Consider the following 82894-nt stretch of genomic DNA (forward strand, 5'->3'; position numbering starts at 1 on the left):
GACATTGGCGAAGAGGTCACACCCGTTCCCATGCCGAACACGGAAGTTAAGCTCTTCAGCGCCGATGGTAGTTGGGGGATCTCCCCCTGTGAGAGTAGGACGTCGCCAGGCAATATCGAGAAAGCAGCTCATTTGATGGGTTGCTTTTTTTTTGGTGTTTTTTCGTTGAATGGGAAGAATGAAATAGGAATGCGCAGGAGTTATCAATACAGGGGAATAGAGAACGGGAGGGGGACATCTCTTCTAAGTGAGGGGAGAAAAGGTCTTTTAAGTCATTAATGACCTGTGAGAGTATATGATCAGCCAAGTGGGATGGACAGAGGCGTTATCTGGAGCCGAGGCTATGGGGGTGTAGCGCTTATTTGCGACTTTTTTTCGTTCCGTGCGATGGAGAATGAATACGTGCGAATAGGATGCTTTTACGAGTTATTTTATTCCAATTAATGGTTCAGCTTTTACTCATGACACCATTCGACATTCCTCGCAACGCCATTTGTCCATTTTGAGCACTTTTTGATGTATTGCTTCCCTCCAGGAGAAGAAATACCAGCGGAATTCTCCGATTTACTTACGGGATTTTCAAGTGTATTTGCGATAATCAAGTTTTTATTTGCGAAACGCCAGATTGCCATTTATTCTATTTGTGAACATCGCTCGTTACTATCGATCCCGGTGTCTTACTTTCAAACATATCCGGTCACCTAGCACTTACCTCACAATATTTGCGAACGGAACCCAAACCCAAACCCAAACCCAAACCCAAACCCAAACCCAAACCCAAACCCAAACCCAAACCCGTTTACCAACCCCAAAAAAGGGAACATAAACAACATAGTCGAACGTTGCCAAAAATTGTACGAAACGATTTGATTTCTGTGCTTTCTTCCGTAGACTTTTTCTAGTAAAATAGATTTCAATTTGGCCCCTTCATAATAGGGGATAGGAGGATTAGGTTTTGTTGCAGAATAGTTATATCATGGTCGCCATCATCCTTATTATCAATATTGTATATGTATCGTTTTTCACAACGAGGATGATCCTGACGTTGAAGGGGTATCGGTACATTGCTGCGTTTGTGAGCATGTTTGAGATTGTTATATATGTTGTCGGGCTTGGGCTCGTATTGGATAACCTCAATCAGATCCAGAATGTCATTGCCTATGCAGTGGGTTACGGGATTGGAGTCATTGTGGGGATGAAGATCGAGGAGAAGCTTGCTCTTGGATATATTACGGTGAATGTCATTACGAAGGAATACGACAAGGCGCTGCCCGGTCAGCTTCGTGAACGGGGATACGGTGTGACGAACTGGGAGGCGAATGGCCTCGAGGGGAATCGGATGATGCTGCAGATCCTTACACCGCGCAAGTATGAAATCAGGCTTTATGATACGATTAAGGAGCTCGACCCGAAGGCGTTCATCATCGCGTATGAACCGAAGACCATCCACGGTGGATTCTGGGTGAAGCAGGTTAGGAGCATCCGAAAGGGGAAAATTAAGCAATGAGTAAGAAGATGTTGTTTGAAGTGAAAAACGGTGAGTCGATCGGTGAATGCCTGGATCGCATGAAAGATCAAGGGTATATGCCGGTCAGACGAATGGAGAAGCCTGTCTTTGAAGAACAGGGGAAAGAGACGTATGTCCCTGTAAAACAGACAATTGTTTTTGAAGGAAAGAAGATAGAGGAGTAAGACCTCCTAAATACGAACATTAATTTTCAGACTTTTATTATCGTTCGATTATTCGTTGACATCCCTCCGGTATCACGTTATGATGAAGACAAATAAACCGAATACCCTCATATAATAATGGGAATATGGCCCATGAGTCTCTACCTGACTACCGTAAATGGTCGGACTATGAGGAAAGTAGCTGTCTGGATCGAAGCTTGATTTGTGGACCCGATTTGGTGTCCGTGAATGATACCCGGATCGATTGCTTTCTCTCATTATGGAGAACAATCGATCCGGGTATTTTTGTTTTTTAACCACAGGAGGTGCCTTGTTCATGATAGGTGTGATTATGGGAAGTACATCGGATTGGGAAACGATGAAGCATGCATGCGACGTATTGGATGAATTGGATGTTCCTTACGAAAAGCGCGTCGTATCAGCACACAGGACGCCTGACTATATGTTCACATATGCAGAGGAAGCCAGAGGTCGCGGGGTGAAGGTCATCATTGCAGGGGCAGGGGGAGCAGCCCACCTACCGGGCATGGTGGCGGCAAAGACCACACTGCCGGTAATCGGGGTTCCGGTACAGTCGAAGGCATTGAACGGACTCGATTCCCTCCTCTCCATCGTCCAGATGCCGGGCGGGGTGCCTGTGGCGACAGTGGCGATCGGAAAGGCGGGGGCGACGAATGCCGGACTGTTGGCGGCCCAGATCCTCTCGGTTGATGACAGCCGGATCGAAGAAGCATTAGAGGCAAGGCGGGACAACTTGAGACAAAACGTTATGGAAAGCAGTGATGACCTTGACTAAGAAAACGATCTTACCAGGACAGACGATTGGGATCATCGGAGGGGGCCAGCTTGGCAGGATGATGGCCCTTGCAGCCAAACACAACGGCTTCAGGGTGGCGGTTCTTGATCCTGCGAGGAATGCTCCTTGCGCCCAGGTAGCCGATCTGGTCATCGCGGCTCCATATGATCAATATGATGCCCTCTACCGGTTGGCCGAAGAGAGTGATGTCATCACGTATGAATTCGAGAACATCGATTATGAAGCCCTGAAATGGTTGGGTGAAAGGGCGTATGTTCCCCAGGGGGCGGAGCTGATCCGCATCACCCAGGACCGGATCATGGAGAAGGAAGCCCTTGTCCATGCCGGTGTCGAGGTCGCACCCTACGCGGTCATTCAACAAGAACGGGATATCTATGATACTATAGATAGGCTTGGCTATCCTTCAGTATTGAAAACGGCAAGAGGCGGATACGACGGAAAAGGGCAGTTTGTGATCCGGGAAAGGGAAGCCATCCCGGAAGCGGCCGAACTGTTGAAGAACGGTGCGTGTGTCCTTGAACAATGGCTTTCATTTGAAAAGGAGATCTCGGTGATCGTTTCACGCAATCCCGATGGACAACAGACGCATTTCCCAGTCGTTGAAAACATCCACGTAGACAACATCCTCCATGAAACCATTGCTCCTGCAAGGGTGACGGAAGAGGTGGCGGATTTGGCGGTGGAAGTGGCGACGAGGATCAGTGAGACCCTTGATCTGGTCGGGACGCTCGCCATCGAGATGTTCCTGACGGAAGACGGTAGGATCTTCATCAATGAGCTGGCACCACGCCCTCATAACTCCGGTCACTTCTCCATCGAAGCATGTGATGTATCTCAGTTTGCACAGCATATCAAGGCTGTTTGTAACTGGCCACTGCGCCAACCCGTTTTATTAAAAGATGCTGTGATGGTCAACCTATTAGGAGAACATATAGAGCCTATCATGAAGGCCATTCCAGAAAAGCCCGATTGGTTCATTCATCTGTACGGAAAAGACGTCCCGAAGGAAAAGCGGAAGATGGGACATGTGACGATCCTGACCGATGAAATGGACGACACGTTGGATTCAGTGAACGGGGCAGGGATCTGGAAGGTTCAAGAAAAGATCGGAGGACGACAAGGATGATAGAACGTTATACGCGCCCGGAGATGGGAGCCATTTGGACGGAAGAAAATCGCTTTCAATCTTGGTTGGAAGTAGAAATCCTGGCATGTGAAGCTTGGGCTGAGATCGGGGATATCCCGAAGGAAGACGTAGCCAAGATCCGTGAAAACGCAGGATTCAATGTAGAGCGCATCAGAGAGATTGAAGAAGAGACGCGCCATGATGTAGTAGCCTTCACACGTGCGGTATCCGAGACGCTCGGAGAAGAACGGAAATGGGTCCATTACGGACTGACGTCGACGGACGTAGTGGATACGGCCCTTTCGTATCAGCTCAAACAGGCCAACGCCATCATCCTGAAGGATCTGGAACGTTTTGTAGAGATCTTGAAGAATAAAGCCATCGAACATAAGCATACGGTCATGATGGGCCGTACGCACGGGGTGCACGCTGAGCCGACCACGTTCGGGTTGAAGCTTGCCCTCTGGTATGAAGAGATGAAGCGTAATGTCGATCGCTTCAAGGACGCTGCGGCCGGTGTTGAATTCGGGAAGATTTCCGGTGCTGTCGGCACGTATGCCAACATCGATCCTTTTGTTGAAGCGTATGTATGCGAAAAGCTCGGCATCACGCCGGCACCTGTTTCCACACAGACGCTTCAGCGTGACCGTCACGCACATTACATGGGGACACTTGCACTGATTGCAACATCCGTCGAGAAGTTTGCAGTCGAAGTGCGCGGACTCCAAAAAAGTGAGACGCGTGAAGTCGAAGAGTTCTTCGCCAAAGGGCAAAAAGGATCTTCTGCCATGCCTCATAAACGAAATCCGATCGGTTCCGAGAATATGACCGGTATGGCTCGTGTAATCAGGGGTTATATGCTCACGGCGTATGAAAATGTACCTCTCTGGCACGAGCGCGACATCTCTCATTCTTCTGCTGAGCGTGTAATCCTACCGGATGCGACAATCGCCCTCAACTACATGTTGAACCGCTTTGCCAACATCGTGAAGAACTTGACGGTGTTCCCGGAGAACATGAAGCGCAATATGGACCGTACACTCGGCCTCATCTATTCACAGCGCGTCCTCCTTGCCCTCATCGATAAAGGCATGGCTCGTGAAGAAGCCTACGATACCGTGCAGCCGAAGGCAATGGAAGCATGGGAGAAACAGGTGCACTTCCGCACACTCGTAGAAGAAGAGGAAGCCATCACATCAAAATTGTCACCTGCTGAGATCGATGACTGTTTTGATTACAATTACCATTTGAAGCATGTAAATACGATTTTTGAGCGCTGCGGTCTCGTGGGCTGACGCTCTGACAATCGCATAGGGACGGGTTTATATTCAGACCCCTCCCTTTTTTTATGGAAATATAGACTGAAGATTGGCAATGTTTCGATTTGGAGGGACTCAAAAATGGAAAAAGGTTCGCTGCTATATGAAGGAAAAGCCAAACGGATTTACGCGACGGATGATCCTGATATCGTGTGGATTCATTATAAAAACTCCGCTACGGCCTTCAATGGGGAAAAGAAGGCGGATATCGCTGGGAAGGGCGTCCTGAATAACAAGATTTCCAGTTTGTTATTTTCAAAGCTTGCCGAACGCGGCATCCAGAGTCATTTCATCAAACAGCTGTCGGATGAAGAGCAGCTTGTGAAAAAGGTGGACATCATTCCACTCGAAGTCGTGGTCCGCAACGTGATCGCAGGAAGCCTGTCGAATCGTCTGGGCAGGGAGGAAGGCCAGGAGATGCCTTCACCGATCATCGAGTTCTACTACAAGGATGATGCCCTCGGAGATCCACTCATCAACGATGACCACATCGACTACCTTGGGATTGCGACAAGTGAAGAGCGCCGGGAAATCAGAAGCATGGCCCTTCAGGTCAACAGCGTCCTGCAAACGATCTTCAACGAGGCCGGTGTGATCTTGGTGGATTTCAAGCTTGAGTTCGGAAAGGACCGGGCAGGACAGATCCTCCTCGGGGATGAAGTATCACCGGATACATGCCGATTATGGGATGCCGAGACGCGCCAGAAGCTCGATAAGGATGTGTTCAGAAGAGGAATCGGTAGTTTGACAGAAGTATATGCCATCATACTAAAACGATTGGGAGGAACTGCACATGTATAAAGTCAAAGTATATATCACCCTGAGAGAAAGCGTATTGGACCCACAAGGAAGCGTCGTGAAGAATGCCCTGCATTCCATGGAGTTCACGGAAGTGGAAGAGGTTCGTGTCGGGAAGTATATGGAGCTGAGTCTTCCATCATCTGTGAAAAACGTGGAAGCGGCTGTTGAGGAAATGTGCCACCGCCTGCTTGCCAATCCGGTCATCGAAGACTACCGATATGAAATCGAGGAGAGTGTCGCTCAATGAAGTTCGCGGTCATCGTATTCCCAGGTTCCAACTGTGATGTAGACATGTATCATGCGATCAAAGATGAAATCGGCGAAGAAGTCGAGTATGTATGGCATGAGGAAGCGAGCCTCGAAGGCTTCGATGCCATCCTGCTGCCTGGCGGATTCTCGTATGGCGACTATCTCCGCTCAGGTGCCATCGCCCGTTTCTCCAACGTCATGAGAGAAGTAATCAAGGCAGCCGGTGAAGGAAAGCCCGTCCTTGGTGTATGCAATGGATTCCAGGTACTGCTTGAATCCGGACTCCTGCCGGGTGCCATGAGACGGAACGATCATCTGAAGTTCATCTGCAAGACCGTACCATTGAAAGTCGAAACCAATGAAACGATGTTCACGAACAGCTATGAAAAGGGTGACGAGATCCAGATCCCGATTGCCCACGGAGAAGGCAATTACTTCTGTGACGAAGAAACACTCAAAGAACTGAAGGCCAACAATCAGATCGTGTTCACCTACGGCGGGGATAATCCGAACGGAAGCGTAGCGGATATTGCCGGGATCACGAATCACGCAGGCAACGTCCTTGGTATGATGCCTCACCCTGAGAGGGCCATGGAACTTTTACTAGGTAGTGAAGACGGGAAGAAATTATTTCAATCGATTGTGAAGCACTGGAGGGAACAACATGTCGTTAATGCTTGAACCGACTTCAAAGACAGTTAAAGAGGAAAAGCTATACCGGGATATGGGGTTGACCGATGAAGAATTCACGATGGTGGAAGAGATCCTCGGAAGGACACCGAACTATACGGAAACCGGCCTTTTCTCGGTCATGTGGTCCGAGCACTGCAGCTACAAGAACTCTAAACCGGTGCTCCGCAAGTTCCCGGTCACAGGCGAACGCGTCCTGCAAGGTCCGGGAGAAGGAGCGGGAATCGTTGATATCGGTGATGACCAGGCTGTGGTCTTCAAGATCGAGAGCCATAACCACCCATCAGCCATCGAACCTTACCAGGGGGCGGCGACAGGTGTCGGAGGCATCATCCGTGATGTATTCTCCATGGGGGCTCGCCCTATCGCACTCCTCAACTCTCTTCGGTTTGGAGAGTTGGATTCTCCTCGTGTTCAGTATCTATTTAAAGAAGTAGTGGCAGGAATCGCCGGCTACGGGAACTGCATCGGCATCCCGACTGTCGGGGGTGAAGTGCAATTCGACGCTTCCTATGAGGGAAATCCCCTCGTCAATGCCATGTGTGTCGGATTGATCGACCATAAAGACATCAAGAAGGGCCAGGCCCACGGAGTCGGCAACACCGTCATGTACGTCGGCGCCAAGACTGGCCGCGACGGTATCCACGGAGCAACCTTTGCCTCAGAGGAGCTCAACGAAGGCTCAGACGAGAAGCGTCCAGCCGTTCAAGTAGGCGACCCGTTCATGGAGAAATTGCTCCTTGAAGCGTGTCTTGAGCTCATCCATAACGATGCACTCGTTGGAATCCAGGATATGGGGGCTGCGGGACTGACAAGCTCCTCGGCTGAAATGGCGTCAAAAGCAGGATCAGGTATCGAGATGAATCTTGATCTGATCCCGCAGCGTGAAACGGGGATGACCGCGTATGAAATGATGCTGTCTGAGTCTCAGGAACGCATGCTCATCGTCGTCAAGAAAGGACGCGAGCAGGAAATCGTCGACCTCTTCTCCAAGTATGATCTTGAAGCGGTATCCGTCGGTCATGTAACGGACGATCAGCGTCTCCGCCTTATCCATAAAGGCGAAGTCGTATCCGATGTGCCGGTCGATGCCCTGGCTGAAGAAGCACCGGTCTACCATAAACCATCCAAGGAAGCGGCGTACTACAAGGAATTCCAAGCGATGGAGACCCCGGTGCCGAACGTGGACGATTACAAAGAAACCCTTCTCGCCCTCCTTCAGCAGCCGACAATCTCAAGCAAGGAATGGGTCTATGATCAATATGACCATCAGGTGAGGACGAGTACGGTTGTCAGCCCGGGCTCCGATGCAGCTGTCGTCCGCGTGCGCGGTACAAGGAAGGCCCTTGCCATGACAACGGACTGTAACTCTCGCTATCTGTATCTCGATCCGGAAGTCGGCGGGAAGATTGCTGTTGCAGAAGCAGCACGCAACATCGTCTGTTCAGGGGCGATCCCACTTGCTATCACAGACTGCCTGAACTTCGGTAATCCCGAGAAGCCGGAAATCTTCTGGCAGATCGAAAAATCGGTCGATGGAATGAGTGAAGCATGCCGGGAGCTGAGCACACCGGTCATCGGGGGGAATGTATCCCTTTATAACGAATCAATGGGAACAGCGATCTACCCGACACCGGTTGTCGGCATGGTCGGATTGATCGAAGACATCGACCACATCACCACCCAAAGCTTCAAAGCAGAAGGAGACCTCATTTATCTGCTGGGTGAAACCCTCGAAGAGTTCGGCGGTAGCGAGCTTCAGAAGATGACGGAAGGGAAGATCTTCGGCCATGCACCGGCAATCGACCTGAAAGTGGAGCTTCGCCGTCAGATGCAACTCCTCGAAGCCATCCAGGAAGGCCTTGTCGCCTCTGCACATGATCTTGCAGAAGGCGGTCTGTCTGTCGCCCTTGCTGAATCGGCTTTCGGTACCGATGGTCTTGGAGCGGAAGTGACGCTCTCAGAATCAAATCCTGTAGCGGATCTGTTCAGTGAAACTCAATCCCGCTTCCTCATCACTGTCAAACCGGGACACCAGGAAGCTTTTGAACGACTAGTATCTGAAACGACCCTTATCGGTCGTGTAACGGATAATGCGATCCTATCCATCAAGTCCGAGGCAGAAGGTAGCCTCGTGAATGCATCGGTCCAAGAGCTGGAAGCAGCTTGGAAAGGAGCAATCCCATGCTTACTGAAATCAAAGGCTTAAACGAAGAGTGCGGCGTCTTCGGTATCTGGGGTCATCCCAATGCCGCCCAGATCACCTATTATGGACTTCACAGCCTGCAGCACAGGGGACAGGAGGGGACGGGAATCGTCGTATCTGACGGGGAACGCCTCCGATGCCTGAAAGGGGAAGGCCTCGTCACAGAGGTTTTCCATGAAGGGACGATCGAGAAGCTGGAAGGAACGGGAGCCATCGGCCATGTGCGCTATGCAACGGCTGGAGGGGGGGGGTATGAGAACGTCCAGCCCCTCCTCTTCAACTCCCAGACCGGCGGACTTGCCCTCGCCCATAACGGGAACCTGGTGAATGCCAACGGACTCAAGCATCAGCTTGAAGGACAGGGAAGCATCTTCCAGACAACGTCCGATACAGAGGTCCTGGCCCATCTGATCAAACGAAGCGGATTTTCCAGCCTGAAGAATCGCGTCCGCAATGCCCTTTCCATGGTCAAGGGGGCGTATGCCTTCGTCATCATGACCGAAGATGAGCTCATGGTCGCCCTCGATCCCCACGGACTGCGTCCCCTTTCCCTCGGGAAGATCGGGGATGCGTACTGTGTGGCATCCGAGACCTGTGCGTTTGATATCGTCGGGGCGGAATTCATCCGGGACGTCGAGCCTGGTGAACTTCTCGTCATCAATGATGAAGGTGTGACATCCGAAAAATTCAGTTTCTCCAGTGGCAACGCCATGTGTACGATGGAATACGTGTATTTCTCCAGACCGGACAGCAATATCCAGGGTGTGAACGTCCACTCCGCACGGAAGCGGATGGGGATGGAGCTTGCGAAGGAAGCACCGATCGAAGCGGACGTCGTGACGGGGGTGCCGGACTCCAGCATCTCGAGTGCCATTGGATATGCAGAGGCTTCGGGCATTCCGTATGAGCTCGGGCTCATTAAGAATCGTTACGTCGGCAGGACCTTCATCCAGCCGTCCCAATCGTTGCGTGAGCAAGGCGTGAAGATGAAACTCTCCCCTGTGCGCGGCGTCGTGGAAGGGAAGCGGGTCGTGATGGTCGATGACTCCATCGTCCGCGGAACAACAAGCAGGCGGATCGTCAGCATGCTGAAAGAAGCGGGGGCGAAGGAAGTCCACGTGTGCATCAGCTCGCCGCCGATCAAGAATCCATGCTTTTACGGCATAGATACGTCCACACATGAAGAGTTGATCGCAGCGAACAACTCAGTGGAAGAGATGAGGCAGATCATCGGAGCCGATTCCCTCACATTCCTGTCAACAGAAGGGGTCATGAAGGCGATCGACCGAGATGATCATTCCGACAATCGCGGGCAGTGCCTGGCATGCTTCACAGGGAAATATCCGACTGAAATCTATCCGGATACCCTTCATCCACACGAAAAAGAGCTAGTGAAATAGGAGGAAGATTGATGGCTAATGCATATCGGCAAGCAGGAGTTGACATAGAAGCAGGATACGAATCCGTCGATCGGATCAAGAAGCACGTCAAGCGGACGGCCCGGGAAGGCGTCCTTGGTCAGTTGGGGAGCTTCGGCGGCATGTTCGATCTCTCGGCATTGAACTTGAAGGAGCCGGTCCTCGTCTCCGGGACGGACGGGGTGGGGACGAAGCTGAAGCTCGCCTTCCAGGCGGCTCGCCATGACACCATCGGCATCGACTGCGTCGCCATGTGTGTGAATGACATCGTGGTCCAGGGTGCGGAACCATTATATTTCCTTGATTATATTGCCACTGGCAAAGCCGTACCGGAAAAGATCGAAGCGATCGTCAAAGGGATTGCCGACGGCTGCGAGCAGGCAGGCTGTGCCTTGATTGGCGGTGAGACTGCGGAAATGCCGGGCATGTACGCAGATGATGAGTATGATATTGCCGGATTTTCCGTTGGTGCCTGTGAGAAGAAGGCGATCGTGACGGGAGAAGAGATCCACGAAGGTGACGTTCTCATCGGCCTCGCCTCAAGCGGGATCCACAGTAACGGCTATTCCCTTGTAAGGAAGGTCTTCTTCGATGATCATGATTTCGACCTTGAATCCGTTCTTCCTGGATGGGACGCCCCTCTTGGTGAAGTCCTCCTGACACCGACGAAGATTTACGTGAAGCCGGTACTGGAGACGCTGAAGGCATTCACCATCAAAGGAATGAGCCATGTGACGGGCGGTGGATTCATCGAGAACATTCCACGGATGCTTCCCGATGGACTGAAAGCCCATATCACTGAAGGTGCGTGGGACATCCCTCCGATCTTCGGAGCCCTTGAAGAGTACGGCCGCATCCCGAGGGAAGAGATGTACAATATCTTCAATATGGGAATTGGTTTCGTATTGGCCGTCGAGAAGGAATCGGCTGAAGAGGTCGTTGCATTCTTGAATGGCATCGACGCAGGAGCGGCTATCATCGGGCATGTCGGCGAAGGGAACGGCGTGACGATTTCGACTGCCACAGGAAGCGGACGATCATGAAGAAGATTGCCGTGTTTGCATCGGGGAGCGGAAGCAACTTTCAATCGATCGTGGATGAAATTGACAGCGGCACCCTTGAGGCCGATGTCCGATTGCTTGTATGCGATCGCCCCGGTGCCCGGGCGACAGAGCGTGCGGAAGCGGCAGGAATCCCTGTCTTCTCCTTCCGGGCGAAAGAGTATGAGAGCAAGGAAGCCTTCGAAGGTGAAATCGTCCGTGAACTGAGGGCGTCGGGCGTTGAGTTCATCGTCCTTGCGGGATACATGAGGCTGATCGGGCCGACGCTCCTGGAGGCATTCGACGGAAAGATCGTCAATATCCATCCGTCCATCCTTCCGGCTTTTCCCGGTAAGGATGCCATCGGGCAGGCGTTCGACGGTGGGGTGAAGGTGACCGGAGTAACGATTCATTATGTGGACGCCGGAATGGATACCGGTGAAATCATTGCTCAAGAAGCCGTGACCGTGGCGGCCGATGAAACAAGGGAGTCCCTTCAGCACAAGATTCAGGCGGTTGAGCACCGTCTGTACCCGGCAACGTTGAAACAGCTGTTCCAAGCAAAAAAGTGACAAGTACGTTGCTTTAATATGGTAGAGTGGTAACGTAGGAAGTAACTAACACCCTGAGGAGGATTCACATTGAAAAAAAGAGCATTGATCAGTGTTTCGGATAAAAGCGGAGTGATCGAATTTGCAAGCGAGCTCCGGGCATTGGGTTTTGAGATCATTTCAACAGGAGGTACGAAGCGTCTTCTTCGTGACAGCGGGGTAGAAGTCATCGGAGTAGAAGACGTGACTGGGTTCCCTGAGATCCTTGAAGGGCGCGTCAAGACCCTTCATCCGTTCATTCATGGTGGGCTACTGGCCAAGCGCGGCGAGGAAAGCCATCTTGAGCAGATGAAAGAGCAGGGCATCGAAGGAATCGATCTAGTCTGTGTGAACCTGTATCCATTCCAACAAACGATCTCCAAACCGAATGTCGAAGCGGATGAGGCCATCGAGAACATCGACATCGGTGGACCGACGATGCTTCGTGCCGCAGCAAAGAATCATCAATATGTCACCGTCGTCGTCGATCACCTTGATTACGAAGACGTGCTGGCCGAGCTCAAAGTCAATGGAGTCGTTCCTCATGAGAAGCGCAGGAAGCTTGCTGCAAAAGTATTCCGCCATACAGCCGCGTATGATGCCTATATCGCAGAGTACATGACCGAGCTTGCAGGCGAGGAGAACCCTGAGCGCCTCACCCGCACATTCGAGCTCAAGCAGGCGCTCCGATACGGTGAAAATCCACATCAGGAAGCATCCTTCTATCGTTCTGCCCTTGGGTCGGATTTCTCCATTGCCATGGCAAGACAGCTTCACGGGAAGGAGCTTTCCTATAACAACATCAGCGATGCCAATGCAGCCCTTCAGATCGTAAAGGAATTCGACGGTCCGGCAGCGGTCGCCGTCAAGCATATGAACCCTTGCGGCGTCGGAGTCGGGGAAACGATTCTCGAAGCGTACGAAAAGGCGTATGAAGCGGACTCCACGTCCATTTTCGGCGGCATTGTTGCTTTGAACCGCCAGGTGGATGCAGCCACAGCCAGGTTGCTTCATGAGATCTTCCTTGAGATCGTCATCGCACCTGCATTCAGCGACGAAGCATTCGAAATCCTTTCAGGCAAGAAGAACATCAGGCTCATGACCGTACCGTTCAATTCCGTGAAGAAAACGGAGCGCCGTTTGACATCGGTTGAGGGCGGGCTCCTTGTACAGGCTGACGATACGCACACCCTCGAGCAGGCAGATGTCCGTGTCGTGACGAAGCGTCAACCGACAGAAGAAGAGTGGGATGCATTGAAGCTCGGATGGAAGGTCGTCAAACACGTAAAATCCAATGCCATCGTCGTGACGGACGATCAGATGACACTCGGTGTCGGTGCCGGTCAGATGAATCGTGTCGGCGCCGCCAAAATCGCCCTTGAACAGGCGGGTGAACGAGCAAAGGGGGCGTCCCTCGCATCCGACGCCTTCTTCCCGATGGGAGATACGGTGGAGACGGCAGCGGCAGCCGGCATCACGGCTATCATCCAGCCGGGTGGGTCGATCCGCGACGAGGAATCGATCAAGAAAGCGGATGAGCACGGAATCGCCATGGTCTTCACAGGCGTACGTCATTTCAAACATTAAGGCCATTCTGCCCCTCCTGATTGTGAGGGGCTTCCCTATCAAAAGGAGGTTCTACTGATGAACGTGTTAGTGATTGGACGTGGCGGCCGTGAGCATGCCATCTGCAAAAAGCTTGCCGAAAGTGACAGTGTGTCGAAAGTGTATTGTGCTCCCGGGAATGCGGGCATCTCCGAGGTGGCGCAGCTTGTGCCGATCCAGGAGACGAATATCCGGGCCCTAGTGGAGTTTGCCAGGGCGGAAAAGCTTGATTTCACATTCGTCGGTCCGGAAAATCCCCTTCTGGAAGGGATCGTCGATGTATTCAGGGCGGAGTCGCTTCCGATCTTCGGTCCGATCAAGGATGCGGCAATCATTGAAGGAAGCAAATCGTTCTCCAAGCAGCTCATGAAGGATTACGGGATCCCGACAGCGGATTATGAAGTATTCACCCATGCTGCGGATGCCATTGAATATGTAAAGAGGAAAGGTGCACCCATCGTCATCAAAGCCGATGGTCTTGCAGCCGGTAAAGGGGTCGTTGTAGCCGGTACGGTGGAGGAAGCGGTCGGGGCGCTGGAGGACATGCTCGTGAATGCCCGTTTCGGTGATGCTTCCCAGAAGGTTGTGGTGGAAGAGTGTCTGTTCGGTGAAGAATTCTCCCTCATGGCCTTTGTGGACGGTACGACCGTCCACCCCATGGTGATTGCACAGGATCACAAGCGTGCACATGATGGGGATGAAGGGCCGAATACAGGTGGGATGGGGGCATACTCCCCGGTTCCCCACATTCCTGATGAGGTGGTGCAGGATGCCGTGAAGACCGTCCTCGAACCGACGGCTCGTGCCATGGTCGAAGAAGGTCGCCCGTTCACGGGGATTCTTTATGCCGGTTTGATGCTCACGAGTAATGGCCCGAAAGTCATTGAATTCAATGCGCGCTTCGGCGATCCTGAAACCCAGGTGGTACTGCCGCGGCTGACATCCGACTTCGGCCTTGTGGTGAAAGACTTGATCGAAGGGAAGGACGTGTCCCTGGAGTGGAGCGAGGAAGCAGTGGTCGGTGTCGTTCTCGCTGCCGAGGGCTACCCTGGGTCCTACAGGAAGGGCGTTCCGATCCCGGACTTGAGCGCGTTTGAACTTGTGTACCACGCAGGAACGGAGACGGGTGAAACAGGACTAGTCTCAAACGGAGGAAGAGTCCTTCTCACAGCGGCGAAGGGACCTTCGGTTGAACAGGCCATGGAAGCCGTCTATGAAAAGCTGGGACCGCTGGAAACGCCGGGTCTCTTTTATCGAACGGATATCGGGGCGAAGGCTATCGGACGCGTTTCTTCCTGACACGTTTCACGTAGACGAATAGAAATGCCACGATCCCTCCGATGATGGACAGCAGGACATAAGACATATCCGTGATGTATTCAAGCATGTTTTAACACTCCTTTTCATACGAATGAGAGTGCCGGGATCCCCGGCACTCTTTTCTTTGTGTCTTAGTTCTTTGTGAAGCCGGAATCAGGAATCCCGCCTTTTAACGCTTTGGCTACCTCATCATTGGAGAATTGCTCCGGGTTGAACTCGCTTTTCTTTTCTTGATGCGGTTCCGGGTGCACAGGTGCATGCTTCGCCGGTTCATGTTGATTGTGGTGCTCGTGACCCCCATGCTCGTCCTTCTTATTCCAAGAGAACATATCTTTCATGTTCATGCCTTTGTCAGAGTCCCTTCCCATAAGGTCTGTGACAGGACAGTATTTCAGGAATCCTTCCCCGATTTTCATGGCGGCGACGGCTGCGACGAGCAAATAGGACTTTCTCCACGGGCGTTTGACAAGCTTGGCTGTGGTCCAGGCGAGGAGGGTGAAACCGATGGTGATCCTCACGAGGGCGTTGATGATTCCGATGTTTGATGATACCTTCATTTCCTTCATCTCCTTGAGTGTAAAATTCACATAATTGTTTAAACCTTTACTGCGTTAAATAGTAAAATATGTTAGCATGGGAACTATACTATTATCATTCCACTAGAGGAGTGTTCACATTGGAACAACGCTACAGATGGAAGAACAAAGAGCTGAGAGAACATGTACAGGTGCTGGATGGACAGCGCTCCCCTAGCATGCTCCTGAAGAATGCCACATACCTACATTCGACTCTCAAGAAATGGGTTGAGGGCCATATCTGGATCGATCGCGACCGCATCGTATATGCCGGAGACCGCCTGCCGGAAGATACATCGGACTGCGAGATCATCGATTGCCGCTCCCACTATCTTGTTCCGGGGTACATCGAACCGCATGTTCACCCGTTTCAGCTTTATAATCCCCAGACTTTCACCAAATATGCATCTCAGACCGGAACAACGACATTTATCAACGACAATCTGATGATGTTTTTATTATCAGGAAAAAAGAAAGCGTTTACTTTATTGAAAGAGATCAAAAAACTACCTGTGACCATGTACTGGTGGACACGGTTCGATTCACAGACAGAGATGGTACAGGAAGAAACGACGTTCTCGAATCGGGAAGTGAAATCTTGGCTGGAGCATGATGCTGTCATCCAGGGCGGGGAACTGACGGCGTGGCCGCGCCTCCTTGAGGGGGATGATCTCATTCTTCACTGGATGCAGGAAGCGAAGAGGATGGGCAAGGCCGTGGAAGGCCATCTGCCGGGTGCTTCGGATAAGACGATCGCGAAGCTCCGCCTTCTCGGGATCGACGGAGATCATGAATCCATGACCGGCGAAGACGTGTATAAGCGCCTTCTCCAAGGGCTGACGGTCACCTTGAGGCACTCGTCCATCCGACCGGATTTGCCGGTTTTACTGGAAGGACTGAAGGAGCAGGGAATCGACACATATGATTCCCTCCTATTCACGACAGATGGGTCTACTCCGGCCTTTTACGAAGATGGTGTGATGAACGGCTTGATCAATATGGCCATCGAAAGCGGCATCCCTGAAGTCGAAGCGTTCAACATGGCAAGCTATAATGCGGCCAGACATTACGGGATCGGGCATCTTCATGGGATGATTGCGACGGGACGCGTGGCCAACATCAACTTCCTGAAGAAGAAGGACGATGCAACACCCGTTTCGGTTCTTGCGAAAGGGAAGTGGGTACTGAAGGACGGGGAACCAGTGAAAGAGGATACGGTCATCCCTTGGTCGACCAATGGGGTCAAGCCCCTCGATCTCAACTGGGAGGCAGGATATGATGATATGCAGTTCTCTATGCCGTTCGGAATCGAAATGGTCAATGACGTCATCACGAAGCCGTATTCCATTGCGATCAATCCATCCCAGGATGTACTCTCTACGGAGCACGATGAATCCTTCCTCCTTATGCTAGACCGCGGAGGGAAGTGGAGGATCTCGACGATGATCAAAGGATTCGCTCACTCTGTCATGGGGTTTGCGTCATCGTACTCCAATACGGGGGACATCATCGTCATCGGGAAGAGCAAGCCCGACATGATTGCGGCGTTCAACCGCATGAAGGAGCTGGGCGGAGGCATCGTCCTGACGGAAAACGGGGAAGTCGTCCAGGAAATCCCCCTTCCATTGAGTGGGATCCTTTCCGACAAGGAGATGCCTGAATTGATCGGGGAAGAAAAGGCACTGAAAGAGGCCCTGATCGAGAGGGGCTACACGTTTGCCGATCCGATCTATACCCTGCTCTTCCTGCAGTCCACCCATCTTCCGTACATCCGTGTCACACCGAAAGGAATCTATGATGTCATGAATAAAACGGTACTCTTTCCGACGATAATGCGTTAAAATATGAAAGTAAGTTCATTTTAATAAAATAGGGGTGTTCAGCATGCTTGTTCGTTTCATGGCCATTGCCATAAGCGTGCTCACACTTGTCGCATGCAGCTCAAATCAGCCAACGAATCCGACTGACAATGAAGATGCCGTCCCAGTATCAGAAGACAAGACAGGTGCTGAGTCCCACTCTCCTTTAACAGGGGAAGTCCAGGATGAAGGAAACGGCAGGTCCATCGCCGTCATGATCAATAATCATCCGAAGGCAAGACCGCAATCAGGCTTATCCCAGGCGGATATCGTCTATGAAATCCTCGCCGAAGGGAATATTACCCGATTTTTGGCCATCTTTCAGAGTGAATGGCCTGAGAATGTGGGTCCTGTAAGGAGTGCAAGGGATTATTATATCAGTCTCGCAAAGGGGTATGACAGTCTGTTCATCGCACATGGTTATTCGCCTGATGCGAAAAAGATCCTTCAGGGCGGCTCTGTTGATAACCTGAATGGTATCAGCTATGATGGAACATTGTTCAAACGGGCAAGCTCACGGAAGGCACCCCATAATTCCTATATCACGTTCGAGAACATCAAGAAGGGTGCCGACGATCTGGGGTATGACCTTTCCGCCCCACCCAAGAATCTCGCTTTCTCGGATGATCCGGCAAAAGGGAAGGCTGCAGGCTCCGTCATGGTATCCTATGAGGATCCTTCCTTCGATTCCACTTTCATCTATAACCGAGATGAGGGCAAATACGAACGGTATTCAGCAGGCGACCAAACCATGGATGACGGAACAAAAAATCCCGTCCTCATCGAGAATCTATTGATCATCCAAGCGCGTCATGAGGTCGTCGACACCTCGGGCAGACAGATGATCGACTTCGAAAGCGGAGGGAAGGCCTACCTGATCCAAGAGGGCATCCTCCGGGACGTCAACTGGAAGAACGACGGGGGACGCATCCTCCCTTATCAGGACGGAAAACCGATTCCTTTCCACCCGGGCCACACGTGGATCTCTGTGATACCCGATTCTCCGGGACTATCGGAAGCCGTATCCTATGAAGAGGGCAGATGATCTTCTTCTCAGCGCGTTACGGCACTAATTTTTAGCAAATAAAGGAGTATACCATTATGCAAATCAATAAACTTAGGGGCAAAGAACTCGATCAGCTCTTCAATGCCGTCCTTTCACTTCAGGATCTGGAAGAGTGCTATCGTTTCTTCGATGACCTTTGTACCATCAATGAAATTCAATCACTGGCTCAGCGCCTTGAGGTGGCACGCATGCTTCAGGACGGGAATACCTATCATAAAATCGAAACGGAGACCGGTGCCAGTACCGCCACCATCTCACGTGTCAAACGCTGCTTGAACTATGGGAACGATACGTATCAACTTGTGCTCGACCGCGTTCATAAAAAAGATGATAAAGAGGAAGACAGCTGATTGCAGCCGTCTTTCTTTTTTTGTCCGGAGGGTGATTCCTTCAACTTTTTTACAGCCGACGATGGTATGCGATGCCTGTCCGTAAATGATATAATACGTTAGATGGAAGAATGAATGGAGGAACGACAGTATGTATGATGTCCGGCAGTGGAGCCATGTGTTTAAATTAGATCCGAACAAAACCATAGAAGATGGAGAGCTTGAAGCCATCTGTGAATCCGGGACCGATGCCATCCTGGTAGGGGGGACGGACGGTGTGACCCTTGAGAATGTCCTGGATTTGATGGCTCGTGTGCGGCGCTATACGGTTCCCTGTATCCTTGAAGTATCGAATATGGAATCCCTGACACCGGGATTCGACTTGTATTTCATCCCCATGGTCTTGAACAGTTCGGACACCGACTGGGTGACGGGACTGCATCATCAAGCCGTGAAGGAATACGGAGAAATCATGAACTGGGAGGAGATCCTGGTGGAGGGGTACTGCATCATGAACCCCGACTGCAAGGCGGCACAGTTGACCGGCGCAACAGGCGCCCTCGATGCTGAAGATGCAGCAGCCTATGCCCGCATGGCCGAAGAGATGTTCCACCTGCCGATCTTCTACTTGGAGTACAGTGGGATGTATGGGGATATCGATACGGTCAAAGAAGTGAGCGACGCCCTGAATGAGACGACGTTCTTCTACGGAGGGGGCATCTCGAATGCCCGTCAAGCAAAAGAGATGGCGGACATCGCCGATGTGATCGTGGTCGGCAATGCCGTGTATGATAATCTGAAAGAAGCGCTCAAAACCGTGAAAGCTGTAAAAGGATAAAAGTAGCCATTGGCCTAAGCATAAAGTATAATGATAAAAAATAGAACGTATGTTCGTTATGGTGGTGAAGAGAATGCAATTTTTGACTGATCGATTATTGAACGGGATGAATCCACAGCAGGCAGAAGCCGTAAAGGCGACCGATGGGCCTCTGTTGATCATGGCAGGTGCAGGCTCCGGGAAGACGAGGGTGTTGACCCACCGGATCGCCTATCTGATGGTGGAAAAAGGAGTAAATCCTTATAATATACTGGCCATCACGTTTACGAATAAAGCGGCAAGGGAGATGAAGGAGCGGATCACGAATATTCTCGGGGGCGCGTCCGAGAGTATCTGGATTTCCACCTTCCACAGCATGTGTGTACGGATCCTCAGAAGGGATATCGACCGGATCGGCATCAACCGGAACTTCACGATCCTTGATACGACGGATCAGCAGTCCGTCATCAAGTCGATCCTGAAGGACCGCAACATCGATCCGAAGAAATTCGATCCACGATCGATCCTCGGCTCGATCAGCTCAGCGAAGAATGAACTGATCCCCCCTGAAGAATTCGCGAAGAATGCAGGGAGCTATTATGATCAGGTCGTTTCCGATGTGTACACGGAATACCAGAGACGCCTCAGAAAGAATCAGGCACTCGACTTCGATGATCTGATCATGACGACGATCCAGCTGTTCCAAAGGGTGCCGGAAGTGCTTGAATTCTATCAGCGCAAATTCCAATATATCCATGTGGATGAGTATCAGGATACGAACAGGGCCCAGTACATGCTCGTCAAGCTCATGGCTTCGCGCTTCCAGAATCTCTGTGTCGTCGGTGACTCCGATCAGTCCATTTATAAATGGCGCGGTGCCGACATTGCCAATATCCTATCCTTCGAGAAGGATTACCCGAGGGCCAAAGTCATCCTCCTCGAGCAGAATTACCGCTCGACGAAGCGGATCCTCCAGGCGGCGAACGAAGTCATCCAGAAGAATTCGAATAGGAAGCCGAAGAACCTGTGGACGGAAAACCATGACGGTGAGAAGATTTCTTATTTCAGAGCGGATACGGAACAGTCCGAAGCTCAGTTCGTAACGGGTAAAATCAAGGAAATGGTGGATGCAGGAAAGCGGAAATACTCCGACTTTGCCATCCTGTATCGGACCAATGCACAGTCCCGTGTCATGGAGGAAGTTCTCCTCAAATCGAATATTGAATATGCCATCGTCGGCGGAATCAAGTTCTACGATCGTAAAGAGATCAAGGACATCCTAGCCTATCTGCGTCTCATTTCGAACCCTGATGATGACATCAGCCTGCAAAGGGTCATCAACGTACCGAAACGGGGAGTGGGGGCAACGTCCCTCGATAAGATTGCCCGATATGCCCAGGACCATGATATTTCCATGTTCACGGCCCTTGAAGAAGCCGATTTCATCGGATTGAGCCCGAAAATCACCAAAGCCGTGATTGAATTCAAGGAAATGATCAAAGGCTATACAGGAATGCAGGAGTATCTGTCCGTCACGGAACTCGTGGAAGAGATCCTCGATAAGTCGGGATACAACGACATGCTGAAGGCAGAGAAATCCATTGAATCCCAAAGCCGCCTCGAGAACTTGGACGAGTTCCTTTCTGTTACCAAGGAGTTCGAGAAATCGAATGAGGATAAGAGTCTGGTGGCTTTCCTGACAGACCTTGCCCTTGTAGCCGATATCGACAAGCTGGATGAAGATGATAAGCCGAAGGATTCCGTCATCCTGATGACGCTCCATGCGGCGAAGGGGCTTGAGTTTCCGGTGGTCTTCCTGATGGGGATGGAAGAAGGGGTATTCCCTCATAGTCGATCCCTTATGGAAGAAGATGAGATGGAGGAAGAGCGCAGGCTTGCGTATGTCGGTATCACCCGTGCAGAAGAAGAACTGTATATCTCGAATGCGCAGATGCGGACCCTCTTCGGGCAGACAAAGATGAATCCTGTTTCGCGATTCATCAATGAAATCCCTGCAGATCTGCTGGATAACGTGGTGACCGAGAAGAAAAGCGCCATCTCCTTCCAGTCATCCCGCCCGGCTGCGCGCCCGGCACCGAGAAAACCGGTTTCACGTCCGGCACCGGCATCCGGAGGGGCTGCTGCAAGCTGGCAGGTCGGCGATAAAGCACAGCATAAAAAATGGGGAACAGGCACCGTGGTCAGCGTAAAAGGCTCCGGTGACGGCGTCGAACTCGACATCGCCTTCCCGAGTCCGACGGGGATCAAGCGCCTCCTGGCGAAATTCGCCCCGATTGAAAAAGTGTGAACAACCTACAAATCGTCTGAAAGGGCTGTGTGGAAATGGAACGACAATCAGCTGAAAAGCGCGTGCAGGAGCTGCACGAAACCTTGAATCAGTATAACTATGAATATCATGTACTCGACAAGCCGTCAGTTCCTGATTCCGAATATGACCAGCGTCTGAGGGAGCTCATCGAACTAGAGGGCCAATTTCCGGACCTGAAGTCGCCGGATTCCCCTACACAAAGGGTCGGCGGGGCAATCCTTGATTTCTTTGAAAAAGTCGAGCACAGGACGCCCATGCTCAGTCTCGGGAATGCCTTTAACGAGCAGGATCTGCGGGATTTCGACAGACGTGTCCGCCAGGCAGTCGGCGAAGATTTTTCCTATGTATGCGAGCTGAAGATCGATGGACTTGCCGTTTCCCTCCGCTATGAGGGCGGCCGCTTCGTTCAAGGTGCAACCAGGGGGGATGGTTCCATCGGCGAAGACATCACCTCCAACCTGAAGACGATCCGCTCGATTCCCTTGAAAGTGAAAGACACGGCCGCATTTGAAGTGAGGGGCGAGGCGTTCATGCCGAAGCGGTCGTTCGAAGCATTGAATGCCGCGAAAGAAGAGCGGGGAGAAGAACCGTTTGCCAATCCGCGGAACGCAGCGGCCGGCTCCATTCGTCAGCTTGATCCGAAAATCGCGGCTTCGCGGAACCTAGATATCTTCCTCTATGCCTTGGCGGAAATCGGGGATATGGGGATCGAGTCGCACAGCGAGGGGCTCGATCGCCTGGATGAACTGGGTTTTAAGACGAATCCGGAGCGCAAACGGTGCGCCACGATTGAAGAAGTATTGGAATACGTGGAGAAATGGACGCAGGGCCGCCCTGATCTCTCGTATGATATCGACGGGATCGTCATCAAAGTGGATGCCCTCGATCAACAGAGTGAACTCGGGACGACGGCGAAGAGCCCAAGATGGGCCATCGCCTTCAAGTTTCCGGCAGAAGAAGTCGTTACGATCCTGAAGGACATCGAGCTGAGTGTCGGACGCACCGGTGTGGTGACGCCGACTGCAATTCTCGAGCCTGTCAGGGTTGCAGGGACGACCGTTCAACGTGCCTCCCTGCATAATGAAGACCTTATCCGTGAGAAAGACATCAAGATCGGCGACCACGTTGTGATCAAAAAGGCAGGGGATATCATCCCTGAAGTAGTGAATGTACTCGAAGAAAAGCGTACCGGCGAAGAACAGGAATTCTCCATGCCGACCCACTGTCCCGAGTGTGAAAGCGAACTGGTGAGACTGGAAGGAGAGGTCGCCCTCCGGTGCATCAATCCGAAATGTCCCGCCCAGATCAGGGAAGGACTCATCCATTTCGTTTCACGGAATGCCATGAACATCGACGGACTGGGAGAGAAGGTCATTAGCCAGTTGTTCAGGGAACAGCTCATTGAAGATGTAGCCGACCTGTATCGACTGGAACGTGAGCAGCTCCTCGCCCTTGAACGGATGGGGGAGAAGTCCGTTGATAATCTCCTTGCTGCCATCGAAGCATCGAAGAAGAACTCACTTGAAAAGTTGCTGTTCGGCCTCGGGATCCGTCATGTCGGTGCCAAAGCCGCCAAGACCCTGTCCCAGGAATTCGGGACGATGGACAAGCTATCCTCAGCCTCTGCTGAAGAGCTGACGGCTGTCAATGAGATCGGCGGGAAAATGGCTGAAGCCATCGTCGCCTATTTCGAGAACGAAGAAGTACAGGAGCTGCTCCAGGAACTGAAGGATGCCGGAGTGAACATGGAATATAAAGGACCTAAACCGGTCGCTGCAAGCGACGTGGACTCCTATTTCGCAGGGAAGACCATCGTCCTTACAGGGAAGATCGAACAGCTCAGCAGGAATGAAGCGAAAGAACGGATCGAAGCCCTCGGAGGCAAGGTGACAGGAAGCGTGAGCAAGAAAACAGACCTCGTCATTGCAGGGGAAGAAGCAGGTTCCAAGCTAACGAAGGCCAATGAGCTGGAGATCGAGGTTTGGGATGAGGATAAGCTGTTGGAAGAACTAAACCGATAAGAGGTGTAGCAACGAATGAAAAAAGGAATCGTGGCCGCTCTCTCCGTACTGTTCCTACTGGGAGGATGTGCACCGACGTTTGAGAAGCAGGATCAGGTGGTTCAGGAGAACAAATCCGACGAAGGAACAAAAGGATTTATTCCTAACTTCCAAATTTCGGAAAACTATTACAAGACGATGATGCCTTATGAAACAAGTGAAACCCGGGGCGTTGTCGTAAACGACCTCGGATCACGCTATGATATCAATGAGATCGAGACGGGGCTTATGCGGGTAGCCCAGAATCAATTTCCTACAGACGAGTATTTCTTCAAAGAAGGGAAATACCTTGATAAGGAAACGGTCGACAGCTGGCTGCAGCGTAAATATACGAGCAAGCAGCTCAAGGATAAGAAAATGAAGGAGTCCGAGAATATCGGGCTCAACCCTGTCCAGGAGGATGGCGATACTGAACCGATCTACCTCGCCCATCTTGTGGAACATAACTACCTCGTTAAGGTTAAAGATGGTAATAAAGACAAAGCTAAGCTTGGAGGAGTTGTGATTGCCCTCTCCCTGAACTCGGTCCAGTATGAGACGAATATGTCCAGCGGAGCCAGGACCGTCAAGAATATCAGCAATGACGAGCTGAAGCAGCAGGGAATGAAGATGGCCGAAGAGGTCGTGAAACGCCTCCGTCAGAAAGACGGGCTCAAAAACGCCCCGATCATGATTGCCCTTTATAAGCAGGCGCCGAAAGACGAACGTGTACCCGGTCATTTCTTCGCCTATTCCGTGGCAGGGAACGGAGAGGACTCGATCCAGGATTGGAATGATGTCAATGAAAGCCACTATCTCTTCCCTTCCCCTGAAGCGGCCGATGCCCATCCGAATGATTACAAAGTCTTCAAGACCCTGAAAGATGACGTGGAGGATTACTTCCCGGTATACACCGGTTTGACCGGCCAAGCACTATATGAAGATGATAAACTGGCAAAAATGGATTTTGAAGTCGCCCTCACCTTTGAAGGGAAGACCGAAACCATTGGATTTGCCCAGCATCTGGCCTCTATGATCACGAAACATGTGCCTGAAGGTTGGGACATGAAATTAACCATCTCCTCTTCCGACGGGCCTGAAGCCCTCATCGTGAAGAAAAAAGGAAGCAAGGAAACCTACGTCCATATCTATGAATGAACCCTCAACCCCGTCCTGTAAAGGCGGGGTTTTTTCGTGTGCTGCGAGAATTGTCGAACGATAAGCAATAAAAAGGTGTTCCATAACAGCATTATCTGTTATACAATACAAACATATTAAATAAACTGTATTATAACAATACAGAGTGGAAGGTGTGATGAGCAAAGATGGACACCAAAGTAATAGGCATGAGAATAAAGGGAGAAGGATCATACAAAGAGATCCTCACAGATGAAGCACTGGGATTTCTTGAACAGCTGGAAAGGCGGTTCGGTCAGAGGAGGAAGGAACTGCTTGAAGCAAGGTTGAATCGTCAAAAACGGTTTGATGAAGGGGAATCACCGGGTTTCTTGGACGAGACGGAGCATATCCGCAAGCTTGCCTGGACAGTGGATGAACTGCCGGAAGCTTTAAAAGATCGCCGGGTGGAAATCACCGGTCCGGTCGATCGCAAGATGATGATCAATGCGTTGAACTCCGGGGCGAATTGCTTCATGGCCTGCCTGGAGGATGCGACATCTCCGACGTGGCAGAATGTCATGGAAGGGCAAGTCAATCTTCGGGATGCGGTAAACGGTTCGATCCACTACAGTCAGCCCGGTGGGAAAGAATACCGCCTCAACGGGGAAGGGGCCGTTCTCATCGTCAGACCGAGGGGGATGCACCTGGAAGAGAAGCATATTGAGCTGGACGGTGAACCGCTCTCCGCAGGACTGGTTGATTTTGGTTTGCACCTCTTCCACAGTGGTCGGAAGCTTGCCGGGACCGGGAGGGGACCATTCTTCTACCTTCCCAAACTTGAAAGTCACCAGGAGGCCCGCTTCTGGAATGATGTGTTCGTCTATTCCCAGAAGGCGGTCGGACTGCCGAGGGGGACGATCAAGGCAACCGTGCTGATCGAAACCATCACCGCTGCGTTTGAAATGGATGAAATCCTTTATGAACTGAAAGAGCACTCGGCTGGCCTCAATTGTGGGCGTTGGGATTATATCTTCAGCTATATCAAAAAATTCCGCACGAGGGGAGTCCTACCCGACCGCTCCACCGTCACCATGACGGCGCCGTTCATGCGGGCCTACTCCCTGCTGACGATCAAGACCTGTCACCGGAGGGGGGCACCGGCGATAGGAGGAATGGCGGCGCAGATTCCCATTAAAGGCGATCCCGAAAAGAACGAGGAAGCTTTCCGGAAAGTACGGCAGGATAAGGAGCGGGAAGCGAGGGATGGACATGACGGTACCTGGGTTGCGCATCCCGGACTGGTACAGGTCGCGAAAGATGTGTTCGACGGGGAGATGCCAGGGGATAATCAGATCGGGGATAAACGGCTGACGGGTCTGCAGATCACAGCGGAGGACCTTCTCAAGCTTCCAGAGGGAACAATCACGGAAGCCGGGGTGCGTCTTAATATCAACGTGGGGATCCGCTATGTGGCTGCCTGGCTGAAAGGGCAGGGGGCTGTACCGATCAACCACCTGATGGAGGATGCAGCAACCGCCGAGATCTCCCGCGCGCAGCTTTGGCAGTGGATCAGGCATCGGGAAGGGGTCCTGGCAGACGGACGGAAGCTGACGATGGAACTCTATGAAGCCATCAAGCAGGAAGAGCTTACGAGAATCAAAGACGAATTCGGCACCGCGTATGAGGAGAAGCGCTTCCCGGAAGCGGTGGAACTGTTCGATGAATTGATCCGGAATGATAGGTTCGAAGAATTTTTGACGCTGAAAGGCTATGAGATTCTCTAAGGAAAACGGGAAGAACGAAATTCATATAACCATCCTAAGGGATGAAACAAAAAAGGAGTGTTGAAAATGACGAAATCGATGAATGAGCGCGTAATGGAGCTTCAAGAAGGATGGGAAAGAGACGAGAGGTGGAAAGGGGTCACCAGGCCCTACTCGGCTCAAGATGTGATCCGGTTAAAGGGGAGTATGGATATCGAGCATACGATCGCGAAGAAAGGGTCGGAGAAGCTTTGGAGGCTTCTTCACGAGGAATCCTATGTCCATGCCCTCGGGGCGCTGACGGGCAATCAGGCTGTCCAGCAGGTGAGGGCGGGCCTTAAAGCCATTTATCTGAGCGGCTGGCAAGTGGCTGCGGATGCGAATCTATCAGGTCAGATGTATCCGGATCAAAGCCTCTATCCCGCCAATTCCGTTCCGTCCGTGGTCAAGCGGATCAACCAGGCACTGCAGCGCGCCGATCAGATCCACTACGTGGAGGGAGATGAATCCATCGACTGGTTCGTCCCGATCGTAGCGGATGCCGAAGCCGGGTTCGGGGGACAGCTGAACGTATTCGAACTGATGAAGGGCATGATCGAGTCAGGGGCATCTGCCGTTCACTTCGAGGATCAGCTGTCTTCTGAGAAGAAATGTGGCCATCTTGGCGGGAAGGTCCTTCTCCCGACCCAGACGTCTGTGAAGAATCTGATTTCCGCCAGGCTCGCAGCCGATGTATCAGGTGTGCCGACCATCATCATTGCGCGGACGGATGCCAACGCAGCCGACTTGATCACAAGTGATGTCGATCCGTATGATGCGCCGTTCATCACGGGTGAAAGGACGCCTGAAGGGTTCTTCAGGACCCGTTCGGGACTGGACCAGGCCATCAGCAGGGGACTCGCGTATGCCCCATTTGCCGATCTGATCTGGTGTGAAACGTCCGAACCGAATCTGGAAGAAGCGAGACGGTTTGCAGAAGCCATCCACGAGCAATATCCAGGAAAACTCCTTGCCTATAATTGTTCCCCGTCCTTCAACTGGAAGAAGAAGCTTGACGATGAAACCATCGCCAAGTTCCAGAGGGAGCTCGGAGCCATGGGCTACAAATTCCAGTTTGTGACCCTAGCCGGCTTCCATGCCCTGAATCACAGCATGTTCGAGCTTGCCAGGGGATATAGGGACCGCGGGATGGCCGCCTACTCTGAACTCCAGGAAGCGGAATTCGGAAGCGAGGTACACGGGTACTCAGCCACAAGGCATCAAAGGGAAGTCGGGACCGGCTACTTCGACGAAGTGTCCATGGTCATTACAGGCGGGAATTCTTCCACCACCGCTCTCAAAGGTTCCACGGAAGCAGCACAATTCTGATTCGACGGGGATCCGTCCGCATACAGCGGACGGATTTTTTATGCATTGAGATGAATGATTATTCCTTCCTGTCAAGTGAGGACGTATTGGGCCTATTGCAAGGAACGGTCCATCGTCACCTATATTCAGGGAAAAAACGGGGACCAATTACCAAAATATTTAAATAAAATAATTATTTATAAATATACTATTGATTTTATTAATATACATACCTATAATTATACCTAATTTAAAAAATATGTGAGTGGTGAATGCAATGAAAGTTGGTATTGTGGGGAGCACGGGATATGGGGGCGTCGAATTGTACCGGCTGCTGTCCAATCACCCGGAGGTCAGGGAATGTGTCCTGTACTCGTCCTCCCTCGATGGAACACCTTATACGGAACAATATCCCCATCTGTACGGGATCAGTGAACAACGTGTCCATCCGATCGATGAAGAACAAATGAAGGGACTCGATGTGGTCTTCCTAGCGACGCCGTCAGGGATTTCGAAGAAGATGACACCAGGCTTGCTCGGTGGTCAGGCGAAGGTGATCGACCTTTCAGGAGATTTGCGCCTGAAAGAACGTGGAGCCTATGAAACCTGGTATCACGGTGAAGCAGCACCCGCCGACACCCTGGAAAGGGCTGTATACGGCCTTGCTGAGTGCAACGGACGCGCGATCAGGGATGCCGAGTTGATTGCCAACCCCGGCTGTTTCCCGACGGCCGTCCTACTAGGTTTGTATCCGCTGGCTGCTGCCGGTAGGATCAAGCCGGGCAGTGTCATCATCGACGCCAAGACGGGTCTCTCCGGAGCAGGGCGCAAAGCCTCTCTTGCAGGTCATTTCGCGGAAACACAGGAAAACTTCCGTATCTATAAAGTACATGAGCACCAGCATACACCGGAAATCGAACAGCAGCTTCACGAATGGGCTCTCGATGCGGGTCCGATCACGTTTTCCACCCATCTCGTGCCCATGACCAGGGGCATCATGGCGACGATCTATGTGGAACTGAAGGATCCTTCTTCCACTGAAGAGCTTCTTGCTTCCTACCGTGAAGAGTACGGTGACCATCCCTTTGTCCGGGTACGACCCAAAGGAGGGTTCCCAGGGACAAAAGAGGTATTCGGGACCAACTATTGCGATATCGGCTTGTCCATGGACGAACGGACGGGCCGCGTCACGATTGTTTCCGTCATCGACAACCTGATGAAAGGTGCAGCCGGTCAGGCGGTCCAGAATATGAATATGATGTTCGGCTGGCACGAAACGACTGGGCTTCATCACTATCCAATTTATCCTTAAGAGGAGGAGAAACCATGAAAGTCAAAGAGAAAGAGGAGATTGTGAAGGTACAGGGAGGAACGATCCTTTCTCCCAAAGGCTATCAGGCCGGGGGACTTCATATCGGACTCCGTTATGCCAAAAAAGATTTCGGGGTCATTTACAGCGAAGTGCCGGCGAACTGCGGGGCGGTCTATACCCAGAGCCACTTCCAGGCTCCTCCTCTCAAAGTCACCCAGGAAAGCATCGGGAAAAAAGGGCTTCTGCAAGCCATTGTCGTCAACAGTGCAATCGCCAATGCCTGCACCGGCGAGCAGGGTTTGAAAGATGCCTATCAGACAAGGGAGTGGATGGCGGAGCGATTGCAGCTTCCTGAAGAATACATCGCTGTCGCCTCCACCGGGGTGATCGGGGAATGGCTTCAGATGGATAAGATGGAGCGGGGGTGCAAGGAGGTCGAGCTGTCGGATTCACAAGAAGGGGCCGCTGCATTCCAGCAAGCGATCCTCACCACGGATACCATTGAAAAGACGGCATGCTACAGGGTGAAGGTGGGCGAAGAGACCATTACCATCGGGGGCTCTGCAAAAGGGTCCGGTATGATTCATCCGAACATGGCAACGATGCTCGGATTCGTCACAACGGACGCTTCCATCTCGTCTGCTGCCCTCCAAGCGGCCCTGAAGACATCCATCGACGGATCGTTCAATCAGATCACCGTAGACGGGGAAACGTCGACGAATGATATGGTGGTCGTGATGGCCAATGGACTGGCCGGGAATGAAGAGCTTCACGACCAGCACCCTGATTGGTCCTCTTTCCAGGAGGCACTGACCCTTGTGTGTGAAGCCCTCGCCAAACAGATCGCACGCGATGGCGAGGGTGCCACGAAGCTGATCGAAGTGACAGTCAAAGGGGCCCACACCGACGGGGAAGCCAATGTTGTAGCCAAAAAGGTCGTCGGTTCCAGCCTGGTGAAGACGGCACTGTTTGGAGGGGACCCGAATTGGGGGCGAATCGTGGGAGCCATGGGGCACAGTGACATCAAGATTCAGCCTGAGCTTTGCGATATCTTCATCGGGGAGACGCTCGTATTCACCTCGGGTACTCCCCAGGCTTTCGATGAAGCACTGGTGAGCGGGTATATGGAGAACGAAAAAGTGTGCATCTCCATCATCCTTCAGGAAGGAAGCGGAGAAGGTAAGGCTTGGGGGTGTGACCTGACCTATGACTACGTCAAGATCAATGCAAGCTACCGCACGTAAGGAAACAGTCGTCGTCAAAGTAGGGGGGAGCATCATGTCTCAACTCCCGTCCTCCTTTATCGACAGCATCGCTTCCATGATCGAAGACTATCATGTAGTCATCGTCCACGGAGGCGGACCGGAAATCAACGGGATGCTCGACAAGCTCGGCATCCGCTCCACCTTCATCAACGGTCAGCGGAAGACGACAGATGAAGTGTTCGAGGTGGCGGAACAGGTGCTGAAAGGCAAAGTGAACAGCGACCTGACGCACCGCTTCAATCACGCAGGTGTAAAAGCCGTAGGCGTGTGCGGCTACGACAATTGCACCCTCCTTGCCGAGTTCCTGGATGAAGGAGTCCTCGGACGGGTGGGGAAAGTGGTGAAAGTGAATACTGATCTTCTTGAAGATCTCCTCTCCTCCGGATACGTTCCCGTTGTCACTCCACTGGCCGTCACATCCGGCGGTGTGAAAGTGAACGTCAATGCCGATCTCGGTGCTTCGGCGATTGCAGCGGGTCTCGGGGCAGAACGCCTATTATTAGTCACAGACGTCCCGGGCATCCTGAAGGACGGCGATCTTATACATGAAACCTCTGTAGAGCGCATCCGCTCCCTTGTGGAGGAAGGCACCATTTACGGCGGGATGATCCCGAAGGTCGAAGCGGCTGTCTCCACCCTTGGTTCGGGCATGAAGGAAGTCATGATTGTCGGAGGGAAAGGAAGCCTCTACGAAGAAGGGAAGATTGTCGGGACGAAAATCATACAAGCAGAAGGAGTCAATCGATTATGAGTCATTTATTCCCCACGTATAATCGCTGGGAACTTGAACTGGTTACAGGAAAAGGGACGGTCGTGAAGGACGGGGAAGGACGCTCGTATCTCGACTTCATATCAGGTATTGCCGTATGCAATCTCGGACACTCTCCGGAAGTGGTGAAAGAGGCTGTGAAGGAGCAGATGGAGAAGGTGTGGCATGTATCCAATCTGTTCCCCATCACCGCCCAGGAAGAGGTCGGCGGCCTTTTGACGGAAAACACGGATCTTGACGCCGTATTTTTCTGCAACAGCGGTGCCGAAGCGAATGAAGCAGCCATCAAGCTTGCCAAGAAGCACACGGGTAGAACGAAGATCGTGACGTTCAAACAATCCTTCCATGGCCGGACGTTCGCCACGATGAGCGCCACCGGTCAAGAGAAGGTGCACAGCGGCTTTGGTCCCCTGGTTCCTTCCTTTGATTATTTACCGTATAACGATGAATCGGCCCTTGAAGGCATCAAAGGGGACGAGATAGCCGCCATCATGGTGGAAATCATCCAGGGCGAGGGAGGCGTGATACCGGGTACCTCCGCTTTCCTGAAGGCAGTCGAGGCGAAGTGCACTGAATGGGGCGCCCTCCTTATCGTCGATGAAGTCCAGACAGGTATCGGACGTACGGGAAGACCATTCGCGTATCAGCATCATGATCTGAACCCTGACATCGTCACGGCTGCAAAAGGACTTGGCAGCGGTTTTCCTGTCGGCGCCATGATCGGGAAGGAGGCCCTCACGGCTTCATTCTCACCTGGAACACATGGCTCCACGTTCGGTGGGAATCCCCTTGCCATGGCAGCGGCCAAAGCAACGCTTGAGACAATCTTCGTCCCTTCTTTCTTACAGGAAGTAGAGGATAAGGGAGCTTACTTCATGAAGGAACTTAACGATAAGCTGTCCAATCATAACGTCTCCATCAGGGGGAACGGGCTCATGATCGGGATCGGGCTTGAGTCGGAAGCAGGAGGCATCATAACGGATCTCAGGGAGAACGGACTTCTGACCCTCCCGGCTGGTCCGAAGGTGATCCGCCTCTTACCGCCATTGACCGTCAGCATCGAGGAGATCGATCAAGCGGTGGCAAAAGTGGAAGAAGCACTCGGCAAGGCAACGGCCGTGGTGTAAAGAGGAAGAGCCTGATGACCGGCCGGATAGTCGGTCTTCAGGCAGACCGCCTTTGATTCTCGTTCTTTTTTTGACTAAAAATGTATAAAAATACTTAATTATTAATATTAATTCATACATCGAGGAGGAAATCCCATGCCGGGTTATCTATGTTTGGAAAATGGCCTCACCTTTCAGGGGGAGGTTCACATGAGCGGGGAGGGTCCCGCATTGGGAGAAATCGTATTCTTCACTGGAATGACGGGCTATCAAGAAGTATTGACAGATCCGTCGTATAAAGATCAGATTGTCGTCTTTACGTATCCCCTGATCGGACAGTACGGGATCAACGATGATGATTCCGAAAGCATGAAGCCCCAGGTGAAGGGCGTGATCATGTTTCAAGCACCTGATGTGTATTCCCATTATCACGCCAACTCTTCTTTGAAGGATTACCTCGTGAAATGGGGAATCCCTCATATGACGGGGGTCGATACCCGTCAGGTTGTCAAATCGATCCGACAGGGAGGCAGTCAGAATGCCTGCATATCCCACACATCCGTCATCCCATCTAAAGAGCATTTGACCGGTCAGATCGGGCGGGTGGCCGCTCAGTCCCTGCAGCGCCAGGGGAGTGGAGTTCCCCATATTGCCGTCATCGACTTCGGCGTCAAGAAGTCCATCGTGAACAGTCTGCTCAAATTGGGCTGTTCTGTAACGGTCGTCCCTTTCCATCAGCTCGATCAGCTTGATCAGCTTGAGTACGACGGAATGGTCCTCTCCAACGGACCCGGTGATCCAAAGGAAATGACGGATCTTCTGCCCGTTCTGAAGGAGAAGATTCTTGAGGTGCCGACCCTTGGTATCTGTCTCGGTCACCAGCTCATCGCCCTTGCCCTCGGCGGGAATACCGAGAAGCTGTTGTTTGGTCATCGCGGGGCGAATCATCCCGTGATCGACGGAGAGACGGGGAAAGTATTCATTACTTCCCAGAATCATAACTATGTTGTCGAGCCGTCGAGCCTTGTCGGCACGGAGCTTTATCCGCGCTTCCGGAATGTGAATGACGGTTCCCTTGAGGGACTTCAACATAGGACGAAACCAATCGTGAGCGTCCAGTTCCATCCGGAAGCCCGTCCAGGCCCGGAAGATGCATCGTGGATATTCGAACAGTTCCATCAATCCATTACAAAGTCAGGGAGAGAGAAAATCTATGCCTAAAGAGCCAACACTAAACAAGATCCTCATCATCGGTTCAGGCCCCATCATCATTGGTCAAGCGGCGGAATTTGATTATTCCGGGACGCAGGGGTGCCTGGCCCTTAAAGAAGAAGGCTATGAAGTCGTCCTTGTGAACCATAACCCTGCAACGATCATGACGGATACCACGTATGCGGATAAGGTGTATTGTGAGCCGCTCACGGTCCCGTCTCTTACGAAGATCATCGAGATTGAGAAGCCTGACGGGATCCTTGCAAACCTTGGTGGCCAGACGGCATTAAATTTGGCCGTTCAGCTTCATGAACAAGGCATCCTTGAAGGACAGGGCGTGAAGCTGCTTGGTACATCGGTTCCTTCCATCCAAAAAGGGGAGGACCGCGAAAAATTCCGTGATCTGATGAATGAACTGGCGCATCCCGTTGCGGAAAGTGCCATAGTCGAAGATCTGGAAGGGGCTCTTGCCTTCGCGGAGAGCGTTTCTTATCCGGTCATTGTACGCCCTGCGTATACACTGGGGGGACGCGGAGGCGGTATCGCGGCGACCGAGGAAGAGTACCGAAAGCTTGTAGGAACGGGATTGAAGGCAAGCCCGATCCATCAGCTCCTCGTGGAGAAGAGTATTGCGGGCTTCAAGGAAATCGAGTATGAGGTCATGAGAGATTCGAAAGGAAACTGTATATCGGTGTGCAATATGGAGAACTTCGATCCAGTAGGCGTCCATACGGGGGATTCCATCGTGGTGGCCCCGTCGCAGACCTTGACCGATCAGGAATTCCATATGCTGAGGACGGCAGCCCTCGATATCGTCGATGCCCTCGAAGTGATCGGTGGATGCAATATACAGTTTGCTTTAGACCCTTACAGCAGCCAATACTACGTAATCGAAGTGAACCCGCGGGTAAGCAGGTCTTCGGCCCTCGCATCTAAAGCGACGGGGTACCCGATTGCGAAGATTGCCGTGAAGCTTGCCATCGGCTATACGCTCAATGAAATCATCAACCCCCTGACCCAAACGACATTCGCAAGTTTCGAACCGGCCCTCGACTATGTAGTGGTGAAGTTCCCGAGGTGGCCGTTCGATAAATTCCCGGAAGCAAACCGTGTCCTTGGGACGAAGATGAAGGCAACGGGAGAAGTGATGGCCATCGAACGTTCCATGGAGGCAGCCTTCCATAAAGCGGTGCAATCCTTGGATATTTCTTCTCAGGGGCTTGAATTCAATGGAGAGGCGACGGACGGAGAGCTGCTCCAGAGGATCGGCGTGGCGACGGATTTACGTTTCTTTGAACTCCTTGAGCTGATGAGAAGAGGGTATTCCGTGTCGGAGCTACATGAGAAGACGGAGATCGATTCCCTTTTCCTTGGTGTACTTCAGCATCTGGTGGAAACCGAAAGCAGCCTGAAGACCGGCAGCCTGGACGAACATCTTTATAAGCAGGCCAAGAAGCAGCGGTTCGAGGATGATAAAATCCTGGCACTTTCGGGGAAAAGTCCCGAATGGATTGCCCCATGGAAGCAGGACCTCAAACCGGTCTTCAAAATGGTGGATACGTGTGCCGGCGAATTCGAAGCGGTCACGAACTACGTGTATTCGACCTACTATGGTGTAAATGAAATTGAACCTCTGGAAGGGGACAAAAAGGTGTTGATCATCGGAGCCGGACCGATCAGGATCGGCCAGGGCGTCGAATTTGATTACAGTGCGGTCAAGGCTATACAGCGCCTGAAGGAACACGGATATACAACCATCACAGTCAATAACAATCCGGAAACGGTGAGTACGGACTATGAAACAGCGGACCGCCTATACTTTGAGCCGATCACGAAGGAATCGATCCTGGCCATCATTGCCCACGAGTCCATCGAAGCCGTACTGGTGCAGTTCGGTGGCCAGACCGCATTGAATCTGGCACAGGATCTTGAAGAACATGGAGTGAAGCTTCTCGGCACATCGTTCGATACCATCGATCATCTTGAGGACCGCGAACGTTTCTACGAGCTTCTTGACCGACTGGACATCCCCCATGTGAACGGTGATATCTGCCACAGCCGAAGCGAGGCCATCCAAGTGGCTAAAACCCTCACGTACCCGCTCCTGTGCCGACCTTCTTACGTGATAGGCGGAAAAGGGATGGTCAAGGTGGAGACACCTGGGGAACTGAAAGAACTGTTGGAAGAAGCGGAAACCTCCTACTTCCCGATCCTGATCGATGAGTTCAAAGCAGGTGGAGAAGTGGAAGTAGACCTGGTAGCGGACGGAAAAAAATCCTATATACCGGGCGTCATGGAGCATATCGAGCGGGCAGGGGTTCATTCCGGCGATAGTATGTCCATCTTCCCTTCAGAATCGGTCCCAGAGCACATCGTGGCCAGGATCGGCGAATATGCCGACAGTCTCATCTCGTCCCTCGGTTATAAAGGGCTCATGAATATCCAGTTCCTTCTCAAGGGTGACGAACTCCTCATGCTCGAGGTGAACCCGAGGGCGAGCCGGACGATCCCGATTGTAAGCAAGATCATCGGCTATCCACTCGTCGATCTGGCAATCGACCTCCTGGCTGAATCATCAGCGGAGCTGAGTGCATTCGATGTTCCAGCTCCTCAGGATGTCAATCTCAAAGGAGTGAAATATCCAGTCTTCTCTTCACATGCCCTGCCGGAATTGGATCAGACCCTCGGAGCCAATATGAAGTCCACCGGAGAAGGTCTTTGCATCGGGGGGACGGTGGAGGAAGCCCTGCATAAAGTGTTCGTTACCCTCCATGATGACATGGAGGCAGGTGGGACGATCTTTGTGGATGCCAAGGACAGTGAGCTTGTGAAGCATGGGACCTCGGGAACCGCAGAATTCAAAAGCTGGGTGAAGTCCGACGGGGCTTCCCTTTACTATAACGACGAACAGACCGGAGAAGGTAAGGAGAAAAGGATCGAAGCCTTGGAGGCCGGGATCACCGTGATCACGGAGCCAGCTACACTCCTCGCGTTCATCAGGAGTCAAGGGGCAGGCGGGGCACCGATCCATTTGACCGAATACAAAACCAAGCAGGGAGTGAGCGGATTATGAAATCAAGTACAGCCTTAAAAAGTGTGGGGAATGCGTTCAAGGGGCGTGATGTGGTAACCTGGCTGGATTACTCGACGGATGAAATCCTGGAACTGCTGGATCTTGCCCAAAGCCTGAAGAAACAGCCCCATTCCAAGAAGCTCGAAGGAAAGACCCTCGCCATGATCTTTGAAAAATCGTCTACCCGTACAAGGGTTTCGTTCGAAGCAGGCATGCTCCAAATGGGCGGGCACGCCATTTACTTGAATTCGAAAGATATCCAGCTGGGAAGGGGAGAGACCATCGCCGATACGGCAAAGGTGCTATCATCCTATGTAGATGGAATCATGATCAGGACTTTCCATACCGAAACGGTCACGGAGCTTGCAAAGCATGCTTCCGTTCCCGTTATCAATGGGCTGTGTGATACCTATCATCCTTGTCAGGCCCTTGCAGATGTCCTGACGATCCTGGAGCTGAAAGGAAGCTTTAAAGGGGTAAAGGCTGTTTTCATCGGGGATGGCAACAATGTCGCCCACTCGTTCATGATCATTGCGGCAAAGCTCGGCATGGACGTCGTCGTCTCCTGTCCGGAAGGGTATGAGCCTGTGAAGGAGATTGAAGAACAGACGTTACAGCTGGCCAAGCTCAATGGTGGGAGCTACACGCTGCATTATGACCCTGTGGAGGCCGTAGCAGGCGCTGACATCGTCTATACGGATGTATGGGCGAGCATGGGGCAGGAAGAGGAGGCGGAAACCCGCATGAAGGCATTTACACCGTATCAAGTGAATGCCGGTCTTATGAGCCATGCAGCAGCCGATGCAAGCTTCCTTCATTGCCTGCCGGCCCATCGTGAGGAAGAGGTCACCGCGGAGGTCATCGATGGACCGCAATCGGCGGTTTTCCAGCAAGCTGAAAACCGCCTCCACGTCCAGAAGGCCATCCTCCAATCAGTCCTATAACGGTGCGGGTTGAAGCGACTTTCAAAAAGTGTAAAAAACGTATTGAAAAACAGTACTTTATCGGATAAAATGAATCGTCGTGATAGGAAAAGGTTCGCTCCCTAAAAGGTAGCGGGCCTTTTCCTTTGAACAAAAAGGAAGCAATCAAGGATTATCAAACATACACATGGGAACATAGAGTGTAGGAGAGCCTATGATTGATTACGTTTGGAGGTGCCTGGTTTTGAGTAAACCGACAATGGATGATTATTTAGAAAATGGAATATATGGGCAGAAGCAGACGAAGCCCGATGAAAGAAGGAAGTTTTTAGGGTCGCTGCGCGAGCGTGTTGTCGTGGCTCTTACGCAGAGTCAGGTAAGGGAGAAGGGCGTCTATAAGGAAGTGCAGGAAGCCCTTAAGGAGAACCCTGATGCCAGGCTCCTTCTGAACGGTTCAATGAGCTATACCTTCCTCTCAAAATACATCAAACTTGCCGATACATTCAACATCTCTTTCTCCATGGTGACGAATATGGAGACCGAGACGGATGTTGGGCTTGTATTGGCCTACAACGAAGCCATCGACAAAGAAGAGATATTTGTACAGGAAAAGTCATTGAAGAAGAAGGAAGACGTCAAAAAGAAGAAGAGCATCTTCTCTTCGATCAAGAAGATGCTCTTCTAGAGTTGTCCGTTTCCTTGAAATAGGGAAGCTTGAATATCGCCTTCAGCGCTGGCGGCATGAGGAACAGGATGAACAGGATCCTGAACAGATGGTACCCGGTGATGATGGATAGATCGGCTCCGACTGCGTGACCCAGCAGTGCCATCTCTGCCATGCCCCCCGGTGATAGGCTGATGAATGCCGTCATGAAGGAGATATGATGCCAACTGCTGAGCAGGAAGCTGAGCCCGATAGAAAAGGCGAGCAGGCCGATTGATGTGACGACCGACCAAAGGATGAAGGCCGTCAGCTGCCTTGAAGGGGAGATATCCAGCATGAAGCTGAAATAGATCCCTAGGGAAAGCTGGGCCAGGATGATGAACACCCCAGGCATATCCGGCACTCCTGCCCCTCCGATCATGCATCCTCCGATCACTAGGATCGGGCCAAGGAGAAAGGGAGTAGGAAAGCGGATCTTCTTCGCCAGCAGCCCCGTGATGACAGCTACTGCGAAAAAGAGCAGCAGTCCCCAACGGAACGACGCCGGATCTGTCGGCGGGACCCCAGACGTATTCGCCGCTTCGCCTCCGAGCAAGGGGCTGAACACGAGGAAGGGGACGATACATACGACACTGAGGACCCGGACAACCTGAAGGATCGTCACCACCGTAAGGTTCACATTTTTCATTTCCTCCCCGAGGACCACCATTTGGGACAATCCTCCCGGCACACTCCCCGTGATGGTGGAGGCCAGGTTGATGCCCGTCGCCTTGGTGATGATGAAAGCAAGCCCCATGCTGAACACGATGATGAAGATGGTCATCAACAACATGGTGGGAAGCTGAGTGAAGATCTCCACCACGGTCCGTTTACTGAAAGAGTGACCGATGGAATATCCGACGATGACGAGGGCCAGATTCCTCAGCATGGGAGGCCATTTTAGGTCGATCTTCCCCCATTTCTTCGCGATGAACATGGAAACCATCGCCCCGAGCATCCACGATAACGGAACATGGAGAAGAGTGAATATGCCTCCGCCAATGAAGCCTACGATCAATGATGCAAGTATTCTCATAAAGCAGGATCCTTTCTAGATTAATCCTCCGGTTGAAGGGAAGACAGGAAGCGCTTGGGGTCCAAGTCCGAACCTTCCGCGACGATGGCGGTCATGCCCGTTTCAGTTCCTGATTCATGTTCTTCACCTTCGCTCCAATACACAGCCATTCCTGCCTTTACAGGACGCTTTTCCCCATCCTTCACCCGTACCCATCCATTGCCGGACGTGATCATAAGCACTTGGTCGCACATGGCAGGATGCATTCCGAGGACGCTCTTTGCCTCAAGATAAAAATAGCCGATCTGGAATGGTGAATCAGGCTTCAAAAGGGGATGGATCGTCACCCCGCTGCTGTTGAACCGGGTTATGGTTTTACCGGATTCTTTAGTGAACTCATATATTTTCATAGCATACACCTCCTCCACTATTTCGTCCAATCGCCGAGTGATTCCTCTTTTATTCGACAGGATGGAATCGTTGAGGTTTTTTTGTAACCGAGGAAATGCTTGGGGAAACAGCTGTCTAAGCGTTATCAAACCTAGACTTGTAGTTGCTTTCACAAAGTGAACTTTGGTATTATCAATAGTATTGCAAGTGTTCGAAATTACCCGGAGGTGAACAGAATGTCCAGAATTTCCGAAGAGCAGGTGAAGCACGTTGCCCACCTGGCACGACTGGCCATCACAGAAGATGAAGTAAAACGATTCACAGGTCAACTTGACGCCATCATCGGCTTCGCTGAACAGTTGAACGAGCTGGATACGTCCAGTGTCGAAGCGACAAGCCATGTACTGGATATGAAGAATGTCATGCGCGAGGACAAGCCGGGCACCGGTCTGCCACGCGAAGACGTATTGAAGAATGCACCGGATCACAAAGACGGACAGGTACGCGTACCATCGATCTTGGATTAAGGAGGGATACACATGTCATTATTCGACCATAAATTATCAGAACTGCACGAACTTCTTCATAAGAAGGAAGTTTCGGTAACGGATCTCGTAAGCGAATCCTACAAGCGTATCGGCGATGTAGAAGATAAAGTGAAGGCATTCCTCACATTGGATGAAGAGAATGCCCGGAATAAAGCAAAAGCCCTGGATGAGAAGATCGGCACAGATGAAAGCAAAGGCCTTCTATTCGGTATGCCGATCGGGATCAAGGATAATATCGTCACGAAAGGCCTTCGTACGACATCCGGAAGTAAGATCCTTGAGAACTTCGATCCAATCTATGATGCAACGGTCATGACTAAATTACATACAGCCGAAACCATCACAATCGGGAAACTGAATATGGATGAGTTCGCCATGGGTTCTTCCACTGAAAACTCCGGCTACCAAAAGACAAGCAACCCTTGGAATCTTGACACGGTACCAGGTGGTTCTTCAGGTGGATCCGCTGCGTCAGTTGCTGCAGGTGAAGTGCCATTCTCCCTTGGTTCCGACACAGGTGGATCGATCCGCCAGCCGGCCGCTTTCACAGGTACAGTAGGGTTGAAACCGACTTATGGCCGCGTGTCCCGTTTCGGACTGATCGCGTTCGCTTCATCCCTTGACCAGATCGGACCGATCACAAGGAACGTAGAAGACAATGCGTATCTCCTTCAGGCGATTGCAGGCGTGGATGCCAATGACTCTACCTCTGCAAACGTGGAAGTACCAAATTATGCAGCTGCACTTACAGGAGATGTGAAAGGCCTTAAGATCGCCGTTCCGAAAGAATACCTCGGAGAAGGCGTTGGGGAAGAAGCGCGTCAGGCGGTCCTTGCTTCCTTGAAGGTTCTAGAAGGACTTGGTGCCACGTGGGAAGAAGTATCCCTTCCACATTCAAAATACGGTGTGGCAACCTACTATCTCCTTGCATCATCTGAAGCATCTGCTAACCTTGCCCGCTTCGACGGCGTGCGCTATGGCTACCGCTCACCGAATGCAGAGAATCTCCTAGACCTTTACAAGAAAACCCGTGCTGAAGGTTTCGGGGACGAAGTGAAGAGAAGGATCATGCTCGGAACATTCGCCCTCAGCTCCGGTTACTATGATGCATATTACAAAAAAGCACAGCAGGCGCGTACGTTGATCAAGAAGGATTTCGAAGATGTATTCGAGAAATTCGACGTCATCCTCGGGCCAACGACACCGACACCTGCATTCAAAATCGGTGAAAAGATTGACGATCCACTCACCATGTATGCCAACGATATCCTGACGATTCCCGTAAACCTTGCAGGAGTGCCAGGGATTTCTGTCCCATGCGGCTTCTCTTCAACAGGTCTTCCGCTCGGTCTTCAGATCATCGGAAAGCATTTCGACGAAAGCACTATTTATCGCGTTGCCCATGCATTCGAACAGGCAACGGACTTCCATAAAAAAAGACCACAACTGTAAGGGGGGAATAGAAGATGAACTTTGAAACGATAATCGGACTTGAAGTCCACGTAGAATTGAAGACGGACAGTAAAATGTTCTCTCCGGCTCCGAACCATTTCGGTGCCGATCCGAATACGAATACGAATGTCATCGACCTTGGCTACCCGGGTGTCCTTCCCGTGGTCAACAAGCGCGCGATCGAATTCGGCATGAAGGCCGCCATGGCCCTCAACTGTGAAATCGCAACTGATACGAAGTTCGACCGAAAGAACTACTTCTATCCTGATAATCCGAAAGCCTACCAGATCTCCCAGTTCGACAAGCCGATCGGTGAAAACGGCTGGATCGAAATCGAAGTTAACGGCGAGAAGAAGCGCATCGGTATTACCCGACTTCACCTTGAAGAAGATGCCGGTAAACTGACTCACTCAGGAGACGGCTATTCACTCGTCGACTACAACCGTCAGGGTACTCCCCTTATCGAGATCGTATCCGAGCCTGATATCCGTACACCGGAAGAGGCCTATGCCTATCTTGAAAAGCTGAAATCAATCATCCAATACACCGGTGTATCCGACTGTAAGATGGAAGAAGGATCCCTCCGCTGCGATGCGAACATCTCCCTCCGTCCGATCGGTCAGGAGAAATTCGGTACAAAAGCAGAGCTTAAGAACCTGAACTCATTCAACTTCGTCAAGAAGGGACTTGAGCATGAGGTTGTTCGCCAGGAGAAAGTTCTTCTTTCAGGCGGCATCATCGAGCAGGAGACGCGCCGATTCGATGAATCGACGGGTAAAACCCTTCTCATGCGTGTCAAGGAAGGATCAGACGACTATCGTTACTTCCCGGAACCGGATCTATTGAACCTTCATATCGATCAAGAGTGGATGGATCGCATCCGCGCTGAGATTCCTGAGCTTCCTGACGCACGTAAAAAGCGCTACGTGGAAGACATGGGACTGCCGGCATACGATGCCATGGTGTTGACGCTCACGAAGGAAATGTCCGACTTCTTCGAAGCGACTGTCGCCAAGGGTGCAGACTCGAAGCAGGCGTCCAACTGGCTCATGGGTGAAGTATCGGCTTACTTGAATGCCCAGCAAAAAGAGCTCAGCGATATCGCTTTGACACCTGAAGGTCTTGCGGGAATGATCAGCTTGATCGAGAAGGGGACAATTTCTTCCAAGATCGCGAAGAAAGTGTTCAAGGAGCTTGTGGAAAACGGTGGAGATCCAGAAGTGATCGTGAAGGAGAAGGGGCTTGTCCAAATTTCGGATGAGGGAGCCCTCCTCAAGATCGTGACGGAAACGCTGGATGCGAATCCACAGTCCATCGAAGACTTCAAGAACGGTAAGGATCGTGCGATTGGATTCCTTGTCGGCCAGATCATGAAGGCGACTAAGGGTCAGGCGAATCCGCCGATGGTCAATAAGCTTCTCTTGCAGGAGATTAAGAAACGCTAAGCGATTCATATGCTATTAGATAAATCCGAACGACAGGCGATCCTCTTATTGGGGATGGTGGTCGTTCGGATTTTTTATTGTGCTTTTCCTATTCTTAATAAGTAAGTGGTAGTATATGGACCGTTCCTTTTCGCTGCAGGCGCTTGCTTTCCGTGGGGAGGGCGTCGAGCCTCCTCGTGCCTGCGGGGTCTCGCCACTCCTCCTATTCCGCTGGAGTCAAGCGCCTTTCGCTTCAATGCACTCTTTGGTTCTGAATGTGGATTGGAAGATGACAGATTGCATCGGATCTTGCATTTCCTATTCTTAATAAGTAAGTGATAGTATATGGTCAGTTCCTTTTCGCTGCAGGCGCTTGCTTTCCGCGGGGAGGAGATCGAGCCTCCTCGTGCCTGCGGGGTCTCGCCACTCCTCCTATTCCGCTGGAGTCAAGCGCCTTCCGCTTCAATACACTCTTTGGTTCTGAATGTGGGATTGGAGGGGGGATTGCATCGGATCTTGCGGGTCGTTTTGAGGATAGAGCTTCCTTTTCCTATTCTTTATGAGTAAGTGGTAGAATATGGACCGTTCCTTTTCGGTGCAGGCGCTTGCTTTCCGTGGGGAGGAGATCGAGCCTCCTCGTGCCTGCGGGGTCTCGCTTCTCCTCCTATTCCGCCGGAGTCAAGCACCTTCCGCTTCAATGTACTCTTTGGTTCTGAATGTGGGATTGGAGGGGGGCATCAGATCCAGCTGGTCTTATATAGGACAGTGTGCTTTCTTTTCCAATTCTTTGTTCGGGAGCAGTGGGAAGGGGTCCGTTTCTTTTCGCTGCAGGCGCTCGCTTCTCCTCCTATTCCGCTGGAGTCGAGCGTATTTCAATTCACTCTTTTGGTTTTGAATTTGGGAGTGGAAGGGGAATGGATTTCATCGAGCTGTCTATGTATAGGTGAAGGTGCCGCCTTCTTGGTTTGAATGTTTAGGATGTGGCAAGTTGAAAAGCCCCTGCGTTGCGGGGCTTTTTGGTGGGCGGCTCAATGTTGATCTTTGGGACTCTTCTTAGGGTGTAATGTGAGGGTGAGGGAAGGTGTGGGTTATGAGACGAGTCTGGGGTGAATAGGATAGTGTAGAGTGCAGGTGACGCATCAAGTTATGGAGCTCCGGGTCAGAGCGCGATAAATTCATGCGTCAGCATCACTTGTTGTTTCGTTTGGCCTTTTCGAGGATCTGCTTGGCGAGACGGTAATACGTATCGGCTTCGATCTTGGATTCTGCCCGTTTTAAGTGCATCATATAGTTTTGGAATCGAAGTTTGTCGACAGACGAGACTTTCATCACGATTTTCCTCATTTTCCTGCTCCTTTGATGGACAAAATTGCGTCCAATTGCTTATTCTGAATTTTCTGTAAATAAAATATAATAATAGTAAATGATTCCAGAGGGTGGATAGAATGTCCATAATCGAAGTGATTCTGTTACCAATGTTGATGGGTGGTATTGGAGGCTTGGGGCATATCCTGGTATTCAAGAATGGCCATTTCACTTTCCCACGGAAATTCATCGATGACCAGGGTGAGAAACACTATGTGTTTGGTTCGGTCAAGGACATCATCATCGGGGTATTGGCCGGATTCATATCCGTGCTGCCAGTTGTTGATACAGTCCCGGTCTGGTATATCATCTATATCAGTTTATTATCGGGAATCGGGGGAAGTTCCGTCATCACGCGAAAAATCGAACAAAATCTTGCAGAGACGAAGGCGTCTTATATTCAAGAGCTATCTCATTATCAGCTCGAACTGACCTCTAAGGGAGGATCTTCAAATCATAATGAGGTGAAACCTGTTGACGATGTGGAAGAACAAAAGAATCAAGGTTGAGCTGCCACCCGAGCAGTATGCCAAAGCCCAGCAGTATCTAGAACGGCTGAAGGAGGCAGATAACCTGGTCGAGCTGAACTACTACTACAAAAAAGTGGCACAAATATTAGGGAAGTCTCAAAATGTGTGAGAATCAACCACTGACGATGAGTCAGCTTTTTTTCTGTACAGGAAAGATGTATCGGGGATACTTCTCTTCTTGACCCATTCACCCTCTGGAGTACCGAAAATCGGGGTAGCCACGCGCTATTCTTTTTTTTTCGCCTGGATCGGAATGACAGGTGTCGACAAAAATAAATGTAGTGGATGGACATTGTTATGTCAAGGTGTTTTTACCGTAATTTGGTATGAATGGTGGGGAAAAGGGTGAGAATATTTTCCTGGACCCCTAGAAAAATAGAGCAGTACTCGAATACTGTCTACATGTGAACAAAAGTGAACCGGACAATAATAAATCTACCCTTATCTCGCATTTTCTTATATTATATGCTTATAGGCATAATGAGACAATTTATTTCTCGCTATGCCGGCTGAAGGAGGAACATGTTATGGACTTGATGCAGTGGTATCAAAAGGCGATGTCATCGGACGCCTATTTAGAATATATGAAGGAAAACAAAGAACGGACGGCTTCGATCCTCGAGAAGTTCTCGATCCCTGAAGAGGACCGGGAGCTGCTGGAGCGGATCGGGGAGCATTCCCTTAAAGTGATCGCCATTACAGAAGATTGGTGTGGAGATGCCATGGTCAATATTCCGATCCTCCTTAAGCTTGCTGAAGCAGCGAATATCGAGGTGAAGATGATTCTGAGGGATGAAAACCTCGAACTCATGGATCAGTACCTAACAAATGGGACGTCACGTTCGATTCCGATTTTCATCTTTATTGATGAAGAAGGAAAGGAACGCATGGTTTGGGGACCGAGGGCTCCTATGGTGAAGAAAGTCGTAGATGATGAGAACGCCAAACTGCCTCCAAGGGATCATGAGGACTTCCCATTAAGGAAAAAAGAGATGATTCAACGACTGGGGAATCTTTACTCAACAGATAGGACCATCTGGCAGGAAGTTTATGATAGCTTGAAAACAAGCCTCGTTCAGAGCATCCTCATGTAAAAAAGATGACAAAAGGTATGGGAAAACCGTACCTTTTTGTTTTGGATACGAATACATGGGGTAATGGTAATTAGTACCTCATATATTGGTAGTTTTTGCCGGTTCACGAGCACTGACATTCACGGTAAGATGTTTATGAATGAGGAGTTGAAGCATTGTGATCCACCAGAAGACAAATTCAATCGTGATTGAGTCACTGAATAAATTTCCCCATAAAATTCACATAAAATTGGGAGACATCCTGAAGGAAAGAGGGTTGACACAGGGAGACCTTCACCGTTTGACGGGGTTGCGTGTGGCAACGATCAATGAATTGGTCAACTTTAAGAAAAAGTCCCTCACTGTCGCTCATCTTGTTTCCATCATGATCGCCCTCAGGATCACGGATCTGCGGGATCTCATCGAGATTGAATTCGATGACGAAGTCAAAGCCTATTTCCAACAAGAGAATCAACGAATGAAGAATGGATTCACCCCCGACCTGAACAAAACCGTTGACCGGAACGTGAAGCAGATGTCGGAAGGGACCAGGAATTAAGCGGCCGGATGGCCGCTTTTTTGCTACCGTGAACCTACTGAAACAATTTCGTAATGGGAATCCAGGGGCAAAATCCTTTATCATGAAGGGAAGGGGTTACTGCCCTGAAGGAAATGATTATGCAGAAAGAGTGATAGGATGGATGCAGTAGCAAGCTATGTGCAATTTTTACATATGAAAATAGAAAAGCCGACGCTCAATTATCTCCAGCGCCTCATCGGCCAGCATCTTCTGAAGATCCCTTATGAGACATTCAGTAAATTTCATTATTTCTATTCAGGCGAGACGTACGTACCGTCCCTGGACACCTTTGTGGACAATCTCCATTCAAGGGGATGGGGAGGGACGTGTTTCACCTTGAACATCAACTTTGGCAGGCTTCTGACGCGTCTCGGGTTTGAATGTCGTTTTGTACGTGTCAATCCCGGCCATCTCGGCCTGATGGTCTCCATCGACGGCAGGAAACTATATGTCGATGTGGGGTATGGATCCCCCATCATGAAGCCGATCGAGCTTGAGTCCAGACAAAAGCATATCCTCCATGGATTCGGTGAAGAAATCATCTTCTCGAAGAAGGATCACGTGGAGTTCGAAATCGACAGGCGCTCCAACGGGAAGACCTTCGTGAAAAAAGTGATCGAATGGGTGCCCCTTGATGAGGAAGAGCTTGTACCGGACATTGGAGCTTCCTATGCCGATACGGACGATAATGTCACAATGAGGAGGATCACGGCGGTCCGCTTCCAGGGCAATCAATGCTACTTCCTCAGGAACCGATCCTTGAAGGTCATGACCTACCGGAATATCCGCGAATATCAAATGAAGGACTTTGAAAAATGGAAGGAAATCATCCAGGAAGTGTATCAATTCGATTCCTTGGCGCTCCGTGATTCCATCCGATTCCTGGAAGACAGGAAGATCGATCTTTTTCCGTGACAATCCTCCACACATTGACAATTCATTAGATTTTTCTTTTGAAAAGAGGTATGATATTGTGCGTCGGGTCAGATGCCCAAATGAATATTTCGGACGTATATGTGTATGATGGTACTAGTGGGAACGGACAGACTAATGGAATTCAAATAAGATTAGGATGATGATGGATGAAACGAGCAAGAATTATATATAATCCTACTTCCGGGAGGGAGCTTTTCAAGAAGCATCTTGCCGAAGTGCTGATCAAGCTGGAACAGGCAGGTTATGAAACCTCTGTCCATGCAACGATCTGTGAAGGGGATGCGACCAAGGCCGCCCAGATCGCCGTTGAGCGACGTTATGATATCGTGGTGGCAGCAGGCGGGGACGGTACGCTCAATGAAGTCGTGAACGGACTTGCCGAACAGGACTACCGGCCTAAGCTTGGGATCGTCCCTATGGGAACGACAAATGATTTTGCCAGGGCCCTCCATATCCCGAGAGATATCAGCTCTGCCATCGATATCATCACGAAGGGCGAGTCCATACCGGTTGATATCGGTCGTATGAATGATCGCTACTTCATTAATATCGCAGGCGGCGGAAGGATCACGGAGCTTACATATGAAGTGCCGAGCAAGCTGAAGACGATGATCGGACAGCTTGCCTATTACTTGAAAGGCATCGAAATGCTCCCTTCCATCAAGCCGACCGATGTATCGATCGAGTATGACGGGAAGCTATTCGAAGGCGAAGCGATGCTGTTTTTGATCGGTCTGACGAATTCAGTCGGCGGGTTCGAAAAGCTTGCCCCTGATGCGTCCATCAATGATGGATTATTCTCTTTGCTGATCCTGAAAAAGACCAATCTGGCAGAATTCATCCGGATTGCTTCCATGGCCCTCCGAGGGGATCATGTCAAGGATCCGCATGTGATTTATACGCAGGCCAATCGTATCAAGATCAAGGCAAAGGAAAAGGTACAGCTGAACGTAGATGGCGAGCTCGGTGGAGTGCTTCCTGCCGAATTCGAGAATCTTTACCGCCATCTACAGGTGTTTGTCCCGTTGGATAAGATCCGACCGGAAGACAAAGCGCTGTGATGAAGGATTAAAAAAACCGGATGACCATTGCGATTTCAATTGAAATGCATGGTATCCGGTTTTTTTGTTCGCGATCCGCGTTGCTTCTACTTGAGGATGGCCAGGTAAAATACGGCGGGGAAGCCAATCAGAAAGATCCATCCGATCTGCTGCTTGTGGCGAAGAGGGACCTTCCGGACGACCCACGAAAGGATATGGGCGGCCATGACGTAGAAGAAAACCCAGATAAGCTGGCTGACTACGAAAACGAAAAGGTAGGCGAGTATGGTTTCCGATTTCATTAGGAGTGACACGCCGAATCCGAAGGTCAGGACGAGGAATGTCAGAGCTATCAGTATGTATGGGAGCCACCAGCTGCGGGTCTTCAGGGTGAGGAACACCCCGATCAATACGTTCATGATCAATATCATATTCACAAGAAATTCTTCATTCATAGTATCTCCTACTTTGTTCCGGCACGATGCTGGTTTCTACCTACCACCTTTCCCCATGATCGACAAAGGTAAACGAGTCAGGAATTGACAGACTTTCCACTGAAAAGCCCGGGGGAAAGGGGTTCATCGCCCTCATATTCTCGTAAATCCGGCTTCTGGTCAATAGGAATTGTTTCCTGACTAATACCTCGTGTGGTACAGTGGATGAAACAAGCACGACCTATGAGCCATGAAAGGGTGAGGGCCATGTATATCGTTCATTCAACATTCAATGTTCCGCCGGAAAAAGCCGATGAAGTCATCTCCATCTACCAAAAGCGTTCCGGACTGGTCGATCAGGCGGAGGGTTTTCAGCGCTTCCTTCTTTTACAAAATGAGAAGAAGTCTGGGGAAATTACAGTACATATGGAGTGGGATACAAAGAAACATTTCATGACGTGGGTCCAGGGGGAAGATTTCAAGAGGATCCATGAGCTCGAGAAGAAATACCCGGATCAGGGGCTTGCAGCCATCGTTCCGTCCATTGATAAGTTCAAGGTGGTGGCGTACTGATGGAAAATCAGCTCTTGATTGATAACGTCGTGGAAAAGCTATATAAGCGCTACCCTGAACTGCAGGATCGATTCGGGGAAGAAGGACGGAGAAAGTGCAGGGAAGACAATGTGCACCATTTCAACTATCTCCAGGCGGCTGCGGATGTGGGGGAAGAGAAAATTTTCGTCGACTACGCCATTTGGTTGAACAGCGTCCTGGTGAGCAGAGGCATGAAACCAGACCATCTGATCGATAATTTCGTCTGTATCCATGAAGCGATCGAAGAAGGGGAAGGGGACAGTCGCTTCACTTCCTATCTGCAGGCAGCCATCCGGTCCATCCGTCAGGGGGAACAGTGTGAAACCCCTTCCTGATTTCGTCCCGGAGACGTGTTTATGGTACAATCATGGAATGAAATCTGAAAAGGAAGATCGACATGAAAAGAATAGCACCCATTACTAAAAATGAATATATCGAAGAGGCGCATTTCGAGGATTTGACCCATGACGGCAATGGCGTAACCAAAGTGGATGGGTTCCCGATTTTCGTTCCGGACGCCCTACCCGGCGAAACCGGTCGTGTCAAAGTCGTGAAGGTCGGAAAAGGCTTCGGCTTCGGGCGACTGGTTGAGAGACACATTGACAGTCCCTTCAGGCAGGAGCCGCCTTGTCCGATCTATTCGGAATGTGGCGGATGCCAAATCCAGCATATGACGTATGAAGGGCAACTTCAGGCAAAAGAAAAGAACGTCCGCGATGTGCTCGAGAGGATCGGGAAACTCCGTGATCTCCCTGTCCACCCCGTCCTCGGAATGGAAGAGCCGTGGCGCTACCGGAACAAGGCTCAGGTACCCGTCGGGCTTCAAGACGGCAGACTGGTGGCCGGATTCTATCAAAAGCGAAGCCATGAAATCATCGATATGGATCACTGTATCATCCAGTACGAGAAGAATGATGAAGTGATCCAGAAGGTGAAGGATCTATGCGCAGACCTCGGTGTCCAGCCTTATAATGAACAGTCTCATAAGGGTGTCCTCCGCCACATCATGACGAGGACGGCATTCACCACGGGTGAAGTCATGGTGGTCATTGTCACGCGTACCAAAGCCCTTCCCCATAAAGAGGAGCTGATCAAGGGGCTCACCCAGTCAATCAGCGGTCTGAAATCCATCGTCCATAATGTGAACGGCAAACGGACGAATGTGATCATGGGAGATGATACCCGGGTACTGTGGGGGGAAGAAGTCATTCACGACAGCATCGGGGATGTGAAGTTCGCCATATCGGCAAGGTCGTTTTATCAGGTGAATCCTGAGCAGACGAAGGTCCTTTACGATCAGGCCTTGGCATATGCCGATCTTCAGGGAGAAGAAACGGTCATTGATGCCTACTGCGGAATCGGGACCATTTCATTATTCCTCGCACAGAAGGCAAAGAAGGTATATGGAGTGGAAATCGTCCCTCAGGCCATCGAGGACGCCCGGAAGAACGCAGCGTTGAACGGGATGGACAATGTAGAATTCGAGGCAGGACCCGCCGAAGTCGTCATTCCAGCCTGGTATGAGAAGGGCATCAAAGCCGATGTCCTCGTCGTGGACCCGCCACGTAAAGGCTGCGATGAAGCACTCTTGAACACCATTCTTTCCATGAAGCCGAAGAAGGTAGTCTACGTGTCCTGCAACCCCGCCACCCTGGCAAGGGATCTGAAGATCCTTGAAGCAGGTGGCTACCGGACGAAAGAGGTACAGCCTGTGGATATGTTCCCGCAAACGATGCATTGCGAAGCCGTCGCGCGTATTGAATGGGAAGGGGACCCCCATGTATCTGACGATTGAAGAAACAGCAGAGTATCTTTCCCTCCCAGTCGCCTATATCGAAAGCCTCATCCTTGAACGGAAGGTACGGGCTGTACATGATGGAGAGCGGTACTTGATCAATAAAGAGCAATTCACCCACCATCTTGAACAGATGGAGAAGATGAAGCGTCAGCTTGCCGAGTATTGGAATGAGCCGATACCGGAAGACCCTGATGTGAAAGACGAGGACTGACAGGTCCTAAGATAGGAGCAGTGAACATGAACGGACAACAGCGTGTGAATATCAAACCGGGTATCGAAGTGGATATCGTCTTGAAGAAAGATCAGCGCTCCGGTGCGTTGACCAGGGGGATCGTCAAAGATATCTTGACCAACTCGCCTCAGCATCCGCACGGCATCAAGGTCCGCCTGCAAGACGGACAAGTGGGCCGCGTGAAACAGATCATAACGGAATAAACAAAAGCGTCCTTCGTTTTGAAGGGCGCTTTTGCTGTTTTCACACGTATTTCAGGGAGACTCCTTGTCTGAGTTCTCTTAGCAGCCTTTCACGCCGGAGATACAGCCTCTGGGCTTCCTCGTGGGTGATGTGGGCAAATCTCAATTCATCGCCTGGCTTCGCCTGGGCGACCCGCGGCAAATCGATGGAAGCGACCTCGGCGATCCTTGGGTATCCCCCTGTGGTCTGCCGGTCGGCAAGGAGGACGATGGGCTGGCCGTCAGGAGGTACTTGGATGGTCCCGGTTGTGACGGCTTCAGAAATCATATCCTGGTGAGTTTCGGTCTGAAGGGCGGGTCCCGATAAGCGGCAGCCCATCCGGTCCGACCGGGGAGACACTGTGTAGGATTGATTGAAAAGTGCCTCCCGGCTTTCCTCTTGGAATTGGCCATGCTCATTTCCCGGCATGATGCGGATTGTCCGCGAACGAGAGTGATCGATGAGCTCATGGGGGATAGACCAATCCGTCGTGGGGTTCCTGGTGAGCGCGTTCCCCATTTTTATGGAAAGACATGATGGAGTCCCGACGGTCAGTCTGTCCCCTTTCTGCAAGGCCCTGCCCCTGTAGCCCCCGATCCCTGCCCGTAGGTAGGTACTCTTGCTGCCCATCACCTCGGGTACTTCAATCCCTCCGGCAACGGCCAGATAGGCACGGCAGCCTTCTTTCGGGATGCCGAATCCTAGGATGTCCCCCTCTTCTATTTTAAGCGGCTTCCAGAGCGGCTGTTGGACCCCGTTGATGGTTGGGGAGAGATCGGCACCGCAAATGGAGAGGAGGGTCTGCCCGTGGAAACGCAGATGAGGTCCTGTAAGGGTGATTTCAATCAACGCTGAATCGATGTCGTTACCCGCCAATAAATTTGCCACTTTATGGGCCAAGGGATCAATGCTGCCGCTTACTGAAACGCCGAATTGCTGAAACCCCCCTCTCCCTAGATCCTGTATGGTCGTCAGTAATCCCGGTTTTAAGACTTCGATCATCGGTTGGCCTCCATTTCTTTGTATTCTTCAGCGGTTATGGTTTTGAATCGAAGGCGGTCGCCTGCCTGTAACAAGCCGGGCGGACAAGCCTGAGTGTCGAACAGAGCGACGGGTGTCCGGCCGATTAGCTGCCAGCCGCCGGGGCTTTCCAGGGGATAGATGCCTGTCTGGCTTCCGGCGATGCCGACAGAGCCACTCGGAACCCTGAGGCGCGGTTCCTTTCTTCGCGGAGTCGCGATTTCTTCAGGCATGCCGCCGAGATATGGAAACCCGGGGGAAAAACCGATCATATGAATCAGGTAAGGAGAGGCGGAGTGCAACTCTATCACCTTTTTGGGAGTCAGGGCATTCCACTCTGCCACAGACTCCAAATCCGGTCCGAAGTCGCCCCCATAGCATACCGGAATCTCGATTGTCCTCGGCTCCTTATCGGTTTGAAGAGGGGTGGAAGAAAGGATCATATGTATTATATCCATTGCTGTTTCGTAAGGGAGTCGGCCCGGATCGTCCAGATTCGTAGGATCGTAGTGAAGTGTGACCGTGGTGAAGGCGGGTACGATATCAGTCATCCAGGAGAGGTCTGCCCGTTCGATGGCAGAGCAGATGCTCCTGACCTTCACATGGGTAGCGTGATCGATTGAGGGACCGGCCTCGATGACGAGGGCATGATCTCCCAAGGGACGTAAGGAATAATCCACATGTCATCCTCCTTTATGTTTGAAAGTTTAAACTTATCTGACTCTCATTATAGTAGAATGGCCAGTCATTTCAACGAAGAACGCCCGCAGGCTCCTTGAAAAAGTGAATAATCCGAACTTTCCTTATAAAAGCGCCATCTTCATGCGACTTTGTGTTATTATTTAGTAATTCGAAATACTCGTATCGCAAGGGACGGCGATCTTTACCTATTTGGGTAAGGGGATATGCAGTGGTTTCTTTTACGGCAAAGGCCAGCCTCCCCGGCGTAACGAAATCAGAATCAAGGTTGTTAGAAGAGAGGAGGGTTTCTATGATCACTGTGAAAGATCCCCTGTGGACACGATCTTTTGTGATGCTGATGGTAGGGAACCTGTTTGTATTCATGTCATTCCAGATGCTCATCCCGACGCTTCCGCCCTATATCAAATCGATTGGGGCCTCGGGTTTTGAAATCGGACTGGTCACAACATTATTTTCCCTCGGTGCGGTCCTCAGCCGTCCGTTCATCGGTTTCATGCTTGGGTATAAAGAAAGGAAGCCCCTCGTATTGGGGGGAGCGGCCATGCTCCTCGCCATCACGATCATCTACCCCCTATCCAGCGTCGTCCTGATCTTCCTGTTGTTCAGGTTCGTTCACGGTCTGGTGTGGGGGTGGTCGACGACGGTCAATGGCACCGCGGCCGTTGATGTGGTGCCGAAATCAAGGCTTGGTGAGGGGATGGGCTATTACGGGCTGTCGATCACGATCGGCATGATCATCGCCCCGAGTCTTGGAATCTATCTTTACCAGGTTACGACCTTCACGAATCTGATCATCACCTCCGGCATACTGGGGCTCATTGCGGTTCTCCTGCTTGCGGTTGTGCGCTATCAGACCCCGAAGGTCGTCAAGGAGACGAAAAAAGAGAACCTGACCTTTTCATACCGGGATTCCCTTATTGAGAAGTCGAGCTGGTTCCCGGCTTTCATCACGATCGTCATCACCTTCGGCTACGGCACGATCGTGACATTCATCGTGATATTCGGAGACGAACGGGGCATCGATCATATCTTCCTGTTCTACCTCTTCAATGCCATCCTGGCGTCGCTCTCTAGACCGATTGCGGGGAAATGGTTTGATCAGAGGGGGCCGAAGGGGCTTGTCCTGTTCTGCATCGCTGTGACGTTCATCGGAATGTGGGTGCTCTCCTATGCCCATTCGGATGTCATGATCTCCATTGCAGGCGTTTTATTCGGAATCGGTTTCGGTTCCTTGATCCCGACGCTTCAATCCTGGACGCTGTCGTTGACGCCGGAGCATAGGCGCGGCGTCGCGAATGGAATGTTCTTCTCATCCATCGATCTCGGGATCGGGCTGAGCGGGTTGGTCTTCGGTGTATTGGCACAGTATATCGAGATCGGGATCTTGTTCCAGATCTCAAGCATTTTCCTCTTGGCTGCCTTTTTTATCGCGATTTTCCACGGGAGGAAGAAGAAATTGGTTCATCAGGCGGCCTCCTAGTTTACGGGTCGCACGACAGTGGTATGATGATAGGACTATCCCTTTTCAATGCGGTGATGCCGCCATTGGAAGTGGATAGTCCTTTGTTCTGTAATGAATGAAGGTCTATGCGACCATGGTACAAAGGACCATTCGCAAAATGAAAAGGAAATGACATTTTATCACGGTGAAATTCTGTTAGAATGATAGAAATAGATCAGTCTGCGGATTGTTGGTTCCGCATTTAACGGAGGATATTATGACAGAAGAAAAACTGCTAATGGAAAAAACATTCCATGAAACATTCACAGGGGATACCGGAAGGAATCTTCATCCCATCGAGGTCCTGGGTGCTGCCTTCGTCGAAGAACAGAAGAATGAGCCTTATGACCTGACCGATATCCGCTTTGCGCAAGGGGAAGTCTATTTCCACTGCAAGGATTATGAAGCGGCCATCTTCAAGTGGGAAAGCGTTCAGAACGAGCGTGAGCCTTGGGCGAAGAAAAACATTGCCGATGCTTATTATGAGCTCGGGATGCTTTCTTCCGCCGAAGATGTGTATACCGCCATCCAAACCGACGGAGCCGTATTGACGATGGAGGTATCCCTGCAATTATTCTCCCTTTATATCGAACGGGAGAAGACTCAGGAAGCATACCGCGTCATCGAGAAGGCACTCGGCATCGATCCGGACTATCCCAATGTTTCCTCGATTGCCCGTGCATTCTACGAGGGCCAGCAGGATTGGAATAATGCCATCGAGCTTGCAGTGAGGGAAGCGCTCCGCACGAAGGACGGCAAATGGTTTTCCGTTCTCGAGGAATACGCGGTCAAAGGGTACATCACATCGTTTGCCCCTGCGTACTTCCACGACCTCCTCATCGCTTCCTATGAGAGCGATTCAAGGCAGTTCAGGGGACTTGTTGCAGCATTCTGGAACAGCTACAAGGTGGAACCTGCACTGCATATCGAGTGGATGCAGACAATCAATACCATTTTTGAATACGTGCAGATCGAGAACCATGAATCGTGGGATGATATCCTTTCCCTTTATAAGGAATCCTTCAACGGCTTCATGGAGAGCGGTCATCTGATCCATGATCTGCAACCCTTCATGCCTGGTCTTGTAACAAACTGGCTCAAAGTGAGCCGTGCAGGGTCATCCCTGCTTGCGGCTTCTGCCGTTCTTGCATGGAACGATGTGTTCTCGTATTCCCTTGAGCCCGGGGTTGCGGAAGAAGCCGAGGCGCTGCTCATCGAGTCGGCAGAAGATGCCCGCTTCGAGGATGTCCTCCTCTTCCTTAACAGGATCATGGCTTGGTCCGAATCGAATCGTGTACCTGTAGGCTATAAGACAAAGTGGATGTCCGAGCAGTTGATGGATTATAGCAGGAACCATATCGTCGTCGCAGGAAGCGTCTCAAGCGGGAAGTCTTCCTTTGTGCAGTCTGTCCTCGGTGAGAGTATCGGGGAATCAGAAGGTTCAACGGTGGTCTACACCTATCATGATCAGCCTGTCGAAGTAAGTGAAATTCATGGAGAAGGCGTCCGCCGCGTGGAGAGCATCGCTGATTTCGAAGAGGTGATGCACAGGGAAGCGTTTGTCGAGTACAAGATCCCTTCAGACTTCCTGAAGAAAAACAGTGCCGTCCTCATTGATGTCCAGGCAGGACAAAGGCATCAGGATGATCTTGCTTCGTTCTATCCGGTGGCAGATGGACTGCTGTATGTACTGAATGCCGAGGCGCCGTTCAATGCCGAGGATCGTCAAGTGCTACGCAGACTGCAGGAAATCGATCAGCCCGTCAAGATCAACTTCCTGTTGAACAAAATGGATAAGGTAGGGGTACATCCCGATGATGTGATTGAGTCCGTGGAACGGAAGGCGAAGGAGTGGTTCCCAGAAGCGGAAGTGCTGCCGTATTCGTCCCTTGAGGCCGTTTCCATCCAGCGTACAGGTGTAGAAGCATTCATGACCCGTCATTATGATGTGAGTCCTGCGTATATCAAAGCAGAGAGAGGGACGAAGCTCTTCTACCTCGTGCGTAAAACCTTGAAGGATCTGTATTCGATCCGCAAGAATAAAGAAATCGCCTTGAAAGAAAGCATTGCGAAAAATGAAGACATCCTGTCACGTCTGAATGGATTCCACAATCATCTCGGTGATATGCAGGGAGAGAAGATTGCCCTGATCAAAGATTCCTTCCACGAGCGCAAAGAAGCGGTCAAAAAGGAAATCAGGACGGAAATTCCGAATATCCTGCATAAATGCTCCGAGCTGATCAACGAAGAAAGTGACTATAAGAATATCCATACCGAGCTCAATGAAGCGATGAATACAAGGATACAGGAATATCTCCAGAATGACCTCATGCCGAGATACCTCGATTCCCTTCAGGGATGGCTGGCAGCATCGAAGCATGAACTGCAGGAAAGCCAAGAGTATCTCTATGAAATGAGTTCGACCTTCAATGGTCTGTTCGGGGAAGAGCGAGTCGTCCTTCAATGTGATGATCAGGTGCTCGACGACTGGAGAAGGGATGTAAGCCGCATGGGGACGAGGGCGCAGATCGATAAGGAAAATATCCTCCTCCGCTTCAAGCCTGCCCAGTTCCTGTTGAAGAGTGCCGGGAAGCTCTTGGGCGTGCTGCCTCAGAACAAGACGCTGCTATACAATCAGTACAAGCGATACCTGGAGAATGAGGACTACGGGGATATTACTGAATCCGTAGTGACGAAATTCTTCCTGCAGTTCGATCTGTTCGAGAAATCGTTGGAACAGGATATCCGCTCCTTCTATGCACAACCTTTCCACCAGCTCTCTTTGACCATCAAAGGGACAGAAGGGGAAATCATGGAGGACAAGGAACTTCTGAGCGAAATAAAGGCGGATCCCGAAAGATATTTCGACCCGATCACTTTATTCGAAGTGAAACTCCTGCAATATGAATATATGATGAAGGCAAGCTATCAGCCTTCTCAAAAGTATTCCCGATAAAAAAGCTGTCACGAAACTGTTTTAGTCATAGTAAAACCCGAATTAACTTGCTTGCGATAAGGCAAATGAATTCGGGTTTTTAAGTTATGTAAAGAACATTACTATTTCATTGTTTCCAGCGGTTGATCGGAGCGCAAGACGAAGACTCCTGTAGCTGATGTGAGACCCCGCAGGCTTGCCGAGGAGGCTGGCGGGCTACCCGCGGAAAGCGAAGTCTTGCACGGAAATCATGAGCGGTATTAAAAATCTACACTGCTATTGTTCGTCATTGTATGATCACTTTTGTCCTACCCTCTTTTTATGTGGCAAAGATGGACGTCATGATCCGTTTCAGTGAATTCTCCGTGCGCACTTCCGAGAAGTCCAGTCCAAGGTGGATCGCTGTCTGGGCCACTTCGGGGCGGATCCCGGTCATGATCGATTTCACGCCGAGAAGGTTGAGGGCATCCACCAGATGGAACAGCTGCTGTGCGACCATCGTGTCGATGAGAAGGACACCGGAAAGATCGATGATCAGGGTGGAGAGCTGAGATTGTGAGCTCTGCTGAAGCGTTCCTTCCAGTATGCTCCTTGCCCTGGCTGTATCGATATCGCCAATGAGGGGAAGGAGGCCGATTTCATCTGTCAGGGAGATGACGGGCGAGCTCAATTCATTGATGAGATCAGACTGGGCTTGAAGCCTGTCCATGATATACGTCAAATAATGGGAAGTGAAGCGTTCAAGTACGTAGTCTAGTGAGCTGTTCAGTTGTTCTTCCCACTGGAAGACTTCAGCAACACCGATTTCAAGACCGGACTCGTTGACGAATTTTTTGACGAAGTTCCAATAGACTCTCCTGAAGACGGCTGAATTCCTTACCACTTCATCAAGGGTGGTGGTAGAGCGGCTGCGATCGGCAGCCGTTTTCTTCGTCCACTCATCAATCGCTTCCTTCATCTCTTCTTCTGGGCGGATCAGGCATTTGGCCAAGAGCCTGGCGTAAGTCGCATTCTGCTCTTTCACCCGCTCCTGGACATCCTGGGGTGCCTCGGCGGAATAATGGGAGCCGTACTTCACGCGTTGGCGGGCGGCCCATTCCTCAGTGAAATGATAGGCATTTTCGTTCAGATACTCATATAGTGCTAGTGAATGTGTCGTCATAAGGCTCTCCTTCGCAAATCTTCTCTACTCATTGTCTATCGAATGTAAGTCTTTGTCAATGAATGGTGCAGGAGGAAAAGAAATGGAGATGGATATATGTTACCATTGGAAGATACTGTTTAAGTAAAGGAGTATAGCATGGAAACGAATCAACCAATCCTCTCATTGCATCAACTGAAGAAAGCCTACAATGGAAAAGAAGTATTAAAAGGTGTAGACCTTGATGTGTTCCCCGGGCAGATCATCGGCTACATTGGTCCGAATGGGGCCGGTAAGAGTACAACAGTTAAAATCATCCTCGGACTTGAAGAATATGATGCCGGCTCAGTGAGGCTGTTCGGAGAAGAAATCACCTCTGCGTCGGTTGAATACAAAAAAAGGATAGGGTATGTGCCTGAACTTGCAGACCTGTACGATAATCTCACGGCACAGGAATACTTGACCTTCAGTGGAGAGCTGTATGGGATGGCCCCGGTCGAAGCGGATGAAAAAGCGGAAAAGCTGATGAGCCTCTTCGGGTTGTCCGAGGTGTATCATTCCAGGATTGCATCCTACTCAAAGGGCATGAAACAGAAGACCCTCATTATTGCGAGTCTCCTTCATGATCCGGATATCCTGTTCCTAGATGAGCCGATCAATGGCCTCGACGCCAATTCCGTGATGATCTTCAAAGAACTACTGGCGCAGCTTGCTACGGAGGGCAAGACGATTTTTTATTCCTCCCACATCATGGATGTTGTCGAGAAGATCAGCAGTCGCATCATCCTGCTTCATCAAGGGACGGTCGCAGCGAATGGAAGTTTTGAAGAGTTGAAGAATCAAAATCTGGAAGGTTCCCTCGAGGAAATATTCAATCAGCTGACTGGCTTCACCGAGCATAAGGAAACGGCGTCTGAGATCGTTTCGGTCGTAAGGGGAGTGTAGTGATGAGGACATTTCCGACCCTGAAGGTCCTTGATGCATTCAAGGGTTTGTTCGCAATATTCGGCTTTGATTATCCTGTCATCCGCAAGATCCTCCAGATGAAGTGGACCATGGACGGCAGGAGGGTGCCCACCATCTTCCAGCAGGGAAAGGTGAAAAATGAAAAGGACGGGAATCGGTTCATCAAATCACTCTGGGTGTATGCCTTATATGGATTGATCCTGCTTCCGATCCTGTTCTTTGGGGATATGTATCTGTTTCAAATGACGCTGATATTCTCCGTCATCTTCTTCATGACAAGCACATCGATGATCTCGGATTTTTCGGTCGTGATCCTCGATGTGCGCGATTCCACGATCCTTTTCACCAAACCGGTCCAGCGGAAGGATATCTCGATGGCGAAGGCTTTACATGTATTCTTTTACCTGTTCTTCCTGACCGGAGCACTGACGGTCATTCCGCTTGCGGCTTCGTTCTTCTTGAATGGGTTTATCTTTTTCCTTTTGTTCCTGGTTGGTATCGTGCTTCTCGATCTTCTCATCCTGGCCATGACGGCTCTGATGTATTATTATGTTCTGAAGTTTTTTGATGGTGAGAAGCTGAAGGATATGATCAATTATGTCCAGATCGGTCTCTCTGTCGGGATTGCGATAGCCTATCAGCTGGCGGCAAGGGCGTTTGATCTCGTGGATGTGAATGTTTCTTTTTCACCGGAGTGGTGGACGGTGCTGATTCCGCCCCTTTGGTTCGGTGCACCGTTTGAATACGTCCTCAACGGGAATCATTCCAAAGTGGTACTGATCATGACCATTCTCTTCGTGCTGGTTCCCCTGGCCGCACTGGTCATCTACATCAAGGCACTTCCCCAGTTCGAGCGCAATCTTCATAAGCTCTCGGCCCAAGCTGGAGGAAGGAAGAGGAGGGTGAAAAGTGATCGTTTCCTTAAGTTGCTTTGCCGGAATCAGGAGGAACGTGCGTTTTACCGATTTGCCCAAAAAATGATGAGGACGGAGAGGGATTTCAAGCTCAAAGTCTATCCTTCATTGGGCTTCGCCCTGATCCTCCCGTTTCTCTTTATTTTCACAAGGCCAGACCTTTCCATCTCGGATCTTCCTGGAAGTAAATCATATCTGGCTGTCTATGCCAGTCTCATCGTTGCCCCGTCCGTCGTGATGATGCTGAACTATTCCGGAAGGCATAAAGGGTCCTGGATCTACAGGGTGGCTCCCGTGACACGGGTGGACTTGGTCTACAGAGGGACATTGAAAGCATTCCTTGTGAAGCTGTTTCTGCCGATATACATGATTCTGACCCTTGCATGCATCTTCCTCTATGGGCCTGTAATCATACCGGATCTTTTCGTCATCTTCATGGTTGTGTGTATCACGACGGTCCTATGCAGCCTGTGGATGAATCGGGTTCTTCCTTTTTCAGAAAGTTTCGAGGGGATGGCCCAGAGCGAAACCCTTAAAATCATCCCCTTCTTCTTCGTGGGGGGAGCACTGGCGGGTCTGCATTACCTGGTACTCAAGATACCTTTTGGGATCTATGGGTATGCGGTGATTGTCACTGCGGTCAATCTTGTTTGCTGGAAATGGCTGATCAACGGTCGAAATGAGCCGGAACGACTTTAGGCGTTTCCGGCTTTTTGCCATGCGCGGAAATTCATTCGTATAACACCATTTGAAGCTATAGGCATATACATAGGGAAGAATGGGTAACGTCGAAAAGGGAATGATGATAGAGGACGAAAGGGGAGAGCTTCATGTTCCTTGATTGGTTAGGCGGACTTAATCCTGCTCTACAGGCGCTTTTCGGAGGAACGGTGACTTGGGGACTTACAGCATTGGGGGCCTCTGCGGTCTTCTTTTTCAGAAAGATTGAGAAACATACATTGAATATGATGCTTGGCTTTGCTGCGGGGGTCATGATTGCAGCGTCCTTCTGGTCCCTTCTTGCTCCATCCATCGAATTCAGCGAGCAGAACGGGCAGATTCCGTGGCTTGCACCGGCAGTCGGTTTCCTTCTTGGAGGACTTTTCATCCGACTCCTGGATTTTGTCGTCCCCCATCTGCATCTCGGGAATGCATCGGAAAAGGCGGAGGGACCACCGACGAAGTTCAAGAAATCCACGCTCTTATTCCTTGCCATCACGCTTCATAATATTCCGGAAGGCCTTGCCATCGGAGTGGCATTCGGGGCTGCGGCACTCGGCCTTGGCGATGCGACCCTGATCGGGGCCATCGGTCTTGCAATCGGAATCGGGATTCAGAATATGCCGGAAGGGGCCGCATTATCCATCCCTCTCAGAGGCGAAGGGATGTCCCGAAGGCGGGCTTTCAATTACGGTCAGATGTCTGCCATCGTAGAGCCCATTGCAGCAGTCATCGGAGCAGCGGCCGTGCTGATGATCCAACCGCTCCTTCCGTATGCCCTGGCATTCGCGGCAGGGGCCATGATATTCGTCGTTGTCGAGGAATTGATACCGGAATCCCAATCTTCAGGTAGCACGGATCTCGCCACCCTGGGTCTGATGGCGGGGTTTGTGGTCATGATGATCCTGGACGTGTCGTTGGGTTGAGAGAGAGCACCCTGAAAATTCAGGGTGCTTTTTACGTGCTTGTCAGGGTCGCTTTACCACGAATGATGTCGGACTATCTGTAAAAAGAGTCAAAAGTCCTATTATCGGTGAATCTTTTTGTCATATCATTCAGATTCTTTTATACTATACTATAAAGGGATTCATTAGTATGAAAGAACTGGTTGGAGGGGATGGAATGAAGCTGATCGCCGAGTCGAAGAAGACACTGAGCATTCTTTTGGTTGCAATCCTTTTCGTGACAGCAAACCAGATTCCTGGAGTACAGCACGTCACAGCGCGCATCGCGACCAACGTGTATATCAACTTTAAGTATGAGCATTTGAAATTATCCTATGATTCAGTCGAATATTCCCCGCAGCTCGGCGACTACTCCGTAGCGTATAAAGACGGGGAGGGGAAGCGCTATGGCTTCATGGTCACTCCGAAAGCCATGCCGATCTTCATCCGTCATGATCCGTTGGAGCCTGCACCGGAATGATTTTGCCCTTTTCCCGCTCTTCCGTTATAATGGACAGGTAATCAATTTCATAAACGTAACCACAAGGGGAGCTTTTTTGCTGAGAGTGAACGGTTGATCCGTTCTGACCCTTTGAACCTGTTAGTTAGCACTAGCGTAGGGATGTGGAAGGTAGTTTTCTGCCTTGTTGTACATGCATTCTCCCTAATGGTTTCGTTCATAGAAAAGGGGGATTTTTTTTATGAAGAATATGAAGCTCATCGTCTTGATCGAAGTGGCGATCATGGCGGCCCTGGCCGTCGTGGTCGATCTGATTCCATCCATCAAGCTCACACCGTCGATTTCATTCAATGTGGCCATGGTGCCGATCTTCCTGTTGGCATTCAGAAGGGGCTTCAAGGCTGCCACCCTGGCCGGGTTCATCTGGGGATTGTTACAGGTCGCCCTCGGGGAAGCCTGGGTCGTTCATCCGGTACAGGTCTTCCTTGAGTATTTCGTGGCTTTCGCCTTCATCGGTGGGGCTGGACTATTCAGCAACCGGATCCAGAGCGCTGTGCGCGATGGGAGGAAGAAGGGGCTGCTGAGTTGGATGCTTCTCGCTATTTTGGTCGGAAGCGTGGCCCGTTATTTCTGGCATTTCATTGCGGGTGTGTTCTTCTTCGGATATTTGGCGCCGGATAACCTATCGCCGGTTCTGTTTTCATTTGCTGCCAACGGAGCTTCGATGCTCGGTTCGGCAATCCTTTGCGCCATTGTTTTATGCGCGCTGGTGGCTACAGCACCCCGACTTGTCAAAGTCGAGGATGGACGTTCCGTCAATCGTAAAGCTGCGTGAGTGTGAAGATCGGCTGAGGCCGGTCTTTTTCTATTGTGCTGGCGGGGGTTTCGCTTGGGGAGAGCAGGGGTAAATGAACAGGAATAGGACTATGGAAGGAGGGGTGATCATGACGGAATATATGCTGGAGGCTGCCCAGGATTGGGGATTGTGGGGGATTCTCCTCTCCCTCTTCATCGAAGGGAGTGCCTTCCCATTTGTAGGTACGTTATTCATCGTGACCGTCGGGTTCTTGTTGGAACTATCGTGGCTTGAGCTCTTTTTCGTCTCCGTTGCAGGAAGTGCCCTCTACGTCTTAGGGAGCTATATCCCTTACTTCCTTAGTTATAAGCTCGGTGAAAGGGTGGAGGCACGCCTCAGCCCTGAACGCAGGCAAAAGCTTCGGGCTGCACAGGATCAGTTCACGAAGTATGGCATTTGGAGCGTGGCGATCGCGAGTCCTCTGCATCTGGGGAATGTCGTCCCGTTTGTTGCAGGGATGTCCAAGATGGATGTGAAACTCTATTCCTTCCTCACCATGCTAGGGATCACGCCCTCCACCTTCCTCCTTCTCAGTTTCGGGAAATTTTCCGGAGGAGATCCTGAAACCGTCATGCGTACAATCGATCATTATCAAAACCTCGTGATCGGCGCTATCATCGCTGCCACGGTCGTATATGTCCTCTATAAATGGAAGTGGAAGCCCCTCAGGAAAAAAAGTTCCGTCACAGACGGCGGACCCTCTTCGATAAAGAACGATGATGAGTCCTCATTGCGAACATAATTCCTTTCCTTTAAACTAAACCTATTCTTAAATCAATCGTGTGGAGAGATTCTATGGAAGCAAAAATGATGCGAAGATACGATATCATGGAGGTATGCCTCCTTGCAGGGAAAATCATGCTGCAAAGCGGTGCTGAAACGTACAGGGTGGAAGATACCATGATGCGGATCGCAGCCTCCTACGGGATCAAGGAATCCCACAGTTATGTGACGCCCACGGGTATCATCTTTTCAATTGAAACAGAAGAACCGACCAAGACCAAATTGATCAGGATCAACGAGCGCTCCACGGACCTTGAGAAAGTTACGCTCGTCAATAGCCTCTCCAGGCAGATCAGCAAAGGGCATCTGTCTGTGGAAGAGGCCTTTCATGCGCTTGAGAAGCTGGATGAATCGGATCTTTCCTATCCGTTCAAGCCTCAGCTCCTGGCAGCCACCATTGCGAGCGGCTGTTTCCTGATCATGTTCCTTGGATCCTGGAATGACTTTATACCGGCAGCCATTACGGGCGGTGTCGGTTACATCTGCCTGATCTATTTCCAACGGGTCGTACCGATCAAGTTCTTCTCCGAGTTCTTGGCCAGTCTGATCATCGGCATGCTTGCCTTTGGATTTGTCCAGTCAGGTATCGGGCATCAGCTGGATAAAATCGTCATCGGCTCCGTCATGCCCTTGGTACCGGGGCTGTTGATCACCAACGCCGTCAGGGATTTGATGGCAGGTCATCTTGTATCCGGCCTGAGCAAAGGGGCAGAAGCGTTTCTGACGGCGTTCGCCATCGGTGGCGGGGTTGCGGTTGTCTTCACATTGTTGTAACGGAAGGGGAATGAAGAGTGATGTTTGTTGTTGAACATATGGTGACGAGCTTCATTTCGGCTGCCGCTTTCGGAATCATCTTCAATGCTCCGAAGCAATCGCTGTTCAAATGCGGCATCGTCGGGATGCTCGGATGGATGATCTATATCGTCCTGTTCACCTTTGAAATCGATACCGTCATTGCGACGCTTGCGGCTTCGTTCGTCGTGGCGGTGGTATCGCAGATATTTGCCAAGATGTACAAAACCCCGGTAATCATCTTCAGTGTTGCCGGGATCATCCCCCTTGTTCCGGGGGGCATCGCTTATGATGCCATGAGGAACTTTGTCCAGAATGATTACAATATGGCCATGAACCTCGCAGCCAAAGCATTCATGATCTCAGGGTCGATTGCAATCGGTCTCGTCTTCTCCGAGGTCATCAATCAGGTGATCCGAAACGCAAAGCTCAGTTCCTCTGCGCGCAGGATGAGATGAAACATTATAGAGAAGAAGAGGGTGCCAGTCGCGGCACCCTCTTTTCCTACTTATTCGCTTTTCCTTTCGAAACCGAGATAGCGAGTGCCCTGGAAGGTGAGGAGTCCTTCGTCACCTTCTGCAAGCATGCCGTATTCTGGGCCCTTGACGTGCATCTCCATCCGATCGCCGCTTTCCACTTGAAATGTCATGTAATAGCTGGTGTGTGCCCGCGAATCTCCGCCGCCGCCGTGAACCTCTGTCCGCTTCGACACGACTTCGGCCCTGGATGACAGGCGCGGAGACTGATTGTTCCTACTCCATTCGCCCACACCTTTGAAAACCTGAATCAAGATAACACCTAATATAACGACGAAACCTATTCCTACTAGGACCGGCACGACGTCGAACATGATATCGCCTGTCTCGCCCATAGCTTCTCCCCCTTATAAGTTGCACGATAAAATGGTATACGGAAACGGCGCTAAGAAAGTTTCATTCAGGATTCTTTTGGTCTTTATCGGATGGTGGAATGAGTGGGGTGACGAAAAAGATATCGGGCAAATCTTTCGGCTTCCGTACAATCAAAAAACACGCTATGATGAAAGGAACGATATTTCGGTATTGCCGGCGGTTCCTCCACATCCGGGCGCAGGTATGAAGGGAGTACATATGAAGGTCATACATTTTCTGAAACCTTATCGCATGGCCATGGCTGTAGCGTGGCTGTTCATGCTCACAGAACTTGCAGTAGAGCTTTTCAACCCGTTATTCATGGCAAAGATCATCGATGACGGCGTCATGACCGGGGATCTGGATCTCGTGCTGAAATGGGGCGCCATCATGGTGGCCATGTCCCTGTTCGCCTTCCTCTCCGGCATCGCCAACTCTTTTTTCGCAGCCCATACCTCTCAGGGCTTCGGATATGATTTGCGAGGGGCCCTGTACGAAAAGGTCCAGTCGTTCTCCAAATCGAGCTTTCAAAACCTTCCTGCGTCTTCCCTCATCACGAGGATGACCAATGATGTCAGGCAGATTCAAAATACCATTTTCATGAGTCTCCGGATCATGCTGAGGGCTCCACTCCTGGTCGTGGGGTCCACCATCATGGCCCTCTTGGTGAATGCCAGGCTCACCTTGATCCTGCTCGTGATCATCCCTGTGCTGTGGCTATTCCTCGTCTGGGTCCTCAAAAAGGGCTGGGGCTTGTTCGGGAAGGTTCAGATCCGTCTTGACCGGGTGAATGAAGTCATGAAAGAGAACCTCTCAGGCATGAGACTGATCAAGGCATATACTCGGGGGCAATATGAAGAATCTCGTTTTGGTGAAGCCAATGATTCCCTCAAGGATCGAACGATGACAGCCCTCCGCTTCATGGAAATCATCATGCCTTTACTGATGCTCGTTATGAATATGGCCCTCCTGTATATCCTTTGGCATGGCAGTGAACGGGTTGCGGCCGGAGGAGTACAAGTAGGGGAAGTGGTTGCCATTGTCACCTATGTAACCCGGATTTCATCGGTGTTCTCCATCTTCTCGTTCATCATCACTAGCTTTTCACGTGCGAAGGCATCATCGGGCCGGGTGGGGGAAGTATTGAACACGACTGTCGATATTACGGATCATGAAGGGGCAGCAGGTCAGGTGGTAAAAGGGGAGGTTGTATTCAAGGATGTTTCCTTCCGGTACCCTGGCACGGATGAATACGCCCTAGAGGATGTTACATTCACCCTTCAGTCCGGTGAGACGATGGCAGTACTCGGGGCGACTGGTTCCGGTAAGACGTCCATGTTCCAGCTGATCCCGAGGCTGTACGACCCTCAATCCGGTGAAATTGAAATCGATGGCCAGCCCCTGGGAAGCATCCCTCTGAATACGCTCAGGACTTCAATCGGCTTCGTTCCTCAGGAAGCCGTCTTATTCTCGGGGACCATTGCCGAAAATCTTCTCTGGGGAAAAGAAGGCGCATCACAAGAAGAGATGGAACAGGCGGCAAAGGACGCGCAGATTCACGATACCGTCATCCAGCTCCCGCGGGGATATGAAACGGTGCTCGGCCAAAAAGGTGTGAATCTTTCCGGGGGTCAAAAGCAGCGCCTTTCCATTGCGCGTGCTTTGATCAGAAAGCCGGCAATCCTCATGCTCGACGACAGTACGAGTGCCTTGGATATGAAAACGGAGGCTAAGCTCATTCAAGCCCTAAAAGGGTATGAATGCACAACCATGATCATCACCCAAAAGGTAGGGACCGCCATAGGGGCGGATATCATCCTTCTCCTTGAAGACGGAAAGCTGATCGCCCATGGTAATCACCAATCACTTATGACAGACTCCCCGTTGTACCGCGAAATTTACCATTCTCAGTTCGGAGAGGAGGGGCAGCATGTCAAGACACGTTAGAAAGAAGCTGGGGAAACATGATAAAGCGAAGGATATGAAAGGCACCCTCCGGAGGATCTGGGATTACCTTTCACGCCAGCGGGTGCTTCTCTATATGGTCATCGTCATGGTGATCATCAGTTCCGCTGCATCGCTCCTCGGTCCGTTCCTCGTAGGGAAGGCCATCGATGACTATGTCGTCACGCGTGAAATTACCGGACTCGGACGTTTGCTCATCGCCCTGATCCTGATCTATATTCTTCACTCCATCTCTGTGTGGTTCCAAAATTATTGGATGATCGGGATTGCGCAGGAAACGGTACACCGGATGAGGAAAGATTTGTTCCACCAGCTGCATCAGCTTTCGATCCCATTCTTCGATAAGAGGAAGCACGGGGAGCTGATGAGTCGTGTGACAAACGATATCGATAACGTAAGTGCCACGCTGAATAGTTCGTTCATTCAGATCATTTCAAGTTTCCTGACCCTCCTTGGGACCATATCGGTCATGCTATGGTTGAGCCCTCTGTTGACGTTGATCACACTGACGGTCGTGCCCCTCATGGTATTCGGCATGAAGTGGATCACGAAGAGGACGGGTCCCCTTTTCAAGGAATACCAAGGAAATATCGGTGAACTGAACGGATACATCGAGGAGACGATTTCCGGTCACAGCATCATCAAAACCTTCTCCCGTGAAGAGACCGCCATACAGGAATTCAAGGAAAAGAACGAAAAGCTGAGGAAGGCCGGTTTTTGGGCCGACACGTATTCGGGGTTCATCCCGAAGCTCATGAATGTATTGAACAACTTGAGTTTTGCCGTCATTGCTGGGATCGGAGGGCTCTTTGCCATCAAGGGCTACATTACGATCGGGGTCATTGTCATTTTTGCAGAGTATGCTAGGCAATTCACCAGGCCGCTGAATGAGCTGGCGAATCAGTATAATACGCTCCTCTCGGCCATTGCCGGTGCCGAAAGGGTTTTCCAGATCATTGATGAGGAACCTGAGGCAGTCGATGAAGCGGACGCGGTGGAACTGTCCGAAGTGACGGGTGAAGTGGTCTTTGATCATGTTTCCTTTGGGTATAGCGAAGACGAGATGATCCTCGATGATGTTTCATTTGTGATTTCGCCGGGAGAAACCGTAGCGCTTGTCGGCCCGACTGGAGCCGGCAAGACGACCATCACGAATCTGATTTCCAGATTCTACGAACGGAATGCAGGTGACATCCTCATAGATGGGGTGGACCTGTCTTCGGTTAAGCGGAAGAGCCTCCGCTCGCATATGGGGTTCGTCCTGCAGGACAGCTTCCTGTTCCAAGGCACCATCATGGAGAACATCCGATATGGACGCCTGGATGCGACAGATGAAGAAGTGGAGGAGGCAGCAAAACTGGCCAATGCTCACTCCTTTATCAGGAAGCTTCCTGGAGGTTATCATACGGTGTTGAGCGAGGGGAGTATCAGTCAGGGGCAGAAGCAGCTGCTGTCCATTGCGAGGGCAATCCTCTCCGATCCGTCCATCCTTGTTCTGGATGAGGCTACGAGCAGCATTGATACAATCACGGAAATGAAGATACAAGAAGCACTGAAACGATTGATGGAAGGACGCACAAGTGTCGTTGTGGCACACCGATTGAATACGATACGGCAGGCAGATCAGATTCTTGTTCTGGACGGTGGGAAAATCATTGAACGTGGTTCACACGATCACCTGATCAAGCTGGGTGGATTTTATGCGGGTCTCTATCATAGTCAGCTGAAGGAAAGTATATAAAAAAGAACCCGAAGCGGATCCCGCTTCGGGTTCTTTTACATCGGAGTAGGCGGTCATCCCGACCGGTCTGCTCCCACGCTCTCTATTATGGAGAAAAGCGTGCATGTAACTTGCAACATCACAAGTGAATATAGTTGATTTCCTATACGTTTAAGATAATTTAAACAGCCGCGGGCAATTCTTCTTAGTCGCTTGATCTACCTAAACGACGTAAGCCCTACCTCTCTTACATCCTAACGGCTCCGAAGCCGATCCAGTGTGAATAAGTTGTTTTTGTCAAACAACTGGAGAATTACAGATTATCTTCTCTATCGTTCGAAAGTATGTTACAAGTCTACAATCACTAATAATAACATGCACTTCATACTCTGTCAATAGCCTCTGCTGTTTAAAGATCCAAGGTCTGTGGAGAATCTTCTTCGTTATTCATGAGTCTGATCCCCACGGGTTCGATCTTGAGGACGACTAGATTTGGATCTTCCGGACCGTCGAACCAATTTTTCATGTGATCATTCCATATTTTCTTCTTGTAAGCCTCAGATTGTTCAACGGAGGCCTTTCCCTCTATCTCCACGAATGTATCGCCATATCCTTCGCCGTCGTAGCCGAGTAGGATATGAACATTTGGGTTTTCTTCGATCTCATCGGTCTTTTCGGTCTTCTTACTTGTTGGTGTGTACAGGACCAGGTCCTCGTGATAATAGGTCATATAGCGGGAATAAGGTTTGTTATCCTTTACAGTCGCAAGTGTTCCCACTTTGCTTTCGTCCAACACCTTCAATACTTGCTCTTTCACTTCATTCTGTGACACGATCCCATCTCCTTTTCGATTCATTATCTTCTGTCTTTACTATTCCTTTTTTTAACTAGGATTAAACATGCGTGATTGGTTGGGGGATAGGGAATAGTGTAAAAAAACATACAGGAGGAATCGCAATGACAGTCGTGCCGGAAGACATTTCAGCTATTTGCAGGAAGAGAATGGAGCCTTTTGACTGTGAAGGATTCGTCAATGGCCGGGGACCGCAGGAGCCTATCCTCATGATTGTAGGGGAAGCGCCCGGTGAAACGGAAATACATAATGGAGTCCCCTTCAGCGGCAGGGCCGGGAAGGTACTGGATGAATTCTTTCGCTACGTGGGAGTGGACAGGAAGGATATTTATTTCACCTCCACCGTGCGGAGTCGTCCATTCAAGCGCGTGGATAAAGTGAGGAAGGATGGAAGGGTCGAAAGGAAATGGGTTAACCGGGCCCCGAACAGGAAGGAACAGCTCGCTCATGCGGCTATGCTGGATTATGAAATGGCCCACGTACGGCCAAAGCAGATTGTGACACTAGGGAATATCGGTCTCCAGAGGCTTGCCGGGAGAATGTACAGCATCTCCTCCGTACACGGCGCCCCTATCCGGACCAAAGTGAAGTGCCTGAAGGATTATGACCGCAGGGAGTGGGGAGAAACGGAGGAAGAGTACTCTCTCTTTCCGACGTTCCATCCCGCCTCGATCTTTTATAATCGTTCCCTGGAAAAAGATATTTACCGGGACCTGGACCAGCTCAGGCAGATCCTCTCGGATAAAGGGGTCTTTTAGCTGTGATCCATCTTTTCCTTAGCCATCTTGATGAGTTCCTGGACCATCCTGCCGCCGAGTTGTCCACCGACTTTCCCGTTTTCAGCAGACGATAGATGCCCATTGTAGCCTTTTTGGAGGGGAACCCCCACTTCCCTTGCTGCTTCAAACTTGGCATCTGACGGATGGTCTGCACCGGAAATTCTCGCCTTCATTTCATTGAGGGAGTCCCGGGAACCTGGGACCAAAAGCTTGCGTTTCGACATGTTTTCACCCCCTTCATCCTATTTTCTCCAAAAAAATTTAACAGTATGTGAGGTATTGTTACACAAGGGTTTTTGGAGGTTCGACTGTGGTGAGGAAATAAAAAAAGATTGTCTATATTGTGTCAATTAAATATAATTCATAATAGTTAGATAAATCGGAAAGATAACAGGGGGACAAAGAATGTCGGAATTTGTAGGAAGCATTGTCGACGTATTATGGTCACCGGTCATGATCTACTTTTGTTTGGGTGTAGGTCTATTATTTTCAATATTAACAAAATTCGTGCAGGTCAGATTCTTGAAGGACATGGTCAAACTGATGTTTGAAGGAGGCAGTTCCAAAGAAGGGGTATCATCCTTCCAAGCCCTCGCCCTGTCGCTCTCTGGACGTGTCGGTACAGGGAATATCGCTGGTACGGCGACGGCCATCGGATTCGGTGGGCCTGGTGCCGTGTTCTGGATGTGGGCCATTGCGTTCATCGGATCGGCCAGTGCCTTTGTGGAATCCACCCTTGCACAAATCTACAAAGAAAAGCGCGATGGTGAATACAGAGGGGGACCGGCTTATTATATCGAGAAGGGAATCGGCTGGAAATGGTACGCTGTCCTGTTCTCCATCGCCACCCTGATCGCCATGAGCATCCTGATGCCGGGTATTCAATCCAACTCCATCGCCCTCGGACTTGAAAATGCATTCGGACTGAGTACGACCGTGACGGGTATCGGTCTTGTCGTACTCCTTGGTGTGATCATTCTCGGAGGGGTGAAAAGGATCGCGGGGGTGGCTTCCTATGTGGTGCCGTTCATGGCCATCGGTTACATCCTCCTTTCCCTTGTAATCGTCGGTGTGAATATTACGCAGGTTCCGGACGTGTTCTCGTTGATTTTCAGCAGTGCGTTCGGTGCGAACTCCGTCTTCGGAGGCATCCTTGGTTCGGCTATTTCCTGGGGGGTAAAGCGCGGGATCTATTCCAATGAAGCCGGTCAGGGAACAGGGGCCCATGCTGCAGCGGCAGCTGAAGTGTCCCATCCTGCCAAACAGGGGCTTGTACAAGCAGCATCAGTCTATATCGATACGCTTCTTGTTTGTACAGCGACTGCCTTCATGATCCTTTTTACCGGATCGTATAATACGGTAGGTCCGGATGATACGGTCATTGCGTCAAATGCGAGTGTTGAAGGGGTGGAGGCAGGACCTGCCTATACACAGGCTGCCATTGAACAGGTCATCCCTGGATTCGGTGCAGGTTTCGTCGCCATTGCTTTGTTCTTCTTCGCCTTCACTACCATCATGGCCTACTACTACATGGCTGAGACGAACATCGCCTACCTGATGAAAGGAAGAAGCGCGAAGGTCGGGATGGTGATCCTCAAGGTCGTCATACTGGCAGCTACATTCTATGGTGCCGTTAAAGAAGCGACCCTTGCCTGGGCGATGGGGGATATCGGACTCGGAATCATGGTATGGCTTAATCTGATCGCGATCTTGATCCTGGCCAAACCCGCCCTTGCTGCTCTCAAAGATTATGAACAACAGAAGAAGCAGGGACTTGACCCCGTGTATAATTCCAAGAAGATGGGCGTGAAAAATGCCGAGTTCTGGGAAGGGGACTACAAGTACGATAAGAATAAAGAGAACGCATCTTGATGCAGAAGCATAAAACCCATCATGGGTTTTATGCTTTTTTTACAGGATGTAAAGTATCCTGACTGGAATACTAGGCAATATCTTTTGAGGAAAGAGCTCTTTTTGATTATGATGAGAAGAGAGCATATTTTTCAGGAGGTGTGGGGCAATTGGATTTATATGAATCGTATATTCAGAACGATAGACAGCGGAAATTGCTTACCCTGGCAGGTGAACTTGCCGATGCGTTCGCAGAGAGGGCGGAAGAACATGATCGGGAGGGTTCCTTTCCTTTTGAGAACTTCAACGATCTGAAGAAAAAAGGCTACGGGAAGCTTACGGTGCCTAAAGAATATGGGGGCGAAGAAATCAGCCTGTATGAGATGGTGATGCTGCAAGAACGCCTGGCGACGGGTGACGCGGCTACTGCACTATCGATCGGATGGCATCTTGGCGGTCTGATGGAGCTGAGTGAGAGCAGATTATGGGATGAAGCACAATTCCAAGCGCTATGCGAAGCGGTCGTCACAGACCAAGCCCTCGTCAACAGGGCAGCCTCCGAGCCTGCTACAGGCAGTCCAACAAGGGGTGGTCTTCCGGAGACGAAGGCTACCAAAACGGATAATGGGTTTGAACTAACAGGCAGGAAAAGCTTCACTTCCATGGCGAAGGTCCTGGATTATTCATTGGTACTGGCACGGATCGGGGAGACGGAGAAAAAGGGATTTTTCCTGGTTGATCATAAATTGGATGGTGTGAGCATCGAAGATACATGGGATGTGATTGCCATGAAGGGGACCGGAAGTGAAGACCTGGTTCTTGATCACGTGAGCTTGCCTCCTTCGGCTATGGTAGAAGGGGATGAAAGGGGTGGAGACATCCCTAAGGCATGGCTTCTTCATATTCCTGCCTGTTATCTCGGTGTGGCGGTGGCAGCCAGAAATTATGCCATTGAGTTCGCAAGTAATTACTCGCCTAACAGCCTGCCAGGGCCGATCAAAGAGGTCCCAGAGGTGCAGAGGAAAATCGGAGAAATGGAGCTCGAACTGTTCCAGGCCAGGCAGATCCTCTACTCGGTGGCAGATAAATGGGTGAAGGAGCCGGATAAACGGAAAGGGATGGGTCCGGAGCTTTCGGCGGTCAAACATATCGTCACCAATGGGGCCGCACGCATCGTGGATATTGCCATGAGGATCGTAGGGGCAAGGAGTCTGTACCGCTCGAACCCGATGCAACGTTATTACCGGGACGTGAGAGCGGGGCTGCATAATCCGCCTATGGATGACATGGTCATCTCGCTGCTGTCAAAGCGGGCTCTCGGTGGAAAATAGTAAAGAAGCCAAGGATCACGGTCCTTGGCTTCTTTACGTCTGTAATTTTTTCTCCAATACGGAGGAATGGTGAATCTCCAGGGTCTGGATCCCTTTCAGTTCTTCAAGCAGGTCATGTATGGATAACAATTCGTATAAGAGAACGGATTCGCATGAGAAATGTTTGATCTGTTTTCCTTTAAGGAATTCATGATCCTCCCAGAACTCTTCTAAAAGATCCTTCATGAGAACGAAGTGCTGTTCTGGAATCTCGAAAGAGGGGTGGTGTAGGATCCCCTTAAGGGACTGGATTGCCGAAATGATCCGTTCCTTCTCCTCTTGGCTGTACGAATAGCGGTTCATGGGGAGATAGATCAGATTTCCGATATGATAAAGGATCTGTCTCAACAGGTTCAGCTTTTTATACTCGTAGTGGAAAAACCGGAGCTCTTTCCTGCTGGAGCGGTGTAGTTTCCACTCTTCCTTTTGATATTTGCAAAGGGTATCCGTTGCTTCGACTTCCTGGAGGATGTCGGCGAAAATGAGGCGGGTGTCCCGGTGAAGGGAATGCTGCTTTAGCAGTTCCGAGCCTCTCCGCTCTAAAAGATTACCGGTTTTGAAATATAAATTATGAATGCTCGCCGTGATTTTATCGGAATATTTAGGAGGTAGGACCCAAATGTTGACCACGGTTGAAACGATAAGCCCGATCGTCGTGGTTCCGAGCCTGATGAAAAAAGTGGCTACATAATGATCATGGATTGTCGGGATCATGGCGATTCCTGTCAAGGTGGCCACCAGGATTCCGGGGGCAAGCTTCAGCCTGTGACAGGTGATGATTGTCAGCAGCGCGACGAATGCGTAGGTGATGGGGCGGTCTCCGAAAAAAGAAGACAAGACGACTGCGTACAGGGCCCCGATGGCTGATGCCGGAAATCGGATGAACGCCTTTTTGATTGAATTGGTGGCCGTCGGCTCGATGGTGACGATGGCCGTGATGACCGCGAACGTCGCTGGCCAGTTGAATAATTCACAAATGAGTGCAGTCAAAAAAACGGCAATGCCTGTCTTTGCAACGCGGCCGCCGACTAATCGAAAATGTTTGGAAAATTGCATATAGGACCCTCTTTATAGTGGAAGAATACGTACCTATCATTATAACGCTTTTCGTAGAATCTGTGTTTACTTTGAGTCCCGAAATAAAAAAAGTGATAAAAAGGCCTGTCCACTTTGGACAGGCCGTATATGAGAAACTCATCTGAGAGGCAAAGGCCTTAAAACAATCTTGATCGAATGAGGCATCTGGTCGTTTTCTTGTGCCGCTTTGAGGTAGCGGAACATATTCTTTCCACCTACTGAATTAGCAGAGTGGATCGTGATGCGTTCTGCAAATAATTGGTGCTCCACCATGGCATGAACCAGCATCAACCCATTTCGGGTCTTGCTCTCGAGGTCATGATCGAGAGAGAGATGACCGATGGAATGATCGTACATAAGCTGCAGGCACTCATCGATGTCTTTTGCAAGAATGTAACCTTGGGGACAGTGGCGATAATCGTCGAGAAACACATTTACTGTCATATACATTCTACTTTCGTCATTTGACTTAGGTTAAGCCTAACAGACCTATACCTATACTTATATAGGTAATTAGTGGTGTATTACAAATATATTTGTGGTTGGAAAGTTAGTCTTTTAAGCTTCGAAACTTAAGATTCTGTCACTTTTACCATAATAGTTTGAAAACTGAAGAATAATAGAAGGAATATTCTCATTTCTTGTCGTATGAAGTAAAGACCATACTGCGTTGGGAGAGTTTCAGGTGATAATTGAAAAATTACTTCTTCACACGTTCATCATTCTTGCTCCGGTGTTGATCCAAACCTCCCTGCTCGAACATCATAAATGGAGTAAGTCGCCCATCTTCACAGGGGTGCTAAACGGTTTAGCCACTCTGACATGCCTCGCATTCACATATGAATTCGCCGGCTTATACTGGGACTTCCGCTATGTCCCCCTCATTATTGCCATGGTCTATGGGGGCAGGAAGGCGGGACTCATCGTCCTTGCTTTCATGCTCATCGGACGGACGATCATGGGTGGGGATATCCTATTCCATGGCCTTGCCAGTGCGGTCATTGCCTCGGTGATCCCTTATTATTTTTCAAAAGGTTTCTGGAAGATGTCGCCCGTCAAACGGGTAGTTGCGGCTCAGTTCATCGGTTTATGGCCGATTGCTATCATTTTTCTCATGCTCTTTGTCTTTCATCTACCGTCACAATTTTTGAGTGAACTCCATTCCATTACATTCATCCTGCAGTTCGGCCTTGTCCAGGTGCTTGGAATCGGCATCGCCGCCCGCTTGAATGAATGGATGGTCGAGAAGAAAGTGATGAGGGAAGAAATCATCAAATCGGAGAAATTAAATACGCTGGGTGAATTGGCTGCCAGCATCGCCCATGAAGTGCGAAATCCCCTGACGGTCGTGAAGGGTTTCCTTCAGCTCATGAAGCGTCAGTCAAAGGGGGAGGAGGATGAATATCTGGCCATCATCTTAAGTGAGCTTGGTAGGGCTGAAGAAATCATCAATGACTACTTGAATTTTGCAAAGCCGCAATTCGAGAAGGTGGAGCGGGTTCATATAAAGGAGATTCTATCGGAGGTATCTATCCTGTTGAATGCCTATGCCGTGAAGGAGAATGTTTTTTTGGAGAGCCACCTGGAGGATGACGGGATCCTCCTCACGGATCGGAATAAAATGAAGCAGGCACTCATCAACTTTGTGAAGAATGCGATTGAAGCGACTCCGCCGAAAGGGTATGTGTCGATCGGTCTACAGGTCTCTGAAGAGAATGCCGTCATTACTGTGAAGGATACAGGAAAAGGAATGTCGAAAGAAGAGATAGCTAGGATCGGTACGATGTTCTATACCACAAAGAATCAGGGGACAGGACTCGGTACGTCGGTCTCCCTTAAAATCATCGAAACGATCGGCGGCCGTGTAAGGTATTCGAGTGAGGTGAAGAAAGGGACGACCGTCGAGATCATCCTTCCCCTTCGGAATGAAAAATTGAAAAAGGAACATATCCTTTCCCATCGCTTAGATGCTTGAAATCTAAGTGTTTTTTCATTCTGGTCTCACGTTAATTTACCGTACATACGTTCTATGATAGGATAAAAGAAATGAATGACCGACCCTAACGTACAGGCGACGATGAGGGTGCCGATCCCGATGGAACCTCCCGCCGTGATGGCCAATGTAATGGCAATGGCCTCGTTCAGGAGACGCGCGTGGTTGAGGTTCAGACCGAAACGGTGATGAAGGGCCATCATGAGTGTATCCATCGGACTCGAAGGAAGCCCCGCCTGTAGATAGATGGAAATACCAAGTCCGATCAGCGTAGTGCCAATGACGACAAAGAGGATCTGTGACGTCAGATCAGACGGCACCAAGACGGTCACGGTCACCCTCAGCCAGAAATCAACGAGCTGGCCAATGAGGAAAATCGATAGGGCGGCGAGCCATCTTGGTCGCTCTTTCAATAGAAACGCATTGACGCCGATCAGGATGCACCCGTTTAAAAAGATGCATGTCCCGATCGTAAGGTGGAACAAACGTGATTCTCCAACAGCCAGGGCGTCCCATGGACCCGCTCCCATATTGGCATGGATTACAAATGAAACGCCGAGTGATAAGCATAATAAACCGATACTATAAAAAAGGAATCGAATCATGTCTACCTCCGTTAACCGATGCTTGTCTCTATACATATGCCGGCAGTGGACAGAATAGAAGAAGAAAGCGAGGTGAACACCATGGATGCCGATATTGCATTATCCGTCAGGGAGCTCGTCGAGTTTGTCCTCAAGGCTGGGGATATCGATTCGCGATTTCAGCCTAGGTCATCCATGCTCACGGGAACAAGGCTCCATCAAAAACTCCAGCGACGCTATGAAGAGCCCGATGAAAAAGAGGTTCACCTTAAAGGGAGAAAAGTCGTGGATGGAATCAGCTATCAGATTGAAGGCAGATGCGATGGGATCATACACCGTGAAGGAAAGATCATGGTGGAAGAAATCAAATCAACGGCCCGGAGCCTCGATGATTTGGAGGAAGGGATGGGGGTCCACTGGGCTCAGGCGGAGTGCTATGCCAGCCTCCTGACGGAAGAGCGGGGCTGGGATGCGATACATGTGAGGCTCACGTATATCCACACAGGAACAGAAGAGACGAAATCATTTACCCGCGAGTATGACCGTGAAGAACTTCAGGGAATCATGATTGGTCTATTGCAGCGCTATACGCCGTTTGCAGAAGTGAGGTTGAGGAACGAGGAGAATCTGGAGGCGAGCCTCTCCCGCCTTTCTTTTCCTTTCGAGACGTTCAGAAAGGGTCAACGTCAATTGGTAGGAGCCGTTTATAAAACCGTCACCGAAGGAAAGACTCTTTTTGCCAATGCCCCCACGGGGACAGGGAAGACGATTTCTACCTTATTTCCTGTCGTAAAAGAAGGAGGCAGGTGGTTTTACGCCACGGCCAAAACCATCTCAAGGACGGTGGCGGAAGACGCCGTCAAGCTGATGGAAGAAGGGGGCCTCTCCACCAGGGCATTGACCATCACGGCTAAGGATAAGATTTGTTTTAAAGATCAAACCATCTGCCAGCCCGATCATTGCGAATTTGCCTGTGGCCACTATGATCGCGTGAACGGGGCCATCCTGGATATCCTTCAGAAAGAGACCCTCATGACCAGACCGGTGATTGAGGAGTACGCAAAAGCACATCGTGTATGTCCATTTGAATTTTCCATCGATCTATCGTATCTCGTTGAAGGGGTCATCGGAGATTATAATTATCTATTCGATCCACGAACATCGTTGAAGCGATTCAGTGATTCCTCTAAAAAGCAGACGACGCTCCTCATCGACGAAGCTCATAATCTTGTTCCGCGTGGGAGGGACATGCACTCTGCTTCCTTGACGTCCACGGTTTTTACAGCATTGGCAGCACCTGTGAAGGGAGAACTGAGCACGGCAATTCGTTCCCTCACGGAGGCTTTGGAAGATGTAAGACCCGGTACATATGTAGAAGTCGATTCAGGTGTAACAGATGGGGTAAGGGCATTCGTGGAGGCTGCGGAAAAGGAACTTCCTCACATGGAAGGTGAAAGTCCTCTATTGGAGGCGTATTTTGAATCGACCCAATTCCTGCGCATCCTGCAGCTCTATTCAAAAGAACACCGGACATTGGTCACGCAGCATGGGGCCGGGATCACCCTCAAGCTCATCTGTCTGGACCCGGCAGCTTTTTTGCGTCAGGTGACGGCAGGGTATAGGGCGGCGGTCTTCTTTTCGGCGACCTTACATCCGTTTTCGTATTACTTCCATCAGCTTGGAGGAGAAGCGGAGGATTACCGATTTGTCATTCCGACCCCCTTCGATCATAGCCAGTGGCAAGTGGAAATCCAGCCCCTTTCCATACGCTTCAGGGACCGGGATCGCCATTTTCCTCATCTGATGGAGTCGATCGTCAATCTCTTTAATCGAGTCGATGGAAATGGCCTCGTATTCTTTCCTTCCTACGCCTTCATGAGAAGAGCTTTTGATGCATTGGAAGGGTATGATTTATCGGCGAAGCTGATCATGCAGGAGCCGATGATGTCAGAAAAGGAAAGAGAAGAGTTCTTGGCTGAGTTCCAAGGAGGACGAGAGCAACCTGTATTGGGTCTTGCCGTCTTGGGAGGCATTTTTTCTGAAGGTATTGATTTGAAGGGAGAACGTTTGAAGCAGGTGGTGGTTGTCGGTGTCGGGCTCCCTCAACCTGATGAAGAACGGGAGCTGATGAAGTCCTATTTTAACTCTCTCGGAGTAAATGGATTTGCCTATGCCTACACCTACCCCGGATTGAACAAAGTCTTTCAGTCTGGTGGAAGGCTGATCCGGACTGAAGAAGACCGCGGTGTCCTCAGGCTCATTGATGATCGCTATCTCTCAGGGGAATATCAGAAGCTGCTGCTCGAGGAATGGCGACATTTCACCGTGGTGGGAGGTTCATGGACATAAAAAAAGACCGCTACGGGAGCGGTCTTTTTGGACATTTCAATTAGTTGAAAGAAGGGTCCTTAAGAAGACGATCGAATTCTTCCAAGTGGTGCGTTTCGTCGGCAATCATATCATCGAGCTTGATTCCGAGCTCCACAAGACCAAGCTCTTCAGCCTGCTCTTTGCGTTTTTTGTAGCGTTCGATCGTGTCAGCTTCTGCTTTGCGTCCTTCAAGGAGCATTTCTTTCACGTCGTCCGTTTGTTTCACCTTTGCTGGAGTCGTTGTAGGGCTGCCTCCAAGAGTTTTGATTTTTTCTGCAAGGTAAAGAGCATGTCCTTGCTCATCAGGGATCTCTTCTTCGAAGAAAGGTTTCAATACCTGTCTATATAAGCCGCTTACTACTGCTGCGTAGTTCGTGTAGAGGATAACTGCGGCATATTCATTTGCTAGATCTTCGTTCAGTCCTTCAATTAGTTCGTCAAGTTTTGCTTGATCCATTTGTAATTACCACCCTTTGTGTATGTTGTATGGTTATAATGTACCCGTTTCGCATGGAGATAAACCCCTTTTTTGCTGTGTGGGGGTGGGGACGGCTTGTCAGAGTTGCTTATCCTTTTCATTTCTTTTGTGGTAAGGTGGCGTTTCGTTCCGCTGCACTCTGTGCGTATGAGTAGGGGTGTGCTGATTTGGAGCAGGGAATTGCCATCCTGTATTTTTATGAGTGTGTGGTGGATAAGAGACCGTTCCGTTTCGCTGCGGCCTCCCGCTTTCCATGGGGCGTGCGGTGAGCCGCTTCGGCGTTGCCTGCAGGGTCTCACCCTGCCCGCTATTCCCATAGGAGTCGGGAGGCCTTCGCTGCACTTCACTCTGTGCTGAGGAGTGGGAGAGTGCTGATTCGAAACATGCTAACGCCATCCTGTTTTTTGTGAGTATGTAGAGGTGAAGAGACCGTTCCGTTTCGCTGCGGCCTCCCGCTTTCCATGGGGCGTGCGGTGAGCCGCTTCGGCGCTGCCTGCAGGGTCTCACCCTGCCCGCTTCTCCCATAGGAGTCGGGAGGCCTTCGCTGCACTTCACTCTGTGCTGAGGAGTGGGAGAATGCTGGTTCGAACATGCTAACGCCATCCTGTTTTTTGTGAGTATGTAGAGGTGAAGAGACCGTTCCGTTTCGCTGCGGCCTCCCGCTTTCCATGGGGCGTGCGGTGAGCCGCTTCGGCTGCGCCTGCAGGGTCTTCACCCTGCCCGCTTCTCCAATAGGAGTCGGGTGGCCTTCGCTGCACTTCACTCTGTGCGAAGGAGAGGAATGTGCTAATTTGAAACGGGAAATCCCCCTCCTGTTTTTGCAATGAGTATGTGGTGAATACGAGACCGTTCTGTTCTTTGCACTTTGTGCGCAGGAAAGGTAATCGGATAATGCGAAACAGGCCATCACGCATGGTTTCTTTTTTAGTATGATTTTCTAACCCCATCTATGAACGATCACCTCAACATGTCCAATACCACAGAGTGGATTGGAGCGGAAGGGATTTGACTCCCTCGGAAAAAGTTATTATGACGGGTGTTCCCCACACTTTTCTTAGGTGAAAAATTTTTTTGAATATCCTTTCGGATTTTCTTCATTCCTTCATTTATCATTTATT

General features: G+C 50.6%; 80 protein-coding genes, 1 rRNA gene and 2 riboswitches. Of the genes, 63 read left to right on the forward strand and 18 right to left on the reverse strand.

Annotation, left to right across the window (positions count from 1 at the left end; translation table 11 throughout):
• From rrf to purD, 15 genes are all read left to right on the forward strand, one after another.
• Positions 1-111: ribosomal RNA gene (gene rrf / locus ABJ225_RS20155) — 5S ribosomal RNA — on the forward strand; the annotation flags it as partial.
• A gap of 844 nt (positions 112-955) precedes the next feature.
• Positions 956-1507, forward strand: a complete 552-nt coding sequence (locus ABJ225_RS20160) for a DUF2179 domain-containing protein (RefSeq protein WP_056532484.1) — start codon at positions 956-958, stop codon at positions 1505-1507.
• Positions 1504-1692: an NETI motif-containing protein gene (locus ABJ225_RS20165; RefSeq protein ID WP_347321456.1), complete on the forward strand. Its 189-nt coding sequence runs from the start codon at positions 1504-1506 to the stop codon at positions 1690-1692. The genes ABJ225_RS20160 and ABJ225_RS20165 overlap by 4 nt, the downstream gene beginning before the upstream one ends.
• 87 nt (positions 1693-1779) lie before the next feature.
• Positions 1780-1881: riboswitch (purine riboswitch) on the forward strand.
• A gap of 127 nt (positions 1882-2008) precedes the next feature.
• Positions 2009-2488: a 5-(carboxyamino)imidazole ribonucleotide mutase gene (gene purE / locus ABJ225_RS20170; RefSeq protein ID WP_056532488.1), complete on the forward strand. Its 480-nt coding sequence runs from the start codon at positions 2009-2011 to the stop codon at positions 2486-2488.
• Positions 2475-3635, forward strand: a complete 1161-nt coding sequence (purK, locus tag ABJ225_RS20175; RefSeq protein ID WP_347321457.1) for a 5-(carboxyamino)imidazole ribonucleotide synthase — start codon at positions 2475-2477, stop codon at positions 3633-3635. Before purE ends, purK begins: the two co-directional genes overlap by 14 nt.
• Positions 3632-4930, forward strand: a complete 1299-nt coding sequence (gene purB / locus ABJ225_RS20180; RefSeq protein ID WP_347321458.1) for an adenylosuccinate lyase — start codon at positions 3632-3634, stop codon at positions 4928-4930. Before purK ends, purB begins: the two co-directional genes overlap by 4 nt.
• A 105-nt stretch (positions 4931-5035) precedes the next feature.
• Entirely contained in the window at positions 5036-5755 is a 720-nt protein-coding gene (gene purC, locus ABJ225_RS20185; RefSeq protein ID WP_347321459.1) for a phosphoribosylaminoimidazolesuccinocarboxamide synthase, read from the forward strand.
• Entirely contained in the window at positions 5748-6002 is a 255-nt protein-coding gene (gene purS / locus ABJ225_RS20190) for a phosphoribosylformylglycinamidine synthase subunit PurS (RefSeq protein ID WP_048007507.1), read from the forward strand. The genes purC and purS overlap by 8 nt, the downstream gene beginning before the upstream one ends.
• Complete coding sequence (purQ, locus tag ABJ225_RS20195) at positions 5999-6685, forward strand: phosphoribosylformylglycinamidine synthase subunit PurQ (protein ID WP_056532497.1); 687 nt, start codon at positions 5999-6001, stop codon at positions 6683-6685. The genes purS and purQ overlap by 4 nt, the downstream gene beginning before the upstream one ends.
• Positions 6669-8903 (forward strand): phosphoribosylformylglycinamidine synthase subunit PurL, encoded by a 2235-nt coding sequence (gene purL / locus ABJ225_RS20200; protein WP_347321460.1) that lies wholly within the window; start codon positions 6669-6671, stop codon positions 8901-8903. The genes purQ and purL overlap by 17 nt, the downstream gene beginning before the upstream one ends.
• Positions 8879-10300, forward strand: a complete 1422-nt coding sequence (purF, locus tag ABJ225_RS20205; RefSeq protein ID WP_053428911.1) for an amidophosphoribosyltransferase — start codon at positions 8879-8881, stop codon at positions 10298-10300. Before purL ends, purF begins: the two co-directional genes overlap by 25 nt.
• Before the next feature lie 11 nt (positions 10301-10311).
• The gene (purM, locus tag ABJ225_RS20210; RefSeq protein ID WP_347321461.1) at positions 10312-11361 is read left to right on the forward strand and encodes a phosphoribosylformylglycinamidine cyclo-ligase; all 1050 of its coding nucleotides are present in this window, start codon (positions 10312-10314) and stop codon (positions 11359-11361) included.
• The gene (purN, locus tag ABJ225_RS20215; RefSeq protein ID WP_347321462.1) at positions 11358-11930 is read left to right on the forward strand and encodes a phosphoribosylglycinamide formyltransferase; all 573 of its coding nucleotides are present in this window, start codon (positions 11358-11360) and stop codon (positions 11928-11930) included. Before purM ends, purN begins: the two co-directional genes overlap by 4 nt.
• A 69-nt stretch (positions 11931-11999) precedes the next feature.
• On the forward strand, positions 12000-13535 hold the full coding sequence (gene purH / locus ABJ225_RS20220; protein ID WP_347321463.1) for a bifunctional phosphoribosylaminoimidazolecarboxamide formyltransferase/IMP cyclohydrolase: 1536 nt from the start codon (positions 12000-12002) through the stop codon (positions 13533-13535).
• A 57-nt stretch (positions 13536-13592) separates the two neighbouring features.
• Positions 13593-14852 (forward strand): phosphoribosylamine--glycine ligase, encoded by a 1260-nt coding sequence (gene purD / locus ABJ225_RS20225; RefSeq protein ID WP_347321464.1) that lies wholly within the window; start codon positions 13593-13595, stop codon positions 14850-14852.
• Here the strand turns inward: purD and ABJ225_RS20230 are convergent.
• Both ABJ225_RS20230 and ABJ225_RS20235 read right to left on the reverse strand, forming a co-directional pair.
• Positions 14830-14940, reverse strand: a complete 111-nt coding sequence (locus ABJ225_RS20230) for an EYxxD motif small membrane protein (protein ID WP_323856363.1) — start codon at positions 14938-14940, stop codon at positions 14830-14832. The two genes, purD and ABJ225_RS20230, sit on opposite strands and share 23 nt — an antisense overlap.
• 64 nt (positions 14941-15004) lie before the next feature.
• Positions 15005-15430, reverse strand: a complete 426-nt coding sequence (locus ABJ225_RS20235; protein ID WP_082139425.1) for a YgaP family membrane protein — start codon at positions 15428-15430, stop codon at positions 15005-15007.
• A gap of 68 nt (positions 15431-15498) precedes the next feature.
• Here ABJ225_RS20235 and ABJ225_RS20240 point away from each other — a divergent pair, with 68 nt between their 5' ends.
• The 17 genes from ABJ225_RS20240 (at position 15499) to ABJ225_RS20320 (ending at position 38461) form a co-directional block, all read left to right on the forward strand.
• The gene (locus tag ABJ225_RS20240) at positions 15499-17289 is read left to right on the forward strand and encodes an adenine deaminase C-terminal domain-containing protein (RefSeq protein WP_347321465.1); all 1791 of its coding nucleotides are present in this window, start codon (positions 15499-15501) and stop codon (positions 17287-17289) included.
• Between the two features lie 43 nt (positions 17290-17332).
• Complete coding sequence (locus tag ABJ225_RS20245; protein ID WP_347321466.1) at positions 17333-18352, forward strand: DUF3048 domain-containing protein; 1020 nt, start codon at positions 17333-17335, stop codon at positions 18350-18352.
• 56 nt (positions 18353-18408) lie between these two features.
• Positions 18409-18723, forward strand: coding sequence for a YerC/YecD family TrpR-related protein (locus tag ABJ225_RS20250; protein ID WP_056532519.1), 315 nt, complete (start codon positions 18409-18411; stop codon positions 18721-18723).
• A 130-nt stretch (positions 18724-18853) separates the two neighbouring features.
• Positions 18854-19540 carry a heptaprenylglyceryl phosphate synthase gene (gene pcrB / locus ABJ225_RS20255; RefSeq protein WP_079514589.1) on the forward strand — a complete coding sequence of 229 codons (687 nt, stop codon included), beginning with the start codon at positions 18854-18856 and terminating at the stop codon, positions 19538-19540.
• A gap of 73 nt (positions 19541-19613) precedes the next feature.
• A complete protein-coding gene (pcrA, locus tag ABJ225_RS20260; protein WP_053428902.1) occupies positions 19614-21827 on the forward strand; it encodes a DNA helicase PcrA in 2214 nt (737 codons plus the stop codon).
• 35 nt (positions 21828-21862) lie between these two features.
• Positions 21863-23869, forward strand: a complete 2007-nt coding sequence (gene ligA / locus ABJ225_RS20265; protein ID WP_347321467.1) for an NAD-dependent DNA ligase LigA — start codon at positions 21863-21865, stop codon at positions 23867-23869.
• 15 nt (positions 23870-23884) lie between these two features.
• Positions 23885-25045: a CamS family sex pheromone protein gene (locus tag ABJ225_RS20270; RefSeq protein ID WP_079514594.1), complete on the forward strand. Its 1161-nt coding sequence runs from the start codon at positions 23885-23887 to the stop codon at positions 25043-25045.
• A 167-nt stretch (positions 25046-25212) separates the two neighbouring features.
• On the forward strand, positions 25213-26790 hold the full coding sequence (aceB, locus tag ABJ225_RS20275) for a malate synthase A (protein ID WP_347321468.1): 1578 nt from the start codon (positions 25213-25215) through the stop codon (positions 26788-26790).
• A 66-nt stretch (positions 26791-26856) separates the two neighbouring features.
• Positions 26857-28137 (forward strand): isocitrate lyase, encoded by a 1281-nt coding sequence (gene aceA / locus ABJ225_RS20280; RefSeq protein WP_238283496.1) that lies wholly within the window; start codon positions 26857-26859, stop codon positions 28135-28137.
• A 256-nt stretch (positions 28138-28393) separates the two neighbouring features.
• Positions 28394-29428, forward strand: a complete 1035-nt coding sequence (gene argC, locus ABJ225_RS20285; protein ID WP_218247783.1) for an N-acetyl-gamma-glutamyl-phosphate reductase — start codon at positions 28394-28396, stop codon at positions 29426-29428.
• Between the two features lie 14 nt (positions 29429-29442).
• The gene (argJ, locus tag ABJ225_RS20290; RefSeq protein WP_347321469.1) at positions 29443-30672 is read left to right on the forward strand and encodes a bifunctional ornithine acetyltransferase/N-acetylglutamate synthase; all 1230 of its coding nucleotides are present in this window, start codon (positions 29443-29445) and stop codon (positions 30670-30672) included.
• Positions 30653-31444 (forward strand): acetylglutamate kinase, encoded by a 792-nt coding sequence (gene argB / locus ABJ225_RS20295; protein WP_347321470.1) that lies wholly within the window; start codon positions 30653-30655, stop codon positions 31442-31444. The genes argJ and argB overlap by 20 nt, the downstream gene beginning before the upstream one ends.
• Complete coding sequence (locus ABJ225_RS20300) at positions 31441-32589, forward strand: acetylornithine transaminase (protein ID WP_347321471.1); 1149 nt, start codon at positions 31441-31443, stop codon at positions 32587-32589. Before argB ends, ABJ225_RS20300 begins: the two co-directional genes overlap by 4 nt.
• A 135-nt stretch (positions 32590-32724) precedes the next feature.
• A complete protein-coding gene (locus ABJ225_RS20305) occupies positions 32725-33789 on the forward strand; it encodes a carbamoyl phosphate synthase small subunit (RefSeq protein WP_347321472.1) in 1065 nt (354 codons plus the stop codon).
• Positions 33782-36853, forward strand: coding sequence for a carbamoyl phosphate synthase large subunit (locus ABJ225_RS20310; RefSeq protein WP_218247787.1), 3072 nt, complete (start codon positions 33782-33784; stop codon positions 36851-36853). The genes ABJ225_RS20305 and ABJ225_RS20310 overlap by 8 nt, the downstream gene beginning before the upstream one ends.
• On the forward strand, positions 36850-37797 hold the full coding sequence (gene argF, locus ABJ225_RS20315; RefSeq protein WP_056532554.1) for an ornithine carbamoyltransferase: 948 nt from the start codon (positions 36850-36852) through the stop codon (positions 37795-37797). The genes ABJ225_RS20310 and argF overlap by 4 nt, the downstream gene beginning before the upstream one ends.
• Positions 37798-38020: 223 nt before the next feature.
• Complete coding sequence (locus ABJ225_RS20320; protein ID WP_235576402.1) at positions 38021-38461, forward strand: YueI family protein; 441 nt, start codon at positions 38021-38023, stop codon at positions 38459-38461.
• On the opposite strand, the gene ABJ225_RS20325 is transcribed toward ABJ225_RS20320, so the two are convergent.
• Positions 38442-39515, reverse strand: coding sequence for an AbrB family transcriptional regulator (locus ABJ225_RS20325; protein WP_347321473.1), 1074 nt, complete (start codon positions 39513-39515; stop codon positions 38442-38444). The genes ABJ225_RS20320 and ABJ225_RS20325 overlap by 20 nt on opposite strands.
• 20 nt (positions 39516-39535) lie before the next feature.
• Entirely contained in the window at positions 39536-39904 is a 369-nt protein-coding gene (locus ABJ225_RS20330) for a cupin domain-containing protein (protein WP_347321474.1), read from the reverse strand.
• Positions 39905-40120: 216 nt separating this feature from the next.
• Here ABJ225_RS20330 and gatC point away from each other — a divergent pair, with 216 nt between their 5' ends.
• Genes gatC through gatB form a run of 3 tightly spaced genes read left to right on the forward strand, consistent with a single transcriptional unit; the run spans position 40121 to position 43329 of the window.
• The gene (gene gatC / locus ABJ225_RS20335) at positions 40121-40411 is read left to right on the forward strand and encodes an Asp-tRNA(Asn)/Glu-tRNA(Gln) amidotransferase subunit GatC (RefSeq protein WP_053428889.1); all 291 of its coding nucleotides are present in this window, start codon (positions 40121-40123) and stop codon (positions 40409-40411) included.
• A 12-nt stretch (positions 40412-40423) separates the two neighbouring features.
• On the forward strand, positions 40424-41884 hold the full coding sequence (gatA, locus tag ABJ225_RS20340) for an Asp-tRNA(Asn)/Glu-tRNA(Gln) amidotransferase subunit GatA (protein ID WP_347321475.1): 1461 nt from the start codon (positions 40424-40426) through the stop codon (positions 41882-41884).
• A gap of 14 nt (positions 41885-41898) precedes the next feature.
• Positions 41899-43329, forward strand: a complete 1431-nt coding sequence (gene gatB, locus ABJ225_RS20345; protein WP_048007534.1) for an Asp-tRNA(Asn)/Glu-tRNA(Gln) amidotransferase subunit GatB — start codon at positions 41899-41901, stop codon at positions 43327-43329.
• Between the two features lie 1167 nt (positions 43330-44496).
• Here gatB and ABJ225_RS20350 read toward each other — a convergent pair.
• A complete protein-coding gene (locus ABJ225_RS20350; protein ID WP_156183310.1) occupies positions 44497-44652 on the reverse strand; it encodes a hypothetical protein in 156 nt (51 codons plus the stop codon).
• A 131-nt stretch (positions 44653-44783) separates the two neighbouring features.
• Between ABJ225_RS20350 and ABJ225_RS20355 the strand changes: the two genes are divergently transcribed.
• The 6 genes from ABJ225_RS20355 (at position 44784) to ABJ225_RS20380 (ending at position 48853) form a co-directional block, all read left to right on the forward strand.
• Entirely contained in the window at positions 44784-45182 is a 399-nt protein-coding gene (locus ABJ225_RS20355; RefSeq protein WP_160140957.1) for a DUF4257 domain-containing protein, read from the forward strand.
• Positions 45154-45312: a hypothetical protein gene (locus ABJ225_RS20360; protein ID WP_156450566.1), complete on the forward strand. Its 159-nt coding sequence runs from the start codon at positions 45154-45156 to the stop codon at positions 45310-45312. The genes ABJ225_RS20355 and ABJ225_RS20360 overlap by 29 nt, the downstream gene beginning before the upstream one ends.
• A 418-nt stretch (positions 45313-45730) precedes the next feature.
• Complete coding sequence (locus tag ABJ225_RS20365; protein ID WP_056532578.1) at positions 45731-46297, forward strand: thioredoxin family protein; 567 nt, start codon at positions 45731-45733, stop codon at positions 46295-46297.
• A gap of 157 nt (positions 46298-46454) precedes the next feature.
• Complete coding sequence (locus tag ABJ225_RS20370) at positions 46455-46835, forward strand: helix-turn-helix domain-containing protein (RefSeq protein ID WP_056532582.1); 381 nt, start codon at positions 46455-46457, stop codon at positions 46833-46835.
• A gap of 138 nt (positions 46836-46973) precedes the next feature.
• A complete protein-coding gene (locus ABJ225_RS20375; protein ID WP_347321476.1) occupies positions 46974-47771 on the forward strand; it encodes an arylamine N-acetyltransferase in 798 nt (265 codons plus the stop codon).
• A 167-nt stretch (positions 47772-47938) separates the two neighbouring features.
• Positions 47939-48853, forward strand: coding sequence for a diacylglycerol kinase (locus ABJ225_RS20380; protein WP_048007539.1), 915 nt, complete (start codon positions 47939-47941; stop codon positions 48851-48853).
• 86 nt (positions 48854-48939) lie between these two features.
• Here ABJ225_RS20380 and ABJ225_RS20385 read toward each other — a convergent pair whose 3' ends face one another.
• Positions 48940-49287 carry a hypothetical protein gene (locus ABJ225_RS20385; protein ID WP_318340610.1) on the reverse strand — a complete coding sequence of 116 codons (348 nt, stop codon included), beginning with the start codon at positions 49285-49287 and terminating at the stop codon, positions 48940-48942.
• A gap of 246 nt (positions 49288-49533) precedes the next feature.
• On the opposite strand from ABJ225_RS20385, the gene ABJ225_RS20390 reads away from it, so the two are divergent.
• From ABJ225_RS20390 to ABJ225_RS20410, 5 genes are all read left to right on the forward strand, one after another.
• Entirely contained in the window at positions 49534-49839 is a 306-nt protein-coding gene (locus ABJ225_RS20390) for an antibiotic biosynthesis monooxygenase family protein (protein WP_053428883.1), read from the forward strand.
• Entirely contained in the window at positions 49839-50195 is a 357-nt protein-coding gene (locus ABJ225_RS20395) for a hypothetical protein (RefSeq protein WP_318340611.1), read from the forward strand. Before ABJ225_RS20390 ends, ABJ225_RS20395 begins: the two co-directional genes overlap by 1 nt.
• 62 nt (positions 50196-50257) lie before the next feature.
• Positions 50258-51655: a 23S rRNA (uracil(1939)-C(5))-methyltransferase RlmD gene (gene rlmD, locus ABJ225_RS20400; RefSeq protein WP_347321477.1), complete on the forward strand. Its 1398-nt coding sequence runs from the start codon at positions 50258-50260 to the stop codon at positions 51653-51655.
• Positions 51639-51869, forward strand: a complete 231-nt coding sequence (locus ABJ225_RS20405) for an excisionase family DNA-binding protein (RefSeq protein WP_053428880.1) — start codon at positions 51639-51641, stop codon at positions 51867-51869. Before rlmD ends, ABJ225_RS20405 begins: the two co-directional genes overlap by 17 nt.
• Positions 51870-51895: 26 nt before the next feature.
• Positions 51896-52093, forward strand: coding sequence for a YwbE family protein (locus ABJ225_RS20410; RefSeq protein WP_048007545.1), 198 nt, complete (start codon positions 51896-51898; stop codon positions 52091-52093).
• A 40-nt stretch (positions 52094-52133) separates the two neighbouring features.
• On the opposite strand, the gene ABJ225_RS20415 is transcribed toward ABJ225_RS20410, so the two are convergent.
• The 3 genes from ABJ225_RS20415 to ABJ225_RS20425 form a co-directional block, all read right to left on the reverse strand.
• The gene (locus ABJ225_RS20415) at positions 52134-53114 is read right to left on the reverse strand and encodes a 5-oxoprolinase subunit C family protein (protein ID WP_347321478.1); all 981 of its coding nucleotides are present in this window, start codon (positions 53112-53114) and stop codon (positions 52134-52136) included.
• On the reverse strand, positions 53111-53812 hold the full coding sequence (gene pxpB / locus ABJ225_RS20420; protein WP_347321479.1) for a 5-oxoprolinase subunit PxpB: 702 nt from the start codon (positions 53810-53812) through the stop codon (positions 53111-53113). The genes ABJ225_RS20415 and pxpB overlap by 4 nt, the downstream gene beginning before the upstream one ends.
• Positions 53813-53882: 70 nt before the next feature.
• A complete protein-coding gene (locus tag ABJ225_RS20425) occupies positions 53883-54131 on the reverse strand; it encodes a hypothetical protein (RefSeq protein WP_056532602.1) in 249 nt (82 codons plus the stop codon).
• Between ABJ225_RS20425 and ABJ225_RS20430 the strand changes: the two genes are divergently transcribed.
• Together ABJ225_RS20430 and ABJ225_RS20435 are read left to right on the forward strand one after the other, a co-directional pair.
• Complete coding sequence (locus ABJ225_RS20430) at positions 54124-55314, forward strand: MFS transporter (protein WP_347321480.1); 1191 nt, start codon at positions 54124-54126, stop codon at positions 55312-55314. The two genes, ABJ225_RS20425 and ABJ225_RS20430, sit on opposite strands and share 8 nt — an antisense overlap.
• Positions 55315-55552: 238 nt before the next feature.
• Positions 55553-58291 (forward strand): GTP-binding protein, encoded by a 2739-nt coding sequence (locus ABJ225_RS20435; RefSeq protein ID WP_347321481.1) that lies wholly within the window; start codon positions 55553-55555, stop codon positions 58289-58291.
• 298 nt (positions 58292-58589) lie between these two features.
• On the opposite strand, the gene ABJ225_RS20440 is transcribed toward ABJ225_RS20435, so the two are convergent.
• Positions 58590-59432: an STAS domain-containing protein gene (locus tag ABJ225_RS20440; RefSeq protein WP_148985957.1), complete on the reverse strand. Its 843-nt coding sequence runs from the start codon at positions 59430-59432 to the stop codon at positions 58590-58592.
• Between the two features lie 138 nt (positions 59433-59570).
• Between ABJ225_RS20440 and ABJ225_RS20445 the strand changes: the two genes are divergently transcribed.
• The 8 genes from ABJ225_RS20445 to ABJ225_RS20480 all read left to right on the forward strand — a co-directional run bounded on the left by ABJ225_RS20445 (position 59571) and on the right by ABJ225_RS20480 (position 66304).
• On the forward strand, positions 59571-60356 hold the full coding sequence (locus ABJ225_RS20445) for an ABC transporter ATP-binding protein (RefSeq protein ID WP_317948790.1): 786 nt from the start codon (positions 59571-59573) through the stop codon (positions 60354-60356).
• A 2-nt stretch (positions 60357-60358) separates the two neighbouring features.
• Entirely contained in the window at positions 60359-61990 is a 1632-nt protein-coding gene (locus ABJ225_RS20450) for a hypothetical protein (RefSeq protein WP_347321482.1), read from the forward strand.
• Positions 61991-62121: 131 nt separating this feature from the next.
• A complete protein-coding gene (locus ABJ225_RS20455) occupies positions 62122-62937 on the forward strand; it encodes a ZIP family metal transporter (RefSeq protein WP_053428872.1) in 816 nt (271 codons plus the stop codon).
• A gap of 169 nt (positions 62938-63106) precedes the next feature.
• A complete protein-coding gene (locus ABJ225_RS20460; protein WP_053428871.1) occupies positions 63107-63436 on the forward strand; it encodes a hypothetical protein in 330 nt (109 codons plus the stop codon).
• Between the two features lie 54 nt (positions 63437-63490).
• Positions 63491-63595: riboswitch (TPP riboswitch) on the forward strand.
• 61 nt (positions 63596-63656) lie between these two features.
• Complete coding sequence (gene thiT, locus ABJ225_RS20465; RefSeq protein WP_079514638.1) at positions 63657-64250, forward strand: energy-coupled thiamine transporter ThiT; 594 nt, start codon at positions 63657-63659, stop codon at positions 64248-64250.
• A 109-nt stretch (positions 64251-64359) separates the two neighbouring features.
• Positions 64360-65013 carry a DedA family protein gene (locus ABJ225_RS20470; protein WP_347321483.1) on the forward strand — a complete coding sequence of 218 codons (654 nt, stop codon included), beginning with the start codon at positions 64360-64362 and terminating at the stop codon, positions 65011-65013.
• 53 nt (positions 65014-65066) lie between these two features.
• Positions 65067-65828: a threonine/serine exporter family protein gene (locus ABJ225_RS20475; RefSeq protein WP_347321484.1), complete on the forward strand. Its 762-nt coding sequence runs from the start codon at positions 65067-65069 to the stop codon at positions 65826-65828.
• A gap of 20 nt (positions 65829-65848) precedes the next feature.
• On the forward strand, positions 65849-66304 hold the full coding sequence (locus ABJ225_RS20480) for a threonine/serine exporter family protein (protein WP_053428867.1): 456 nt from the start codon (positions 65849-65851) through the stop codon (positions 66302-66304).
• A gap of 50 nt (positions 66305-66354) precedes the next feature.
• Here the strand turns inward: ABJ225_RS20480 and ABJ225_RS20485 are convergent, their stop codons facing one another.
• On the reverse strand, positions 66355-66717 hold the full coding sequence (locus ABJ225_RS20485) for a DUF2500 domain-containing protein (RefSeq protein WP_238283512.1): 363 nt from the start codon (positions 66715-66717) through the stop codon (positions 66355-66357).
• 238 nt (positions 66718-66955) lie between these two features.
• Between ABJ225_RS20485 and ABJ225_RS20490 the strand changes: the two genes are divergently transcribed.
• A complete protein-coding gene (locus ABJ225_RS20490) occupies positions 66956-68683 on the forward strand; it encodes an ABC transporter ATP-binding protein (RefSeq protein WP_347321485.1) in 1728 nt (575 codons plus the stop codon).
• Entirely contained in the window at positions 68667-70442 is a 1776-nt protein-coding gene (locus ABJ225_RS20495; protein ID WP_347321486.1) for an ABC transporter ATP-binding protein, read from the forward strand. Before ABJ225_RS20490 ends, ABJ225_RS20495 begins: the two co-directional genes overlap by 17 nt.
• 388 nt (positions 70443-70830) lie before the next feature.
• Here ABJ225_RS20495 and ABJ225_RS20500 read toward each other — a convergent pair whose 3' ends face one another.
• Entirely contained in the window at positions 70831-71253 is a 423-nt protein-coding gene (locus tag ABJ225_RS20500) for a pyridoxamine 5'-phosphate oxidase family protein (protein ID WP_056532636.1), read from the reverse strand.
• Positions 71254-71378: 125 nt separating this feature from the next.
• Here ABJ225_RS20500 and ABJ225_RS20505 point away from each other — a divergent pair, with 125 nt between their 5' ends.
• Complete coding sequence (locus ABJ225_RS20505) at positions 71379-72032, forward strand: uracil-DNA glycosylase (RefSeq protein ID WP_218247881.1); 654 nt, start codon at positions 71379-71381, stop codon at positions 72030-72032.
• On the opposite strand, the gene ABJ225_RS20510 is transcribed toward ABJ225_RS20505, so the two are convergent.
• Positions 72029-72277, reverse strand: a complete 249-nt coding sequence (locus ABJ225_RS20510) for an alpha/beta-type small acid-soluble spore protein (RefSeq protein WP_347321487.1) — start codon at positions 72275-72277, stop codon at positions 72029-72031. The two genes, ABJ225_RS20505 and ABJ225_RS20510, sit on opposite strands and share 4 nt — an antisense overlap.
• Positions 72278-72458: 181 nt before the next feature.
• Between ABJ225_RS20510 and ABJ225_RS20515 the strand changes: the two genes are divergently transcribed.
• Complete coding sequence (locus ABJ225_RS20515) at positions 72459-73925, forward strand: alanine/glycine:cation symporter family protein (RefSeq protein WP_218247882.1); 1467 nt, start codon at positions 72459-72461, stop codon at positions 73923-73925.
• Between the two features lie 149 nt (positions 73926-74074).
• Positions 74075-75235, forward strand: coding sequence for an acyl-CoA dehydrogenase family protein (locus ABJ225_RS20520; RefSeq protein WP_347321488.1), 1161 nt, complete (start codon positions 74075-74077; stop codon positions 75233-75235).
• A gap of 33 nt (positions 75236-75268) precedes the next feature.
• Here the strand turns inward: ABJ225_RS20520 and ABJ225_RS20525 are convergent, their stop codons facing one another.
• Together ABJ225_RS20525 and ABJ225_RS20530 are read right to left on the reverse strand one after the other, a co-directional pair.
• Complete coding sequence (locus ABJ225_RS20525; RefSeq protein ID WP_347321489.1) at positions 75269-76330, reverse strand: aromatic acid exporter family protein; 1062 nt, start codon at positions 76328-76330, stop codon at positions 75269-75271.
• A gap of 138 nt (positions 76331-76468) precedes the next feature.
• Positions 76469-76795: a cyclic-phosphate processing receiver domain-containing protein gene (locus ABJ225_RS20530; protein WP_056532652.1), complete on the reverse strand. Its 327-nt coding sequence runs from the start codon at positions 76793-76795 to the stop codon at positions 76469-76471.
• Between the two features lie 241 nt (positions 76796-77036).
• On the opposite strand from ABJ225_RS20530, the gene ABJ225_RS20535 reads away from it, so the two are divergent.
• Entirely contained in the window at positions 77037-78326 is a 1290-nt protein-coding gene (locus ABJ225_RS20535; RefSeq protein ID WP_347321490.1) for an ATP-binding protein, read from the forward strand.
• Positions 78327-78352: 26 nt separating this feature from the next.
• Here ABJ225_RS20535 and ABJ225_RS20540 read toward each other — a convergent pair whose 3' ends face one another.
• Complete coding sequence (locus tag ABJ225_RS20540; protein WP_159645877.1) at positions 78353-78949, reverse strand: YczE/YyaS/YitT family protein; 597 nt, start codon at positions 78947-78949, stop codon at positions 78353-78355.
• Positions 78950-78967: 18 nt separating this feature from the next.
• On the opposite strand from ABJ225_RS20540, the gene ABJ225_RS20545 reads away from it, so the two are divergent.
• Positions 78968-81277 (forward strand): helicase C-terminal domain-containing protein, encoded by a 2310-nt coding sequence (locus tag ABJ225_RS20545; RefSeq protein ID WP_347321491.1) that lies wholly within the window; start codon positions 78968-78970, stop codon positions 81275-81277.
• A 40-nt stretch (positions 81278-81317) separates the two neighbouring features.
• On the opposite strand, the gene ABJ225_RS20550 is transcribed toward ABJ225_RS20545, so the two are convergent.
• Both ABJ225_RS20550 and ABJ225_RS20555 read right to left on the reverse strand, forming a co-directional pair.
• Positions 81318-81755, reverse strand: a complete 438-nt coding sequence (locus tag ABJ225_RS20550) for a ferritin-like domain-containing protein (RefSeq protein ID WP_053428854.1) — start codon at positions 81753-81755, stop codon at positions 81318-81320.
• A 614-nt stretch (positions 81756-82369) separates the two neighbouring features.
• Positions 82370-82600, reverse strand: a complete 231-nt coding sequence (locus ABJ225_RS20555) for a hypothetical protein (RefSeq protein ID WP_347321492.1) — start codon at positions 82598-82600, stop codon at positions 82370-82372.
• Positions 82601-82894: the final 294 nt, after the last annotated feature.

It is taken from the genome of Rossellomorea sp. RS05, assembly GCF_039822645.1.
Taxonomy (GTDB): Bacteria; Bacillota; Bacilli; order Bacillales; family Bacillaceae_B; genus Rossellomorea; species Rossellomorea marisflavi_B.

Bases quoted from the DNA above. Each gene is read 5' to 3' on its own strand.
- ABJ225_RS20165 (WP_347321456.1), top strand. From the start codon at position 1,504: ATGAGTAAGAAGATGTTGTTTGAAGTGAAAAACGGTGAGTCGATCGGT.
- purE (WP_056532488.1), top strand. From the start codon at position 2,009: ATGATAGGTGTGATTATGGGAAGTACATCGGATTGGGAAACGATGAAG.
- purK (WP_347321457.1), top strand. From the start codon at position 2,475: ATGACCTTGACTAAGAAAACGATCTTACCAGGACAGACGATTGGGATC.
- purB (WP_347321458.1), top strand. From the start codon at position 3,632: ATGATAGAACGTTATACGCGCCCGGAGATGGGAGCCATTTGGACGGAA.
- purC (WP_347321459.1), top strand. From the start codon at position 5,036: ATGGAAAAAGGTTCGCTGCTATATGAAGGAAAAGCCAAACGGATTTAC.
- purS (WP_048007507.1), top strand. From the start codon at position 5,748: ATGTATAAAGTCAAAGTATATATCACCCTGAGAGAAAGCGTATTGGAC.
- purQ (WP_056532497.1), top strand. From the start codon at position 5,999: ATGAAGTTCGCGGTCATCGTATTCCCAGGTTCCAACTGTGATGTAGAC.
- purL (WP_347321460.1), top strand. From the start codon at position 6,669: ATGTCGTTAATGCTTGAACCGACTTCAAAGACAGTTAAAGAGGAAAAG.
- purF (WP_053428911.1), top strand. From the start codon at position 8,879: ATGCTTACTGAAATCAAAGGCTTAAACGAAGAGTGCGGCGTCTTCGGT.
- purM (WP_347321461.1), top strand. From the start codon at position 10,312: ATGGCTAATGCATATCGGCAAGCAGGAGTTGACATAGAAGCAGGATAC.
- purN (WP_347321462.1), top strand. From the start codon at position 11,358: ATGAAGAAGATTGCCGTGTTTGCATCGGGGAGCGGAAGCAACTTTCAA.
- purD (WP_347321464.1), top strand. From the start codon at position 13,593: ATGAACGTGTTAGTGATTGGACGTGGCGGCCGTGAGCATGCCATCTGC.
- ABJ225_RS20230 (WP_323856363.1), bottom strand. From the start codon at position 14,940: ATGCTTGAATACATCACGGATATGTCTTATGTCCTGCTGTCCATCATC.
- ABJ225_RS20235 (WP_082139425.1), bottom strand. From the start codon at position 15,430: ATGAAGGTATCATCAAACATCGGAATCATCAACGCCCTCGTGAGGATC.
- ABJ225_RS20240 (WP_347321465.1), top strand. From the start codon at position 15,499: ATGTTAGCATGGGAACTATACTATTATCATTCCACTAGAGGAGTGTTC.
- ABJ225_RS20245 (WP_347321466.1), top strand. From the start codon at position 17,333: ATGCTTGTTCGTTTCATGGCCATTGCCATAAGCGTGCTCACACTTGTC.
- ABJ225_RS20250 (WP_056532519.1), top strand. From the start codon at position 18,409: ATGCAAATCAATAAACTTAGGGGCAAAGAACTCGATCAGCTCTTCAAT.
- pcrB (WP_079514589.1), top strand. From the start codon at position 18,854: ATGTATGATGTCCGGCAGTGGAGCCATGTGTTTAAATTAGATCCGAAC.
- pcrA (WP_053428902.1), top strand. From the start codon at position 19,614: ATGCAATTTTTGACTGATCGATTATTGAACGGGATGAATCCACAGCAG.
- ligA (WP_347321467.1), top strand. From the start codon at position 21,863: ATGGAACGACAATCAGCTGAAAAGCGCGTGCAGGAGCTGCACGAAACC.
- ABJ225_RS20270 (WP_079514594.1), top strand. From the start codon at position 23,885: ATGAAAAAAGGAATCGTGGCCGCTCTCTCCGTACTGTTCCTACTGGGA.
- aceB (WP_347321468.1), top strand. From the start codon at position 25,213: ATGGACACCAAAGTAATAGGCATGAGAATAAAGGGAGAAGGATCATAC.
- aceA (WP_238283496.1), top strand. From the start codon at position 26,857: ATGACGAAATCGATGAATGAGCGCGTAATGGAGCTTCAAGAAGGATGG.
- argC (WP_218247783.1), top strand. From the start codon at position 28,394: ATGAAAGTTGGTATTGTGGGGAGCACGGGATATGGGGGCGTCGAATTG.
- argJ (WP_347321469.1), top strand. From the start codon at position 29,443: ATGAAAGTCAAAGAGAAAGAGGAGATTGTGAAGGTACAGGGAGGAACG.
- argB (WP_347321470.1), top strand. From the start codon at position 30,653: ATGCAAGCTACCGCACGTAAGGAAACAGTCGTCGTCAAAGTAGGGGGG.
- ABJ225_RS20300 (WP_347321471.1), top strand. From the start codon at position 31,441: ATGAGTCATTTATTCCCCACGTATAATCGCTGGGAACTTGAACTGGTT.
- ABJ225_RS20305 (WP_347321472.1), top strand. From the start codon at position 32,725: ATGCCGGGTTATCTATGTTTGGAAAATGGCCTCACCTTTCAGGGGGAG.
- ABJ225_RS20310 (WP_218247787.1), top strand. From the start codon at position 33,782: ATGCCTAAAGAGCCAACACTAAACAAGATCCTCATCATCGGTTCAGGC.
- argF (WP_056532554.1), top strand. From the start codon at position 36,850: ATGAAATCAAGTACAGCCTTAAAAAGTGTGGGGAATGCGTTCAAGGGG.
- ABJ225_RS20325 (WP_347321473.1), bottom strand. From the start codon at position 39,515: ATGAGAATACTTGCATCATTGATCGTAGGCTTCATTGGCGGAGGCATA.
- ABJ225_RS20330 (WP_347321474.1), bottom strand. From the start codon at position 39,904: ATGAAAATATATGAGTTCACTAAAGAATCCGGTAAAACCATAACCCGG.
- gatC (WP_053428889.1), top strand. From the start codon at position 40,121: ATGTCCAGAATTTCCGAAGAGCAGGTGAAGCACGTTGCCCACCTGGCA.
- gatA (WP_347321475.1), top strand. From the start codon at position 40,424: ATGTCATTATTCGACCATAAATTATCAGAACTGCACGAACTTCTTCAT.
- gatB (WP_048007534.1), top strand. From the start codon at position 41,899: ATGAACTTTGAAACGATAATCGGACTTGAAGTCCACGTAGAATTGAAG.
- ABJ225_RS20350 (WP_156183310.1), bottom strand. From the start codon at position 44,652: ATGAGGAAAATCGTGATGAAAGTCTCGTCTGTCGACAAACTTCGATTC.
- ABJ225_RS20355 (WP_160140957.1), top strand. From the start codon at position 44,784: ATGTTGATGGGTGGTATTGGAGGCTTGGGGCATATCCTGGTATTCAAG.
- ABJ225_RS20360 (WP_156450566.1), top strand. From the start codon at position 45,154: ATGTGGAAGAACAAAAGAATCAAGGTTGAGCTGCCACCCGAGCAGTAT.
- ABJ225_RS20365 (WP_056532578.1), top strand. From the start codon at position 45,731: ATGGACTTGATGCAGTGGTATCAAAAGGCGATGTCATCGGACGCCTAT.
- ABJ225_RS20375 (WP_347321476.1), top strand. From the start codon at position 46,974: ATGGATGCAGTAGCAAGCTATGTGCAATTTTTACATATGAAAATAGAA.
- ABJ225_RS20380 (WP_048007539.1), top strand. From the start codon at position 47,939: ATGAAACGAGCAAGAATTATATATAATCCTACTTCCGGGAGGGAGCTT.
- ABJ225_RS20385 (WP_318340610.1), bottom strand. From the start codon at position 49,287: ATGAATGAAGAATTTCTTGTGAATATGATATTGATCATGAACGTATTG.
- ABJ225_RS20390 (WP_053428883.1), top strand. From the start codon at position 49,534: ATGTATATCGTTCATTCAACATTCAATGTTCCGCCGGAAAAAGCCGAT.
- ABJ225_RS20395 (WP_318340611.1), top strand. From the start codon at position 49,839: ATGGAAAATCAGCTCTTGATTGATAACGTCGTGGAAAAGCTATATAAG.
- rlmD (WP_347321477.1), top strand. From the start codon at position 50,258: ATGAAAAGAATAGCACCCATTACTAAAAATGAATATATCGAAGAGGCG.
- ABJ225_RS20405 (WP_053428880.1), top strand. From the start codon at position 51,639: ATGTATCTGACGATTGAAGAAACAGCAGAGTATCTTTCCCTCCCAGTC.
- ABJ225_RS20410 (WP_048007545.1), top strand. From the start codon at position 51,896: ATGAACGGACAACAGCGTGTGAATATCAAACCGGGTATCGAAGTGGAT.
- ABJ225_RS20415 (WP_347321478.1), bottom strand. From the start codon at position 53,114: ATGATCGAAGTCTTAAAACCGGGATTACTGACGACCATACAGGATCTA.
- ABJ225_RS20430 (WP_347321480.1), top strand. From the start codon at position 54,124: ATGATCACTGTGAAAGATCCCCTGTGGACACGATCTTTTGTGATGCTG.
- ABJ225_RS20435 (WP_347321481.1), top strand. From the start codon at position 55,553: ATGACAGAAGAAAAACTGCTAATGGAAAAAACATTCCATGAAACATTC.
- ABJ225_RS20440 (WP_148985957.1), bottom strand. From the start codon at position 59,432: ATGACGACACATTCACTAGCACTATATGAGTATCTGAACGAAAATGCC.
- ABJ225_RS20445 (WP_317948790.1), top strand. From the start codon at position 59,571: ATGGAAACGAATCAACCAATCCTCTCATTGCATCAACTGAAGAAAGCC.
- ABJ225_RS20450 (WP_347321482.1), top strand. From the start codon at position 60,359: ATGAGGACATTTCCGACCCTGAAGGTCCTTGATGCATTCAAGGGTTTG.
- ABJ225_RS20455 (WP_053428872.1), top strand. From the start codon at position 62,122: ATGTTCCTTGATTGGTTAGGCGGACTTAATCCTGCTCTACAGGCGCTT.
- ABJ225_RS20460 (WP_053428871.1), top strand. From the start codon at position 63,107: ATGAAAGAACTGGTTGGAGGGGATGGAATGAAGCTGATCGCCGAGTCG.
- thiT (WP_079514638.1), top strand. From the start codon at position 63,657: ATGAAGAATATGAAGCTCATCGTCTTGATCGAAGTGGCGATCATGGCG.
- ABJ225_RS20470 (WP_347321483.1), top strand. From the start codon at position 64,360: ATGACGGAATATATGCTGGAGGCTGCCCAGGATTGGGGATTGTGGGGG.
- ABJ225_RS20475 (WP_347321484.1), top strand. From the start codon at position 65,067: ATGGAAGCAAAAATGATGCGAAGATACGATATCATGGAGGTATGCCTC.
- ABJ225_RS20480 (WP_053428867.1), top strand. From the start codon at position 65,849: ATGTTTGTTGTTGAACATATGGTGACGAGCTTCATTTCGGCTGCCGCT.
- ABJ225_RS20485 (WP_238283512.1), bottom strand. From the start codon at position 66,717: ATGGGCGAGACAGGCGATATCATGTTCGACGTCGTGCCGGTCCTAGTA.
- ABJ225_RS20490 (WP_347321485.1), top strand. From the start codon at position 66,956: ATGAAGGTCATACATTTTCTGAAACCTTATCGCATGGCCATGGCTGTA.
- ABJ225_RS20495 (WP_347321486.1), top strand. From the start codon at position 68,667: ATGTCAAGACACGTTAGAAAGAAGCTGGGGAAACATGATAAAGCGAAG.
- ABJ225_RS20505 (WP_218247881.1), top strand. From the start codon at position 71,379: ATGACAGTCGTGCCGGAAGACATTTCAGCTATTTGCAGGAAGAGAATG.
- ABJ225_RS20510 (WP_347321487.1), bottom strand. From the start codon at position 72,277: ATGTCGAAACGCAAGCTTTTGGTCCCAGGTTCCCGGGACTCCCTCAAT.
- ABJ225_RS20515 (WP_218247882.1), top strand. From the start codon at position 72,459: ATGTCGGAATTTGTAGGAAGCATTGTCGACGTATTATGGTCACCGGTC.
- ABJ225_RS20525 (WP_347321489.1), bottom strand. From the start codon at position 76,330: ATGCAATTTTCCAAACATTTTCGATTAGTCGGCGGCCGCGTTGCAAAG.
- ABJ225_RS20530 (WP_056532652.1), bottom strand. From the start codon at position 76,795: ATGACAGTAAATGTGTTTCTCGACGATTATCGCCACTGTCCCCAAGGT.
- ABJ225_RS20540 (WP_159645877.1), bottom strand. From the start codon at position 78,949: ATGATTCGATTCCTTTTTTATAGTATCGGTTTATTATGCTTATCACTC.
- ABJ225_RS20545 (WP_347321491.1), top strand. From the start codon at position 78,968: ATGCTTGTCTCTATACATATGCCGGCAGTGGACAGAATAGAAGAAGAA.
- ABJ225_RS20550 (WP_053428854.1), bottom strand. From the start codon at position 81,755: ATGGATCAAGCAAAACTTGACGAACTAATTGAAGGACTGAACGAAGAT.